The organism is Nocardia sp. NPDC056000, from assembly GCF_042269265.1.
In the GTDB taxonomy this organism is placed as follows: domain Bacteria; phylum Actinomycetota; class Actinomycetes; order Mycobacteriales; family Mycobacteriaceae; genus Nocardia.
Window position 1 is genome coordinate 745,032 of sequence record NZ_JBHJXS010000002.1, and the last position, 112,161, is coordinate 857,192.

Annotated in this window: 105 protein-coding genes and 1 riboswitch (1 of these 106 cut by a window edge); of the genes, 60 read left to right on the top strand and 45 right to left on the bottom strand. The window is 67.1% G+C overall.

Going from position 1 to position 112,161, the window contains the following annotated elements; genetic code table 11:
• The 4 genes in view from tsaE to tsaD are tightly spaced (at most 58 nt apart) and all read left to right on the top strand, a layout consistent with a single transcriptional unit that may run on beyond the window.
• A protein-coding gene (gene tsaE / locus ACFC4D_RS08030; RefSeq protein WP_364640656.1) for a tRNA (adenosine(37)-N6)-threonylcarbamoyltransferase complex ATPase subunit type 1 TsaE crosses the window boundary here: on the top strand, nucleotides 1-446 show its 3' portion. It extends 7 nt beyond the left edge of the window; 446 of the gene's 453 nt are visible here — the last part of the coding sequence; its start codon lies beyond the left edge, outside the window; the stop codon is at nucleotides 444-446.
• 58 nt (nucleotides 447-504) lie between these two features.
• Nucleotides 505-1,197, top strand: coding sequence for a tRNA (adenosine(37)-N6)-threonylcarbamoyltransferase complex dimerization subunit type 1 TsaB (tsaB, locus tag ACFC4D_RS08035; protein ID WP_376062190.1), 693 nt, complete (start codon nucleotides 505-507; stop codon nucleotides 1,195-1,197).
• Nucleotides 1,194-1,706 carry a ribosomal protein S18-alanine N-acetyltransferase gene (gene rimI / locus ACFC4D_RS08040; RefSeq protein WP_364640650.1) on the top strand — a complete coding sequence of 171 codons (513 nt, stop codon included), beginning with the start codon at nucleotides 1,194-1,196 and terminating at the stop codon, nucleotides 1,704-1,706. The genes tsaB and rimI overlap by 4 nt, the downstream gene beginning before the upstream one ends.
• A complete protein-coding gene (gene tsaD / locus ACFC4D_RS08045; protein WP_376062191.1) occupies nucleotides 1,703-2,734 on the top strand; it encodes a tRNA (adenosine(37)-N6)-threonylcarbamoyltransferase complex transferase subunit TsaD in 1,032 nt (343 codons plus the stop codon). Before rimI ends, tsaD begins: the two co-directional genes overlap by 4 nt.
• Nucleotides 2,735-3,141: 407 nt before the next feature.
• Here the strand turns inward: tsaD and ACFC4D_RS08050 are convergent, their stop codons facing one another.
• Nucleotides 3,142-4,620: an Hsp70 family protein gene (locus ACFC4D_RS08050; RefSeq protein ID WP_376062192.1), complete on the bottom strand. Its 1,479-nt coding sequence runs from the start codon at nucleotides 4,618-4,620 to the stop codon at nucleotides 3,142-3,144.
• A 582-nt stretch (nucleotides 4,621-5,202) separates the two neighbouring features.
• Between ACFC4D_RS08050 and groES the strand changes: the two genes are divergently transcribed.
• Both groES and groL read left to right on the top strand, forming a co-directional pair.
• The gene (gene groES, locus ACFC4D_RS08055) at nucleotides 5,203-5,505 is read left to right on the top strand and encodes a co-chaperone GroES (RefSeq protein WP_067818842.1); all 303 of its coding nucleotides are present in this window, start codon (nucleotides 5,203-5,205) and stop codon (nucleotides 5,503-5,505) included.
• Between the two features lie 132 nt (nucleotides 5,506-5,637).
• The gene (gene groL, locus ACFC4D_RS08060) at nucleotides 5,638-7,245 is read left to right on the top strand and encodes a chaperonin GroEL (RefSeq protein ID WP_364640641.1); all 1,608 of its coding nucleotides are present in this window, start codon (nucleotides 5,638-5,640) and stop codon (nucleotides 7,243-7,245) included.
• Nucleotides 7,246-7,523: 278 nt separating this feature from the next.
• Here the strand turns inward: groL and ACFC4D_RS08065 are convergent, their stop codons facing one another.
• From ACFC4D_RS08065 to ACFC4D_RS08075, 3 genes are all read right to left on the bottom strand, one after another.
• Nucleotides 7,524-7,835: a hypothetical protein gene (locus ACFC4D_RS08065; RefSeq protein WP_375963293.1), complete on the bottom strand. Its 312-nt coding sequence runs from the start codon at nucleotides 7,833-7,835 to the stop codon at nucleotides 7,524-7,526.
• Between the two features lies 1 nt (nucleotide 7,836).
• Nucleotides 7,837-8,400, bottom strand: coding sequence for a sigma-70 family RNA polymerase sigma factor (locus ACFC4D_RS08070; protein WP_364640635.1), 564 nt, complete (start codon nucleotides 8,398-8,400; stop codon nucleotides 7,837-7,839).
• A gap of 454 nt (nucleotides 8,401-8,854) precedes the next feature.
• Nucleotides 8,855-9,148 carry a WhiB family transcriptional regulator gene (locus ACFC4D_RS08075; protein ID WP_067561966.1) on the bottom strand — a complete coding sequence of 98 codons (294 nt, stop codon included), beginning with the start codon at nucleotides 9,146-9,148 and terminating at the stop codon, nucleotides 8,855-8,857.
• Nucleotides 9,149-9,758: 610 nt separating this feature from the next.
• Here ACFC4D_RS08075 and ACFC4D_RS08080 point away from each other — a divergent pair.
• The 3 genes from ACFC4D_RS08080 (at nucleotide 9,759) to ACFC4D_RS08090 (ending at nucleotide 12,615) form a co-directional block, all read left to right on the top strand.
• A complete protein-coding gene (locus ACFC4D_RS08080; RefSeq protein ID WP_376062193.1) occupies nucleotides 9,759-10,748 on the top strand; it encodes a hypothetical protein in 990 nt (329 codons plus the stop codon).
• A gap of 156 nt (nucleotides 10,749-10,904) precedes the next feature.
• The gene (locus tag ACFC4D_RS08085; protein WP_364640628.1) at nucleotides 10,905-11,486 is read left to right on the top strand and encodes a sigma-70 family RNA polymerase sigma factor; all 582 of its coding nucleotides are present in this window, start codon (nucleotides 10,905-10,907) and stop codon (nucleotides 11,484-11,486) included.
• On the top strand, nucleotides 11,479-12,615 hold the full coding sequence (locus ACFC4D_RS08090) for an anti-sigma-D factor RsdA (RefSeq protein WP_375963298.1): 1,137 nt from the start codon (nucleotides 11,479-11,481) through the stop codon (nucleotides 12,613-12,615). Before ACFC4D_RS08085 ends, ACFC4D_RS08090 begins: the two co-directional genes overlap by 8 nt.
• A 127-nt stretch (nucleotides 12,616-12,742) precedes the next feature.
• On the opposite strand, the gene ACFC4D_RS08095 is transcribed toward ACFC4D_RS08090, so the two are convergent.
• Nucleotides 12,743-13,156 (bottom strand): DUF5319 domain-containing protein, encoded by a 414-nt coding sequence (locus ACFC4D_RS08095; protein WP_067561879.1) that lies wholly within the window; start codon nucleotides 13,154-13,156, stop codon nucleotides 12,743-12,745.
• Between the two features lie 276 nt (nucleotides 13,157-13,432).
• Between ACFC4D_RS08095 and guaB the strand changes: the two genes are divergently transcribed.
• Nucleotides 13,433-14,977 (top strand): IMP dehydrogenase, encoded by a 1,545-nt coding sequence (gene guaB / locus ACFC4D_RS08100; protein ID WP_364640620.1) that lies wholly within the window; start codon nucleotides 13,433-13,435, stop codon nucleotides 14,975-14,977.
• Between the two features lie 137 nt (nucleotides 14,978-15,114).
• Entirely contained in the window at nucleotides 15,115-16,248 is a 1,134-nt protein-coding gene (locus ACFC4D_RS08105; protein ID WP_375963302.1) for a GuaB3 family IMP dehydrogenase-related protein, read from the top strand.
• A gap of 80 nt (nucleotides 16,249-16,328) precedes the next feature.
• Here the strand turns inward: ACFC4D_RS08105 and ACFC4D_RS08110 are convergent, their stop codons facing one another.
• Nucleotides 16,329-17,180: an alpha/beta fold hydrolase gene (locus ACFC4D_RS08110; RefSeq protein WP_375963304.1), complete on the bottom strand. Its 852-nt coding sequence runs from the start codon at nucleotides 17,178-17,180 to the stop codon at nucleotides 16,329-16,331.
• Between the two features lie 209 nt (nucleotides 17,181-17,389).
• Here ACFC4D_RS08110 and guaA point away from each other — a divergent pair, with 209 nt between their 5' ends.
• Complete coding sequence (gene guaA / locus ACFC4D_RS08115; protein WP_375963306.1) at nucleotides 17,390-18,955, top strand: glutamine-hydrolyzing GMP synthase; 1,566 nt, start codon at nucleotides 17,390-17,392, stop codon at nucleotides 18,953-18,955.
• Nucleotides 18,956-19,081: 126 nt separating this feature from the next.
• Here guaA and ACFC4D_RS08120 read toward each other — a convergent pair whose 3' ends face one another.
• From ACFC4D_RS08120 to ACFC4D_RS08150, 7 genes are all read right to left on the bottom strand, one after another.
• The gene (locus ACFC4D_RS08120) at nucleotides 19,082-19,282 is read right to left on the bottom strand and encodes a hypothetical protein (protein ID WP_364640608.1); all 201 of its coding nucleotides are present in this window, start codon (nucleotides 19,280-19,282) and stop codon (nucleotides 19,082-19,084) included.
• Nucleotides 19,275-20,960 carry a PspC domain-containing protein gene (locus tag ACFC4D_RS08125; protein ID WP_376062194.1) on the bottom strand — a complete coding sequence of 562 codons (1,686 nt, stop codon included), beginning with the start codon at nucleotides 20,958-20,960 and terminating at the stop codon, nucleotides 19,275-19,277. The genes ACFC4D_RS08120 and ACFC4D_RS08125 overlap by 8 nt, the downstream gene beginning before the upstream one ends.
• A gap of 89 nt (nucleotides 20,961-21,049) precedes the next feature.
• Entirely contained in the window at nucleotides 21,050-21,694 is a 645-nt protein-coding gene (locus tag ACFC4D_RS08130) for an MspA family porin (protein WP_375963311.1), read from the bottom strand.
• 106 nt (nucleotides 21,695-21,800) lie between these two features.
• Complete coding sequence (locus ACFC4D_RS08135; RefSeq protein WP_376062195.1) at nucleotides 21,801-25,856, bottom strand: WD40 repeat domain-containing protein; 4,056 nt, start codon at nucleotides 25,854-25,856, stop codon at nucleotides 21,801-21,803.
• 65 nt (nucleotides 25,857-25,921) lie between these two features.
• Complete coding sequence (locus ACFC4D_RS08140; RefSeq protein ID WP_376062196.1) at nucleotides 25,922-26,572, bottom strand: MspA family porin; 651 nt, start codon at nucleotides 26,570-26,572, stop codon at nucleotides 25,922-25,924.
• A 202-nt stretch (nucleotides 26,573-26,774) separates the two neighbouring features.
• Nucleotides 26,775-27,743: an alpha/beta hydrolase gene (locus tag ACFC4D_RS08145; RefSeq protein WP_375963318.1), complete on the bottom strand. Its 969-nt coding sequence runs from the start codon at nucleotides 27,741-27,743 to the stop codon at nucleotides 26,775-26,777.
• A gap of 195 nt (nucleotides 27,744-27,938) precedes the next feature.
• The gene (locus ACFC4D_RS08150; RefSeq protein WP_376062197.1) at nucleotides 27,939-29,183 is read right to left on the bottom strand and encodes a PucR family transcriptional regulator; all 1,245 of its coding nucleotides are present in this window, start codon (nucleotides 29,181-29,183) and stop codon (nucleotides 27,939-27,941) included.
• Between the two features lie 211 nt (nucleotides 29,184-29,394).
• On the opposite strand from ACFC4D_RS08150, the gene ACFC4D_RS08155 reads away from it, so the two are divergent.
• Together ACFC4D_RS08155 and ACFC4D_RS08160 are read left to right on the top strand one after the other, a co-directional pair.
• Nucleotides 29,395-30,717 carry a PspC domain-containing protein gene (locus ACFC4D_RS08155; protein WP_364640584.1) on the top strand — a complete coding sequence of 441 codons (1,323 nt, stop codon included), beginning with the start codon at nucleotides 29,395-29,397 and terminating at the stop codon, nucleotides 30,715-30,717.
• Nucleotides 30,718-30,721: 4 nt separating this feature from the next.
• Nucleotides 30,722-31,369, top strand: coding sequence for a response regulator (locus ACFC4D_RS08160; RefSeq protein WP_375963324.1), 648 nt, complete (start codon nucleotides 30,722-30,724; stop codon nucleotides 31,367-31,369).
• A gap of 1 nt (nucleotide 31,370) precedes the next feature.
• Here the strand turns inward: ACFC4D_RS08160 and ACFC4D_RS08165 are convergent, their stop codons facing one another.
• A complete protein-coding gene (locus ACFC4D_RS08165; RefSeq protein ID WP_364640578.1) occupies nucleotides 31,371-32,525 on the bottom strand; it encodes a serine/threonine-protein kinase in 1,155 nt (384 codons plus the stop codon).
• Between the two features lie 168 nt (nucleotides 32,526-32,693).
• On the opposite strand from ACFC4D_RS08165, the gene ACFC4D_RS08170 reads away from it, so the two are divergent.
• From ACFC4D_RS08170 to ACFC4D_RS08190, 5 genes are all read left to right on the top strand, one after another.
• Nucleotides 32,694-33,620, top strand: coding sequence for a hypothetical protein (locus ACFC4D_RS08170; protein ID WP_376062198.1), 927 nt, complete (start codon nucleotides 32,694-32,696; stop codon nucleotides 33,618-33,620).
• Nucleotides 33,621-33,684: 64 nt separating this feature from the next.
• Nucleotides 33,685-35,313 (top strand): DNA polymerase Y family protein, encoded by a 1,629-nt coding sequence (locus ACFC4D_RS08175; protein ID WP_376062199.1) that lies wholly within the window; start codon nucleotides 33,685-33,687, stop codon nucleotides 35,311-35,313.
• A 130-nt stretch (nucleotides 35,314-35,443) separates the two neighbouring features.
• Entirely contained in the window at nucleotides 35,444-36,205 is a 762-nt protein-coding gene (locus ACFC4D_RS08180) for an alpha/beta hydrolase (RefSeq protein WP_364646510.1), read from the top strand.
• 71 nt (nucleotides 36,206-36,276) lie between these two features.
• Nucleotides 36,277-36,837: a YdeI family protein gene (locus ACFC4D_RS08185; protein WP_376062200.1), complete on the top strand. Its 561-nt coding sequence runs from the start codon at nucleotides 36,277-36,279 to the stop codon at nucleotides 36,835-36,837.
• Nucleotides 36,834-37,805, top strand: a complete 972-nt coding sequence (locus ACFC4D_RS08190) for a sucrase ferredoxin (RefSeq protein ID WP_376062201.1) — start codon at nucleotides 36,834-36,836, stop codon at nucleotides 37,803-37,805. Before ACFC4D_RS08185 ends, ACFC4D_RS08190 begins: the two co-directional genes overlap by 4 nt.
• A 9-nt stretch (nucleotides 37,806-37,814) precedes the next feature.
• On the opposite strand, the gene ACFC4D_RS08195 is transcribed toward ACFC4D_RS08190, so the two are convergent.
• Entirely contained in the window at nucleotides 37,815-39,344 is a 1,530-nt protein-coding gene (locus ACFC4D_RS08195; protein WP_376062202.1) for an FAD-dependent monooxygenase, read from the bottom strand.
• Between the two features lie 141 nt (nucleotides 39,345-39,485).
• On the opposite strand from ACFC4D_RS08195, the gene ACFC4D_RS08200 reads away from it, so the two are divergent.
• Nucleotides 39,486-41,522, top strand: a complete 2,037-nt coding sequence (locus ACFC4D_RS08200; protein ID WP_376062203.1) for a CocE/NonD family hydrolase — start codon at nucleotides 39,486-39,488, stop codon at nucleotides 41,520-41,522.
• A 60-nt stretch (nucleotides 41,523-41,582) separates the two neighbouring features.
• Nucleotides 41,583-42,947, top strand: coding sequence for a QsdR family transcriptional regulator (locus ACFC4D_RS08205; RefSeq protein WP_376062204.1), 1,365 nt, complete (start codon nucleotides 41,583-41,585; stop codon nucleotides 42,945-42,947).
• Between the two features lie 72 nt (nucleotides 42,948-43,019).
• Here the strand turns inward: ACFC4D_RS08205 and ACFC4D_RS08210 are convergent, their stop codons facing one another.
• The 4 genes from ACFC4D_RS08210 to ACFC4D_RS08225 all read right to left on the bottom strand — a co-directional run bounded on the left by ACFC4D_RS08210 (nucleotide 43,020) and on the right by ACFC4D_RS08225 (nucleotide 48,498).
• Nucleotides 43,020-44,810 carry an MFS transporter gene (locus ACFC4D_RS08210; RefSeq protein ID WP_376062205.1) on the bottom strand — a complete coding sequence of 597 codons (1,791 nt, stop codon included), beginning with the start codon at nucleotides 44,808-44,810 and terminating at the stop codon, nucleotides 43,020-43,022.
• A gap of 51 nt (nucleotides 44,811-44,861) precedes the next feature.
• A complete protein-coding gene (locus tag ACFC4D_RS08215; protein WP_376062206.1) occupies nucleotides 44,862-45,833 on the bottom strand; it encodes a lipase family alpha/beta hydrolase in 972 nt (323 codons plus the stop codon).
• Nucleotides 45,834-45,948: 115 nt separating this feature from the next.
• Nucleotides 45,949-47,460 (bottom strand): class I adenylate-forming enzyme family protein, encoded by a 1,512-nt coding sequence (locus tag ACFC4D_RS08220; protein WP_376062207.1) that lies wholly within the window; start codon nucleotides 47,458-47,460, stop codon nucleotides 45,949-45,951.
• 54 nt (nucleotides 47,461-47,514) lie between these two features.
• Nucleotides 47,515-48,498: an NADPH:quinone oxidoreductase family protein gene (locus tag ACFC4D_RS08225; RefSeq protein WP_376062208.1), complete on the bottom strand. Its 984-nt coding sequence runs from the start codon at nucleotides 48,496-48,498 to the stop codon at nucleotides 47,515-47,517.
• Between the two features lie 174 nt (nucleotides 48,499-48,672).
• Between ACFC4D_RS08225 and ACFC4D_RS08230 the strand changes: the two genes are divergently transcribed.
• Entirely contained in the window at nucleotides 48,673-49,830 is a 1,158-nt protein-coding gene (locus ACFC4D_RS08230) for an acyl-CoA dehydrogenase family protein (RefSeq protein ID WP_376062209.1), read from the top strand.
• Here the strand turns inward: ACFC4D_RS08230 and ACFC4D_RS08235 are convergent, their stop codons facing one another.
• Nucleotides 49,831-50,202: a DUF4267 domain-containing protein gene (locus ACFC4D_RS08235; protein WP_375963354.1), complete on the bottom strand. Its 372-nt coding sequence runs from the start codon at nucleotides 50,200-50,202 to the stop codon at nucleotides 49,831-49,833. It lies immediately after the preceding gene.
• A gap of 149 nt (nucleotides 50,203-50,351) precedes the next feature.
• Here ACFC4D_RS08235 and ACFC4D_RS08240 point away from each other — a divergent pair, with 149 nt between their 5' ends.
• The gene (locus ACFC4D_RS08240; RefSeq protein WP_376062210.1) at nucleotides 50,352-51,281 is read left to right on the top strand and encodes a LysR family transcriptional regulator; all 930 of its coding nucleotides are present in this window, start codon (nucleotides 50,352-50,354) and stop codon (nucleotides 51,279-51,281) included.
• A 46-nt stretch (nucleotides 51,282-51,327) separates the two neighbouring features.
• Here the strand turns inward: ACFC4D_RS08240 and ACFC4D_RS08245 are convergent, their stop codons facing one another.
• The gene (locus tag ACFC4D_RS08245) at nucleotides 51,328-52,299 is read right to left on the bottom strand and encodes an SDR family NAD(P)-dependent oxidoreductase (RefSeq protein ID WP_375963360.1); all 972 of its coding nucleotides are present in this window, start codon (nucleotides 52,297-52,299) and stop codon (nucleotides 51,328-51,330) included.
• Between the two features lie 193 nt (nucleotides 52,300-52,492).
• Here ACFC4D_RS08245 and ACFC4D_RS08250 point away from each other — a divergent pair, with 193 nt between their 5' ends.
• The 3 genes from ACFC4D_RS08250 (at nucleotide 52,493) to ACFC4D_RS08260 (ending at nucleotide 56,650) form a co-directional block, all read left to right on the top strand.
• Nucleotides 52,493-55,939 (top strand): error-prone DNA polymerase, encoded by a 3,447-nt coding sequence (locus ACFC4D_RS08250; protein ID WP_376062211.1) that lies wholly within the window; start codon nucleotides 52,493-52,495, stop codon nucleotides 55,937-55,939.
• Between the two features lie 78 nt (nucleotides 55,940-56,017).
• The gene (locus ACFC4D_RS08255; protein ID WP_376062212.1) at nucleotides 56,018-56,410 is read left to right on the top strand and encodes a RidA family protein; all 393 of its coding nucleotides are present in this window, start codon (nucleotides 56,018-56,020) and stop codon (nucleotides 56,408-56,410) included.
• Between the two features lie 9 nt (nucleotides 56,411-56,419).
• Nucleotides 56,420-56,650 carry a DUF167 domain-containing protein gene (locus ACFC4D_RS08260; RefSeq protein ID WP_375963368.1) on the top strand — a complete coding sequence of 77 codons (231 nt, stop codon included), beginning with the start codon at nucleotides 56,420-56,422 and terminating at the stop codon, nucleotides 56,648-56,650.
• 6 nt (nucleotides 56,651-56,656) lie between these two features.
• On the opposite strand, the gene ACFC4D_RS08265 is transcribed toward ACFC4D_RS08260, so the two are convergent.
• Both ACFC4D_RS08265 and ACFC4D_RS08270 read right to left on the bottom strand, forming a co-directional pair.
• Nucleotides 56,657-57,031, bottom strand: coding sequence for a hypothetical protein (locus ACFC4D_RS08265; RefSeq protein WP_376062213.1), 375 nt, complete (start codon nucleotides 57,029-57,031; stop codon nucleotides 56,657-56,659).
• Nucleotides 57,032-57,224: 193 nt separating this feature from the next.
• Nucleotides 57,225-57,689: a tRNA (cytidine(34)-2'-O)-methyltransferase gene (locus ACFC4D_RS08270; protein WP_376062214.1), complete on the bottom strand. Its 465-nt coding sequence runs from the start codon at nucleotides 57,687-57,689 to the stop codon at nucleotides 57,225-57,227.
• Nucleotides 57,690-57,836: 147 nt separating this feature from the next.
• Between ACFC4D_RS08270 and ACFC4D_RS08275 the strand changes: the two genes are divergently transcribed.
• Nucleotides 57,837-58,082: a DUF3017 domain-containing protein gene (locus tag ACFC4D_RS08275; RefSeq protein ID WP_364646513.1), complete on the top strand. Its 246-nt coding sequence runs from the start codon at nucleotides 57,837-57,839 to the stop codon at nucleotides 58,080-58,082.
• Nucleotides 58,083-58,157: 75 nt separating this feature from the next.
• Here the strand turns inward: ACFC4D_RS08275 and ACFC4D_RS08280 are convergent, their stop codons facing one another.
• From ACFC4D_RS08280 to ACFC4D_RS08295, 4 genes are all read right to left on the bottom strand, one after another.
• Nucleotides 58,158-58,319, bottom strand: a complete 162-nt coding sequence (locus tag ACFC4D_RS08280) for a hypothetical protein (RefSeq protein ID WP_364646027.1) — start codon at nucleotides 58,317-58,319, stop codon at nucleotides 58,158-58,160.
• 189 nt (nucleotides 58,320-58,508) lie between these two features.
• Complete coding sequence (locus tag ACFC4D_RS08285) at nucleotides 58,509-59,663, bottom strand: homoserine O-acetyltransferase (protein WP_375963376.1); 1,155 nt, start codon at nucleotides 59,661-59,663, stop codon at nucleotides 58,509-58,511.
• Nucleotides 59,660-61,009 (bottom strand): bifunctional o-acetylhomoserine/o-acetylserine sulfhydrylase, encoded by a 1,350-nt coding sequence (locus tag ACFC4D_RS08290; protein WP_364646033.1) that lies wholly within the window; start codon nucleotides 61,007-61,009, stop codon nucleotides 59,660-59,662. The genes ACFC4D_RS08285 and ACFC4D_RS08290 overlap by 4 nt, the downstream gene beginning before the upstream one ends.
• Before the next feature lie 95 nt (nucleotides 61,010-61,104).
• A riboswitch (SAM riboswitch) is annotated at nucleotides 61,105-61,215 on the bottom strand.
• A 12-nt stretch (nucleotides 61,216-61,227) separates the two neighbouring features.
• Complete coding sequence (locus ACFC4D_RS08295; protein ID WP_364646036.1) at nucleotides 61,228-61,947, bottom strand: helix-turn-helix domain-containing protein; 720 nt, start codon at nucleotides 61,945-61,947, stop codon at nucleotides 61,228-61,230.
• Between the two features lie 137 nt (nucleotides 61,948-62,084).
• Between ACFC4D_RS08295 and ACFC4D_RS08300 the strand changes: the two genes are divergently transcribed.
• The 15 genes from ACFC4D_RS08300 to ACFC4D_RS08370 all read left to right on the top strand — a co-directional run bounded on the left by ACFC4D_RS08300 (nucleotide 62,085) and on the right by ACFC4D_RS08370 (nucleotide 79,920).
• Nucleotides 62,085-63,578 carry an MFS transporter gene (locus tag ACFC4D_RS08300; RefSeq protein WP_364646039.1) on the top strand — a complete coding sequence of 498 codons (1,494 nt, stop codon included), beginning with the start codon at nucleotides 62,085-62,087 and terminating at the stop codon, nucleotides 63,576-63,578.
• A 307-nt stretch (nucleotides 63,579-63,885) separates the two neighbouring features.
• Nucleotides 63,886-65,103, top strand: coding sequence for an NADP-dependent isocitrate dehydrogenase (locus ACFC4D_RS08305; protein ID WP_364646042.1), 1,218 nt, complete (start codon nucleotides 63,886-63,888; stop codon nucleotides 65,101-65,103).
• Between the two features lie 365 nt (nucleotides 65,104-65,468).
• Nucleotides 65,469-66,842, top strand: a complete 1,374-nt coding sequence (locus ACFC4D_RS08310; protein WP_376062215.1) for an FAD-binding oxidoreductase — start codon at nucleotides 65,469-65,471, stop codon at nucleotides 66,840-66,842.
• A gap of 86 nt (nucleotides 66,843-66,928) precedes the next feature.
• Nucleotides 66,929-68,182 carry an MFS transporter gene (locus tag ACFC4D_RS08315; protein ID WP_376062264.1) on the top strand — a complete coding sequence of 418 codons (1,254 nt, stop codon included), beginning with the start codon at nucleotides 66,929-66,931 and terminating at the stop codon, nucleotides 68,180-68,182.
• Between the two features lie 36 nt (nucleotides 68,183-68,218).
• Nucleotides 68,219-68,863: a TetR/AcrR family transcriptional regulator gene (locus tag ACFC4D_RS08320; RefSeq protein WP_376062216.1), complete on the top strand. Its 645-nt coding sequence runs from the start codon at nucleotides 68,219-68,221 to the stop codon at nucleotides 68,861-68,863.
• A gap of 178 nt (nucleotides 68,864-69,041) precedes the next feature.
• The gene (locus ACFC4D_RS08325; protein ID WP_375963389.1) at nucleotides 69,042-70,247 is read left to right on the top strand and encodes a lipid-transfer protein; all 1,206 of its coding nucleotides are present in this window, start codon (nucleotides 69,042-69,044) and stop codon (nucleotides 70,245-70,247) included.
• A gap of 54 nt (nucleotides 70,248-70,301) precedes the next feature.
• The gene (locus tag ACFC4D_RS08330) at nucleotides 70,302-70,739 is read left to right on the top strand and encodes an SRPBCC family protein (protein WP_364646054.1); all 438 of its coding nucleotides are present in this window, start codon (nucleotides 70,302-70,304) and stop codon (nucleotides 70,737-70,739) included.
• A gap of 1 nt (nucleotide 70,740) precedes the next feature.
• Entirely contained in the window at nucleotides 70,741-71,604 is an 864-nt protein-coding gene (locus tag ACFC4D_RS08335; protein ID WP_375963393.1) for a MaoC/PaaZ C-terminal domain-containing protein, read from the top strand.
• Between the two features lie 41 nt (nucleotides 71,605-71,645).
• The gene (locus tag ACFC4D_RS08340) at nucleotides 71,646-72,524 is read left to right on the top strand and encodes an SDR family oxidoreductase (protein ID WP_376062217.1); all 879 of its coding nucleotides are present in this window, start codon (nucleotides 71,646-71,648) and stop codon (nucleotides 72,522-72,524) included.
• 19 nt (nucleotides 72,525-72,543) lie between these two features.
• Nucleotides 72,544-73,809 carry an acyl-CoA dehydrogenase family protein gene (locus ACFC4D_RS08345; protein ID WP_376062218.1) on the top strand — a complete coding sequence of 422 codons (1,266 nt, stop codon included), beginning with the start codon at nucleotides 72,544-72,546 and terminating at the stop codon, nucleotides 73,807-73,809.
• Nucleotides 73,806-74,684, top strand: coding sequence for an alpha/beta fold hydrolase (locus ACFC4D_RS08350; protein ID WP_376062219.1), 879 nt, complete (start codon nucleotides 73,806-73,808; stop codon nucleotides 74,682-74,684). The genes ACFC4D_RS08345 and ACFC4D_RS08350 overlap by 4 nt, the downstream gene beginning before the upstream one ends.
• A 31-nt stretch (nucleotides 74,685-74,715) precedes the next feature.
• On the top strand, nucleotides 74,716-75,552 hold the full coding sequence (locus tag ACFC4D_RS08355; RefSeq protein WP_375963404.1) for an SDR family oxidoreductase: 837 nt from the start codon (nucleotides 74,716-74,718) through the stop codon (nucleotides 75,550-75,552).
• A 115-nt stretch (nucleotides 75,553-75,667) separates the two neighbouring features.
• The gene (locus ACFC4D_RS08360) at nucleotides 75,668-77,449 is read left to right on the top strand and encodes an AMP-dependent synthetase/ligase (RefSeq protein ID WP_376062220.1); all 1,782 of its coding nucleotides are present in this window, start codon (nucleotides 75,668-75,670) and stop codon (nucleotides 77,447-77,449) included.
• Between the two features lie 59 nt (nucleotides 77,450-77,508).
• Nucleotides 77,509-78,357, top strand: coding sequence for a PTS sugar transporter subunit IIA (locus ACFC4D_RS08365; RefSeq protein WP_376062221.1), 849 nt, complete (start codon nucleotides 77,509-77,511; stop codon nucleotides 78,355-78,357).
• A 15-nt stretch (nucleotides 78,358-78,372) separates the two neighbouring features.
• On the top strand, nucleotides 78,373-79,920 hold the full coding sequence (locus ACFC4D_RS08370; protein WP_375963413.1) for a PTS ascorbate transporter subunit IIC: 1,548 nt from the start codon (nucleotides 78,373-78,375) through the stop codon (nucleotides 79,918-79,920).
• A 4-nt stretch (nucleotides 79,921-79,924) separates the two neighbouring features.
• Here the strand turns inward: ACFC4D_RS08370 and ACFC4D_RS08375 are convergent, their stop codons facing one another.
• Both ACFC4D_RS08375 and ACFC4D_RS08380 read right to left on the bottom strand, forming a co-directional pair.
• Nucleotides 79,925-80,743, bottom strand: a complete 819-nt coding sequence (locus ACFC4D_RS08375; protein WP_376062222.1) for an SAM-dependent methyltransferase — start codon at nucleotides 80,741-80,743, stop codon at nucleotides 79,925-79,927.
• 82 nt (nucleotides 80,744-80,825) lie between these two features.
• On the bottom strand, nucleotides 80,826-81,686 hold the full coding sequence (locus ACFC4D_RS08380; protein ID WP_375963417.1) for an alpha/beta fold hydrolase: 861 nt from the start codon (nucleotides 81,684-81,686) through the stop codon (nucleotides 80,826-80,828).
• 63 nt (nucleotides 81,687-81,749) lie between these two features.
• Between ACFC4D_RS08380 and ACFC4D_RS08385 the strand changes: the two genes are divergently transcribed.
• From ACFC4D_RS08385 to ACFC4D_RS08395, 3 genes are read left to right on the top strand one after another with little or no spacing between them, the layout of a single operon-like run.
• Nucleotides 81,750-82,556: an exodeoxyribonuclease III gene (locus ACFC4D_RS08385; protein WP_376062223.1), complete on the top strand. Its 807-nt coding sequence runs from the start codon at nucleotides 81,750-81,752 to the stop codon at nucleotides 82,554-82,556.
• Nucleotides 82,553-83,056, top strand: a complete 504-nt coding sequence (locus ACFC4D_RS08390; protein WP_376062224.1) for a ribonuclease domain-containing protein — start codon at nucleotides 82,553-82,555, stop codon at nucleotides 83,054-83,056. Before ACFC4D_RS08385 ends, ACFC4D_RS08390 begins: the two co-directional genes overlap by 4 nt.
• Complete coding sequence (locus tag ACFC4D_RS08395; protein ID WP_376062225.1) at nucleotides 83,056-83,562, top strand: barstar family protein; 507 nt, start codon at nucleotides 83,056-83,058, stop codon at nucleotides 83,560-83,562. Before ACFC4D_RS08390 ends, ACFC4D_RS08395 begins: the two co-directional genes overlap by 1 nt.
• A gap of 12 nt (nucleotides 83,563-83,574) precedes the next feature.
• Here the strand turns inward: ACFC4D_RS08395 and ACFC4D_RS08400 are convergent, their stop codons facing one another.
• Nucleotides 83,575-84,216 carry a TetR/AcrR family transcriptional regulator gene (locus ACFC4D_RS08400; RefSeq protein WP_376062226.1) on the bottom strand — a complete coding sequence of 214 codons (642 nt, stop codon included), beginning with the start codon at nucleotides 84,214-84,216 and terminating at the stop codon, nucleotides 83,575-83,577.
• A 114-nt stretch (nucleotides 84,217-84,330) separates the two neighbouring features.
• Here ACFC4D_RS08400 and ACFC4D_RS08405 point away from each other — a divergent pair, with 114 nt between their 5' ends.
• The 3 genes from ACFC4D_RS08405 (at nucleotide 84,331) to yhjD (ending at nucleotide 87,625) form a co-directional block, all read left to right on the top strand.
• On the top strand, nucleotides 84,331-85,263 hold the full coding sequence (locus ACFC4D_RS08405; protein WP_375963428.1) for an oxygenase MpaB family protein: 933 nt from the start codon (nucleotides 84,331-84,333) through the stop codon (nucleotides 85,261-85,263).
• Between the two features lie 102 nt (nucleotides 85,264-85,365).
• Entirely contained in the window at nucleotides 85,366-86,394 is a 1,029-nt protein-coding gene (gene trpS, locus ACFC4D_RS08410; RefSeq protein ID WP_375963431.1) for a tryptophan--tRNA ligase, read from the top strand.
• A gap of 211 nt (nucleotides 86,395-86,605) precedes the next feature.
• Nucleotides 86,606-87,625, top strand: a complete 1,020-nt coding sequence (gene yhjD, locus ACFC4D_RS08415) for an inner membrane protein YhjD (protein ID WP_376062265.1) — start codon at nucleotides 86,606-86,608, stop codon at nucleotides 87,623-87,625.
• Between the two features lie 2 nt (nucleotides 87,626-87,627).
• Here yhjD and ACFC4D_RS08420 read toward each other — a convergent pair whose 3' ends face one another.
• Nucleotides 87,628-88,968 (bottom strand): D-alanyl-D-alanine carboxypeptidase family protein, encoded by a 1,341-nt coding sequence (locus ACFC4D_RS08420; protein ID WP_375963433.1) that lies wholly within the window; start codon nucleotides 88,966-88,968, stop codon nucleotides 87,628-87,630.
• Between the two features lie 98 nt (nucleotides 88,969-89,066).
• Here ACFC4D_RS08420 and ACFC4D_RS08425 point away from each other — a divergent pair, with 98 nt between their 5' ends.
• Entirely contained in the window at nucleotides 89,067-90,581 is a 1,515-nt protein-coding gene (locus ACFC4D_RS08425) for an MFS transporter (RefSeq protein ID WP_376062227.1), read from the top strand.
• Entirely contained in the window at nucleotides 90,571-91,188 is a 618-nt protein-coding gene (locus ACFC4D_RS08430) for a TetR family transcriptional regulator (protein WP_376062228.1), read from the top strand. Before ACFC4D_RS08425 ends, ACFC4D_RS08430 begins: the two co-directional genes overlap by 11 nt.
• Here ACFC4D_RS08430 and ACFC4D_RS08435 read toward each other — a convergent pair.
• Nucleotides 91,185-92,072: a phenylalanine 4-monooxygenase gene (locus tag ACFC4D_RS08435; RefSeq protein WP_376062229.1), complete on the bottom strand. Its 888-nt coding sequence runs from the start codon at nucleotides 92,070-92,072 to the stop codon at nucleotides 91,185-91,187. The two genes, ACFC4D_RS08430 and ACFC4D_RS08435, sit on opposite strands and share 4 nt — an antisense overlap.
• Before the next feature lie 204 nt (nucleotides 92,073-92,276).
• Nucleotides 92,277-92,732 (bottom strand): hypothetical protein, encoded by a 456-nt coding sequence (locus ACFC4D_RS08440; protein ID WP_376062230.1) that lies wholly within the window; start codon nucleotides 92,730-92,732, stop codon nucleotides 92,277-92,279.
• 125 nt (nucleotides 92,733-92,857) lie between these two features.
• Here ACFC4D_RS08440 and ACFC4D_RS08445 point away from each other — a divergent pair, with 125 nt between their 5' ends.
• Together ACFC4D_RS08445 and ACFC4D_RS08450 are read left to right on the top strand one after the other, a co-directional pair.
• Nucleotides 92,858-93,460, top strand: coding sequence for a PadR family transcriptional regulator (locus ACFC4D_RS08445; RefSeq protein WP_376062231.1), 603 nt, complete (start codon nucleotides 92,858-92,860; stop codon nucleotides 93,458-93,460).
• A gap of 112 nt (nucleotides 93,461-93,572) precedes the next feature.
• Nucleotides 93,573-93,803, top strand: coding sequence for a hypothetical protein (locus ACFC4D_RS08450; protein ID WP_376062232.1), 231 nt, complete (start codon nucleotides 93,573-93,575; stop codon nucleotides 93,801-93,803).
• Between the two features lie 67 nt (nucleotides 93,804-93,870).
• Here the strand turns inward: ACFC4D_RS08450 and ACFC4D_RS08455 are convergent, their stop codons facing one another.
• Genes ACFC4D_RS08455 through sdhC form a run of 4 tightly spaced genes read right to left on the bottom strand, consistent with a single transcriptional unit; the run spans nucleotide 93,871 to nucleotide 97,246 of the window.
• Entirely contained in the window at nucleotides 93,871-94,638 is a 768-nt protein-coding gene (locus tag ACFC4D_RS08455; protein ID WP_375963451.1) for a succinate dehydrogenase iron-sulfur subunit, read from the bottom strand.
• Entirely contained in the window at nucleotides 94,638-96,395 is a 1,758-nt protein-coding gene (gene sdhA, locus ACFC4D_RS08460; protein WP_375963454.1) for a succinate dehydrogenase flavoprotein subunit, read from the bottom strand. Before sdhA ends, ACFC4D_RS08455 begins: the two co-directional genes overlap by 1 nt.
• Before the next feature lie 16 nt (nucleotides 96,396-96,411).
• A complete protein-coding gene (locus tag ACFC4D_RS08465; protein ID WP_375963456.1) occupies nucleotides 96,412-96,843 on the bottom strand; it encodes a succinate dehydrogenase hydrophobic membrane anchor subunit in 432 nt (143 codons plus the stop codon).
• Between the two features lie 10 nt (nucleotides 96,844-96,853).
• The gene (sdhC, locus tag ACFC4D_RS08470) at nucleotides 96,854-97,246 is read right to left on the bottom strand and encodes a succinate dehydrogenase, cytochrome b556 subunit (protein ID WP_375963459.1); all 393 of its coding nucleotides are present in this window, start codon (nucleotides 97,244-97,246) and stop codon (nucleotides 96,854-96,856) included.
• Nucleotides 97,247-97,546: 300 nt separating this feature from the next.
• Between sdhC and ACFC4D_RS08475 the strand changes: the two genes are divergently transcribed.
• The 4 genes from ACFC4D_RS08475 (at nucleotide 97,547) to ACFC4D_RS08490 (ending at nucleotide 100,873) form a co-directional block, all read left to right on the top strand.
• Nucleotides 97,547-97,948 (top strand): cytidine deaminase, encoded by a 402-nt coding sequence (locus tag ACFC4D_RS08475; protein WP_376062266.1) that lies wholly within the window; start codon nucleotides 97,547-97,549, stop codon nucleotides 97,946-97,948.
• Between the two features lie 37 nt (nucleotides 97,949-97,985).
• Nucleotides 97,986-99,278 (top strand): thymidine phosphorylase, encoded by a 1,293-nt coding sequence (locus tag ACFC4D_RS08480; protein WP_376062233.1) that lies wholly within the window; start codon nucleotides 97,986-97,988, stop codon nucleotides 99,276-99,278.
• A 63-nt stretch (nucleotides 99,279-99,341) separates the two neighbouring features.
• On the top strand, nucleotides 99,342-99,605 hold the full coding sequence (locus tag ACFC4D_RS08485) for an excalibur calcium-binding domain-containing protein (protein WP_375963463.1): 264 nt from the start codon (nucleotides 99,342-99,344) through the stop codon (nucleotides 99,603-99,605).
• Between the two features lie 176 nt (nucleotides 99,606-99,781).
• Entirely contained in the window at nucleotides 99,782-100,873 is a 1,092-nt protein-coding gene (locus ACFC4D_RS08490; RefSeq protein ID WP_375963465.1) for an adenosine deaminase, read from the top strand.
• Between the two features lie 59 nt (nucleotides 100,874-100,932).
• Here ACFC4D_RS08490 and ACFC4D_RS08495 read toward each other — a convergent pair whose 3' ends face one another.
• From ACFC4D_RS08495 to ACFC4D_RS08515, 5 genes are read right to left on the bottom strand one after another with little or no spacing between them, the layout of a single operon-like run.
• Nucleotides 100,933-102,177 (bottom strand): primosomal protein, encoded by a 1,245-nt coding sequence (locus ACFC4D_RS08495; protein ID WP_364646141.1) that lies wholly within the window; start codon nucleotides 102,175-102,177, stop codon nucleotides 100,933-100,935.
• A 14-nt stretch (nucleotides 102,178-102,191) separates the two neighbouring features.
• On the bottom strand, nucleotides 102,192-102,533 hold the full coding sequence (locus ACFC4D_RS08500; protein ID WP_375963467.1) for a YbaB/EbfC family DNA-binding protein: 342 nt from the start codon (nucleotides 102,531-102,533) through the stop codon (nucleotides 102,192-102,194).
• On the bottom strand, nucleotides 102,530-102,865 hold the full coding sequence (locus ACFC4D_RS08505; protein WP_376062234.1) for a hypothetical protein: 336 nt from the start codon (nucleotides 102,863-102,865) through the stop codon (nucleotides 102,530-102,532). The genes ACFC4D_RS08500 and ACFC4D_RS08505 overlap by 4 nt, the downstream gene beginning before the upstream one ends.
• Nucleotides 102,862-104,031 carry an NlpC/P60 family protein gene (locus ACFC4D_RS08510; protein ID WP_376062235.1) on the bottom strand — a complete coding sequence of 390 codons (1,170 nt, stop codon included), beginning with the start codon at nucleotides 104,029-104,031 and terminating at the stop codon, nucleotides 102,862-102,864. The genes ACFC4D_RS08505 and ACFC4D_RS08510 overlap by 4 nt, the downstream gene beginning before the upstream one ends.
• 52 nt (nucleotides 104,032-104,083) lie before the next feature.
• The gene (locus tag ACFC4D_RS08515; RefSeq protein ID WP_364646153.1) at nucleotides 104,084-104,407 is read right to left on the bottom strand and encodes a type VII secretion target; all 324 of its coding nucleotides are present in this window, start codon (nucleotides 104,405-104,407) and stop codon (nucleotides 104,084-104,086) included.
• Between the two features lie 138 nt (nucleotides 104,408-104,545).
• On the opposite strand from ACFC4D_RS08515, the gene upp reads away from it, so the two are divergent.
• Complete coding sequence (upp, locus tag ACFC4D_RS08520; RefSeq protein ID WP_375963476.1) at nucleotides 104,546-105,169, top strand: uracil phosphoribosyltransferase; 624 nt, start codon at nucleotides 104,546-104,548, stop codon at nucleotides 105,167-105,169.
• A 43-nt stretch (nucleotides 105,170-105,212) separates the two neighbouring features.
• Here upp and ACFC4D_RS08525 read toward each other — a convergent pair whose 3' ends face one another.
• From ACFC4D_RS08525 to ACFC4D_RS08535, 3 genes are all read right to left on the bottom strand, one after another.
• Nucleotides 105,213-105,566: a hypothetical protein gene (locus ACFC4D_RS08525; RefSeq protein ID WP_376062236.1), complete on the bottom strand. Its 354-nt coding sequence runs from the start codon at nucleotides 105,564-105,566 to the stop codon at nucleotides 105,213-105,215.
• A 339-nt stretch (nucleotides 105,567-105,905) separates the two neighbouring features.
• Nucleotides 105,906-107,591, bottom strand: a complete 1,686-nt coding sequence (locus ACFC4D_RS08530; RefSeq protein WP_376062237.1) for a phospho-sugar mutase — start codon at nucleotides 107,589-107,591, stop codon at nucleotides 105,906-105,908.
• Nucleotides 107,592-107,675: 84 nt separating this feature from the next.
• Nucleotides 107,676-108,455, bottom strand: a complete 780-nt coding sequence (locus tag ACFC4D_RS08535) for a purine-nucleoside phosphorylase (protein WP_376062238.1) — start codon at nucleotides 108,453-108,455, stop codon at nucleotides 107,676-107,678.
• Nucleotides 108,456-108,616: 161 nt separating this feature from the next.
• On the opposite strand from ACFC4D_RS08535, the gene ACFC4D_RS08540 reads away from it, so the two are divergent.
• From ACFC4D_RS08540 to ACFC4D_RS08550, 3 genes are all read left to right on the top strand, one after another.
• Nucleotides 108,617-109,324 (top strand): enoyl-CoA hydratase/isomerase family protein, encoded by a 708-nt coding sequence (locus ACFC4D_RS08540; RefSeq protein ID WP_364646165.1) that lies wholly within the window; start codon nucleotides 108,617-108,619, stop codon nucleotides 109,322-109,324.
• 219 nt (nucleotides 109,325-109,543) lie between these two features.
• The gene (locus ACFC4D_RS08545; RefSeq protein WP_364646168.1) at nucleotides 109,544-110,764 is read left to right on the top strand and encodes a M20 family metallopeptidase; all 1,221 of its coding nucleotides are present in this window, start codon (nucleotides 109,544-109,546) and stop codon (nucleotides 110,762-110,764) included.
• Nucleotides 110,765-110,955: 191 nt separating this feature from the next.
• Nucleotides 110,956-112,116 (top strand): M20 family metallopeptidase, encoded by a 1,161-nt coding sequence (locus ACFC4D_RS08550; protein ID WP_364646527.1) that lies wholly within the window; start codon nucleotides 110,956-110,958, stop codon nucleotides 112,114-112,116.
• Nucleotides 112,117-112,161: the final 45 nt, after the last annotated feature.

A 112,161-nucleotide genomic window follows, 5' to 3' on the forward strand; every position in this document is an offset into this window, starting at 1 on the left:
CACCCGGTATGCGCACCCTGCCCACCGTCGAGGACACCGAAGCCCTCGGCCGCGAACTCGCCGCGCAATTGCAGCCCGGCGATCTGGTCATCCTCGATGGACCGCTCGGCGCGGGCAAGACCGCACTCACCCGCGGCATCGCCGCCGGGCTCGGCGTCCAGGGCCGGGTCAGCTCACCGACTTTCATCATCGCCCGCCAGCATCGCGCCGGCGACGACCCCACCTCCATCGCCCTGGTGCACGTGGACGCCTACCGCCTCGGCGGTGACCTCGACGAACTCGACGCCCTCGACCTGGACACCGACCTGCACGATGCCGTGGTGGTCGTCGAATGGGGTCTCGGCGTGGTCGAGCACCTGGCCGACCGCCACCTCCGCGTCCTGCTCCGCCGCGAATTCGACTCCGACATCCGCACCGCCGAATGGGAGTGGGTGTCCGCCAACTAGCGCGCGGGCCGCACACCGGGTCGAGTGGCCTCGACCACCCGGTATCGTTAGGCCAATCATGCTTGTACTGGCTGTTGACACCTCGACCCCTGCCGTCACGGCGGGACTGGTGGAACTCGAACCGGCGGACGAGGGCAACAACGCACCTCGCATCACCACGATCACCTCCCAGGTGACCGTGGACGCACGCGCGCACAACGAGGTGCTGACCCCGCAGATCCTGGCCTGCCTCGCCGAATCCGGCCGCACCAGAGCCGAGATCGACGCCGTCGTCGCCGGTATCGGACCCGGACCGTTCACCGGTCTGCGCGTCGGCATGGCTACCGCCGGCGCCTTCGCCGACGCGCTCGGCATACCGGTCTACGGCGTGTGCAGCCTCGACGCCATCGCCGCCGACACCGAGAGCTACCTGCGGGATCCGGCCGAACCGGTGGAACTGCTCGTCGTCACCGACGCTCGCCGCCGCGAGGTGTACTGGGCGCGCTACCGCGCCGAGGGTCGCGTCGAAGGTCCGGAAGTGAGCAAGCCCGCCGATCTCGATCCGGGCACCGCGACCGTCATCGCCGGATCCGCCTCGCACGTCGACTACTTCGATCTGCCCGTACTGCCGGTGGAAACCCCGTCACCGTCCGGGCTGGTGCGCATCGCCGCCCGCGACATCCTCGCCGGAGTCACCCCCGAACCACTGGTGCCGCTGTACCTGCGCCGCCCCGACGCGGTCGAGAAGAGCTATGCGCAGGTGGGCCGATGACCATCCGCATCGAACCGATGCGGCCGGCCGATGCCGTGCGCTGCGCCGAACTCGAACAGCTGCTCTTCCCGGAAGACGATCCGTGGCATGAGGTCTCGTTCCTGTCCGAGCTGGCCGCCTCACACAATCGGTACATCACCGCGCGCGACGCCGACGGCCGCATGATCGGCTACGCCGGAATCGCATTGCTGGGCACCGACGATCAGCCCGAAGCCGAAATCCACACCATCGGCGTCGACCCGGAACTGCATCGCGGCGGCGTCGGCACCCAACTGCTGCACGCCATGCTCGCCGAAGCCGGACGCCGCGGCGGACCGGTCTTCCTCGAGGTGCGCACCGACAACACCGCCGCCATCGCCCTGTACGAGAAGTACGGCTTCCACATCATCGGGCTGCGGAAGAACTACTACCAGCCCAGCGGCGCCGACGCGTACACCATGCGCAAGCCCGCCATGGCCGGGTACACCCAGGACGCCGGGTTCCCGGAGGACACAGAGGTCTTGTCATGATCGTCATGGGTATCGAGAGCTCCTGCGACGAAACGGGAGTCGGCATCGTGCGGCGACTGCCGGACGGCAGCTGCGAACTGCTCGCCGACGAGGTCGCCTCCAGCGTCGATCAGCACGCGCGGTTCGGCGGCGTGGTGCCCGAAATCGCCTCGCGCGCCCACCTTGAGGCCATCGTGCCCGCCATGCGCCGCGCGCTCGCCGCCGCCGATATCGAGAAGCCGGACGCGCTCGCCGTCACCATCGGACCCGGGCTCGCCGGTGCGCTGCTGGTCGGCGTCGCGGCCGCGAAAGCCTATGCGGCGGCGTGGGATATCCCGTTCTACGCGCTGAACCATCTGGGCGGGCATGTCGCCGTCGACACCCTGGAGCACGGGCCGATGCCGCCCGCCGTGGCACTGTTGGTCTCCGGCGGGCACACCCATCTGCTGAAGATCGACGATCTGGCCAAGCCCATAGTGGAACTCGGCAGCACCGTCGACGACGCCGCCGGGGAAGCCTTCGACAAGGTGGCGCGGCTGCTCGGCCTCGGCTACCCGGGTGGACCGGTGCTCGATGCCATTGCCGCCGAAGGCGATCCGCACGCCATCGCCTTCCCGCGCGGTATGACCGGACCCCGCGATCCGCGCTACGACTTCTCGTTCTCCGGACTGAAGACCGCGGTGGCGCGCTACGTCGAAGCCGCCCAGCGCGACGGCCGCGAACTCCCCATCCCGGATATCGCCGCCTCCTTCCAGGAAGCCGTCGCCGACGTCCTGACCATGAAAGCCGTTCGCGCCGTACAGGACAACGGCCTCGACACCCTGGTCCTCGGCGGTGGCGCGACGGCCAACTCCCGCATCCGCTCGCTGGCCGAGGAACGCTGCACCGCGGCGGGCATCACCCTGCGCGTCCCCAAACCCCGCCTGTGCACCGATAACGGCGTCATGATCGCCACCCTCGGCGCCCACGTAATCGCGGGCGGCGCAACCCCTTCCGCACTCACCGTCGCCACCGACCCGGGCCTGCCCGTCTCCACCAGCCAACTCTGAGCGGGAAATCCCGCGGGGAGGGCGAACGCTCACCAGGGCCACGGCGCGGTCGACAGCACCGACAGCGCGAGGCTGGCCGCCGCCATCAGCCCGAGCATCACATTCTTGACCCGCGTGTTCCTGACCCGCATCACCACTCCCATCCCCGGGGGACCTGTTCCCCGCAGCGACGCTAGTGGCGCGCGAATTCGCCCTCCAGCCAGAGCTTTCCGCGCCCCGAGAAACCGGGGCGAGATTCACCCCGGTGGCAGGGACGGCGATTCGCCACGCCGATAGCCGTCAGGAATTGCAACGGGTCGGGTGATCGGGGCGATGAGAGGGTTATGGGTCGCACCGAATTCGCTCGCATCGCGAATTGCGGGCCGCGTGAATTGCGAGCCACCCAAATTGGGTGGGTGGCGCGGCGGCTAATCGGTGGGGCGAATCAGGGTGGTGGTGCCGGAGGAACCGGAATTATTGCGGGGCAGACCCGGAGTGGTGGAACCGGGAGTGCTTGTCGGATTGGTCGGCTCGACCAGATCCGAGGGCGGCAGGCTGGTGCCCAGCAGCGGTCCCAGCAGGCGGGGGAGATCCGAGGGGAAGGGAATCTGGGGTAGGCCCGGATCGGGACGCAGCGGCGGCTGGGCGATGCTGGTCGCGGGGGTGGGGACCGTACTCGGGGTGGCACCGGACTGACCCGGAGTGGGGGTCGTCGCGGGCGTGCTGCGATGCGAGGGGCTCTGATTGGCGGGCGCGGGTGCGCCGGAAGTGGGGCCGCTCGGCGGCGTGGTGGAGAGCACCGGCTGCTGCACGCCGGTGGTGCTGGGCGAGTAATTGGTGCCCTGCGGTTCGGGGACGAGCTCTTTGACGCCGTAGCCGATGATCAGCCCGACCACGACGATCGCGCCAGCGAGGGTGCCCGCCAGCTTGGTGAAGGTGCCCAGCGGCGCGTCCGAACCGCGGCTGATCACCGGGAAGGTGCTCGGCGTCGCCGAATCCGCCACCAGCGCCGCGCCTTTGGCGATCGCGGCCTCGGGTTCGGGCACGGTGAGCACCGGAACGTCCAGTTGATGCTGCAGATTCGCCAGTACCGCGGGGGTATTCGCGCCGCCGCCGATGACGGCCACCACCTCGGGGAATTTCGGGGCCCGCGCGAAGACGGCGCGCGCGAACACGGCCAGCTCGCGCATGAGATCCGAGACCAGCTCGTCGAAGTCCACCCTGGTCAGCTTGAGCGGTTGCCCGGCCACATGGTCGATGGTCACCGCGGGCGCGATGGACAGATGCTCCTTGGCCGCGCGCGACCGATTGAGCAGCATGCCCCGATTCGGGCGGGTGCCGCGCCGGGCCAGGTGGCAGTCCAGCAGATGCTGCAGGATCAGCTCGTCCACGGCATTGCCGCTGACGGTTCCGGTGCGCTCGGAGCGCAACACGGTGTCGTCGGCGTGATCGGCAACGGTGACCGTGGTTCCGGTGGCGCCCAGATCGAGGACGGCGACCGTTTGGTAGCGGTCCAGTAGACCGGTATGCCGCAGAAAGGTCAGTGCCGCTGTGCTTTCGGGGATGAGACGCACATCCCGGCGCTGCCGGCCGATGGCCGAACGGATGATCTGAGCCTGTTCCCGGTCCCGGTAGGCGACCGCGATATCACCGGGCGCGCCCGGCGCCGCGTAATTGTGCGCCGCAGCCAGCGCGGCCGGGTGGGTGCCTACGGGATGCACTGTCTCGCGGGGGATCTGGGTGGTCATCAACTCGATGGAGGAGGCCACCAGATCGCCGAGATCGCTGTGGGCCGTATCCGCGGTGACGACTCGATAGTCGAAGTTCTGCAGACCGTTCGGGGTGGTGGCGACCGTCGCCGAGCACACCACCTCGCTCCCGGCGGAGATGCCGAGGGATGTTCGCATTTTCACCTCCCTTCGAGCGGATGGTCCTGGTGTAGACGACCATCTCGAACGGACTCCGACACCGTCACGTTGATGACGGACGATCCGGAGCTACGGATCCGGCGGGGCCCTTGTCCGATGGGGCGTCGGGACCAGCCAGCGATCACTTGCGGTAAGGCTCTCGTCTCAGCTCTGCGCGGTTTCGCGCGCAGTGGGGTGAAGCAAAGCAACTGTGTAACTGTGTTCGACCGGTGTCGTGACGGACTTGATGCGGCCCTGCCACGCGGCCGTCGTCAATGGTGTCACAATCCGTTATCCGAACGTTACAGATTTTCGTATTTCTTTGGAAGCCCTCAGATTCCCCGGCCGTTCCACTCGGCGTGTCGTATTGCCTGCGAGGATGGCGATGCGTCGGCCACGGCCGATAGCAGAGCCTGGCCTTGAGCGCTGGCACTCCCGTGTATAGAGTGCTAGGTGGCACTGGGTCATGGTCCCGGCACCCGCGACGACGGGGCTTATGCGCAGCGTCAGCAAACGTGACCGAAACCGTGAGCCCGGGGAACCGCCCCGGGCGCGAAGACCCTGAAAAGTGGAGGGCTCAACGTGGCGAGCGTGAACATCAAGCCGCTCGAGGACAAGATCCTCGTCCAGGCCAACGAGGCCGAGACGACGACCGCCTCCGGCCTGGTCATCCCCGACACGGCGAAGGAGAAGCCCCAGGAGGGCACCGTCATCGCCGTCGGCCCCGGCCGCTGGGACGAAGATGGCGAGAAGCGGATCCCGCTGGACGTCAAGGAAGGCGACGTCGTCATCTACAGCAAGTACGGCGGCACCGAGATCAAGTACAACGGTGGCGAGTACCTGATCCTGTCGGCGCGCGACCTGCTGGCCGTCGTCACCAAGTAACGCCAAAACCGGGGCCTCACAGGGGCTTCGCCCCCGAAACCCCCGGCTACACCGCCCCGGCGTCGCGCTTAACAGCTACCGACCCGGGGCGGAGTGCGTTCTCCCCCAACCACTTCAGGAGTAGGTACACACATGCCAAAGCAGATCGAGTTCGACGAGAAGGCTCGTCGCGCCATGGAGCGTGGCGTCGACAAGCTCGCCGACGCCGTGAAGGTCACCCTGGGCCCGCGCGGCCGGCACGTGGTGCTGGCCAAGTCCTTCGGCGGACCGACCGTCACCAATGACGGTGTGACCATCGCCCGCGACATCGATCTCGAGGACCCGTTCGAGAACCTGGGCGCGCAGCTGGTCAAGAGCGTCGCCACCAAGACCAACGATGTCGCCGGCGACGGCACCACCACCGCCACCGTGCTGGCGCAGGCGCTCATCAAGGGCGGCCTGAAGAACATCGCCGCGGGCGCCAACCCGATGACCCTGGGCAAGGGCATGAGCAAGGCCGCCGACGCGGTCACCGCCGCCCTGCAGGCCGCCGCCACCCCGGTCGACGGCGAGAAGGCCATCGCCCAGGTTGCCACCGTGTCCTCGCGTGACGAGGAGATCGGCGCGCTGGTCGGCAAGGCGCTCACCACCGTCGGCAAGGACGGCGTGGTCACCATCGAGGAGTCCTCCTCGACCCAGACCGAGCTGGCCATCACCGAGGGCGTGCAGTTCGACAAGGGCTACCAGTCCCCGTATTTCGTCACCGATCCCGAGACCCAGCAGGCCGTCCTGGAGGATGCCTGGATCCTGCTGAACCGCGAGAAGATCAGCTCGCTGCCGGATCTGCTGCCGCTGCTGGAGAAGATCGCCGAATCCGGTAAGCCGGTCGTGCTGATCGCCGAGGACATCGAGGGCGAGGCGCTGTCCACCCTGGTGGTCAACGCGATTCGCAAGACCCTCAAGGCCGTTGCCGTGAAGGCCCCGTTCTTCGGTGACCGCCGCAAGGCGTTCCTGGACGATCTGGCCATCGTCACCGGCGGCACCGTGATCAACCCGGATCTGGGCATCACGCTGCGCGAGGCGGGCCTCGAGGTGCTGGGCAAGGCCCGTCGCGTCGTGGTCACCAAGGACGAGACCACCATCGTCGAGGGCGCGGGCACCGCCGACGCCATCCAGGCCCGGGTCGCGCAGCTGCGCAAGGAGATCGAGAACACCGATTCCGACTGGGATCGCGAGAAGCTGGAAGAGCGCCTGGCCAAGCTGGCCGGCGGCGTCGCCGTCATCAAGGTCGGCGCGGCCACCGAGACCGAGCTCAAGGAGCGCAAGTACCGCGTCGAGGACGCGGTCTCCTCCGCCAAGGCCGCGGTCGCCGAGGGCATCGTCCCCGGCGGCGGCACCGCCCTGGTGCAGGCTGCCGCGCAGCTGGCCGACCTGAAGGCGTCGCTGACCGGTGACGAGGCGGTCGGCGTCGAGGTCGTGCGCGCCGCGCTGCTGGCCCCGCTGTTCTGGATCGCCAGCAACGCGGGCGTCGACGGCGCGGTCGTGGTCTCCAAGGTCACCGATGGCAAGGACGGCTTCAACGCCGCCACCCTGACCTACGGCGACCTGGTCGCGGAGGGTGTCATCGATCCGGTCAAGGTGACCCGCTCCGCGGTCGAGAACGCCATCTCGGTCGCCCGCATGGTCCTGACCACCGAGTCCGCCATCGTGGAGAAGCCGGCCGAGGAGCCGGCCGACGCCCACCACGGCCACTCGCACTGAAAGTGACCGCCGCACTTCGCGGTTGAGCACGGACCGAGGCCCCCGGACACGAACTGTGTCCGGGGGCCTTGTCATTGGCTGATGCCCCGGCTCGCTGCCGGACGCTCGATGCTGTGCCGATGCCCCGCGTAGCGGGGTTCGTCGTCGTATAACGCGACGAGGCCCCCGGACGGGTGTCCGGGGGCCTCGCGGGAGCATGAAGATTTCACGCGGGAAGGGCGGAGCGGTCCGGGGTGGGAACGGACTGGGCGGATGCCCTGGATTGCGGAGCGAACGGGCTAGTCGCGAATCGCGCGGCTGCGGCCGTTGGCGGGGTGGATCGCGGGGCGATTGTGGTGGATTGCGGTCGGTGGCGCCTGGTCTGCTGCTACGGCTGCGAGAAGGCGTTCGCGGAGTGCGGGCGGGGGCGGTGTGGCCGCCGTGTCCGCCAGCTGGGCGAGGGCCTCTCGGGTGTGCTGCACTTCCTGGGTGAAGGCCGCGCGCAGTACCGGATCGTCGGTATCCAGTAATTCCCGCACCGCGCGCTGATCTTCGTCGCCGATCGATCCCAGCGCGACAGTGTGCGCGAGATCGATCTGGCTTTCGTTCATCTCACGTCACTCCCAAACTTTTCTTGAGTCGTGTCAGTCCATCCCGAATACGGGACTTAACGGTAGGTAACCCTACGCCCAGATAGGCTGCCACCTCGGCATATGTGCGTCCGCCGAAGTAGGCGAGCGAAATGGCTTCCCGCTGGGTCTCGGTCAGAGTGGCCAGCCCCTGCAGCACCGCCTGCTGTTCGAGCCGTCGACCCACCTCTTCGGTGACCTCGTCGAATTCGTTACCCAAAGTACTGGTGCCGTAAGCGACTTCGCGTTGCGCGTGCGCCTGTTCGGCCCGCACGCGGTCGACCGCGCGGCGATGCGCCAGCGTCATGAGCCAGGTGACCGCGGAACCCTTGGCCGGATCGAAATTGGCCGCGGTGCGCCAGATCTGGAGGTACACCTCCTGAGTGGTCTCCTCCGCATACCCCGGATCGTGTAGCACCCGTAGGACCAGCCCGAACACCCGAGCGCAGGTGCGGTCGTAGAGCTCGGCGAATGCCGGCTCGTCGGACTGCCCGCAGCGCTGTAGAAGTGCGGCTAGTTCGAGGCTTTCGGCTGCGCGCGCCGTCATCGCAGAGTCGGCTGACGCCGTCCGCCCGTCCCTGGAACTCTGGAACGAGTCGCCCTCTGCGGCCGGCGGCCGCGCTGTCACAACGCTCCGTTCTGTGTCATCGGCCACGAGGGTAGCCTGCCGCTATAACCTCCTTTCGCGTGGGGGTATCGGCTAAAACGGTTGGCGCGCAGCGGTTTTCCGTTTTGTCCCGACTCGCCCAAACCTGCTTGATCGCAGGACACGCGAAGACGCGCCGGAGCATTTGAGAATCGCCGAAGCTTTGCCAGTCACAACCGCCTCCGGCTGTACCAGTGGCCGGTTGTTTGCTAGGCATTCGGCACGCCGCGCCGCGCGGATGGGAAAATTTCTGAACTCACACCCGGCGTGTGCAGCGGTAACGAGGTCGCACGCCTCGTGCGCATCGCTGGTGCACAGCCGTCACAGGAGTGCTCGCGGCACTCGGCCGCGGGGTCTAGGCGACCGCCCGGCGGCGATTGCGGCGCGCGTGCATCTCACGCTCGGTCTCGGACATTCCGCCCCAGATTCCGTAGGGCTCACTGACCTTCAGGGCGTGCGAACGGCACTGCAGCAGGACGGGGCAGGACCGGCAGACTTCCTTGGCGCGCATTTCGCGCTGGGCGCGCGCCCGGCCACGTTCGCCGTCAGGATGGAAGAACACCGACGAATCCTGTCCGCGGCAGGACCCGCGCATCTGCCAGTCCCAGACATCGGCGTTCGGACCAGGGAGGTGGGTTGGCATGGGCATGGTGAACTCCTCTTGGTGCGAGCTCGTCGGCATTGTCGAGCGGTGCTGGTGGCAAACAGTGGGCCGCATCACCGGGTCCCGGCGATCGCACTCCGCAGGGGCCGTAATTTCACACGGCGCCAACGGCGGCGATGTCGTACGTTAGGTCGGAGAATGAATTCGCGTCAATAGTCCGATCCATCCGGATTCAAATACCAGTGCATTAGAGAATTAACATCGTAGCTATTTACAAAGTAGGGCCACTGTGGTGATACTGATCGGTTGCCCAGTAGCCCGGCCATGCTTCGATAGCCGATGTGACTCGTCAAAATGCCTGATAGGGCGTGCTTTTCCTACGGTAATCCACTCGGCCCCGGCTATGCCCGCATCGGGATCAGCGTGATCTCAGCCATTGCGTCACGCGCATCGACTGCGACCGAGATGGCCACTTCGCGGCGCTCAGGTTAATAACGCGAAACGCCATACGAATTCCTTACGGGCGTGCTAGGCGATAGCGAGCACAGATTTACGGAGTGGAAACACAAAGGCATTGATGAATGCTGAGAGGTAGCTGCACTTCTGTGCTATGTCAGCCCAACGCAACTCCGGCGGCACTGGTTACAGTGCGGCAGTGCCTGTGCTCGAAGTGAACTCACTACTGGCCGATACCGCGTTCGGCGGTACGCCCGCCCGCGCTGCTATCGGATTGCCCGCTCCCGCCGACGCCACCGAGAGTTGGCTGCGCGCGGTCGCGCTCGGCGGTGCGGGGCATTACGCCGCCGCGCGCGCCGAACTCCGCCGCGTCCGCGTGTCGGCCACCGATCCGGTGTTGCGCTCACTCACGCACAGCCTCGAGGGCTCACTGCTGCGCCAGCTCGGCTGGCATGCCCGCGCCGCCGTCGCCGACGGCCGCGCCGCCGCCCTGGTGCTGTCCGCGTCCCCCGCCGCCGGGCGCGCCGAAAACCACGACACGCCCGCGCGGATCATCCTCGAGTCGGATATCGCCCGCGCCGAAGCGGTTTGCGATGCGTTGACCGGTCTGGCCGCGGACGCCCTCGGCACCGCGCGTCCCGAGCTCGCCGCCCGGCTGCTGCGGCGTTGCCGAGACCGGCTCGAAAGCCTTTCGGGTGAACTCGAAACGCGGTCGCGGAATCCGGAAACCCTGTGGCGACAGCGCATTCGCCTGCACTGGGTGTCCGCCGAGACCGCGCTGTCGGCCCCCGGCGCCGGTTTGATCTCCGCACCCGAAAGCATCGAAGACGGTCCCGGCATCGCGAACCCTCGATCCGATGCCTCGGATCCGGCTCTCGCACATGCCGAGACCGCGCTCGCCCTGGCTGAACAGGCACCCTCGCAACGGCATCGGGTGAAATCCCGGTTATTGCTGGCCGCCGCCAGTGCCGCCGCCGGCGACCTCGATCGATCCCGCGCCCTCGCGGCCCAGGTCGATACGCAGACGCGGGAATTCGAACTGCTGCCGCTGCGCTGGGCCTGCGCCATGCTGCGCGCGGGTATCGATCCCGAATCCGGCGGCGCCGCAGCGGCTTCCGAGTGCGAGCGATTGCTGATATTTCGCGGAGGTCGATTCCGTTCGGCGAGCGACACTCTCGCCCGTCCCTGAGCGGTCCCCGAGAGCTCCCTGAGTCGTCCCCGAGACTGACCCCGTAACGGCTGACTCGAATACGTCAGCCGCTATTGTTGGACCGTTCCGCCCCTCCGCGGAAGCACCGGTCTTCCAGCCACGGTGCCACTCGTAACGCCAGGAACAGCTCTGACGATGAACAACGCGGGTGAGGAGTTGGACCCAGCTGTCGTCGCTGCCGCAGCGCAGGGCGACCGGTCCGCTCTAGCCCAGGTACTGGAGAGCATCCGCCCCTTGGTGGTGCGGTATTGCCGTGCGCGCATCGGGTCGGCCGAACGAGGTCAGCTCTCCGCCGACGATGTGGCGCAGGAGGTTTGTCTGGCCGTCATGACAGCCCTGCCGCGTTATCAGGACCAGGGCAGACCGTTCATGGCTTTCGTGTATGGAATCGCCTCCCACAAAGTCGCCGACGCTCATCGCAATGCCGCCCGTAACAAAGCGGATGCCATGGCCGAAGTACCGGATGTCATATCCACCGACCAGGGGCCGGAACAGCGGGCTCTCGAATCGGAGACGAGCCGGCAGATGAACTCTCTGCTGGCGACGCTTCCGGAGAAGCATCGAGAGATCCTCATCCTGCGCTTGGTCATGGGTTTGTCAGCCGAAGAAACCGCAGTTGCCGTGGGCAGTACGGCAGGTGCTATACGAGTGGCCCAGCATCGGGCGCTCGCGAAACTCAAGTCTCAAGTGGCGAGGGCAGGTGAAATGTATGGCTAGGGATGGCGAGCGCGGTCGGGGCGACTGGAAGCGGCTTGGATCGCAAGACAGCGGTCCCTACGCCGAGGCGTCCGGTGACACCGGGCCGGTGGATATCGCGGCTGTACGCCGTGACGACGCGCTGATCGATGCCATCTCCGGCGACGGTCCCGTGCAGACGGGCACCACGGAGGAGTATCAACTCGCGGCGTTGCTCGCGAATTGGCGCGCGGAGATTCTGGACGAGCCGATGCCGGCCGGACCGGATCTGGACACCATCGTTGCCGCGGTCAATCAGGAGATCGGCGCCCGGGACGCGCGCATCGGCGCACAGTCGGGCGGGCGACTACGGCTACTGCGACCCATTCTGGGGTCGGCCGCCGCTCTCGCGCTGATCATCGGCGGGCTGTCGGCCTTCTCGTACAACGCGAATCCGGGTGATCCGCTGTGGCGGGTCAAGGAGGTCGTGTTCAGCGAGCAGGCGCAGAGCACGGTGGTCTCGCGTGCCGACAGCGATTTGGCGCAGGCTCAGGATCTGATCAATCAGAACAAGCCGGAGCAGGCCAAGGCGTTGCTGGAGCGGGCGTCGGCGAATGTCAGCCAGGTCAACGACAACGGCAAGAAGGACGATCTGCAGGATCGCTGGCAGCAGGTGGTTGCCTCGCTGTCCAAGATCAACCCGGATCTCGCCACCTCGTTGATGCCGACGCCGACGGGTAAGCCGCCGGTCACCAGTCAACCCGCGGTGACGCTTCCGGGCGCCACCGTGGCGCCGACGACGGTGCCGGGCAGCACCGGCGGTGGCAGCACCGAGCCGACGATCGATCCGCGCATCAGCGGCACCGAGCCGGGTACCGGGGGACCGTCCACGGGCGGTCCGACCACCCTGCCGGCCACGCCGCCGGTGACGCTGCCGTCCCAACCGGCGACCGAGCCCACCGATCCGGCCACCCCGCCGGGCGGCGGCGCGCCGACCACCACCGCGGGATTGCCGACGGGGGCCCCTCCGGCCACCACGGCGCCCGCGGGCGGTCAGCAGCCGGTCACCCAGCCTCCGGTGGAGAAGCCCGTGTCACAGGTGCCCGTGCCGCCGACGCAGGTGCCCACGCAGGCTCCGGTCATTCCGCCGCTGTCGGGCGGTCCGCGGTGAGTACGGTGTGCTGCCGAGTGAGCCGGGAAGAGCTACAGGCATAAATGAATGGCCGACCCAGATGGAGTCGGCTTTCTCGTACCGGAAAGGGCCTGCGTTCCATTGGAACGCAGGCCCTTTCGCCGTACTAGATGTCGAAGCCGTCGAAGCCGTCGCCGTGCAGCGCCTCGTTCATCGAGGCATCGGCGTAGCCGCGGCAGTAATCCCAGGTGACGTACGCCTCGGGAGTGGGGTCGTAGGCGGGTTCATGGGGGCGCACCGTGCCGTCCACCAGTAGCTGGAGGAGGTTGGCGCGCAACATATCCCAATCGTGGTAATGGTCCTGCCGGCAGTCCTCGCAGCTGACCACGAGTCCGCGGATTCCGCGGTGGGCCAGCAATGCCTCATATACCGCGAGGTCGGCGAGATCCTCTTCGACCGCTAGGCGCTCGTGAGGATCCAGCGGCTCCCCCGGCTCGATGGCATCGAGCGCGGCCGACGGGTCGGAGGGATCTCCGGCGAATGGATCCGGCGGCAAGCCAGGTGGTAGATGGTCACGCACAGTCCCACGGTACGCAGAAAGAGGGGGTCTGCGCCAGCGCTGTTAAGTATTTGCCCTCAGTTGTCTGGTGTCGAAACACACACCGGGCATTCTGGGACATCACTCTGCCCGGTTCCGGGACATCGCAGCGGCCGGGCGTGGCTGCCGATTGGAATTGTGCGCCGGATACCATGGTTGACCAAAGGCCGGGTGGCAAACACCGGCATTGTCATTCATCCAGTCGTCCGCCGGGATTCGGCGGGGGGACTGTGCCGAGCTCCAGGAGGGGTCGATCCGATGAGCAGTCCCGTTACGGGCGAACGAAACGCCGGCCGCCCTCATACGGGCGGAGACGATCCGAACAAGGTCGCGATGCTCGGCCTCACCTTCGATGATGTGCTGCTGCTGCCCGCCGCCTCGGATCTGATTCCGAGCGCGGTGGACACCTCGAGCCGTCTCACGCGGGAAATCTCACTGCGCACGCCGCTGGTGAGCTCCGCCATGGATACCGTCACCGAGGCGCGGATGGCCATCGCCATGGCGCGTGCGGGCGGAATGGGTGTGCTGCACCGCAATCTGTCGGTGCAGGCGCAGGCGGCGCAGGCCGAGACCGTGAAGCGGTCCGAGGCGGGCATGGTGACCGATCCGGTCACCTGTCGTCCCACCGATACGCTCGGCGAGGTCGACGCCATGTGCGCGCGCTACCGCATCTCCGGTCTGCCGGTGGTGGATGACGCGGGCCAGCTGGTCGGCATCATCACCAATCGCGATATGCGCTTCGAGGTGGATCAGAACCGGCCGGTCGCCGAGATCATGACCAAGGCCCCGCTGATCACCGCCCAGGAGGGTGTCACCGCCGAGGCCGCGCTGGGCCTGCTGCGCCGCCACAAGGTGGAGAAGCTGCCCATCGTGGACGGAAATGGCAAGCTGCGCGGGCTGATCACCGTCAAGGACTTCGTCAAGACCGAGCAGTACCCGAACGCCACCAAGGACCGCGACGGCCGCCTGCTGGTCGGTGCCGCGGTCGGTGTCGGCGAGGACGCCTGGACGCGCGCCATGACCCTGGCCGATGTCGGTGTCGACGTGCTGGTGGTCGATACCGCGCACGGGCATCAGGCGGGCGTGCTGCAGATGGTCGCCAAGGTCAAGGCCGAGGTCGGTGACCGGGTGCAGATCATCGGCGGCAATGTCGCCACGCGCGCAGGCGCTTTGGCGCTGGTCGAGGCCGGGGTGGACGCGGTGAAGGTGGGTGTGGGCCCCGGCTCCATCTGCACCACGCGTGTCGTCGCCGGTGTCGGCGCGCCGCAGATCACCGCGATTCTCGAGGCCACCGCCGCGTGCGCGCCGCACGGCGTGCCGGTCATCGCCGACGGCGGTGTGCAGTACTCCGGTGATATCGCCAAGGCGATCGCCGCGGGCGCGGGCACGGTCATGCTGGGTTCGCTGCTGGCGGGCACCGCCGAATCCCCGGGTGAGCTGATCCTGGTGGGCGGCAAGCAGTTCAAGAGCTACCGCGGTATGGGTTCGCTCGGCGCCATGCAGGGTCGCGGCGAGGCCAAGTCGTACTCCAAGGACCGCTACTTCCAGGACGATGTGCTGTCCGAGAAGAAGCTGGTGCCCGAGGGCATCGAGGGCCGGGTGCCGTTCCGCGGACCGCTGGACCAGGTGATCCACCAGCTGGTGGGTGGCCTGCGCGCCGCCATGGGTTATACGGGCGCACAGACGATTCCGGATCTGCAGGCGGCGCAGTTCGTTCAGATCACGGCGGCGGGCCTGAAGGAATCGCACCCGCACGACATCACCATGACCGTCGAGGCCCCCAACTACACCACCCGAGCGTGATTGCCGCGCTCTCTTCGCACGTCGCCCCGGTTTCCCGCCGGGGCTTTCGTGCGGAGAGGGCGGTGTGCGGCGCCGTTCGGCGTGACCTTCGCCGAAGTGCTTCGGCGGCAATCGGATACAGAGAGGACTGACTCGCTATGCGCGATATGGTCGAGATCGGCATGGGCCGGACCGCCCGGCGCACCTACGAACTGGACGATATCGACATCGTGCCGTCCCGGCGGACTCGTTCGTCGAAGCAGGTGTCCGTCGCGTGGCAGCTCGATGCCTACCGCTTCGAGATTCCGTTCCTGGCGCATCCGACCGATGCGCTGGTGTCTCCGCGCTTCGCCATCGAGCTGGGCAAGGCCGGCGGCCTGGGCGTCATCAACGGTGAGGGCCTGTGGGCCCGGCACGCCGATGTCGAGGCCAAGATCCAGCAGCTCGCCGAGGTGGCCGAGAAGGAGGGCACCGAGGCCGCGGTGCAGCTGCTGCAGCAGTTGCACGCCGCGCCGATGCAGCCCGAACTGCTCGCCGCCGCGGTCGCCGAGGTGCGCGGTGCCGGTGTCACCACCGCGGTGCGGGTCAGCCCGCAGAACGCGCGCGCGCTCACCCCGAGCCTGGTGCAGGCCGGAATCGACCTGCTGGTCGTGCACGGCACCATCATCTCCGCCGAGCATGTCGGCGATGGTGAGCCGCTGAACCTCAAGACCTTCATCGCCGAACTGGATGTGCCGGTGGTCGCGGGCGGCGTGAGCGATCACCGCACCGCGCTGCACCTGATGCGCACCGGTGCGGCCGGTGTCATCGTGGGCTACGGCTCCCTGCAGGGCGCGACGACCACCAATGAGGTGCTCGGCATTCGGGTTCCGATGGCGACCGCCATCGCCGATGCCGCCGCCGCGCGCCGGGATTACCTGGACGAGACCGGTGGCCGCTACGTGCATGTCATCGCCGACGGTGAGACGCTGACCTCCGGCCATATCGCCAAGGCCATCGCCTGCGGTGCGGACGCGGTCATGCTCGGTGTGCCGCTGTCGCTGGCCCAGGAGGCCCCCGGTGCGGGCTGGTACTGGCCGTCCGCCGCCGCGCATCCCTCCGTGCCGCGTGGCGCGCTGCTGCCCTACGCCATCGACGAGGAGCGTGTCCCGCTGTCCCAGGTCCTGGACGGCCCGTCCAACGACCCCTTCGGTTCGCTGAATCTCGTTGGCGGCCTGCGCCGTGCGATGGCCAAGACCGGCTATTCGGACCTCAAGGAGTTCCAGAAGGTCGGCCTCAATATTCGCGCCTGAGTAGAGCTTTGAAGCTTCGCCCCCGGTCCGCGTATTCGCGGGTCGGGGGCGAAGTCGTTTCCGGGAGTCGAAATCCCTTGTCAGCGGGGCGTTTTGCGGGGGATGGGTACTTCGCCGGTGCGGACTCGGGGGGAGGAGAGGGGGCGGGGGGTGATGTGTTCGCGCAGGAAATCCTGGATGGCGGAGTTGACGGCTGCCGGATGGGTCATGTTGACGGTGCGGTGGCCGCCGTCGAGTTCGAGGTAGTGGGCCGTCGGGAGGCGGTCGGCCAGGGTGCGGGCGTGCGAGCGCGGGATACCGCTGCGGGTGGGGTGGATAACCAGTGTGGGGCAGGTGATTTCGGTTAGTCGGTCCAGGACCGAGTCGCGGCTGAGTAGGGCTCCCGCGGCGATCTCGGTGGCGTGCGGGTCGCGGGCGAGCCAGTGCCGCACCCAGACCGAGCGATACCACCTGTCATCGCCGATGAGTGAGCGCGCCAGATGATCGGCCAGGGCCGCGCGGGAGGCGTCGTCCTGCCATTTGTCCAGGAACTTGCGGGCATTGTCGAGTTCGGTGGCGGTGGGCTCATGCGCCTCGGCGCTGACGAGCACCAGGGCGGAGACGCGTTCGGGGGCCAGCAGGGCGGTGCGCAGCGCGATGAAGCCGCCCTGCGAAATCCCGCCCAGCACGGCCCTTTCCACGCCTAGCTGATCCAGTACGGAGAGCGCGTCGCGGGCGCAGGTCCAATACGTGAACGGCAGACCCTCGTCGCGAGTGTCGCCGTGGCCGCGGGCATCCCATGTGACCAATCGGAATTCCGGTGTCAACGCCGCCTTTTGCGACGCGAACATCGTTCTGTCCATGAGGAATTCGTGCCCGAGAAGCAGTACCGGACCCTCGCCCCCGCTGTCCTCGTAGTGGATCTCTGCATCGATCGCACGGGCGAATGGCACGAGATAGAGGATAGCCAGACGCTCTGACAAAAACGGTCGCTTTGTACGCGGCCGGTGCCGCACGGCCCGCGACCCGGGACAGGAGTGCCCGGAAGTTCGAGGCCGGAAGGCCCTTGCGCCGTCGAAAACGACCCCTCGTCTCGTTCCGATCGAGGCGACTTCTTGCTGGGAGAGGCGGGTCCGCTGTGTCCTATGTCGCTCTTTAGACTATGACGGTGGCAGATACCCAGCGACCAGTCCTAGTTGTCGACTTCGGTGCGCAGTACGCGCAATTGATCGCGCGCCGGGTGCGCGAGGCGAGCGTGTATTCCGAGGTGGTGCCGCATACCGCCACCGTCGAGGAGATCGCGGAGAAGCAGCCCCTCGCCGTGATTCTCTCCGGTGGTCCGTCCAGTGTGTACGCGGAGGGCGCGCCGCAGCTGGATCCGCGCCTGTTCGATCTGGATGTGCCGGTTTTCGGCATCTGCTACGGATTCCAGGCCATGGCGCAGGCGCTCGGCGGCACCGTCGCGCATACCGGGACGCGGGAGTACGGCCGCACCGAGTTGAGCGTTGACGGCGGCATTCTGCACGGCGGCCTGCCCACTCGGCAGCCGGTGTGGATGAGCCACGGCGACGCGGTCACCGATGCCCCGGCCGGTTTCGAGGTCACCGGCACCTCCGCGGGCGCGCCGGTCGCGGCGTTCGAGAACCTGGAGCGCCGCCTCGCGGGTGTGCAGTACCACCCCGAGGTGCTGCATTCGCCGCACGGTCAGCAGATTCTGAGCCGCTTCCTGCATGAGATCGCGGGCATTCCGGCGGCGTGGACGGCGTCGAATATCGCTGAGGCGCTGATCAATCAGGTGCGCGAGCAGGTCGGTGACGGGCATGCCATCTGTGGTCTGTCCGGTGGTGTGGATTCCGCGGTGGCGGCGGCGCTGGTGCAGCGTGCCATCGGCGACAAGCTGACCTGTGTGTTCGTCGATCACGGTCTGCTGCGCGCGGGTGAGCGGGAGCAGGTGCAGCGGGATTTCGTGGCCGCGACCGGCGCGAAGCTCGTCACCGTTGACGCTGTGGACAAGTTCCTGGGTGAGCTCAAGGGCGTCACCGATCCGGAGGAGAAGCGCAAGATCATCGGCCGGGAGTTCATCCGGTCGTTCGAGGACGCTGTCTCCGAGGTGGTCGGCGAGCAGGGCGAGACCAAGGTGGAGTACCTGGTGCAGGGCACCCTCTACCCCGACGTGGTCGAGTCCGGCGGCGGCACCGGCACCGCGAATATCAAGAGCCATCACAACGTCGGCGGCCTGCCCGACGATCTGGAGTTCTCGCTGGTCGAGCCGCTGCGCCTGCTGTTCAAGGATGAGGTCCGCGCGGTCGGCCGTGAACTCGGCCTGCCCGAGGAAATCGTTGCGCGCCAGCCGTTCCCGGGTCCGGGTCTGGCCATCCGCATTATCGGCGAGGTGAATCAGGACCGCCTGGATCTGCTGCGTCAGGCCGATGCCATTGCGCGCGAGGAACTTACCGCCGCCGGTCTGGACAAGTCGATCTGGCAGTGCCCGGTGGTGCTGCTCGCGGATGTGCGCAGTGTCGGCGTGCAGGGCGACGGCCGCACCTACGGTCATCCGATCGTGCTGCGCCCGGTCTCCAGTGAGGACGCGATGACCGCGGACTGGACGCGCCTGCCGTACGAGGTGCTGGAGCGCATCTCCACCCGCATCACCAATGAGGTCGCGGACGTGAACCGCGTAGTGCTCGATGTGACCAGCAAGCCGCCGGGCACCATCGAATGGGAGTGAGTGCGGCAGGTTTTCCTGACGCATAACGAAGGCCCCTCGCCGTACTGGCGAGGGGCCTTCTGCCTTCTCGGAGGGCAGTCCGGTTAGGCGGTGCGCTGCCCCGGCGAGGGTGGGGCAGCGCGTGATTCAGTCTCTGTTCTTCCGGGGGGAAAGCACAAGCACGATTCCGACAACAATGGCCGCGATGACCAGAATCCAGCCGAGTGAGATGCCTTCGGACACCGGCCAGGAGCTGGGTCCGATGAAGGCCCAGACGCTCACTCCGAGGCCGAGCAGGCCCGCCAGCAGCAGTGAGAAGGACGGTTTGCGATTCTTCTGCTCAGCCACGACGCACCTCCGCATTACCCATTTGCACATCCACGGTCAGATTGAGGACCGGACCCGTTGCGGGGCCGGACATTCCACTCACACAGTTCGAATCACCGAGCCGCACCGTGCAGGTGGTGTTCACCCGCAGGTTCTCCGGCAGCACCACGCGGGCATCGCCCATGCGCACCGAGACCTTGGTGGTCTTGTCCTCGGTCAGCGCCAGTTTGCTCAGGTCGAGGGTGGCCGAGCCCATGGAGACGTGATACTCCGGCAGCAGTTCGGTTCCGGCGGCCGCGGACCAGGTGCGATCACCCATCGCGCCCTGATCGAATTGGATCGGCCCGATCAGCGAGGACAGGATGACGAATCCGGCCAGCGGGGCGAGCAGCACCATGAGGCCGTAGCCGCGGCGCAGGAACGCGCCGATGACGAGTCCGAAGGCCAGCACCGCCAGTGCGGCCGCGCCGATTCGGCCGGGTGTCATCCATTCCACGCCCGCCGCAGCCGCCGAACCCGCTGCCGCCGCGGCCAGGATGGAGAGGCCGATGACGACGGGGGTCAGCCGGGAGCGCGGCTTGCGCGGAGCCACCTGGACCGGTTGCGCTTGCGACTGTGCCGGAACGGGTTCGGGCAGATCCCAGGCCAGCGGTGCCACCGCGAGCGGATCCCAGTCGGGCGGGGTGGGGCCGAAGTCGGGGGAGATCGGAGCCGGACCGTAGGCGTAGGAGGGGCGTTCGCCGGTCGGTGGAATGCGGTGCAGGACAGGCGCTTCGGGCGGGTTCGGCGGTACCGCCGGACTGTCGCCGGGCGGGATGTCGAGGGCGGTGCCGGTGGACTCCGATGGCGTCTCCGCGTCGGAGTTCGGATCGTCCCGGGTCGTCGCGCTCTTGGTCAGCACCACCGTGTCGTTGGTGGTGACCGCCGGAATGTCCTGTGCCGCAGCGTCTACCGGCGGTTCGGCCGGGACATCGGTCGCTTCGTCGGCCGGAGCGTCTTTGCGGAGCAGTACGGTCGTGGCCTGCTCGGGCATCGGAACACCCTGGGCGGCAAAGGCTTCGGTGGGGGCTTCCGCGGCCTGCTGGGTCGCCGGGTCCGGGACATAGCTGTCCGGGAGTTTGGTGTACGGCCCGTACGTCTCGAAAGGCGCTGTGGTGCCGGGATATCCGGTCCAGAACGGGGAGTTGGCGACCGGGAATCCGCCGAGCGCGCCCTCACCCACCTGTTCCAGATATCCGATCGGCGGTTCGGGCTGGCGCTGATGCAGCAGCCACCACCCGGCCAGCATGAGCCCGAAGCTCACCACACCGGATCCGCCGAGTCCGATGCCGACGGGGCCCATCGTGCTCACGGCGATCCCCAACGCCACCAGGAGCACGATGGTCTTGGACGAGGTCTGCGAGCTCTGGCCCTTGCCGAACAGCGATTCCGCCGCCGAGGACTGGTCGCCGGCCTGGTTGAGCAGCAGCCAGCCGAGCAGGTAGAGCACGATGCCCGCGCCGCCGAACAGCGCCGAGACCACGAACGCGACCCGGATCAGTACCGGGTCGACGTTGTAGCGGCGGCCGAATCCGGCGGCGACGCCCGCGATCGGTCCCTGCTGGGGCAGGCGCAGCGGCCGGCTCTGCCACATCTCTTGAATCTGTTCCGCGAAGCCGGCACGCCCGGTGCCCCTGGACCAGTCGCTCGTTCTCGTCATGGCTTCCATGGTGGTTGTGCGCCGGGTCCGGGCGCATCGGGGAAGACCCTGAAACCGCACCTGAATTGCCTGTCGGGGCGGGGAATCGCTCAGAGCGTGATCAGGTCTCCGTAGACCGCGCCGCTGCCGCCGTCACCGTCGGAGTTGGCGGTGATGATGGTGTACGGCCGCAGTGTGAGCTGTCCGCCGCAGCCGGTGACATTGAGGTGGAAGTCCTTGTTCATCAGGTATGCGAGGCTGCCGTCGCCGGGCAGATCCTTCTCCCCGGCGAGCACATCGGCGATCTTGCCCGGGGCCAGGTAGATGTCGAGCCCGATACCGCCGTACACGGTCGGCCCCATCGACATGTCGACCCCGGCCTGCGGACCGTCCAGCCCGACGCCCGCGTGCGCGGTGACGCCCGGATTGGGATCGAACTCGGGATCGATATGCAGTTTGGCGTCCACGTCGACCTGGCACGCCACGTAATACCCGGCCTTGAGATGCCCCTTGCCGCCCGCCGCGATCTTCCCGTAGGAAGTGTTGTCCAGGAACACTTCCCGATTGGTCGGCATCCCGTTCATGGGCGGCACCGGCCGCACATCCTGATCCTGATTCCCCACCGTGAACTCGAACCCGTTCGGCGTGGAGTAACTCTTCTCATGCGGGGCGGACGTCACCGCGCCCGCCCCGGGCGCGCCCAGCACGCACCCGCCCACAGCGATCAGGGCAGCCACTACCCATGTGCGTTGCATTCTTCTCCCCATCCACCAGGCGACCCGCCCTGCGAGCCAGCACTGATGATCTAGCCGCAACCTCCATGGCTGCTGCGGGATGACTGTGAATCGCCTGTGCGCGCGGTCAGTCGCAGGGCGGGTGGTAGGGGAGTTGTGGCAGGTAGCGCTGCCAGAGTTCGGGGGTCCAGTATTTGCCGGTGATCGTGCACACACGGTCGACGGCGGTCTGTTCGTTCAAGTCCCACAGGCGGATTGCGCCGTCGTCGGTGACGCCGACGAGGTGGTGGCCGTTCGGAGGGAACGTGAGGATCCACGGGGCGGTTCCGGGTTCGATGAGGGGCGCGCCGCTGCGGCGCGGGTGGGCGCGGTCGGTGAAGTCCCAGAGTTGTACCGATCCATCGGTGCTGGAGGTGGCCATGGTTCGTCCGTCGGTGGTGAACACCAGCGATGACACCATTTGTGAGTGCGCGGCGATGGGGTCGCCCAGTGGGGTGAATCGAGTTGGGTCGCTGATGTCCCACAGCCGGATGGTCTGCTGGGTGATGGTGATCATGGTGCGCTGATCGGGGGAGAACTGCACACCGCGTAGAAATTGGTCACCGGCTATGCGAAGCGGGTCGCCTTGGCTGCGCGGGTGGTCCGGATCGGTGATGTCCCAGCGGGTGACGACCATATCCAACTTCGTGGGTCCGCCCGTCTGCTGCCCTGTGATCAGGGTTTTGCCGTCGATACCGAAGTAGACGTCGGTGGCCGCGGCCGATTCCAGAGTCAGCGGTGCGCCCGATGCCCGGGGGTGGGCGCGGTCGGTCAGGTCCCAGAGTTGGACCCGGTCCTTACTGTCCACGGTGGCCAGGGTCCGCCAGTCCGGGCTGAACCGGAAGGTTTGGGTCTGATCGCCCGGTACCTGCCACTGGGCCTGCACCGTGATGTGTGCGGGGTCGGACAGATCCAGGAACTGTAGTGGCGCGGCACGATTCGGGTCGACCAGCAGCAGGATGCGACCGTCCGGGGACAATTCGGTGCTGTAGAGGCCGGGTGGTACCCGATATTCGCCGATTCGACCGGGGGCGTTGCGGTTCCGCAGGTCCCAGACGGTGATGCGACCGTCACTGGACTGGGTGGTCATGCGGTCGCCGCTGATGTCGAAATGCGGCGTCGACATACTTCCGGCGTGCCCGGTGAGCATCGACGGCGGCAGTGACCAGGTCAGGATTTCTCCACCTACACCGGCCGCCAGTAGATTTCGCCCGTCGGCGGTGAAGGCGAAATCCAATGGTTGTCCGGTACAGGGAAATTCGGAGCTTCGTACGCGGCAGGTGGTGCTCGTGACCGAGAGCTCATCTGTAATCAGCGCCGGGACTTCGGGTTCGGTGACGTTCCACAGCGCTATGCCCTTGGCGCCGGAGAACGCCAGGGTGCGGCCATCGGGGCTGTAGGCCAGGGCCGTGACACCGGTGGTGCCGGTGGCGAGCGGCATCCCGACCTGCTGTGGTTTGGCGGGATCGGTGATATTCCAGAACTGGATGAAGCCCTTGCTGTTGAGCGAGGTCGAGGTCCCGCCGTAGGTGGCGACGGCCAGGGTGCGGCCGTCGGGGCTGAAAACCGGATCACCGATCGAGATTTCGCCGGGAGCGAGCCGATCGACGATGACCCGTGTTGTCATATCGTCGCCGAGGCTCAGCAGTTCGATGGCCGCGGTGAACGCATTTCCGTCGGTGTCGCGCCCGACAGCCAGCATGCGACCATCCGGGCTGACCGCGATGTGTGGGGTCGACAGGACTGTGGTGGGGCTGTGTAATTCATGGGCAGGTCCCGAGATCGGGGCGACGGGATTGCGCAGGTTCCAGAACGTCAGACGGTCGTTGGCGACCAGGACGAGGGTGCGGCCGTCACTGCCCGCGAATCGCATATCCATGACGTTCTTACCGGGTGGCGGTAGCACCGAGAGTTGTCGCGGAGTGGCGGGATCGCGCATATCCCAGATCAGGATCCGCCGGTCCTGATCGCTGGTGGCCAGCAGCGCGCCGTCCGGGCTGGCGGCGATGAAGTCGACGTCGGCGAGTGGCCGGCCCAGAGCCACCGGGTGGCGCGGGTCGGTCACATCCCATCTGCGCACTGTGTTGTCCCAGCTGAGCGTGGTGAGCACATTGCCCGGGCGGTAGTGCAGCTGCCAGACGCCGTCCGGATGCCCCGGACTCGTGGTGACCAGTGGCATGTCCTGGGTGCGCAGCAGCCGCGTGCGCACCTCCTCGTCATGCGGGCGCAGTTGGCGTGCAACCAGATACAGCTGTGCGGCCAGCGACGGATCCGAGCCGCGCATGCGGTCGGCCTCGGCCAGCACCGCGGTGAACGTCTTGTTCTCGCGCTGTTGATCGACCAGCCGGGTCTGAGCGTAGGCGGCGAAGCCGAGCACCAGCAGGGCGGCACCGAGCACCGCGAGGATGGCCTTGGTGCGCGAGGACCGGCGGCGGGTGCGGATGCGAGCCGTGCTCGCGGCGGTAAGGAACTCCTCGGCCAGTGGACCGACGGGCGGCGGATTCACGTGGTCGAGAGCGTTCCGGAGCCGGGTGCCGCGATACAGCAGGGAGGAATCACGCTCCTGCGCAGCCCATTCCGCGGCATCGAGCTCGACGCGCTGACGCACCAGGTAGCCGACTCGGTCCTCGTCGATCCAGGCGCGCAGGCGTGGCCAGGCGGTGAGCACTATCTCGTGGGTGAGGGTCACGGCGTCCGCGTCGAGACTGATCAAGCGGGTTCGGGACAGCAGCTCCAGCACGGCGGTGGCGTCCTCGGGATCGCCTGCTCGGCGGAGCAGTTCCGGGCGCTGTGCGGTACGGCGGGTGTCGCGCGAATCCTGGCTTACCACAACGAGTCCGAGCAGAATATTCTTCGCCGCGGTTTGTTGCTGTTGGGTCAGCTCGTTCCAGGCGTGTTCGGCCGTCTCGGTGACCGAGCCGACCACCCCGCCCGCGCGGCGGTAGCCGTTCGTGGTGAGGCGGCGGCCTTCGCGCTGCTGCCAGGTCGCGGCCATGACGTGGGATAGCAGGGGGAGGGCGCCGGGGTCGTAGGTGGGGCGGCCGTGGTGGTCGCCCGCGCCGCAGAGTTCGGTGATGACGAGTTCTTCGAGGCCGGGTTCGAGTTCCAGGCCGACGGCGCGGGCGGGGGCCGAGATCGCCTGTGCCAGTTCGTCAGGGCGCATGGGGCCCAGGAGGTAGCTGCGCTCCTCCAGGGACTGCTGGAGGATTTGATAGTTGAGGCAGTGGGCGTAGAAGTCGGCGCGCAGGGCGAGTACGACGGCGATGGGGTCGTCGGTGCGGGTGGCGGCGGTGTGCAGGGTGGTGAGGAAGTCCTCGCGTTCGCGTTCGGTGGCGCAGGTGGTGAAGAGTTCCTCGAACTGGTCGATGATCAGCAGTCGGCGCGGGCCGTCCGCGCGCGGGGCGAGGGCCGAATCGAGCTGTGCGGGTGCTGAATCGGCTTGCGCCGCTTCTTCCTGCGCGAGAGCTGGATTTGCCTGCGCTGGCAGCGAATCGGTTGGTTCGGGGTTCGAGGCCGATTGCGTGAGCGCCTCGGCGAGTGCGGTGAGTGGGTGTGTGCCGGGGGTGAGTGCGGTTGTCTCCCAGTCGGTGAGGGCGGGGATGATGCCTGCCGCGAGTAGGGAGGATTTGCCTGCGCCGGAGGCGCCGATGAGGGTGATCGGGCCGGTGGTGGTGCGGATGAGGTCGGTGAGTTCGGTGGTGGCGCGGGTGCGGCCGAAGAAGAGGTTGTGGTCGGCGCTGGCGTAAGAGATCAGGCCGGGGTAGGGGCAGGCGGATTCGGTGTCGGCTTCGGGGTTCCAGGTGGTGGCGGAGTGCCAGAGGCGTTGCCATTCTTTGGGTTCGGCGAGTTGTCGGGTCAGTGGTTGTCCGGATTTGCGGGCCAGGTCGATGAGGGTGAGCACCACCGGGAGCAGGGATTCGAAGCGGGCGGGGACATTTCGGCCCGCTTTCCAATCGCTGATGCGCTGTGCGGACGCGCCGCCCGGGCGGGTGCCCTGGGCGGCGCGCATGCGTTGTTCGGCTGCGGCGGCGACGCGGCGGAGGGTCGGATTGCCCGCCGCCTCATATAGTTCGGCGAAGCGCTGGGCGAAATGCGTTCGGGGTGAACGGACCTGGGGCTCGGAGTCGGTGTCCCCGGTCACCATGGTCCGTCCGGCATTCGATCGCTCCCCGCCCGCATACCGCCAATTTAGCCGCCGTCGTGCGCGGATCACAGCGACATCGGGTCGCCGAGAACGTATTCCGTCACGCTGGCCTCGGGTGAGGTGGCCTGGATGACGGTGTACGCCTGCACGGTCAGTGGTCCGCCGCAGTTCTGCACGGTGAGGCGGTAGTCGCGGTTGATGATGTAGCCGGTGCCGCTCGCGGGCAGATCCTTATCGGTGAGCGCGGGCGGCAGGGTCAGATCGATGATCTTGCCGGGCGTGATCGACAGGTTGGCTCCGATGCTCGCCCCGAGCTCGGGTGAGATCGATACGCTGGCGGTCGGTGTCACCTCGGTCAGGCTCGCGCTCGCCCCCACCGAGGCGTTCACATCGATGCCCGCGCTGGCCTTGATATCGAATTTGACGTCCAGGTCGACGGCGCAGGCGATGAACCAGCCCGTGTGCAGGTTGCCGGTGCCGCCGGTGACGGTCCCGTAGGACGTGTTGTCCAGGTACGCCTCTCGACTGGTCGGCATGCCGTTCAATGGTGGCACCGGGCGGATGGCGTTATCGGTGTGCCCGACGGTGACGCTCATGCCGTTGGGCGCGGTCACCGTCTTCTCGTGCGGTGCCAGTGCTCCGGCCTGTGCCTCGCCCGTCTGAGCGATGAGGCTGAGTGCGGTGAGCGCTCCGGCGATCGCGGTCTTGATGATCATGTCTGGTTCCTCCCCGAACCTTGTTGCGGGACTCGATGACCCGCTGATCGAAAGGTAGGGAGGAACGCGGTTCCGGACGCCGAAGTTTCGGGCCGGACGGTTGAAAAACCGCTGGTAGCGGATGGTGTGACCGGTTATCCGGTCCGGCCGCGCACGAGCCGGTCCGCTGTCCGGACCGGACAGGAACCGGCTCGTATCGCGTTCAGGCCGAGCGGTATTCGCCCGCCGCGTCGAGGATGCCGTCGACGAAGGAACCGATCTCGGCGACGGCGGCCGTGGCCTCCGGCGCGAACCCGGCCGCCGCCTGGAACACATGCACCTGATCGCCCCAGATCTGCAGCCGGCACGGGACGCCGTGCGCCAGTAGCCGTTCCGCCATCAGCACGGCGTCGGGGTAGAGCATCTCCGAGGAGCTCGCCTGGATCAGGGTCGGCGGCAGACCGGTGAGATCGCAGTGCGCGGGCGATTCCGGCACGATTCCGCCGCCCGCCGCGCGCGCCATCACCTCGAACGCGGGTATCGCACCGGGGGCGAAGATATCGCAGGTGTGGGCGGTGGCCGCGGCGAGCTTGGCGCTGAAATCCCAATCGGCGAGCGGGGCCATGGACACGATGGCGGCGGGCATGGGCAATCCCCGCCTGCGGATCTCCACCGCGGTCATGAAGACCAGATAGCCGCCCGCCGAATCGCCCATGAGGGTGATCTTCTCGGGTGGATAACCCCACTCCAATGCCCGCCGGTAACCGTCGACGCAGTCCGAAATCGCCAGTGGGATGCCGTGTTCGGGCAGCTTGCGATAGTTCACGGCGAGCACCCGGGTGCGCAAGCGCACCGCGAAACGCGCGGTCAGTTGCCGGTGCAGATGCCGTCCGCCGACGACGAAGCCGCCGCCGTGCAGATACAGCACGAAGCGCTCCGGATCCACGACGTCCGGGACGGTAAGTGTCGCACCGCATTCGGGCAGCGCCACCGCGGTGCGGGTGAGCCCGCGCGGACCGGGCAGTGGACGCCCCAGCCAGTCGGCGGCGCGGTAGGGCCAGCGCAGCCGCGGATGGCGCGCCCAGATCGAGATGAGCGGCCGCACTGTACCGCGGATCAGGGCCGATACCAGCCGGGATTGCGGGCTGCCGCCGGGAAAATCGGTGCGGTGCAGGGGATCCGACGCGGTCATGAGGGTGCCTTCCCGCCGGTGCGGTCGTGCCCGGCGGACCGGGGTCCGCGCGCACCGGGGTACAGCTGTTTCCGGCCCCGTCGCCGCCCGGCATCATCGTGTGCCGATGTGCTCGGAGACAAGTATCGAAGGCCGGAATACGCGGTGTCACTGCATGTTCGGGAGAACCCGGCGGTCCGGATTTGTGACCGGAGACTAATTCGGGACGAAGGCGGGTTCGGGTTCGCCGAGCCGGTACACCGTCAGAGCCGCCGCCAGCATCCGCGAATCGTAGGGGTCGGCGGGATCGAATCCGGTGAGTTCGGCGATGCGCCGCAATCGATAACTGAAGCTGTTGGGGTGCAGGTGCATCGCCGCGGCCGCGCTCTTGCGATCCCAGCCGTATCGGATGTGGATCTCGAGCGTCTCTAGCAGATGCGGATGCTCGATCAGCGGGGTGATGCGCGATGCCAGCCGATCCCGGGCGGGGCCGGGGCGGGTGAGCTGATACTCCAGCATCAGATCATCGAGGCGATAGGCCCCGGTGGGACGGCCCAGTTTTCGAGCCAGCACGCCGAATTCGGTGATCTGCGTACTTGATTCGGGGAGGTCGGCGCGGGCCACCGCGCCGAAGTCGATGATCACGACGGGAACGTTGAAGATCTGCTCGAGATCGGCCGCGAGGGCCGCGTACTGGGCCGCACCCCGGATGGGTCCGGGCGGCAGCAGCGCGATTCCGGCCGCGCCGTCGAAGGTGTGCAGCGCCGTGGTGCCACCGGCCAGTTCCTCCAGCGCATGCTGTGCTCGCTGCATGCGCCGCCGGGCGATGGCATTGTCCACCAGGGGAATCGAATGGTCGGGCGGCACCACCTGGAGCGCGATCATGTCGTAGCTCTCGGCGATGGTGATATCGGCGCGGGCCGCGAGATCGGCGGTGGGTGATCCGCGCAGCAGGGCGGCGCACAGTTCCCGGCGGGCTTCGCGTTCACTGCCGTACAGCGAACGTTCCACATCGGCATGGGTTTCGGCCATCGCGATGGTCGAGCGCTGGAGCACCTCGAGCAGGATCTCCGACAGCGCGATCAGATCGGGCAGATCCTCGGGCGCGGCCGCGGCGGCCGCCTTGCGCCACAGCAGGCGCACGCTGCCGAAGAACGCGGTGATGAGCACGCGCAGCGGGATGCGTTCCTCGGCACGCTGTTCGACGATCGGGGTGATCAGTTCGATCAGCTCGTGCTCGTCCACGTCCCGCCGTTCGTCGACCGCGCGTAGTACGGCCATGGTTCCGCTGATGATGCGCGCCGCGACGTCATCGGCGAAGAGTTCGTCCGGCACCTGTTCCGCGCCGGGCACGGTGGCCAGGCCGGCGGCGAAGAGTTCGTCCGCCAGTTCGGAGAGTTTGGGCAGCAATCGCAGCAGGACCGGAGCGTCGAGGGTGAGGTGATGCTGCGTGATGGACATCGCCGAATTGTCACGTGGAACAGGATTCGGCGCAATCTTTGTGCAATCCGGTCGTCGATTTCGACAATATGTTTGTCTCCGGAGACAAATTTAGACGCCGATGTTCTACATTTCGTGCACCGAGGGCGCTACCGCGCGGCGGCGGTTCTCAGGGCCGAATCGGGGTGTTTCCCGATGCCGCGTGTCACGGCCGCATGCCAGTATCGAAGGCATGTATCCGTCCGCACCCCTGTTCGACCCTGCCCGTGGGGCGTTCGATCCCGCGCGCGGGTCCGTCGACGCGGCCGGTCCGGCGGGTCAGCCGCCGAAACTGGTGCGGCGGGCGGGTGGCCGGGTGGTCGGTGGTGTGGCGGGTGGAATCTCCGATCACCTCGGCATCGACGTATTCAAGGTGCGCATCGCGTTCGTACTGCTGTCCGGTCTGCTCGGGGCCGGGGTGGTGGCCTACGGCATGCTCTGGATCTTCACCCCCGGCGGTGATGATCAGGCGCGGCCGTCCGCCTCGGAGCGGCGGCAGGCGGGCGGCCTGGTGCTGCTGGGTTTGGCGCTGTCCGTTGGCATGTCGTGGTTGTTCAGCGGTACCGCCGCGCATGTGATCGGCCCGGTCATCGTGGTGGCGATCGGTGCGGCGCTGGTGTGGCGCGAATTCGACGCGGACGGACCGCGATCGGTCATCGGCCTGCCCGCGCGGCCGTCGGTGGTCACCTGGGCGCGCATCGTCGGCGGCGCCACGCTGATCGTGGTCGGGCTGGGCGTGGTGGTGCTGGCGCGCATCAACTGGAGTTCGATGGGGTCGGCGCTGCTGGCGGTGGCGGTGACCCTGGTCGGGGCCGGACTGCTCACGGTGCCGCTGTGGCTGCGCATGGTGCGGGCGCTCAATGATGAACGCGCGGCGCGCATTCGCAATGACGAGCGCGAGGAGATCGCCTCGCATCTGCACGATTCGGTCTTGCAGACCCTGGCCCTGATTCAGCGGCAGGCCGAGGATCCGCACGAGGTGGTGCGGCTGGCGCGCAGTCAGGAACGCGAACTGCGCCGCTGGCTGTTCGACGATTCCGGTCCGGCCGAATCGAGTCTGGCCGCCGCACTGCGCACCATCTCCGGTGAGGTGGAGGATCAGCACGGGGTGAAGGTGACGCCGGTGACGGTCGGCGATGTCTCCATGGATGTGGACGACAGCGGAATCGGCCTGCCCAAGGAGCATTTCACCGCGGTGCTTGGCGCGTCCCGGGAGGCGCTGGTGAACGCCGCCAAACATGCCGAGGTGCCGTCGATCGATCTGTTCGCCGAGGTGGAACCGCATCAGGTGAGCGTGTTCGTGCGCGATCGCGGTAAGGGTTTCGATGTGAACGCCGTCGAATCCGACCGGCAGGGGCTGAGCAGATCCATCCGCGCGCGGATCGAGCGCCGGGGTGGCAAGGTGGAGATCCTGTCCACGCCGGGGCGGGGTACCGAGGTGCGAATCATCATGCCGCGCAAGGATGGTGCGGACGAGCGCATTGTGGTGCAGCAAGAGAATTCCGCCGCCGAATGAGGAGATGTTGTTGAGCGTCCGGGTGTTTCTGGTCGATGATCACGCCGTGTTCCGGTCCGGGGTGCGGGCCGAGCTGAGTCGCGAATCCGATATGGAGGTGGTCGGCGAGGCGGGCGGGGTGGCCGAGGCCATCGCCGGTATCAAGGCGACCACGCCGGATGTGGTGCTGCTGGATGTGCATATGCCGGACGGCGGCGGCGTGGCGGTATTGCAGGGCATCGAGGCGGGGCCGGTGTGCTTGGCGCTCAGTGTGTCCGATGCCGCGGAGGATGTGATCGCGGTGATTCGCGCGGGGGCGCGCGGCTATGTCACCAAGACGATTTCCGGCCCGGAATTGGCCGACGGTATTCGCCGGGTATCGGGTGGCGATGCCGTATTCAGCCCGCGCCTGGCGGGTTTCGTGCTCGACTCGTTCACCGGTAAGTCGCAGGTGCCCGAACCGCCGCTGGATCCGGAACTCGATTCGCTCACACCGCGTGAGCTGGAAGTGCTGCGGCTGCTGGCGCGCGGCTACACCTATCGCGAGATCGCCGAGAACCTCTTCATCTCGGTGAAGACGGTCGAGACCCATGCCTCGAACGTGCTGCGTAAAACCCAGCAGTCCAATCGAAACGCGTTGACGCGCTGGGCGCATCGCCGCCGTATCGACTGAATTACAGCGCCACCAGAATGACGATGATGATCAGCAGGCCGATGAGCAGGCCGATCGCCACCGCGAGCGGTCCGGCGTTGGGGCCGAGCTTGGCGAAGTCGAAACCCTTCGACTTCTGTTGCGGCGCAGCCGGAGCCGAGGCATTGGCGCGCTGCGGCCGGGGCAGCGGGCTGGAGTGCGGGCTGCGCAGTCCGGCGGCGGAATTGCGGGCCGCCCAGGCCGGAATGGTGCCGTCATCGGTGCGCACCGGCGCGCCCAGGATGTAGGGCGCGGTGCCGGGACCGAATGCGGCGGTGAGGATCTCATTGCGCGCCTCGGTCATGGTGGGGCGGCGCTGCGGCGCCGGTTCCATCATGTGCAGCAGCACCTCGGTGAGCTGTCCGCTGCGCTGCGGCGGAATGATCTGCGCCATGGCGGCGCGTTCCACGATCACATCGCTGTCCTCGTGGAAGCCGTACGGCGGCTGGCCCTCGATGGCGGTGTACAGCGTTGCGCCGAGCGAGAATACGTCGCTGGCGGCGCTGGGCTGGGTACCGCGCGCGACCTCCGGCGGCAGATAGGCAGGGGTGCCGGTGATGACGTCACCGGGATCGTCGGAGGCGTCGCCCGCACCGCTGGAGATGCCGAAGTCGCTGAGCTTGACCATGCCGACCTCGTCACCGCGATCGGCGACCAGAATGTTGCCGGGCTTGATATCGCGGTGCACGATGCCCGCCGCGTGCGCGGTGGCGAGCGCGTCGGCGACCTGTGCGCCGATCTGCGCCACCTCGATGGGGGAGAGCGCGTTGGCCAGCGAAAGTGCCTTGGCCACACTGCGAGAGGGCAGGTACTCCATCACCAGCCAGGGTTCACCGGCTTCCAGCACCACGTCGTAGACGGCGATGGCGTGTTCATGGGAGAGCTTGGCGGCGACCCGGCCCTCGTGCATGATCCGCTTGCGCACCTCCTGCGCCTCGTCCTCGCTGAGTCCGGCGGTGGTGAGCACCTGTTTGATGGCGACATCGCGGTGGAGTAGGCGGTCGGTGGCCAGCCATACCGCACCCATGCCACCGCCACCGAGCTTCGACTGGAGGCGATAGCGGCCGGCAACCAGGTAATCGGGGCCGACGATGGGACGGGCGCGTTCGGTCACGGGTGCAGGGTAGCGGAAAACCATCCTGAACGGCCTCCTTCGAAGCCGAACGTTTGCGCCACACCCTCTTGACGCGCGGCGACACTCGAGTTCTACTTTGCTTCGATCGAACATATATTCGATTATGTTAGGTAGCTGGATCGGTGCTGTCTCCTCGGGCTCGGACATCGGTTGGGAGAGGTGGGTCGATAGATGAGTGCGGCGGCGGAAGCGAAACAGGCGCAGCTCGCTGAACTGCGGCGACGCATGGCGGCCATTCCGGCGCGCGGGGTGCAGGCGGCGGTCGCGCCCGGGCCGGGTCCGGCGCCCGCCCCGCGCGCCGGGGCCGCCGCATCGCGACCGGCCGCAGCGGGGTTGCGGCCCGTCGGTGCTGATAGCGGGGTTGTGACCGGCGTATCGCCGATCACGCCGGAGCCCCCGGGGACGAGTGCTCCGCCCACGCGGGTGAGCCCGCAGGTGGCCGAGGAGAGGGGTGCGCGGGCCCTGGCCGAATCGCTGCGGCGGGATGCGCTGCCGGTGCCCGCGGCGCTCGAAAGCCTTTTGCCCGAGGGCGGTTTGGCCAAGGGATCGGTGGTGCGATACAGCGGCGGCAATGCGCTGCTGTCCGGTTTGCTGGCCGCGGTGACCGGTTCCGGCGGGCATGCCGCGGTGATCGGGCTGCCGCGTTTCGGCTTGCTGGCGGCGGCCGAAATGGGTGCGCGGCTGGATCGTTTGGCCGTTGTCGCGGATCCGGGCTCGGATCCGCTGGAGGTCGCCTCGGTGTTGCTGGATGGCCTGGATTTGGTGGTTCTGGGCTTGAACGGCGCTCGGGTGCCCATATCCCGCACCCGGGTGCTCACCGCGCGGGCGCGCAATCGGGGGTCGACGCTGGTGGTGACCGGCGGTTCCTGGGCGGGTTCGGTGCTGTGCATCGACACCCGGGTCGCCGCGTACTCCGGTCTCGGGCGCGGGCGCGGCCGGTTGCGCACCCTGCGGCTGGACGTCTCGGTGCAGGGGCGATCCGCCCAGCCCCGGACCGGGAATCTCGCGCTCTGCCCGAATAACGGCCGGGTCGAATGGGTGGATACGAATCATGTTGTGGCCGAACCGCTCACCGCCGTGCACCATGCCGTCTCCTGACCGCGATCGGCCCGGGTGTCATGCCGCGCTGTAGCGCTCTCGGCGCGTTCTCGCCGAGGCCGATGTGAAGGCGCGGCGGGTGGTGGCGCTGTGGTGCCTGGACTGGCCCGCCGTCGCGGCCGCCGCCGAGGCGGGCGCCGCGGTGACGCGGCCGGTGGCGGTGCTGTCGGCGAATCGGGTGATCGCGTGTTCGGCGACGGCGCGGGCGGCGGGGGTGCGGCGCGGGCTGCGCAAACGTGACGCGCAGGGCCGCTGTCCGGAATTGCTGGTGGCGCAGGATGATCCGGATCGGGACGCGCGACTGTTCGAGCCGGTGGTGGCGGCGGTCGATGCGACGGTGCCCGGGGTGGAGGTGTTGCGGCCCGGACTGCTGGTGCTGTCGGCGCGCGGTGCGGCGCGGTTCTTCGGATCGGAGGAGATCGCGGCGGAACGACTGGTGGACGCGGTGGCGGCGGTCGGGGTGGAATGCCAGATCGGTATCGCCGACGAGATGTCCACCGCCGTGCTGGCGGCGCGCCGCGCCACCATCGTCGAGACCGGTAAGGGTGCGGAATTCCTTGCGCCGCTGCCGGTCTCCGAACTGTCGGCCGAACCGGCGCTGGCCGCCCCGGAGCGCGCCGACCTGGTGGATCTGCTGCACCGCCTGGGTTTGCGCCGCATCGGTGATTTCGCGGCCCTGACCCCGGCCGAGGTGTCCTCCCGTTTCGGCTCCGATGCCATTGCCGCGCACCGGTGTTCCCGTGCCGAACCCGAACGCCCGCCGTCGGCGCAGACCCCGGCCCCCGACCTCACCGTCGAATACCGCTGCGACCCACCGATAGACCGGGTGGACGCCGCCGCCTTCGCCGGTCGCCTGCTCGCCACCCGGCTGCACGAATCGCTCGCCGCCGCCGCGGTGGCCTGCACCCGCCTGGCCATCCACGCGGAAACCGAATCCGGCGAACAGTTCTCCCGCATCTGGCGCTGCGCCGAACCCCTCACCCCCGACAGCACCGCCGACCGCGTCCGCTGGCAACTCGACGGCTGGCTCACCCGCCGCTCCCTCGACCGCGCCCGCCGCGCGCGCAGACCCGCTGGGACACACGAGGATTCGATACCGGAGTGGGATGAAGCCCCGGCTGATCCGATCACTCTGCTGCGTTTGGAGCCGATCGAGGTGGTCTCGGCGGGGGCGCTGCAATTGGGGCTCTGGGGTGGGGTCGGTGAGGACGAGGAGCGGGCGCGGCGGGCGTTGATCCGGGTGCAAGGGTTGCTCGGGGGTGATGCCGTGCGGTTGGGGGTGCTCAGTGGCGGGCGCGGTCCGGCTGAGCGGGTCACCCTGGTTCCGCTCGGTGAGGAGCCGGTCCCGGCGGCCGATCCGGCACAGCCCTGGCCAGGCCGCCTGCCCGAACCCGCTCCCACCGTGGTGTGGGCGACCCGGCCCGAGGTGCGCCTGGAAGCCGCCGACGGCAGCCCGATCTGGGTCACCGACCGCGGCCTTTTCACCGCTGATCCGGCACAACTGCACTGGGGTAGTCGTTCCTGGAAGCTGACCGGCTGGGCTGGTCCCTGGCCGCTGGACGACCGCTGGTGGGTCCATGGGATCCAGCACGGGGTGGCGGCTCGCGCCCAGGTCCAGCTGGATTCCGACAATCGCGTCCTACTGCTGCTCGGCTACGACCGCACCTGGCACGTCGAGGGCCTCTACGAGTGAACACCGACCGGGCGATCTGCACGATCTTCCAACCGGCGGCCGTGTTGACACTTATGGCGGCCGTGACGATTCATCGGCTATGGCGATGCGCACAACCGGCGGCGAGCTTCAGAGCGGATCCGTAGGCTTGATGATCGTGGAGTTGACGGTTGCGCGCGAGGCGTTCGGGGACGTGCTGATCGCCTATCGGGATTCCGGTCCGGGGGATGCGGCCGAGCCGCCGATCATGCTGGTGCACGGTATGGGCGGGGATGGGCATACCTGGGATCGGTTCGCGGCGCGGCTGGTGCGGCAGGGCCGCCGGGTGATCATTCCGGATCTGCGCGGGCACGGTCGCAGTGCGCATACCGATTCCTATCTTTTCCCGGAGTTCGGTGCGGATGTGCTGGCGTTGTGCGAGCGGCTCGGGCTGGATCGGGTCGATCTGGTCGGGCATTCGCTGGGCGGGTACGCGGTGTCGTGGGTGGCCATGCGGCGGCCGGAATTGGTGCGCCGCCTGGTGATCGAGGAGCAGCCGCTGCCATTGCGCTCGGGCGATGAGCAGGTGACGTTCACGCGGCGACTGCCGTCGGTGCCGGAGCTGTGGCATGCCACCACCAGTGTGCTGCGGCATCCGCGCGCGGTGCTGGCGTTCGACCGGTCCATGACCGGGACCGCGCTGGAGCAGTTCCGCAAACCGTATCCGGAGTGGTGGGAGGGGCTGGGCGAGATCACCGCGCCGACCCTGTTCCTGCGCGGCGGGCCGGGCGGCATGGTGGATCCGGTGAAGCTGGAGTCGATGCGCGCCGCGGTGCCCGATTTCGCGGTGCGGGTGTTCGGTTCCGGGCACAGTATTCACCGCGATCGGTATCAGGAATTCGAGGCCGCGGTGCTGCCGTTCCTGCACCCCTGATCGGCAATCGGGCATATTGCGTTTTCCGGGCACCGAACACCGGCGGTTCGGGCGGAATCTACAGTTAGCGGGTGTCCGCACTCGAGCGTCCCACCCTGTTCTTCGCCGATGAGCAGTCGTTTCGGGAATGGTTGTCGGCCAATCACGCCGCAGTGGACGGCATTTGGATGAAACTCGCCAAAAAAGGCTCCGGCCACATCTCGCTAGAGCATGCCGCCGCCCTGCGCCAGGCGCTGTGCTTCGGCTGGATCGACGGTCAGGCCAAACCGGTGGACGAGGAGTTCTATCTCGTCGGCTTCACCCCGCGCCGCCGCCGCAGTCCCTGGTCGCAGCGCAATACCGAACTGGTGGCGGAACTGATCGAACAGGGGCTCATGCATCCCGCCGGACAGGCCGAGATCGATCGCGCCAAGCAGGACGGCCGCTGGGACAACGCCTCGGCCGATGATCTGCCGGAGGATTTCCTGGCGGCGCTGGCCCGGCATCCCGAGGCCGCGGCCTTCTTCGAAACCCTGCCCGTGCAATCCCGCATCGCCGTCGACTATCACCTGGGCAGTGCGGTCCGCCCGGAGGCGCGGGCACGCCGCCTCGAACAGCTCATTCGCAAACTGTCCGACGGGCAACCGCTATGACATTCGACGGTATGCCGTGCTCCGCCGCCGCACTGGAGATCCCGCTCCCCGGCAGCGCGACCCGCATCACCGGCTGGCTGTGTATCGAACAACCCGGGGCCTGGGGCCGCGATGTGATCGGCGATGAGGTGCTCGGACCGGAGATCACCGCCGATCTGGCCGCCCGCACCAAGGCCGCCCGGGTGCGCCCGACCCTCATCCGCCGTCCCGGGCGCAATGAATTCACCGGTGTGCGAACGGTTCTCATCGCCAGTTCGCGCCCGAGCGGGTCATGGTGCGAGCGGTTCGAGATCACCGATCTGAAGGAACTGCTGGATCTGGACCTGCACCTGCTGAACGGTCCCGCCCCGGGTATCGGGGCGTCCGTGCCGGAACCGCCGATCCTGGTCTGCGCGCACGGTAAACGTGATCAGTGTTGCGCACGGCTCGGCCGTCCCATCGCCGCGAGTCTGATCGAGGAGTATCCCGATCGGGTGTGGGAGTGCTCGCATACCGGCGGTCACCGCTTCGCCCCCGCGGTGATCCAGCTGCCTTCGGGCCTGACCTACGGTCGCCTGGACGCGGATTCGGCGCGCGCCATGGTCGCCGCCGCCGATCGCGGTGAGGTCAGCCTGACCGGTTTCCGCGGCCGCAGCTGCTACACCCCGGTCGAGCAGGTCGCGGAAGTCGCTGTGCGCCAACTGATCAGCGATGAGAGCTATACCTCCGGCGCGGGCCAGCCCGCCGCCGGGGATGCCGATGCCGGGGCGCTGATCGACGATCTCATCGTGACGGCCACCGATATCGACAGCGCCACCGCGCGCGATCCGGCCACCTGCGCGGGCGCAGCCACCGTGACGCATCGGGACGGCCGCCGCTGGCTGGTCACCGCCCGCACCGTCGCCTACACCCCGCGCCAGGCCAGTTGCGGGGCCGGGCCCAAACCCGCGACCGCGGTGGTGGCGGATCGGATTCGATTGCTGCCCTGAGGTATTCGCCTAGTGTGTGACGGCGGAGAGCGCCTCGCGCAGATCCGCGTCACCGCGCGGGCCCGCATCCCAGCGGGCGGCGATATGGCCGTCGGGGCGGACGAGCAGGGCTCCGTCCGCCCCGAGTCCGCAGCAGTAGGCGTGCTCGCGCAGGATGGGTTCCAGGCGCAGCGGCCAGCGGCCGGTGCGCTGTCCCCAGCGGGCCGGGTTCGGGGTGAACAGGGTGAACCATTCGCCGAGCGCGTCGAGGGTGGAGCGTTCGGGGGTGAGCCACAGATGCGGCATGCGATGTCCGGGCAGCGGTGTCGGCACGTAATCGGTTCCGGTGCTTATCGATGCACTGCCGCCCAGCACGGCGTTCGAGTGGTAGGCGGCACCGAGCACCAGCCCCAGTTGCGCGAAATACTGTTCCGACCAGGGTAGTTCGATTTCGGCCGAGCCGATGCCGCCGTGTGAGACCTGCTCCTGCCGTCGGCGCTGCACCTGGAGGGTGAGCTGGGTATTGGCCACCGCCTGCCCCAGGGTGCGCTGGGCGACCGGTTGTCGTTCCGCCGCATAGCTTTCCAGCAGTCCCAGTCCGGCCCAGCCGTGCAGTAGTCCGGCCAGTTTCCAGCAGAGGTTGTGCACATCGGCGATACCGGTGTTCATACCGAGCCCGCCGACGATGGGCAGGGCGTGTGCGGCGTCACCGGCCAGCAGTGCGCGACCCCTTTGAAAGTGTTCGGCCACAATGGCATTCATCGACCAGCGCTGGACCCGCACCACCTCGATGGGAACATCGCGGTCCGGTCCGAGCGCCAGCGCGACGAGTTCATGCCAATCGGAACGGTATTCGGGGGTGCGCGCGAACCAGGCCCAGCCGCCCTCGGGATAGAGCGGCGCGAACAATCCGTCCATGGTGAAGTACACCCCGGCGGGCCGGTCCGCACACCAGCGCCGCAGGTCGGCGTCGAAGACCACCGTGGTGAAATCCGCCATCACCCCCGGCCCGGTGACGCCGATGCCGAGCCCCTGTCGCACGGTGGAATTCGCGCCGTCGGCGGCGATCACATAGTGCGCGCGGACCCGCTGCGCCGCACCGTGATCATCGAGCACCGCTTCGACGCCGTCGCCGTGCTCGCGCAGTTCGACGAGTTCGGCCCCGAACCACAGCGGTGTGCACGCCGCCGCGAGCAGGGTGGGTTCGAGCCGGTCCTGGGAGGTGACGATGCCGATCTCCGGACTCTGCGCGATCGGCGCGTCGACCCCGACCATGGCGGCGCTGGCGAAATCCGGGTGTTGCAGATTGTCCCGGAATCGAATGCGCCCGTATTTCGCCGCGAAGGCGCGGGCGGTCATGGCCGCGCTCAGTCCGAGTCCGCGGAAGATCTCCATGGATCGCACATTCACCAGCCGGGAGCGCGGGAACGGCGAAAGTTCCCGGCGCTTCTCGATGAGCAGCGCCCGAACGCCCCAGCGTTGCAGCAGTGCTCGCGCGGTGAGCCCGACCGGCCCACCTCCCACGATCAGTACATCCACCTCGGTATCCGCCCCCGGCATTTCCCCAGTGTGGCACCGGCGGGGCGGGGTGGATACGGCATCGGGAAATGTGGCGAGCGGCATCATTGCGCCCGAGCGTGTCGCTGGTTACAGTCACCACCCGTTGGGTACGTAAATGTTTCTCAGAGTTCGCGGGGATGAATGAAACTCAGAAAGCTCGGGGGACGTGCCATCGGTGTCCTCGCGCTACTCACCGCGGCGGTCACCGTCGGCGCGCTCGCCACACCGGTCGCCGCCACCGCGCCCGATGGCGGGGAGCTCGGCGTCGCGTGGACCGCCGCGCAGGACGCGCCGCTGTATCCGAATGTGCACATCGACTGGGATGTGCCGATCACCATGAGTGACGGAACAGTGTTGAAGGCCAATGTCTATCGGCCGATGGACGCGCAGGGCCGAATCGTGGACACCCCGCTGCCCACCATCGTGAATCTCACCCCGTACACGAAACTCGTGTCCAACATTGTGGATTCGGCGCTGTCGATTCCGGTGCTGCCGGATATCCTCACCAATTTCCTTGCCGGGTTCGATCTTTCGAGTGCGGGCCTGGGCGGGCTCACCGAACTCACCAAGGTCCTCCCCGGTGGCGGGGCGCGGCTGTTCGCCGCCGATCGCAAACTGGTGCAGAGCGGATACACCCAGGTCGTCGCCGATGTGCGCGGCACCGGTTTCTCCGAGGGCGTCTGGCAGGTCTTCCAGGAGCGCGAACAGCTCGACAGCGTCGAGGTGATCGATTGGGCGAGTAGGCAATCCTGGTCGGACGGCAAGGTCGGGATGAGCGGTATCTCGTACTCCGCCATCAATCAGGTGCATGCCGCCGAACACCATCCCGACGCGCTGAAGGCCATTTTCCCGGTCGAACCGGGCAGTGATCTGGTGCGCGATGTGCTGGCCACCGGCGGTGCGCTCGGCTTCGGTTTCATTCCGCCGTGGTTGCTCGGCGTCAACTTCCTCAAACTCATGCCGGATCTGACCGCGCTGTTCAGCGGCAACTTCGATTGGAAGTGGCTGGCGGATCGTTCGCAGAGCCCGATGACGTTCTTCGACTACATCATTCAGGCATTGACGGTGCAGAGCGTCCCGGAGATCCCGGACAATCTCAAGAGCCTGCTGGAGACGAACAGCTCACTGCGCCAGGGCTGGCTGGGGCATCCGGATCAGGTGCGGGTGCCGACCATGATCTACGGCGGCTGGCACGACATCTTCACCTATTCCGAACCGCGCATCTACAACGCGATTCCCTTGCCGCCCGGGCAGAAACAGCTCGTCATGGGCGATACCTACCATGCGAATCCGGGCAGCGGTTTCGGTGCGCCGGGCGCACCGCCGCGCCTGGACGTGCTGCAGCGCACCTGGTTCGACAAGTGGCTCAAGGGCATTGACAACGGCATCGACGGCTACGGCCCGGTGACGCTGTTCCAGCAGGGCGGTTCCTGGACCACCGCGGGCGAATTCCCGCGCCCCGAAGCCGATTACCGCCGCCTGTACCTGTCGGGCGCGCCCAGCGGCACCACCAACGCCAGCCTGCACGACGGCAGCCTCACCACCGAACCCGGTGCGGCCCAGCGGCTTACCGTCGGGCCGGGCCTGATGAGCCTGTGCTCCCGCGATTCCGCGCAGAGCACCGCCGGTATCACCGCCATCCTCGATATCTGCGCCAAGGACGCGCGCCCGATGGAGCTCAACGGGCTGACCTTCACCAGTCCGCCGGTGGCGGAGCCGACCATCGTCTCCGGTCCGGTGAGCGTGCACCTGAACACGGTCCTGGACGCCACCGACGGCTACTGGTCCGCGACGCTCAACGATGTCGGCCCGGACGGCAGCTCGAAGGTGCTGACCTCCGGCCAGCTCACCGCCTCGCTGCGAAAAGTGGATGACACCAGGTCGTCCCGCTCGGCCAACGGTGACTACACCGACCCGTATCCCTATCTGACCCTGGACACGCGCGAACCGCTCGTCCCGGGCCAGTCCACTCAGCTCGATCTGGGACTGACCGCGACCGATGCCGTCCTGCAACCGGGCCACCGCCTGCGCGTGGACATCTTCGCCTTCAATTTCCCGCGTGGTCTCCCGCTGCGTCCACTGCTCAACGAGAGTCAATTGCTGCCGCAGCACATCGATATCGATCCGTCCGCGCCCAGCTGGGTCATTGTTCCGCTCGGTGGCCGTCCGGGGTGGTGACGCCTGTGCCGGCGCCGCGACAATCCGCAGGTGGAAGCGGTGCCGGTAACGTAGGGCGGTATGACCGTCTCGAACAGTGAGCCGGACCTCGACAGCGCCGGGAAACGCCGGCGCTCGACCGCGGTGCGCCCGACCGATGACACCCTGCTGGACGGGGTCATCGCGGTCTTCGGCAGGTCCGGGTTCGACAGGGCCACAATGGAAGAACTGTCGGCGGCCGCGGAAACCTCCAAGCCGACGCTGTATTCGCATTTCGGCGGTAAGGAACAGCTGTTCGAGGCGTGCGTGCGCCGCGAGGCCGAGCGGCTGCGCGACTGGATGCTCGAAAGCTACCGGCGCGCAGCAGGTTTGGGCATTCAGCGGCACACCGATGTCACCACCCACGCGCTGTTCGAGTACGCGGCGCGGCACGATCAGGGCTTCCGGCTGCTGTTCGGATCGCTGAACCGGCCGCATGCCCGGCAGATCTCCAATGAGGTGCTGCGCCCGATCGCGGTGCGGATCGCCGATCTGATCCGGGTCGAACACGAGCGTGACGACCGCGCTTGGACGGCCAGCGCGGAATTCTGCGCCGCGATCGTCACCGATATCGCCGTGCGCGGGGTGACCCAGGCCGTCGAGCGGCAGCTCGATTTCACCGCCGCCGCCGAATTGACGGTCTCGATGATCGTCGCCGCCCTGCGCGGACTCGATCCCGATGCCGCGCGCGCCCTCGACCGCACCGCCCCGCCCGCGAACGGTCCGTCGTCGCGCGATGCCGAGGAATCCGCGGAACCCTATCCGGCACTGGAGATCCGGCGTCCCGCGCCCGCCGGGCGACCGTCCGGCCGCCAGCCCGGAGCCAGCGCCGAGGATGTGCTGGACGCGACCGTGCGCATCTTCCGGACCGCGGAGCGTTTCGAAGCGGGCGCTGTCGCAACCGAACTCGGTATCGGCCGGACCACCCTGTACCGCTGGTTCGGCTCCCGGGAGGGTTTGCTGGGAGCCGCCTTCGCCCGGCAGTTCGAACAGCTCGTCATCGGGATCGACGGTCACCGCGACAGCCGCGGCGCACTGCGCGTCTCGGAGGTGCTGGACCGGGCCACCCGAGCGGTGGCCGCCGATCCGGCATTACGCCGCTTCCTCACCAATGAGGCCGATGCCCTGCGCCTGATCACCCGCGCCGACGGGCCGGTCCACACCGGCAGCGTCGCGGTGATCAGCGCCCTCATCGATCGCGCCCGCGAACACGACGGTTACCGCCCGCCCGTGGATTCCGCCGCCCTGGCCTACGCCCTGGCCCGGGTCGGCGAGGCTTTCCTCTACGACGATACGGCCGGTGATATCCGCGGAGACGTCGAACATCTCCAGCAGGTGCAGCGCACCCTGCTCGGCATAGACGACTCGGGGCCTTCCCAAGAGAAAGGCCCCGGCCCCACGGTGTGACACCACGCGCGGGGCGGTCGTGCTCGGGCCGTTCCCGATGCGGCGGCCGCACCGGCGCGGTTCGACTGTGGCCTAGGCGGTTTCGGCCGCCAGCAGTTCGGCCCGGACGGCCGCGCGGTGCCGTTCGGCGTCCGCGCGTCCCGCCGCCGGGCTCCAATGGCCGGTCAGCAACCAGATGGACGGCAGGAACAGCAGTTGGGCCGCGAAGCACAGCCACCACAGCCGTGCCCACTGATCGGGTGAATCATGTGCCGCGTCGCGCACTTCGGCGGCGTGCACGGTGAGATAGGCCAGATCGTCCTTGGGCACCGCGCTCGCCGCCCGCAATGCGGTGGCGGCCGCCGCCACCCGGTTGCCGGTAGCGGCCAGGAATTCCCGGTCCGGTCCGGACAGTGCCGCCGGATTCTGTTGCCGCTGTAGCGAGAACACTCTGCCGACATCGGCCGCGGGCAAGTTCGCCAGTTGTCCGAGCGCCTCCGCCTGCACCGCGGGATCGTCCGGCCGCGTGGACAATTCGGCTTTGACCGCCGGGCTGAGTCGTTGCAGGGTGGTCAGCTCCGCCGCGTATCGGGTGGCGAGTTCGTGCACCCGCGGTCCCGCTTCGACCAGGGTGTTCGCCGCCGGGATCAGGAAGATCAGCGCGGTGAACCCCGCCGCGACCGCGACCCGCACGCTCGCGCCCCAGATGGCCAAGCCGGTCGCCGTCGCGGCGGGATTGCGCGCCTCGACCGTTTCGGTGAAGGCCGCCATCCAGGCCGCGAAGGTCATGCCCGAACCGATCGCGATGACGAGAATGATCATCGCGAAGTAGTAGTAGCTGGTATCGCCCGCCCGGGTCGCGATGGCGAACCAGGCGACGCCGATCGCGCTGACCAGACCCCCGGCCAGCATGAACGGCTTGCGCACCCGGAACAGATCGGACAGCAGCCCGAAGATCACCAGGGTCAGCGCGTTCGCGATCCAATACCAATTGGCCAGCGCGTTGGCCCGCGCCTCGGTATAGCCGTAGGTGGTCACATAGAACAGCACGAAGAAGCCGACGGACAGGTAGTAGAACAGCAGATAGCTGCTGATCGCCAAGGCGGGCAACACGATTCGAACATGCAGCAGCTGCCGCCAGTGTCCGCGCAATGCCTGTTCCGGATCGATGCCGCGGGCGCGGGCCTCCAGCAGGGCGCGATCGTGGATGCTGACCATCAGCTGATCGCGCAGCGCCGGTGCGAGTTCGCGCAGCCCGACGAACGCGACGGCGAAGACGATCCAGCCGACGATGCCCGCGACCTGGAATTGGAACTGCCAGCGCGGATGGTCGTCCAGGGTATTGCTCGAGATGGCGGTGGCCAGCAGACTGCCGAGCACCGGGCCGAGGGTCCAGAACCCCATCGCCGAGGCGCGCCCCAATTGCGGGGAGAAATCCCTGATCAGCGCCGGTGTGGCGACGAGTATCACCCCTTCCACGCCGCTGATCAGTACGAACACGATCAGATACGAGGTTTCGCCGTGCACGTTCGGTGCGGCGAACAGCATCAGCAGCGATACCAGCGCCAATCCGTAGACCACGAGATTGGCCCGGCCCCACCGATCCGCGAGTCCGGCCGCCAGTGAGCCGATCGCGCCGATCGCGCCGCCCGCGATCTGGATGACGATGAAGTAGATCAGCGACATATGCAGGTCGGCAATGATTTTCGTGGCGACGGTGCCCTGGGCGTAGAGCTGGTAGTAGAGCACCACGGTGGCGGCGATGGTGATGGCGAGATAGCGGGTGCGGGCGAAAGTGCCGGGGAATCGGTCCAATTGGCGGCCCCGGATGCCCGTCGCGGCGGGGATGGGAGCCGGGTCGGCCGCGATATGCGTACGAGTCATGCTGTACTTCCGTGATCCATTGGTGGAGAAGAGTTTCCGGAGAACGGGAATTCACCCGTTGCGGGGCCGGCCGAAGCAGTTGACCGGCTGGGCGTGCTCGGGATCCAGCGCGTTCAGAACGTGTTGCAGGGCAACGGGATCGGAGGACGCGCCATTGTGTTCGAAGATCGAGAGCGGGCATTGGTCCTGCACCACGATGTTGGTGACATTGGCCGCGATGGGGCCCAGTCCGCTGGTGTAGGGCACGACCAGCTCGTCGTAGCGGGTCATGATGAACGTGTATCGGATATCGGGTTGGTAGGCCACGCCGGAATTCAGCGCCGCCAGGAAGTTCGATCCGGCGGTCAGCTGCACCGCGGCCCCGGAGCCGGTGTCGATCGCGAATTGCTGTGCGCGGTCCCATAATCCGACGCGGGACAGCAGTGCGCCCAGCAGCGCGCCACCGTTGGCGTGGGTGCCGTTGTTGATGGGGGTCAGGTTCACCGATTTGGCCACCTTGTCGGCGCCGCCGAGGAATTTGATGTACCAGCGCGGCATCACGGTGCCCTCGGAATGCCCGACGAAATCGACGCGTTCGGCGCCGGTCGCGGCGAGCACTCGATCGACGAACGGCGCGAGTTGGTTGGTGGCCGAATCGATCATGTCCCCGAGGCCCGGCACCGTGTTCAGCGGTGCGGGCAGCCGGGATTCCATGCCGTAGTTGAGCGCGAACACGCAGTAGCCGTTATTGGCCAGCAGCGGGGCGAGCGATGCCCAGTCCGCGGCCTGCGTAGCGGTGAGGCCGTGCAGCAGGATGACGGGTTCGGGGTGTTCCGGGGTGGGGCGGCAGGACCAGTCATTGGCGCCGGGCGGGGACGCCGGGTCGAAATAGTGGGTCAGACCTTCGCCGAGGCCGTAGGGCACCGGATAGGCCGGTGCGGCCACGGCCGTGTTCGTGGTGGAAAGCGCTGCGGCACAGGCGAATGCGAAGGCGGTCAGTAGGCGGCGGGTGCGGTTGCGGCGGGTCGATGTGGCGGTCGGCATGGGATCTCCTGGAACGTCGTTGAGCCTGTTCCATTCGTAGCAGGCTTTACCTGTTGGTAATGCCTGTTTGGAGAAATCGCAGATAACTTTGACCTTAGATGGAACTCAGTTGTAACTATGTTCCAGTCGACTCGATGGTGAGCGCATCCCAATCGACCGCGCGCTTGAGCACCTTGCCGGTCGGCCCGATCGGCAGCGCGGCCACGAACGCGAAGCGGTGCGGCACCTTGTACGCGGACAGCCGTTCCTTCGCCCACGCGCGGATCTGCTCCGCGTTCAGGTCGTGGCCGGGCATCGGCACCACGGCCGCGGCGACCTCCTCCCCGTGATGCGCGTCCGGTATGCCGATGACCGCCACCGCGGCGATACCGGGATGCCGGTACAGCACCTCCTCGACTTCGCGCGGGTAGACGTTGTAGCCGCCGCGAATGATCAACTCCTTGAGGCGATCGATGATGAACAGGTAGCCGTCGAAATCGAGATAGCCCAGATCGCCGGTGCGCAGCCAGCCACCGGACAGTTCGGCGGCGGTCGCGTCCGCCCGCCGCCAGTACCCCTTCATGACGCTCGGACCGCGCAGGTGGATTTCGCCGACCGTCCCGATGCGCACCGGCACGCCGTGCGTATCGCGAATCTCGATATCGGTGCCGGGCAGCGCCTGCCCCGCCGAACCCGGCGGATGTGTGCGCCCCGGGGCCTGATACGTTGCCGCGCCGGTGGATTCGGTCAATCCATAGCCCTCCAGGATGGTGCACCCGAACCGCGCCGCGAACGCCTCCACCACCTCCCGCGGCAGCGCCGCGCCACCGGACGCCGCCAGTCGCAGACCGCGCAGATCAGCCGCGCCGAAATCGCCCTCGGCGTGCAGCATGGCGTTCCACATGGTCGGCACCCCGGCCACCACGGTCAGCCGGTGATCGCGAATGAGTTCGAGCATGGCGTCCGGGGTGAACTTCTCCAGCAGTGAGAACGGACAGCCGATATTCAGCGCGGTCAGCAGCGCTACCGCCTGCCCGAACACGTGGAACAGCGGCAGGCCGGTGCCGAGCCGGTCATCGGGCCGCAATCCGAGCTGTTCGGTGTAGACCCGGGCGGTATGGCTGAGATTGGCGATGGTCAACTCGACGCCCTTGGGTTTACCCGTGGTTCCCGAGGTGTAGAGCAGGACCGCCGTATCGTCCGGCTCGCGCGAGATCGGTTCCGGCAGAGCGTATTCCGAAATCATGCCGATATCGGGTGTGAGCGCCATATATCGGACGCGGCGAGCGGTGGACGCGGCGGCCGCGGCGGAGGCCGCCGTGCCGGAATGCCAGGCCGCGATCAGCGTCGCCTCCGAATCGGCCAGCACCCAGTCGATTTCGGGTGCGGTGGCCATGGTGTTCATGGTGACGACGATGACCCCGGCGAGCTGCGCGCCGAGATAGGCGATCACGAATTCCGGCCGGGTCGGTGCGATCAGGACCATTCGATCACCGGCGCGGAGACCGGAACCGCGCAGTATGCCGCCGAAACGCGCTGCCCGGCTTATCAGTTCGCCGTAGCTGAGGTCATCGGATGGTGTCCGCAGTGCGATGCGCTCCGGCTCGTCGGTGGCGTACTGCCAGATCCGGTCGACGATATTGGCCATGACGGGGTACTCCTCGGGATGTGGACGGCCGTGCCGGGTGGTGGCGGGCGGGGCTCACGGCTGGACGATGACCCGGCCGACGGTCGAGCCGCCGCCGAGCCGGGTGAGTCCGGCGGGCAGATCGGCCAGTGCGATCAGACTGTCGATCACCGGGGCGATCAGGCCCTTGTTCGCCAATTCGGTGAGCGCGTCATGCGCCTCGACCACCGCGCGGTGACGCTGCTCGCGGTACAGCCCCCAGTGCAGTCCGAGAATCGAATAGTTCTTCACCAGTGCGTGATTGAGCGCGGGCGCCTGCACCTTGCCGCCTGCGAACCCGACCACCACGATGCGGCCGTCGAAGGCGACGCATTTGGTGGAGCGCGCATAGGTGTCACCGCCGACCGGGTCGTAGATGACATCCGCGCCCTGTCCGTCGGTGGCCGCGCGCACGGCGGCGACGAAATCCTCGGTCGTGCGATCCACCACGATGTCGGCCCCCTGGGAGCCCGCGATCTCGGCCTTGTCCGCGCCGCCCACCACCGCGATGACCTGAGCGCCCGCGGCTTTGCCCAATTGCACCGCCGCACTGCCGACCCCGCCCGCCGCCGCGTGCACCAGCAGCGTCTCACCGCGCTGTAGCGCCGCGCGGTGGTGCAGGCCGAACCAGCCCGTCTGATAGGCGATATGGAACGCGGCGGCCTGCGCGTCCTCGAGGACCGCGGGGGCCAGGAACGCCTCGGTCGCGTTGACGACGGCGAGTTCGGCGAACGCGCCGTGCGGCATGGCTGTCACCCCGATGATCCGATCGCCGATCCGGAACTCGCCGGTGCTGGAACCGGCGGCGATCACCTCACCGCAGAGTTCGACGCCGGGTGTGAACGGCAACTCCGGGCGGACCTGATACTCACCGCGGCACATCAGCACATCCGGGAAGTTGGCCGCCGCCGCGCGCACCCGGACCAGCAGTTGACCGGGCCCGGGGGTCGGATCGTCGAGTTCGGTCCAGCTCAGCGCCGTCGCGGGCTCGCCCAATTGTGTTATCTGCCAGGCCTTCATAGCTGTCTCCGTCGAGTGTGAGCCTTTTGGAACATATCGACTGTAACGTTCCATACGCCTGGAAGCGCTGTCAACGGGTATCTGCTGATAGGGATGGCATTTCTGTGCGATATCTGGCGCATCGCCGTGATCTATGTTTACTATCAGGTAAAGCTTAGGAGATTCGGAGAACCCATGCGCAGAACCGTGTACGACGCCGACCACGAGACCTTCCGCAAGACCGTCCGCGCCTTCATCGAGTCCGAAGTGGTTCCGGTGCACGAACAGTGGTTCGAGGCGGGTATCGCGCCGCGCGAGTTCTATTACAAGCTCGGCGAATTCGGTGTCTGGGGCATCGAGGTGCCCGAGGAATACGGTGGCGCGGGCGTGGAGTCGTTCAAATTCCAGGCCATCCTGATGGAGGAGGCGCACCGGGCCGGGGTCTCCTTCGGCGGCTCCGGCGTGCATACCGGGCTGTGCCTGCCCTATCTGAAGAAACTGGCCACCCCGGAGCAGAAGGCGCGCTGGTTCCCGGGTTTCGTCACCGGTGAACTCATGTTCGCCATCGCCATGACCGAACCCGATATCGGTTCCGACCTCGCCGGAATGCGCACCACCGCAAAGCTTTCCGAGGACGGCACGCACTATGTGCTGAACGGGTCCAAGACCTTCATCACCGGCGGCGTGCACGCCGACCGGGTGATCGTATGCGCCCGCACCGCCGCGGCCCGGCCCGATGACCGGCGCTTCGGGATCTCCCTGCTCGCCGTGGACGCCGCGTCCGACGGCTATCGCGTGAATCGCAAGCTGGACAAGCTGGGGCTCAAGACCTCCGACACCGCCGAGTTGAGCTTCACCGAGGTGCGGGTGCCCGTCGGCGATCTGCTCGGCGAGCAGGATATGGGCTTCTCCTATCTGGGCCAGAACCTGCCGCAGGAGCGCCTTTCGATCGCGGTGGGCGCATACGCCCAGGCCAAGGCCGCGATCCGCTTCACCACCGAATACGTCAGGGAGCGAACCGTTTTCGGTACTCCGGTGGCCGGATTCCAGAACACCAAATTCGAGCTCGCGGCCTGCCGGGCCGAGGTCGACGCCGCGGAAGCGGTGGTGGATCGCGCGCTGGACGCCCATGATGCCGGTGAGCTGACTGCCGCCGACGCCGCATCGGCGAAGCTGTTCTGCTCCGAGGTCGCGTCCCGGGTGATCGACCGCTGCCTGCAATTGCACGGCGGCTACGGCTTCATCAACGAATATCCGATCACCCGCCTCTACGCCGATAACCGGGTCAACCGAATCTACGGCGGCACAAGCGAAGTCATGAAAATGATCATCGCCAAGGAGATGAGACTCTGATCAGAGGGCGAAAAGCAGTGCGGCGCTGATGAGTACGACGACCGCGGTGGCGAAATGGATGCCGAAGGCGGCGGCCTTGGTGCCGCCGTTGCGCAGCACGATGGCGCAGTCGCCGAACGGGGTCAGCGCGACGGCCAGCATGAACCAGGCCTCGGCCGAAGCGCCCGCGAAGGCGAGGATCGCCAAACCGATGACGCCCGAGGTGATATCGCGCAGACCCTTGACGGTCAGATAGGGGCCCGCGTCCCCGTCGGCGCGCGCCGGAACGCCGAAGGCCGTCGCCGCAGTCTCGGGGATGAGCAGGAACCGCACCCCGATGAAGATGATCGTCAGATCGAGCACGATGGCCAACCCGTAGGCGAGGACTGTCACTGTTTTCTCCCGGTTCCGCGGTCGTGCGACCGCGCCTCCAAGGATTCGGAAAGCGGGTTCCCGGAACAATGGCGGGTTGATCAATCATCCATTAGCCACGCTGAACGATCGGCCGGAACAAAACCCGTGCCCACGGCGTAGTCACTGCGATGGAACGGTACGAGATAGAAGCCTTTCTGGCGTTGGCCGATGAGCTGCACTTCGGCAGAACCGCACAGCGGCTGCGGGTTTCGACCGGCCGGGTCAGTCAGACGATTCAGGCGCTGGAACGGCGGTTCGGCGCACCGCTTTTCGAGCGCACCAGTCGCCGGGTGGCGCTGACCCCGGTCGGGAAACAGCTACTGGACGATCTGCGCCCGGGGCACGATCTGGTCCAGCGGGCCATCGAACGCGCGACCACGGCGGGCCGGGGGATGCCCGGTGTGGTCGAGGTCGGCTTCGGCAGTGCGGGCGCGGGCGTCTTCCTGATGGAGGCCGCGGACCGGCTCACCGCCGCGAATCCGGGTGTGGAGGTTCGGATTCGGGAATTGCCGCTCTACGGGGGAGCGGCGGCACTGCACGACGATCTGGTCGAGATGGTGCTGGCCTGTCATCCCATGGTGGAGCCGGGGCTCGTCGCCGGGCCGGTACTGCGGACCCTGCCCCGGCTGCTCGCACTGCCGCGCACGCATCCGCTGGCCGCGCGTGATTCGGTTTCGCTGAACGATCTGGCCGATATCCCGTTGATCGGCGTACCCGATTCGACGCCGTCCGAGGTCGCCGCCGATCGGACGCCGACCCGCACCCCCGATGGCAGGCCGATCCGGCATGTCATGTCCGCCAGCACATTTCAGGAGGCGATCAGCCTGGTCGGCGGTGGCGCGGGGGCGTTCGTGCTTGGCGACGAGGGTTCCTGCTACCGTGCCTACCCCCGCGTCACCTACCTGCCCATCGATGACGCGCCACCCCTGCAGGGCCGTCTGGTCTGGCGTGAATCCCGGGAGAACGCCCGCATCCGGGCGTTCAACGAGGCGGCGCTGGCCACCAGTCGGGGCGATTGCCGCCGACCGCGGGGGACGGAAATGGTCACCGCCTGCTGATATTCCCGCGGATATCGCGGCCGTCGGCGCCGCGAAGGGCCACCGCTCACCAGTGCGTGCCGGGCACCAATCGCGCGGCTCGGCGCAGGGCCGTTCCGGTGACCCGGATGGCGGGCGGCACCGTGCGACGGCGACGTTGCGGCACCACGATCTCCACCTCGGTGGTCTCCGGTTCGACGACCGTTTCGCCTTTGGCCGCAGGGGAATCCGGGATGGCGCGGTAGTAGCGGTGCAGGGCCCGCTCCTTGATCGCGGGCGCGACCAGATTGCCGTATTCGGCGAGTGTTCCCAGCGGGACGTCGATGCGCCGCGGCCGTTCGCTGAGCGCGCGCACAATGGTCGCCGCCGCCCACTCGGGTGACTGGGTGGGGGTGCCCTGATCGCCGCTCGGGGTGATCATCGGGGTGCGCACCAGCGGCATGTGGATGGTGGTGAAAGTGATGTTGTCGGCGAGCATTTCGGCCGCGGTCACCTCCGCGAACTTGTCCAGCGCCGCCTTGCTGGCGAGGTAGGCGGCGAAGCGCGGTGTCGCCACCTGCACGCCCGCGCTGGAGATATTCACGATGTGCCCGAACTTGCGCTCACGCATCTGCGGCAGCAGCGCCAGGGTCATGCGCACCGCGCCGAAGTAGTTGACCGCCATGGTCCGTTCGAAATCGTGCATGCGATCGGTGGACCGGTGCACGGCGCGCCGGATGGACCGGCCCGCATTGTTGACCAGCATGTCGACGTGACCGTGCTGGGCCAGGATGAGCGTGATCGCCGCATCCACCGAATCGGCGTCGGTGACATCGCACTGATAGCCGTGTGCCTCACCGCCGTTCGCCTTGATCTCGTCGACCAGGGTGGCGAGTTCATCGCCGCGCCGGGCCAGCAGCAGGACGACCGCGCCCTTTTCGGCGACGGCCAGGGCCGCCGAGCGGCCGATTCCGGAGGACGCGCCGGTAATGACAATGTGCTTGCCGGTCAGGTCGCGGCGGGCGCGCCGACGGGCCAGGTAACCCGAGGTATCGGTCATCACTGCTCCCTTGCAGATCGAATTGCCTAGAACTTACTCCTAAGTAAGTTCCGGTGCCAGAAGAAGGTGGCGGGTGTCTCGGACACGCCGGAGCGGGCGCTATATAGACCGTTCGGTCGGGTCTCCTATACTGCCTGAATGGATCGAATGTATGTTCGATCAACGCTGGTGATCAAGGTAGTGAGGAGGGGCCGTGGGCTGGCATAACGGTCCGCCTACCTGGGCGGAACTGGAGCGCGTGCTCTCCGGCCGCCCCGATCCGGCCCGCCGCGTCGAAGGCGACGGCGGCGACAGCCCGGCCTGGTCCCGCAAACGCGAGAAATACGAAGCCGGAACCCTGGCCCGCACCGCCGGACCCACCGTCCCGTACGCCGAACTGCACACCCACTCCGCCTACAGCTTCCTCGATGGCGCCTGCCCGCCCGAGGAACTCGTGGAGGAGGCGGTACGGCTCGGCCTGGAAGCGCTCGCCCTCACCGATCACGACGGTTTCTACGGCGTGGTGCGCTTCGCCGAAGCGGCCCGCGAATGGGGTATGCCCACCGTCTTCGGCGCGGAACTCTCGCTCGGCACCGCCGCCCGCGCCGGGGCGCATCTCGCTCCGCGTGGGCGGCGTGCGCGGGGCGCTGCCGTCAATCCCGAAGTTGTGAGTGGCGATGGCGCATCGGTCAAGCGTGGTCCGGGGCGTGCGGGCCGCAGCCGCGAAAGTGGCGGAGGCGCAGGGGAATCCGTATGGGCCGATTCCGCGCCGCGCACCGGTGCGCCCGATCCGGTCGGACCGCATCTGCTGATCCTGGCGCGCGGGCAGGAGGGGTATCGGCGCTTGTCGCGGGAGATGGCGGCGGCGCATATGGCGGCGGGGGAGAAGGGCATTCTGCGGTACGACCTGGACCGGCTCACCGAGGCGGCGGGCGGGCACTGGCATGTGCTCACCGGCTGCCGCAAAGGGACTGTGCGACAGGCGCTCACGCAGAGCGATGCCGCCGCCGAGGGCGCGCTGCGCGAGCTGATCGAGCGATTCGGGGCCGAACATGTGAGCGTGGAGCTCACCCACCACGGGATTCCGGAGGACGATGAGCGCAATGCCCGGCTCATCGCGCTCGCGGATCGGCTCGGACTGCCCGTATTGGCAACCACCGGAGCGCATTTCGCCGCACCGCCGCAGCGCCGCCGGGCCATGGCGCTGGCCGCCATTCGCGCCCGCTCCTCGCTGGACGAGATGGCGGGCTGGCTGCCGCCCACCGGCGGCGCGCACCTGCGCTCCGGGGCGGAGATGGCGCGTTTGTTCGCCGACCATCCGCGCGCGGTCGCCAATGCCGTTGCGCTGGCCCGGGAATGCGCCTTCGATCTGCGTTTGATCGCACCGCAGCTGCCGCCGTTCGACGTACCCGAGGGGCACGATGAGGACTCCTGGCTGCGCGAGCTCACCATGCGGGGCGCGGGCCGCCGCTACGGGCCGCGCGCGAGCAATCCGAAGGCGTATCAGCAGCTCGACCATGAGCTGGAAGTGATTGCGCGGCTGAAGTTTCCGGGCTACTTCCTGGTGGTGCACGATATCGTCGACTTCTGCCACACCAATGACATCCTCTGTCAGGGGCGGGGATCGGCCGCGAATTCCGCCGTCTGCTACGCCATCGGCATCACCAATGTGGATCCGGTCGCCAATAAGCTGCTGTTCGAACGCTTCCTGGCCCCGGAGCGGGACGGGCCGCCCGATATCGACGTCGATATCGAATCGGATCGGCGCGAGGAGGCGATCCAGCACGTCTACGCCAAATACGGGCGCGAGTACGCGGCGCAGGTCGCCAATGTGATCACCTATCGCGGCCGCTCCGCCGTGCGCGATGCCGCGCGCGCACTGGGTTTCGCGCCCGGACAGCAGGACGCCTGGAGTAAACAGGTGAGCCGATGGACCGGCGTCGCCAAGGAGGAGCACACCGACATACCGCCGGACGTGCTCGGGCTGGCCGGTGAATTGGAGGGTCTGCCAAGACATTTGGGCATTCACTCGGGCGGCATGGTGATCTGCGATCGTCCCATCGCCGATGTCTGCCCGACCGAATGGGCGCGCATGCCCGGGCGCAGCGTGCTGCAGTGGGATAAAGACGATTGCGCCGCAGCGGGTTTGGTGAAATTCGATCTGCTCGGGCTCGGCATGCTCTCGGCGCTGCACTACATGATCGACCTGGTGCGCGAGCACAAGGGCGAGAGCGTGGAACTGCATCGCCTGGATCTGACCGAGGCCGCGGTGTACGACATGCTGTGCCGCGCCGATTCGGTCGGTGTCTTCCAGGTGGAATCCCGTGCGCAGATGGCGACGCTGCCGCGCTTGAAACCGCGCAACTTCTACGACCTGGTGGTGGAGGTGGCGCTGATCCGGCCCGGGCCCATTCAGGGCGGTTCGGTGCACCCGTACATCCGCCGCCGCAACGGCCGCGAAGCGGTCGTCTATGACCATCCGGCACTGGAGAATTCGCTCGAACGCACGCTCGGCATCCCGCTGTTCCAGGAACAGCTCATGCAGATGGCCGTGGACATCGCCGGATTCACCGCCGCCGAGGCCGATCAGCTGCGCCGTGCCATGGGCTCCAAACGCTCACCGGAGAAGATGGAGCGCCTGCGTGAACGCTTCTACACCGGTATGCGCGAGTTGCACGGCATTACCGGGGAGAAAGCCGACCGGATCTACGAGAAGGTGTACGCCTTCGCGAATTTCGGCTTCCCGGAAAGTCATTCGCAGAGTTTCGCCTCGCTGGTCTTCTACTCCTCCTGGTTCAAACTGCATCATCCGGCGGCGTTCTGCGCGGGGCTGCTGCGCGCCCAGCCGATGGGTTTCTACTCACCGCAATCGCTGGTGGCCGATGCGCGGCGGCACGGGGTGGTGGTGCACGGACCGGATATCAACCACAGTCTGGCCGAGGCGACCCTGGAGGAACGGGGTATGCGGATCCGGCTCGGGCTGGCGTCGGTGCGCGGTATCGGCACGGAATTGGCGGAACAGATCGTGGCGGCCCGCGAGACCGGTCCCTACGCGTCCTTCCTGGATCTCACCGGGCGGGTGGAATTGACTGTGCCGCAGGCGGAATCGCTGGCGACGGCGGGCGCGCTGGACAGTCTCGGTGGCACCCGGCGTGAGGCGCTCTGGGCGGCGGGGGCCGCGGCGGGAGAACGACCCGACCGCCTCCCGGGTATGGGCGCGGCCGTCGACGCGCCCGCCCTGCCCGGTATGAGCGCCCTGGAGCTGGCCGCTGCCGACGTCTGGGCCACCGGTGTCTCCCCGGGCAGCTATCCGACCGAATTCCTGCGCTCCCAGCTCGATGCGCTCGGGGTCGTCCCGGCCGATCAACTGCTCGGAATCCGCGACGGCACAAGGGTTCTGGTCGGCGGTGCGGTCACCCACCGCCAACGCCCCGCCACCGCGGCGGGCGTCACCTTCATCAACCTGGAAGACGAGACCGGCATGGTCAACGTCGTCTGCTCGGTCGGCCTATGGGCCCGCTACCGCCGCCTGGCCCAATCCGCCCCCGCCCTGCTGATCCGCGGCCGCGTCCAGAACGCCGAGGGCGCGGTCACCGTCGTGGCGGATCACCTCCAGCGCATGAACCTCCGCATCGAAGGCCGCTCCCGCGACTTCCGCTGACGGCGAACGCTGTCACACCCGGGATGATCACCTCGTCTTACCCGTGTTGCCGCATAGCACCGACCCGAGGAGACGACCGTGACCATCGAACTCATCAACCCCGCCGACCTGCATGATCCGACCGGTTTCGGCTACAGCCATATCGCCCGCGTCAGCGGCGAACTGGTGTTCATCGCGGGCCAATACGATTCCGACGAACACGGCCACACCACCTCCGAGGATTTCACCACCCAGGTGGATCGCGCCTTCGAGAACCTCGGCAAAGCCCTGCGCACCGTAGGTCTCGACTACGCCGACGTAGCCCAACTCCGCACCCACATCGTCGACCACAACCTGGATAAACTGGCCATCCTGGGCAAAAAGATCGCCGACCTCTGGGGCGACCGCCCACCCGCCCAAACCCTCACCGGCGTAGCCGCCCTCGCCCTTCCCGGCATGCTCTTCGAGGTCGACGCCATAGCCGTCCAGTAAGGAGCGCTCATGCCCACGGTGGTCCGGGCGACAATCAAACCCAACAGCAAAAAGGGACCCCTCGTGGAAACCCTCGACGACGGCACCCTCCAGCTCTACGTCCGACCCCCCGCCGTCGAGGGCAAAGCAAACAAAGCCGCCATAGCCCTCCTGGCCACCCACTACGGCGTCCCCAAATCCGCCGTAACCCTCACCGCCGGAACAACTTCCCGCTTCAAACGCTTCGAAATAGCCGACTGACCGGCCTCAGAATTCGAGCTCGTCCCACGTGATGCGAATGGGGAACGGGAAGTCGAATGCGATGCCTTCGGTGTCGGCGGGGGTCCACTCTCCCGCGATCACGTAGTTGTCCGCCCGGAGCGGCTGCACGCCATTGGGCAATGGCCCGGAGTCGGTCGCGAGACCGAAGATACGCACCATGGCGATGGCGCTGGTCTCTGAGGCCAGCGTGACTTCCCAGTACCAGGGAATTCCGGCATCGGCGTAGCGACCGCGCACCGTCTCCCTATCGAACTGTGTGTTCGAGGGGGAGAGGATCTCGCCGACCACGATCGCATCTGTGGCGCGAATATCTTGGTACGGGCCATCGAGACAGCGATGAACCAGGAAATCCGGGGTCATGAAGCTGGATTTTCCGGTGGTGACGTCCGGTGAACACCTGATGCTCGCCGGGGTCGCGACGATCCGGGAAGTCCGATTGCTGCGTATACGGAAATGCCACGTTGTCAGGGTAATCAGGCACGTCCGTAGCTTCGGGGCTTTTCGCAGCTAGGACGGTTTCATCCCCATTGTCGCGTGTCCCGGCGGTATGGCACTACACCGCGCCCGGGAAACCCTGTTGGCGCCAGGCTTCGTAGACCGCGACGGCGGCGGCGTTGGAGAGGTTCATGGAGCGGCGGCCGGGGAGCATCGGGATGCGGAGTTGCTCGGTGACCTTGGGGTCGGTGAGCACTTCTTCCGGGAGACCGGTGGGTTCGGGGCCGAAGAGGAGTACATCGCCGTCGCGGTAGGCGATATCGGTATTGCGGGTGGTGGCGGCCGCCGTGAAGGCGAAGACGCGTTCGGGTTTGATGGAATCCCATGCGGCGGTGAGGTTTTGATGCACGGTCACCGAGGCGAGGTCGTGATAGTCCAACCCCGCCCGGCGTAGCTTGGGCTCCGATAGGTCGAAGCCGAGGGGTTCGATCAGGTGCAGTTCGCACCCCGTCCCCGCGGCCAGCCGAATGGCATTGCCGGTATTGGGCGGGATACGAGGCTCGAAGAACACCAAATGAAACACGCCCACCAGCATCCCAGAGCCCGACAACCGCACTGTTCGCAGCCCGTTCGGCGCGGGCTGGTTAAGCTCTGACGCGTGAGTCCAGCCCATGCCGCTCCCTCAGGTCCCAGCAGCCGATTCGGTCAGGCCGTGCGTGATCATCTGCCGATGGTGGTGATCGGGGCGGTGCTGGTGGTGGCGGTGGTGTTTCTGGCGTGGGATCGGTGGCGTAGGGGGACGTTCTTCTTCGGGGGGGCGGCGTTGCTGGCGGCGGGGTTTCGGTTGATGCTGCCTACCGAGCGGGTGGGGGTGTTGGCGGTGCGGAGTAAGCCGTTCGATGTGGCGTGGTTGACGGTGATGGGGAGTGTGATCATCGTGCTGGCGGCGACCATCAACAGTCTCGGGGTCACCTAGGCCGCGACGAAAGATTCCCCGGCAGCGGCGAACGCTCCGGGGAATTGCGGTGTACGGGGGAACGTCGTAGGAGCGTCAGGCGGGGGTGAGGCGGCGGCCGAGTTCGCGGCGCAGGATTTCCTGGTCCGGTAAACGGTGTAATACGCGCAGCACGGCGGGACGTAACTCGTGCTGTTCCTCGTCGGAGAGCAACGCGACCAGATCGCGCAGATCCATGTCATCGAAGGCTGCTGTCATGTTGCATACCTTACGACGACGCACCGATTCAGTCACGAAATCGGCGTGTCGGTTACCGAGGTGTCATCGGTGCGAAACCGACAGTGCGTCAAGATAATTCAGACGAAACAGGTATGACTCATGGGAGAACCCGCGGTCATTGCACCGCGGGAATTCCGTAAAGACCCGTCAGCCCCGTGCGTCACACCGTCAGCCGCGCGCCGCGCGCGCCAGCTCCATGGTCTCCGCCATGAGCTTGCTGACCGCCTCGGTCTCGGTCAGGAAGCCGTCGTGCCCATCGCGCGAATGCACGATCTCCAGGCCCTTACAGCCCGGCAGCAGATCCGCCAGCTCCTGCTGATTGCGCAGCGGGTACAGCCGATCCGAATCCACGCCGCCGACCACGACCGGCACCGGCGTACTCTGCAACGCCGCCTCGACGCCACCGCGCCCGCGACCCACGTCGTACCGGTTCAATGCCTCGGTGAGATAGACGTAGGTCGCCGGATCGAAGCGCGAGATGAGCTTGTCCGACTGGTACTCCAGATAACTCTGCACCGCGTAACGCCCACCCTCCCAAGGGTTTTCATCACCCTGGGCATGGTTCTCGAAACGGTGGTCGAGTTCGGCCTCGGCGCGGTAGGTCAGATGCGCCATGCGCCGGGCCAGACCCATACCGGTCATCGGGGCGCGCCCGGTGCCGTAGTAGTTACCGCCCTGCCAGTCCGGATCGGACTTGATGATGGCGATCTGCGTGGTCTGCTGCCCCAGCTGATCCGCGGTGGCGCGGGCGCTGGCCGCGAGCACCAGCGCCGCCCCGACCCGTTCCGGATAGCCGATCATCCACTCCAGCACCCGCATACCGCCCATGGACCCGCCGACCACGGCGGCCAATCGGTCGATGCCGAGCAGATCGAAGAACTGCGCCTCCGCGGTCACCTGATCGCGAATGGTGTACTCGGGAAACCTTCCGCCCCAAGCCTTTCCATCCGGAGCCAGCGAGGACGGGCCGGTGCTGCCCTTACAGCCGCCGAGCACGTTGATGGCGATGACACACCATTCCCGGGTGTCGACGGCCTTACCGGGACCGATGGTCCCGTCCCACCAACCGGCGGAGTCGTGATGCACATCCGCCGGGCCGACCACATGCGAGTCACCGGTGAGCGCGTGCTCGACGAGCACCACGTTATCGGCGGTCGGGGATAGTTCGCCCCAGCGTTGCACGGCCAGCGTCACATCGGGAATGACGGCCCCGGTCTCCAGCGCGACATCCCCGATGGAGAAGCTGGCGAGCGTCCCGTCCGGCGGCGGTAGTAGCGCCGCCGCGGTCGGGACGGTGGTCTTCGAATCCGTATCGGCGGTCAACTCGCGGCCGCCGTCAGTCCGTTGCGCAGATCCGCCAGAATGTCGTCGATTCCCTCGATGCCCACGGCCAACCGCACCAGACCTGGGGTGACGCCGGAAGCGAGCTGCTCCTCGGGCGTCAGCTGGGAGTGGGTGGTTGAGGCGGGGTGGATCACGAGCGAACGCACATCCCCGATGTTAGCGACATGGCTGTGCAGCACCAGAGCGTCCACGAACTTCTTGCCCGCATCGATTCCGCCGGCCAGCTCGAACGACACGATCGCGCCGACGCCCTTGGGTGCCAGTTGTTTGCCACGCTCGAACCAGGGGGAGTCGGAAAGCCCCGCGTAGTACACCTTCTCGACGCCCGGCTGCTGCGTCAGGAACTCCGCGACCGCCTGCGCGTTGGACACGTGCCGCTCCACCCGCAGGCTCAGCGTCTCGATGCCCTGTGCGATCAGGAACGCGTTGAACGGCGCCACGGCCGCACCCAGATCGCGCAGCAGCTGCACGCGCGCCTTGAGCGCGTACGCCGGTGCGCCCAGATCCGCGAAGACCACACCGTGGTAGCTGGGATCGGCGGTGGTGAAGCCCGGGAAACGCGGGTTGCCGTCGGCGTCGGTGACGGTCCAGTCGAAGGTGCCGCCGTCCACGATCACGCCCGCGACGGCAGAACCGTGCCCGCCCAGGTACTTGGTCGCCGAATGCACCACGATGTCCGCGCCGTGTGCGAGCGGCTGGATCAGGTACGGCGTCGCGACCGTGTTGTCCACGATCAGCGGTACACCGGCGGCGTGCGCGACGCCCGCGATGCCCGGGATATCCAGGATCGAGCTGCTCGGGTTCGCGACGGTCTCGCCGTAGAACGCCTTGGTATTGGGCCGCACGGCCGCTTCCCACTGCGCCAGATCATCCGGATCGTCCACGAAGCTGACCTCGATGCCGAGCTTGGGCAGCGAGTAGTGGAAGAGGTTGTAGGTGCCGCCGTACAGGTGCGGGCTGGACACGATGTGATCGCCCGCCTGCGCGAGGTTCAGGATCGCGTAGGTCTCCGCGGCCTGTCCGGAGGCCAGCAGCAGGGCCGCCACACCGCCCTCCAGCGCCGCGATGCGCTGCTCAACCACGTCCTGGGTGGGGTTCATGATGCGGGTGTAGATATTGCCCGGTTCGGCGAGCCCGAACAGCGCGGCGGCGTGATCGGTATCGCGGAACGCGTACGAGGTGGTCTGGTAGATCGGCAGGGCGCGCGCGCCGGTGGCGGCGTCGGGGGCTTGGCCGGAATGGACCTGCCTGGTCTCGAAGGACCAGTTGCTGGGATCCGTATCGCCGTTCGCGGGGGAGGCGGAGGGCGCGGTCGAGTCACTCATGTCGTGCTCCAGGTGGAAAGGTCGCCGGAATCGGCGGAGGCGGACGTTATCGGAAGGCGAATTGGCTTCGACAACAACACATCTCGGGTCCTCCTACAGTGCGCTTGCGCTCGGCCTTCGAGCGCCTGGTCTTCACCCGGAGCACCCCGCCGCTGCTGGAGGGTTGCCGATCAGCGAGCCGGGGCTTGGCGCTGATGCTCTTGACCTTGGCGCAGATTCTAACGGGGCGGCGCAATAGCCTCGGCGACGGGGAGGGCGCAGCTGCGAATGAACTCGTTGTAGGCGGCCATCACATTGGTGATGAGGTCGCGGGCCGACGCGGGGGTGGAGCAGTCCGGGAAATTCGAGTCCGCGTCGAATTCGCATTCCATGCCCACGCGCACGATGCCGTGCCAGGTGGTCGAAATGAGCCGCACCGGCATGGAATTGGGGTCCAGGCGCAGGCGTTCGGCCAGCACCGTGGTCATGGACAGGGTTTTGGTGTCGGCGGCGGCCAGGCTCTCGGCGCGGACGGTGGCATTGCTCAGTGAGATGCGCTGCATCTGCTGGAACCAGCGGAAGGGCGCGGGATTATCGCCCTCGATGACCTGCTCGACGGTGGCCCGGAAGGCGTTGAGCAGGGCTTGCAGTTCATTGCCGGTGATCGGCTGCGCGCGCAGTTGCTCGGCCAGGGCCTTGCCCATGTCCTCGACCGGGGCGATGACGATCGCCTCTTTGCTGTCGAAGTAGCGGTTGATGGTGCGCGGTGAGACATCGGCCTCATCGGCGATCTGTTCCACGGTGGTCGCGTCGAACCCCTGCGTATCGCAGAGCCGCAGTGCCACATCGATGATCCGCGTCCGGGTCTGCTGCTTCTTGCGCTCGCGCAGGCCCGGGCGATGCCGCTCCAGGGTGTGCTGCTGCTGCGGGGAATCAGCGATCGTCGACGACTCGGCCATGCCCTCATTGTATAGCCGTCCGGCGTGATTGTGACGTTAACGGTCAACTGTCTGATTGCGACACTTTTCTCTTGACGCCAAATGTCGCCCGGTGCCACGATGGAGCGAGCTGTTCGAACCACTCCCGAGGAGACGGCATGACCACTGGGACCGCGATCGACGCGCCCAACGAAACATCAAGTCAGGCAGGCGCTTCCAAGCGCTGGCTGGCGCTGGGCGTGATCGCCATGGCCCAGCTGATGGTGGTGCTGGACGCGACCATCGTCACCATCTCCCTGCCCTTCGCCCAGCAGGACCTGGGCATCAGCGATGGCAACCGGCAGTGGGTGCTCACCGCGTACACCCTGATCTTCGGCGGCCTGCTGCTGCTCGGCGGCCGGCTCGCGGATTACCTCGGCCGCCGCCGCATCTTCCTGATCGGCCTGATCGGCTTCGCCGCGGCCTCCGCGCTGGCCGGTCTGGCGCAGAACACCGCGGAGCTGTTCGCGGGACGCGGTTTGCAGGGCGCGTTCGGCGCGCTGCTGGCCCCGGCGGCGCTGTCGCTGGTGTCGGTGACCTTCACCGAAGCCAAGGAGCGTGCGCGCGCGTTCGGCGTGTTCGCGGGCGTGTCGGCGGGTGGCGCGGCCATCGGCCTGATCGTCGGCGGTGCGCTCACCGAATACGCCAGCTGGCGCTGGTGCCTGCTGGTGAACACCCCCATCGCGCTGCTGGCGTTCGCCGGCGCCATCGCGTTCGTCATCAAGGACGTCCCGGCCCCGCGCACCGGCGGGTACGACCTGCCCGGCGCGATCACCGCGACGCTCGGCCTGGTCTCGGTGGTCTACGGTTTCAGCCGCGCGGCCGATGACGGCTGGGGCGCGGCCAGCACCCTGTCGCTGCTGGGCGTGGGTGTGGCGCTGCTGATCGCATTCGTCGCCATCGAGCGTCGTACCGCGAATCCGCTGCTGCCGCTTCGTATTCCGGGTGAGATCAATCGCGGCGGGTCGTTCCTGGTCGCGCTCATCACCCCGATCGCCATGTTCGCCATGTTCCTGAACCTGAGCTTCTACCTGCAGATCACCCTCGGGTACTCCGCGCTCAAGGCGGGTGCGGCGTTCCTGCCCTTCCCGCTCGGCATCGTCATCTCGGCCGGTATCGCCAGCGCGGTGCTGCCGAAGCTCGGGCCGCGGCCGGTGATGCTGGTCGGTGCGCTGTTCGGGACCGCCGGGCTGCTGTACCTCGCGCAGCTCGAGCTCGGCGACAGCTATGCCACGCATGTGCTGCCCGCGATCCTGTTGATCGCGCTCGGTATGGGCGGATTGTTCGTGGCCATGCAGACCACCGCGCTGCATCAGGTCGACGACAAGGATTCCGGTGTGGCCTCGGCGCTGCTGAACGCGGCGCAGCAGGTCGGTGGTTCCATCGGCACCGCGCTGTTGATGACGCTGTCGGTGCAGGCGACCGAACGGTATGCCCGCAATCACCCGACCATCGACAATGTGGTGGCGCGCGCCTCGATCCACGGTTACGACATCGCGTTCTACGCGGGCGCGGGCTTCTTCCTGCTGACCATTCCGATCATCGCGTTCATGATTCGGGATAAGCCGGAGAATCTGCTCGAAGGTTCCGAGCACGTGCACGTCGGAGTCTGATCCGCACGAATTCGCACCCCCGTCGAGCTATGCGCGGCGGGGGTGTTTCGTGCCCTGGATCACGCCATTGCTACCTGTGAGTAACTCGGATGGGGTCCCGCACAGCGGGGGCTGCCCGCGCGGTGAGGTCGGCACCAGCAGTACGCTCGTCTTGTTTGGCGCGCACCGCGCGGACCTGGTACCAGAGGTCCCGAGGAAAACGCCGGGCATATACGTTGTTTGTTGAACAGCCGGGGTTCCCGCTCACAAGCGTGCTCACCTGGCCGTGCAATGGGAGCACCACCTTCCTAGGAGGACACGAAGTCCAATGTCCAAGATTAAGGTTGAAGGGACCGTCGTCGAACTCGATGGCGACGAGATGACCCGGATCATCTGGCAGTTCATCAAGGACAAGCTGATCAACCCGTACCTCGATGTGAACCTCGAGTACTACGACCTCGGCATCGAATACCGCGACAAGACCGATGATCAGGTCACCGTCGACGCGGCGAACGCCATCAAGAAGCACGGCGTCGGCGTCAAGTGCGCGACCATCACTCCGGACGAGGCCCGGGTGAAGGAATTCGATCTCAAGAAGATGTGGCGGTCGCCGAACGGCACCATCCGCAATATCTTGGGCGGCACCATTTTCCGCGCGCCGATCATCATCTCGAATGTGCCGCGTCTGGTTCCGGGTTGGACCAAGCCGATCATCATCGGCCGTCATGCCTTCGGTGATCAGTACCGCGCCACCGATTTCAAGGTGCATCAGGCGGGCACGGTCACCCTGACCTTCACGCCGGAGGACGGCTCCGAGCCGATCCAGCACGAGGTCGTGCGCATGCCGGAAGACGGCGGCGTGATCATGGGCATGTACAACTTCCAGGAGTCCATCCGCGATTTCGCGCGTGCCTCGCTGAATTACGGCCTGCAGCAGAACTACCCGGTGTACCTCTCCACGAAGAACACCATTCTCAAGGCCTACGACGGCATGTTCAAGGACACCTTCGAAGAGGTGTACCAGACCGAATTCAAGAAGGAATTCGACGCCGCCGGCCTGACCTACGAGCACCGCCTCATCGATGACATGGTCGCCTCCGCGCTCAAGTGGGAGGGCGGCTACGTCTGGGCCTGCAAGAACTACGACGGCGACGTCCAGTCCGACACCGTCGCACAGGGTTTCGGCTCGCTCGGCCTGATGACCTCGGTGCTGCTCACCCCGGACGGCCGCACCTGTGAGGCCGAGGCCGCGCACGGCACGGTCACCCGGCACTACCGCCAGTACCAGCAGGGCAAGCCCACCTCCACCAACCCAATCGCCTCGATCTTCGCGTGGACCCGTGGCCTGGCGCATCGCGGCAAGCTGGACAACACCCCCGAGGTGATCGGCTTCGCGCAGACCCTCGAAGAGGTGGTCATCAAGACCGTCGAAGACGGCCAGATGACCAAGGACCTCGCCCTGCTCGTGGGCGGCGACCAGGGTTACCTCACCACCGAGGAATTCCTCGGCGTGCTCGACGCCAACCTGGCGCGCACACTGCGTTGATCAACTCTCGGGCTCTCAGGGGTTCCCCCTGAAACCCCAGGAGCACAGGGCCGCAAGCTGGTTTCCCTCCGAAACCGCCGGGCCCGAGGGGCGTCTCGACGTCCCGGACGCGCTCATGCGTCCGAATCGCGCTGATGCAACGTGAACAGCGCCGCAGCGGCGAACCGATGGCGGCCGGGACCGATCGTCCCGGCCGAGCCCATCCCTTCGCCCCCTACGCATTCCGGGCACCTGTCCCGCCATTCGGCGGCGCGGGTGCCCGAACTGTTTTCCGGGACTTTCTCCCGACCACTCCTTTTGGGGTCATGAAACTCTCATGAATGGCGGGGGAGGATGGGCCGGTTGGCGGGCGAGTAGGAGTTGTGGTGGGTATCGGGAACGATTTGCGGCGGGTGGTGCGCGGGCGGGTGCTCGTGGCGGGGGACGAGGGGTTCGACGGGGCTCGGACGCCGTGGAATGTGGCTGTGGAGCAGCGGGTTTCGGCGGTGGTCGAGGTCGCGGACGCCGCGGATGTGGCGGCAGTGGTGGAGTACGCGGCCAAGGTCGGGGTGGCGGTCACTGTGCAGGGGACGGGGCACGGGGCCTCGGCGGCGGCGGATGGGACGGTGCTGGTGAAGACCGGCGGACTCGCCGATATCGCGGTCGATGCCGGGGCTCGGACGGCTCGGGTGGGGGCCGGGGTGCGGTGGGGTGCGCTGTCGGAGCGGACCGCGCCGTACGGGCTGGCGGGTGCGGTGGGAAGCTCGCCGGTGGTGGGCATTACCGGGTACACGCTCGGGGGCGGGCTCGGATGGTTCGCGCGCAGTAGGGGATTCGCGGCGAACGCGGTGCGCGCGGCGGAGGTGGTGCTGGCGGACGGCACCCGGATGCGGGTGACCGCCGAATCGGATCCGGAGCTGTTCTGGGCGCTGCGCGGTGGCGGTGGGGACTTCGCGGTGGTGACGGGGCTGGAGTTCGAGCTCTTCGAGACCGGGCCGCTGTACGGCGGGCGCATGCTGTGGGATGCCGAGCGGGCAGCGGAGGTGTTCGCGGCATTTCGCGAGGCGACGGCGGAAGCCGATGAGCGACTGAGCATCTGGGTGACGCTGGTGCGCTTCCCGCCCTTCCCCCAGGTGCCCGAACCGCTGCGGGGCCGGATCATGATCGCGGTGGATGTTGTTGGTGCGGAAGGGATTACCGGACCACTACACCGATTCGAGGCGATTCCCGGTGTGGTGCTGGACAATCGGCGACCCCTGGAGGTGACCGAGCTGGGCGGTATCTGCATGGAGCCGACCGCGCCGAGTCCGGCCCGGGTGCGCGCCGAACTGCTCACCGATTTCTCCCCGCATGTCACCGATGTGCTGCTCGGCACGGCCATGGCGGGTGCGGCGGACGCGCCCGGCCCGGAACGCTCGATCGCGCCGCTCGCACTCGTGCAGGTCCGCCAGCTGGGTGGTGCGCTGTATCGCCCGCGTGCCGATGCGGGTGCCGCCGGTGGGATTCGCGAACCGTATCTGCTGTCCATGCTCGGCCCGGCCCCGACGCCCGACCATGCGGCCGCGGTCGCCGAACGGCAGCGGTCGATCACCGCGGCGCTGCATTCGCACGTCTCGGGTCGTAAGCCGCTGACATATCTGGACGCGGGTGATTCGGTGGCGCAGGTCTTTTCCCCGGACACCCTGACCCGCCTGCGGTCGATCAAGCGCCGCTACAACGAGCAGGGCACCGTGCGGAGCAGCTTCCCCTTCGCGATCTGACCCCCGATATTCCGCCTCGGGGGTGGGTGAGGGGAGTCACCGTGAAATGGGGATGGGGTATGCCCCGCCCGGTGTTGCGCAATTTCATGGCGAATTCTGTACCCGGCGTGGACGCGACCGTCGAGGCCCCTGAACTGGTGGACTCGGTGGTAGCCGAACGGCGCTGGCCGGTGGCGGCGATACTGGCGCTGGCGCTGGGCGGATTCGGTATCGGCACCACCGAATTCGTGACCATGGGTTTGCTCCCCAATATCGCGGACGATATGAGCGTCTCGGAACCCACTGCGGGACATATTGTTTCGGCGTACGCGCTGGGCGTGGTGGTGGGCGCGCCGGTGATCGCGGCCATGGCGGCGCGGGTCGGCCGCAAGAAGTTGCTGATCGCGCTGATGGTGGCGTTCAGCGTGGGTAACGCGGCGAGCGTGATCGCGCCGACCTTCGCGACGCTGACCGCGGCGCGCTTCATCTCCGGTCTGCCGCACGGTGCGTATTTCGGTGTCGCCTCGCTGGCGGCGGCCTCGCTGGCTCCGGTGGGTCAGCGGGCCAAGGCGGTTGCCGCGGTTATGCTGGGATTGAGCGCCGCCAATGTCGTCGGCGTTCCCGCAGCCACCTGGCTGGGCCAGCATCTGGGCTGGCGGGACGCCTTCGTGGTGGTGACGATTATCGGATTGGCCACCATCGCGGCCATTTTCAAGTTCGTGCCGGAGTTGCACGGAATTCGCCTCACCGATCCCCGCACCGAGCTCGGCGCGCTACGCCGCTCGCAGGTACTGCTGACCCTGGTGGTCGGCGCGGTCGGCTTCGGCGGCATGTTCGCCGTCTACACCTACATCACCACCACCCTCACCGATGTCGCCGGAATGCAGGTGGGCTTCGTCCCGATCGTGCTGATGCTCTTCGGCCTCGGCATGGTGGCGGGCAATATCCTCGGCGGCATCCTCGCCGACCGCGGCGTGGACCGCTCGATCTTCCTGGCCCTGCTGTCGATGGTCGTCATCCTCGCGGCCTTCGTCGCCGCCGCCCACAATCCGTTCACCGCCGCCATCGGAGCCTTCTTCATCGGCGCATCGGGCGCGGCCCTGGGCCCGGGCCTGCAGACCCGCCTGATGGACGTCGCCCACGATGCCCAAACCCTCGCCGCCGCACTGAATCACGCGGCCCTGAATATCGCCAATGCCGCGGGCGCGTGGCTCGGTGGCCTGGTCATCGCCGCGGGTCTCGGCTATACCGCCCCCGCCGTGGTGGGCGCGGGGCTCGCGGTGCTGGGCACGCTGCTGTTCACCGCGACGGTCGCGATCGCGCGCCGGTCCGGATCCGGGGCCGCCGCAATCGGGCAGTGAACATACACGGATGTATGTAAGTGTAATATCCGTCGTATGACCAGGTCCGATGTCTCGAAGCCGCCGCGCCGCACGCAGGAGCAGCGGAGCACCGAGACGCGGGTGCGGTTGCTGGACGCCACCATCGAATGCCTCGTCGAATTCGGTTATGCCGGAACCACGACGCCGCGGGTGGCCGAGCGGGCGGGCGTGACCCGGGGTGCGCAGGTGCATCATTTCGGGTCGAAGACCGATCTGGTGGTGGCGGCCATCAGTCATCTGGCGCAGCGCCGGACCGAGGCCGCCATGCAGGAGATCGGGCGGGTCCGGGCGGGCGGGGATCCGCTGGGTACGGCGCTCGAGTTCATGTGGGAGCTGCATCAGGGCCCGCTGTTCATCGCCGCCATCGAATTGTGGGTGGCCAGCCGCACCGATCCGGTGCTGGCGGTGGAGATGGAGAAGGTCGAGCCGTACGTCAACAACGCGGTGCTGCTCGCGGTGGCGCAGCTGGTGCCGAATGAGATGCACCGCAAGAGTGTTCGCGATTTCGCGTACACGGCCATGGACACCCTGCGCGGGATCCTGGTCACCAACTTCATCTCCCCGGATCCGGCGCGCGCTCACCGGCGCTGGCTGCGCGCGTCGGCGCAGCTGAATCTGGTGGCCAAGGCGCTCATGCCCGACCTGTATATCGCCGACTGATCCAGCCGGATTCGGCGGCTTTTCACCATCTCACCTGTATGTTCCGCGCCATGCGTGTGAACTGGTGATCTTGTGCGCACATCTGTCGATTCGCCACACCCCCTTGCCTACTTACATACAGCTTTGTATGTTTGTTTCTAACCGGCCCGATGGCGGGCGGCCTGATGTGAGGAGTTCGATGGCGAACAAGGTCTACGTCGTCGGCGTCGGCATGACGAAGTTCGAGAAGCCGGGGCGACGCAAGAACGAGGACGGCAGCAGCTGGGACTACCCGGATATGGCTCGCGAGTCCGGCACCAAGGCGCTGGCGGACGCGGGCATCGACTACCGGGAGATCGAACAGGCGTACGTCGGGTACGTGTACGGCGAATCCACCTCGGGCCAGCGCGCGGTCTACGAACTCGGCATGACCGGCATCCCGGTGGTGAACGTCAACAACAACTGCTCCACCGGTTCCACCGCGCTCTACCTTGCCGCACAGGCGATTCGGGGCGGGCTCGCGGAGTGCACGCTGGCGCTGGGCTTCGAGAAGATGCAGCCGGGTTCGCTGGGCTCCAGCTATGACGACCGCGAACAGCCCATGGCCAAGCATGTGATGGCGCTCGCGGAGATCTCCGAGGTGCTGTTCCCGGTGGCCCCGTGGATGTTCGGCGCGGCCGGTCGCGAGCATATGGAGAAGTACGGCACCACGCTCGAGCACTTCGCCAAGATCGGCTACAAGAACCACAAGCATTCGGTGAACAACCCGTACGCGCAGTTCCAGGAGGAGTACTCACTCGAGGACATCCTGAACTCGCGGATGATCTACAACCCGCTCACCAAACTGCAGTGCTCGCCCACCTCGGACGGTTCCGGCGCGGCCATCCTGGCCAGTGAGGAATTCGTGGAGCGGCACGATCTGGCGGCGCAGGCGGTGGAGATCGTCGGGCAGACCATGACCACCGATTTCCAGTCCACCTTCGACGGCAGCGCCAAGAACCTCATCGGCTACGACATGAATGTGCAAGCGGCCGAGAAGGTTTACGCGCAGGCGGGCCTGGGCCCCGAGGACTTCCAGGTCATCGAACTGCACGACTGCTTCTCCGCCAATGAACTGCTGCTGTACGAGGCCCTGGGCCTGGCCAAGGAGGGCGAGGCCGGTCAGCTCATCGACGCGGGCCAGACCACCTACGGCGGCAAGTGGGTGGTGAACCCGTCCGGCGGGCTCATCTCCAAGGGACATCCTTTGGGCGCAACGGGTTTGGCGCAGTGCAGTGAGCTCACCTGGCAGCTGCGCGGCACCGCCGACAAGCGGCAGGTGGACAACGTCACCGCCGCGCTCCAGCACAACATCGGCCTGGGCGGCGCGGCGGTCATCACCGCCTACCAGCGCGCCGACCGCTGAATCACGCAGTACCCGAACAGCTTTCATCACAAGACTCGACGAGGAGCACCTCTCATGGGACATATCGAAGCCAGCAAGGACCTGACCGCCTCCCCGGACGCCCTGTGGGCCGTCGTCTCCGATCCGCAGACCTGGGACAAGTGGTTCTCCATTCACGAGCGCTGGCTGGAGGAGCCCCCGGCCGTGCTGGCCCCCGGCTCCAAACTGGTCGCCAAGATCCTCATGCTGGGCATGGCGAACAAGATCGAATGGGTGGTGGAGAGTGTCGACACCCCGAATCGCCTGGTACTCAGCGGAACCGGCATGGCGGGTGTGAAGGTGCAGTTCGCCTTCGACATCACCCCCGAGGGCACCGGCAGCAAGTTCTCCGTCTCCGGTGACTTCGAGGGCGCGCTCATCAAGGGCGCACTCGGCAAGGCGGTCGAGAAGGACGGCCTGAACCAGCTCGACAAGACGCTGACCGCGCTCGACGCGCTGGCGACGGCGGCCTGAGATGTCGGGCAGCGCAGTCGAATTCAACGCATCCGGGCTCAATGTCTGGAGCGATGAGGAACCCTTCGAGGTCACCGGCGAGCGCATCGCCGAATACGCGGCCGCCACCAACGATCCCATCGAAGCGCACCTCAAAGGCGCTGTCGCACCGCCGATCTTCGGCATCGTCCCGGTCTTCGAGGCCATGATGATGCCGGTGCTCGAGGTGGTGCCGATGGACATCTTCGGCCGGGTCGTGCACGGCGAGCAGGATTTCCACTTCCACCGGCCGATCCGCCCCGGCGATCAGCTGGTATCGCGGGCCAAGGCCATCGGCTACGAGGGGAAGGACAATGGCTCGACCATCACCATCCTCATCGAATGCCGGGCGCAGGACGGTGAACTCGTCAATGAGCAGTATCTGACGGCGTTCTTCCGCAATGTGAACGCGGGCCCCAAGGTCGGCGACGGCGCGCCCTCGCACCGTTTCGACGCGGCGCTGGCCGCACAGCCCGCGCTGTTCACCGTGCCCGCGCACGTGGATCTGGATCAGACGTACCGGTATTCGCCCGCCTCGGGCGATCCGGTGCCGCTGCACCTGGACGAGCAGGTCGCCAAGGACGCGGGCCTGCCCGGCATCATCGCGCACGGCCTGTGCACCATGGCCATGTCCTCCTGGGCGGTGCTCACCGAGACGGCGGGCTCCGATGTCGGCCGCCTGCGCCGCTTCGCGGTGCGCTTCTCCAAGATGGTCTTCCCCGGTGACGACCTGGAGACCCGCATCTGGCGCAAGAGCGCCGAGAACGGGGAAACCACCTACGCCTTCGAAACCGGCCGCGGTGCAGACCTGGTATTGACCGACGGCCTCGCCGTCATCGCCGACTGAGTTCGGGCACAAGACTTTTCGAATCCGTAAGGGAGCAGGACATGGGAGCACTGGAAGGACGGGTCGCCGTCATCACCGGCGCGGGCCGCGGTATCGGCCGCGAGCACGCGCTGCTGTTCGCGCGGGAGGGCGCGGCCGTCGTGGTGAACGATCTGGGCGGCAGCAATTCCGGTGAGGGCGCGGACGCCGGGCCCGCGCAGGAGGTGGTGAACGAGATCGTCGCCGCAGGGGGGCGCGCGATCGCGAACACCAGTAGTGTGGCGGACTGGGCGGGTGCGAAAGAGCTTGTTGAGCAAGCCATCTCGGAATTCGGGCGGCTCGACGTGGTGGTCAACAACGCGGGCATCCTGCGCGACGCCTTCATCGCGGGTATGGATGAGTCGCAGTGGGATTCGGTGGTCGCGGTGCACCTGAAGGGGCATGCGGCGGTACTGCATCACGCCGCCGCGTACTGGAAGGATCAGTCCAAGGCGGGCAATCAGCCCAATGCCGCGGTCATCAATACCGCCTCGGCCTCGGGCACCACGGTGCCCAATGCCGGACAGGCCAATTACGGTGCGGCCAAGGCCGGTATCGCCGCGCTCACCCTGGTGGCCGCCGATGAGCTGGCCCGCTACGGCGTGCGCGTGAATGCCATTGCGCCCATTGCCCGTACGCGGCTCACCCTGGCCACCCCGGGTATGGGCGCGATGATGGCCGCCGAGGCCGAGGCCGTGGAGGAGGGCGATTTCGACGCCTTCAGCCCCGCCAATATCTCCCCGCTGGTGGCATACCTGGCCACCGAGAAATGCCCGATCAACGGCAAGGTGTTCGCCGTACAGGGCGGTGCGATCTCCGAACTCGCGGGCTGGCATGACGTGAAGACCATCGAAACCGAAGGGCCGTGGCTGGTCGACGATATCGCCGCCCGCCTGCCCTGAGACCAATTGGAGAACAACGATGTTCGAATGGTCGGAGACCGATGAACTGATCCGCTCGGCGGTACGCGGTTTCATCGACAAGGAGATCCGCCCGCAGCTGGACGGTCTGGACAGCGGTGAAGTGTCGCCGTACCCGATCATCCGGAAACTGTTCAGCGAGTTCGGAATCGACGTGCTGGGTGCGGAGTCGATCGAGAAACTGCTCGCCAAGCAGCGTAAGCGGGAGGAAGCGCTCGCCGCGGGAGAACCGCTGCCCGAGAAGAAGGAACGCAAGTCCGGCGACGGCGGCCCGTTCTCCGGGCAGGAATCGATGATGGCGGTGCTGATCGCCGAACTCTCCGGCGTCTGCATGGGTTTGGTCACCGCCATGGGTGTCAGCATCGGTCTCGGCGCGACCACCATCATGTCGCGCGGCACGCTCGCTCAGAAGGAACGCTGGCTCGGCGATATCGTGACCATGAAAAAGGTTGCGGCATGGGCGATCACGGAACCGGATTCGGGCTCGGACGCCTTCGGGGGTATGAAGACCTACGTCCGGCGTGACGGTGAGGACTACATCCTCAACGGCCAGAAGACCTTCATCACCAATGGCCCGTTCGCCGATGTGGTGGTCGTCTACGCCAAGCTCGACGAGGGCGACGGTGCGGACAAACGCGATCGCAAGGTGCTGACCTTCGTACTCGACAAGGGTATGGAGGGTTTCGCGCAAGGCAAGCCGTTCAAGAAGATGGGCCTGCACGCCTCGCCGACCGGTGAGCTCTTCTTCGACAATGTGCGGCTGTCCAAGGATCGCCTGCTCGGCGAGACCGAGGAGCACAAGGGCGGTGACGGACGCGACAGCGCCCGAACGAGTTTCACCGCCGAGCGCGTCGGCGTCGCCTTCATGGCGCTGGGCATCGTGAACGAATGCCACCGGCTCTGTTTGGATTACGCGAAGAACCGCAAGCTGTGGGGCCAGGAGATCGGCCGCTTCCAGCTGGTGCAGTTGAAGCTGGCGAAGATGGAGATCGCCCGCATCAATATCCAGAACATGGTGTTCAGCGTGCTGGAACGCGGTCGCGCGGGTAAGCAGCCCTCGCTCGCGGAGGCCTCGGCCATGAAGCTGTACTGCTCGGAGACCGCCACCGAGGTCGCCATGGAGGCGGTGCAGCTCTTCGGCGGCAACGGCTACATGTCCGAGTATCACGTGGAGCAACTGGCGCGCGATGCCAAGTCGCTCATGATCTACGCGGGCAGCAATGAAATCCAGGTCACCCATGTGGCGAAGGGACTGCTCGGGCGATGACCGGCTCCGATCACAGCGTGGTGATCGAGGCCGCGCGGGAGTACGCCGGGGTGCGGACGCGGGAACTGTCGGTCGCGGGGACGGGACCGACAGTTGTTCTCCTGCACGGATATTGCGATAGCGCCGACACCTGGCGCGGTGTGCTGACCCGGCTGGCCGCGGCCGGGCGGCGCGCCGTTGCCGTGGATCTGCCCGGCTTCGGCCTGGCCGATGCGCGGCGGCCCGGAGCGCTGACGCCGCAGTTCGACGTCTTCGCCGACGCGCTCGTCGCGACGCACGGACCCGTTGTGCTGGTGGGCAATTCGCTGGGAGCCGCCACCGCGCTGCATGCGGCGGCGCGCGATCGGGAGGGGCGCGTGCGCGGGCTCGTCACCCTGGACGAACCGCTGCTGGCGCGCCATCTCCCCGCGCGGGTGGTGCGGCTCGGTGAGTTCCGGCGGCTGTTCGACCTGGCCGGTCGGCTGCCGGTGCCGGATCGCCTGGTGCACTGGACGGTTCGACAGGGGGTGCAGCGGTTCGTCTACGGCCCGGGATATCGGGCCGATCCCGCATTCGTCGCCACCGCGCTGCGGTCGGTGCCGAATATGGCGGCGGCGGCCGAACGCGGGCGGGACGCCGTCCGATACGCCCGTGAACACCCGGGCGGGCACGGTGCTCGCACCGTTTCCTGTCCGGTGGCGGTGGTGCACGGCGCGAAGGATCGCATCATCCCGGTGCGGGCGAGCCGCGAACTGCACGCCCTGCTGCCGGGCAGTGAGCTCACGGTGCTGCCGAAAGCCGGGCACTGCCCACAGCTGGACGAGCCGGACAACGTGACCGCACTCGTGCTCGGCATTCTTGCCCGCGCGGACGGGCATCGGGAGCACGCTGGATGACATATCCCCGCTCCGGCATCGAGGAGACGAAATGACGCTGGCAACAGTGATTTCCGGCAAAGTAGTGGTCATCACCGGCGGCGCGCGCGGTATCGGTTTCGCGACCGCCCGCCGCCTGCGCGACCTCGGCGCGCAGGTCGCCATCGGCGATGTCGACGAGGCCAAGGTCAAGGAGTCCGGCGCGGACCTCGGGCTGGAGGTGTACGGGAAACTCGACGTCACCGATCCGGACGGATTCTCCGCCTTCCTCGATGAGGTGGAGCGGCGGCTGGGACCGGTCGACGTGCTGGTCAACAATGCCGGGATCATGCCGGCCGGGGCCTTCGATCAGGAGCCGGAGCGGGTCACCCGGCGCATTCTGGATATCAATGTCTACGGGGTGGCGGTCGGCAGCAAACTGGCGGCGCAGCGAATGTTGCCGCGCGGCAGGGGAACCGTCATCAATATCGCCTCGCTGGCGGGGGAGGCGACCACGCCCGGGCTGGCCACCTACTGCGCGAGCAAGGCGGCGGTGCTGGCGCTCACCGATACGCTGCGGCTCGAATATCACGAGTCCGGGGTGAATTTCTGTTCGGTGCTGCCGACCTTCACCAATACCGAACTCATCGCGGGCACCCAGGGGGCCAAGGGCCTCAAGAACGCCGAACCGGGGGATATCGCCGAGGCGGTCGCCAAACTCATCGCGCAACCGCGGCGGCGGGTGGCGGTCACCCGGCTCGCCGGACTGCTGGTGGCCTCGCAGCACTACATGCCGCGCCGGGCCAGTGAGGCGCTGGGCCGGGCGTTCGGCCTGGAGCACGTCTTCCTCGACGAGGTGGATCAGGACGCGCGCCGCGCCTATGAACAGCGCGCCCGCGGACTCGACTGAATCACGCTCGGCGGAAACGGTTCATCACCGGGCGCACCGGATCAATGAGCACCGCGCCATCGGCGCGAACAATCGAATCAGCACGGCCATGCCCTGAGATCAGCACGGCCAGGTCATGAATGGAGCACCGTTGACCGAGCAGCCCAACAGTCTGTGCGCGGCATTTCAAGCCACCGCCGCACGATATCCGGATCAGGTGGCGCTGCGGGGTCCCGACGGGACGCCGAGCTACACCTGGGCCGAATACGCCGACCGGGTGCGCAAGCTGGCGACCGGACTGACCGCCCTCGGCGTGCGGGCCGGGGACACGGTGGCGATCATGCTCACCAATGTGCCGGAATTCCATCTGGCCGATACGGCAGTGCTGCACACCGGTGCGACGCCGTTCTCCATCTACAACACCTTTACGGCGGAACAGGTTTCGCATCTGTTCGGCAATGCGGGCAACAGGGTGGTGGTGACCGAGACCCAGTTCGTGGACAAGCTGCGGGCCGCGAATATCGACGGGCGGGTGGAGCATTTCATCTGTGTCGACGGGCCGGTCGAGGGTGGGTACACGCTCGACGAGGTGGCCGGGCTGTCCGCGCCCGACTTCGATTTCGACGCGGCTTGGCGTGCGGTACAGGCGGATTCGCTGCTGACGCTGGTCTACACTTCCGGCACCACCGGTCCGCCCAAGGGCGTCGAGTTGACGCACGCCAATATGCTGGCCGAATTCTCGGCCGTGGACGGGGTTTTCGAGGTGCGGCCGCAGGATCGGGTGATCTCGTATCTGCCCGACGCGCACCTGGCCAATCGCGCTTTCGGGCATTACAACAACCTCATCGAGGGGGTGCAGGTCACCGCGGTGGCCGATCCGAAACAGCTGGTCGCCGCGCTCGCGGAGGTGCGGCCGACGCTGTTCCTGGCGGTGCCCGCCATTTGGTACAAGCTCAAGGCCGGTATCGAAAATATTGTGGCGCAGGAGAGTTCGGTCAAGCGCGCAGTGGTCGGCTGGGCCATCGGCGTGGGAACCGAAGTGGCGCGGCGCAATTCGGATCGGCGGCCGATCCCGATCGCACTGAGCTGGCAGCACGCGGCGGCGGAGCGGCTCGTGCTGAGCACGCTGCGCGCGAAGATGGGCTTGGATCAGGTGCGCGCCGCCATCACCGGGGCCTCGCCCATCGCGCCCGATGCCATGGCTTTCATTCTGGGACTGGGCATTCCGGTGTACGAGGGCTGGGGGATGACCGAGACCTCGGCCGCCGCCACCCTGAACCGGCCCGGCGGCATTCGAATCGGCACCGTCGGGACGGCGCTGCCCGGGACCGAGGTCACCGTCGCCGAGGACGGGGAACTGCTGGTGCGCGGACCGCTCATCATGCGCGGGTACCGGCATGATCCGGAGCAGACCGCCGCGGCCATCGACGCCGACGGCTGGATGCACACCGGCGATATCGGGACCATCGACGCGGACGGCTATATCCGCATCGTCGATCGCAAGAAGGAACTCATCATCAACGCGGCGGGCAAGAATATGTCGCCGTCGAATATCGAAGGGGCGGTGAAGGTCAGCTGTGCGCTGGTGGGTGCGGCCATCGCCATCGGTGACAATCGCAAGTTCGTGACCGCGCTGTTCACCCTCGATGCGGATGCCTGTGCCGCCTATGCCGCACAGCACGGGCTGCCCGACGCGTCGCCCGCGGTGCTCGCCGCCGATCCGGGTGTGCTTGCGGTCGTCGAAGCGGGAGTCTGCGCCGCCAATGAGCGGCTCGCGCGGGTCGAGCAGATCAAGAAGTACACGGTGCTGCCGGTGACCTGGGAGCCGGGCGGTGATGAGCTGACCCCGAAGATGTCGCTCAAGCGCAAGCCGATCGCCGCGAAGTACGCCGCCGAGATCGAGGCGCTGTACGAGTGATTCCGGCCGTACGGTGTGCCAAAAGATAACTGACGGTCGGTTCGTGCGACTATCGCGGCATGACATCGCTGTCGGATCTGCTCCCCGAAGACGCGATCGAACTGGATGTGCCCGCCGAGGACTGGCGTTCGGCCATTGCCGCCGCCGGTAGCCTGCTGACCGCCACGGGCGTGGCCACGGCCGACTACACCGACGAGATGATCCGCAATGTCGAGGACAACGGGCCGTACATCGTCATCGCGCCCGGGTTCGCGTTCGCGCACGCCCGGCCCTCACCGGCGGTGCAGCGCACCGGAATGTCGTGGGTGCGATTGCGCGAGCCGGTCGCGTTCGGGAGCCCGAACGATCCGGTGGATCTGGTGGTCGCGCTGGCGGCCACCGACTCCGGGGTGCATACCGATGCCATGGCCGCGCTGGCGCGGTTGCTGCTGGAGGCGGGTGCGGATGAACGCCTGCGCGCGGTCGCGACACCGGGTGAACTGCGGGCGCTGATCGCGGGGGAGGATGCGGCGGAAGGGACCATGCCGTCCGTCGCGGCCACCCCCGTCGCGGAGCCTGAGCCCGAGCCGGTCACTGAAACCGGTACGGCGGCAACGGCTTCCGGAGCGTCGCGTAGCAGCGGCCCGGTCACCATCCTCACCGTGTGCGGGAACGGCGTCGGCACCAGCCTGTTCCTCAAGAGCACCCTGGAGAAGGTGCTGACCCGCTGGAAATGGTCGCCGTACGTGAATGTCGAAGCCACCGACACCATTTCGGCCAAGGGCAAGGCGAGCGAGGCGGTCGCCATCCTCACCTCGGGGGAGATCGCGAAAACACTGGGGGATGTCGGTATTCCGGTGGAGGTCGTGGAGAACTTCACCAGCACAGCCGAAGTCGACCGCAGGCTGCGCGAACTCTTCGACGTGTAGGAAGGCGAGCCCGCAGTGAACGTCGTACTGGCCATTGCCAAGTTCATCGTCAATGAGATCCTCAGCCAGCCCGCGTATCTCATCGGCATCATCACCGCGGTCGGGTTGATCGCGCTGCGCAAATCGACCGGGCAGGTGGTCGGCGGGGCGATCAAGGCGACGCTGGGATTCCTGCTCATCGGTGCGGGCGCGGGACTGGTGGTGCTGTCGCTGAAACCGCTCGGCATCATGATCCAGGGGGCGCTGGGCGCGCACGGGGTCATCCCCACCAATGAGGCGATCGTGGCCATCGCGCAGGCCGAATATGGTGCGCAGGTCACCTGGTTGATGATTCTCGGCTTCGCCATCAGCCTCGCGCTGGCGCGGTTCACACCGCTGCACTACGTCTTCCTCACCGGGCATCACATGCTGTTCATGGCGACCATGCTGACCATGGTGCTCGCGGTGGCGGGGTTCTCCACACCGGTGGTCGTGGTCATCGGCGGCGTTCTGCTCGGCATTGTGATGGTCTCGCTGCCCGCACTGTCGCAGGCGTATACGCGGCGGGTGACCGGCGGTGACGATGTGGCGATCGGGCATTTCGGCACCGCCGGATATATCGCGGCGGGCGCGACCGGGCAGCTGGTCGGCAAGCGCAGTCGCAGCACCGAGGAGATGAATCTGCCGGAAGGGCTGCGCTTCCTGCGGGATTCGATGGTCGCGACCGCGCTGTCCATGGTGATCCTGTATTTGACGCTGGCGATCGTCTACCTGGTGCGGGTGGGCGAGGACACCGCGTTCCAGGCGTTCGAGACCGGGGCGACCGATGTCGGCAACTACCTCATGAAAGCGGTGAGCCAGGGTCTGCAATTCGGAATCGCCGTCGCCGTCATCCTTTTCGGCGTGCGCACCATTCTCGGTGAGCTGGTTCCGGCGTTCCAGGGCATTGCCGCGCGCGTGGTGCCGGGTGCGATTCCCGCGCTGGACGCGCCGATCGTGTTCCCGTACGCGCAGAACGCGGTGCTGCTCGGCTTCATCAGCAGTTTCGTCGGCGGTCTCGTCATGCTGGGCGTGCTGACCTGGATTCTCAATCCCGCGTTCGGGCTGGCGCTGGTGCTGCCCGGACTGGTGCCGCACTTCTTCACCGGCGGTGCGGCCGGGGTGTACGGCAATGCCACCGGTGGCCGTCGCGGCGCGGTGCTGGGCGCTTTCGTGAACGGCCTGCTCATCACCATTCTGCCCGCGCTGCTGCTGAAAGTGCTGGGGCCCTTCGGCGATGAGAACACCACCTTCGGTGACGCCGACTTCGGCTGGTTCGGCACGGCCATCGGCACCGCCGCCAAACTGGGCGGCTGGGGCGCGATCGCGCTGTCGCTGATCATCGGCGTGGTGATTCTGCTGGCCGCCATGCTGGTGCAGGTGAAAGTCGTTGCCACGGGCTGGGATCCGGGTGCGCGGCGCGATGCCATTCTCGGAATCATCCCGCCCGCGGCACATTACGAGGTGCCGCCGGAGGTGGGTGTGCGGCGGTACGCGAAGATACCGCCGCCGCAGGGCGCACCCGTGCCGCCCCCGCCGGAATAACCGGCTACCGCTTGCGCGCCATACCGCAGGCTATGAGTTGCTCCCAGACGGTCAATTCCATTGGGCCGGAACCAATTCGCGGCACATCGGCGATGTCGGTCGCGGTCCGCCAGCGGGCGCACGGCACCAGGCCGGGTTCGAGCACCTCGAGCTCGCCGAACAGGTCCTCGATCTCCTCCTCGGTGCGCCAGCGGCCGCGCCCGAAGGTGGTCTGTAGCATCTGCTCGGCCGCCTGGGTCTCCGGATTGTGGCCGGAACGGAAATGCGAGATGTAGAACAGGCTGTCCGGCACCGCCTGCTCGGCCCAGAACCGCACCACCTCGGCGGGTTTCTCCTCATCCTGCAGGTGATGCAGTGTGGCGCTGAAGATCACGCCGATCGGCCGGTCGAAATCGATGAGCCGCTTGACCTCCCGATGCTGCCGGATATCCGCCGGATCATGCAGATCGGCCTGGATGACCTGGGTGCTGGCATCGGTGGCCAGCAGCGCCCGGCCGTGCGTCAGCACAATCGGATCGTTGTCCACATAGACCACCCGGGCATCGGGGACCAGCCGTTTGGCCACCTGATGCACATTGTCGGCGGTCGGCAGGCCGCTGCCCATATCCAGGAACTGGGTGATCCCCAGCCTGGTCATCTCGTGCACGGCGCGAATCAGCGCCTGCCGGTTGGAGAACGCGATCGCCACCGAGCCCGGCAGATCGTTCTTGAAATAGTCGCCGACCGCTCGATCGGCGGCATAGTTGTCCTGGCCGCCGAGCAGATAGTCGTAGACCCGCGCGATACTCGGCTTGGACTGGTCCACCGGTATGTCATCAGCCATCTGAACACTCCCCTTTCAGGGCCCCCTTTACCCCGACAATCGTAGTCGAGTGTCCGAGTGTTCCGTTCCGGCCGAATCGATTTCAGACCGCGCGCAGGCGGGTGCGGCTGGCGTAGACGTGCTCGGCGATGAGGGTGGCGATGCGATCCGGGGCCTCCAGCATGGGCACGTGGCCCACATCGTGCATGACGATGCGATCCGCCGACTCGGGGAGCTCACGCAGGAATCGTTTGGCGTACGCGCGGTACGGGATGATCCGGTCGTTCTCGCACATGAGCAGGCGGACAGGGGTTTTCAGGGTGGACAGATCCTCCAGATCCGGTGCGCGCAGCGCGCCCGCGATCATCGGCAGCATGGCCCGGCAGTGCAGTGCCGAGGTGATGGCCGCCTCGATGGCGCGGCGCGGGGCCGCGGCGGTGTTCTTGCTCAACACCATCGCCACCGCCTGCCGCACCGGCGCGCTGAACGCGATCGCGTCCGGCAGATGTTTGCCGATCTCCACCACCGGCACCAGCGACAGGAACTTCAAACCCACCCGAACCTGCAGCGCGGACGGAGTTTGCCAGCCGCCCGCCGGGGCGATAGCGGTGAGGGTGCGGGCCCGGCCGCGGCGCGCCAATTCGAAACCCACCCAGCCGCCGAGCGAATTGCCCGCGATATGGCAGGTGCGCCAGCCCAATTCATCCAGCTGGTCCTCCACCCGATCGGCAAGGGCACTGACATCGAGGTACCAGCCCTCGAGATCCGGTCCGCCCCAATGCCCGGTGAAGGCCGGAGCGAACACCTCGCAATGACTGGCCATCCGGTTCGCCACCTGCTCCCAGCAGTGCGGCGACATCATGAATCCGTGCAACAGCAGCAGCGGGTCCCCCGAGCCCGTATGAATGGCGCGCATGGGAGCGAGCGGGGCGGTGGGCTTGGCGGTGCCTGACGTCATCGTCATCACCCCTTCCTGGACCTCGATGTCCACGGAGAAGGTTCGGTATCGGCATTGTACGTTTGGGGGGTGCCCAAAATCCTCAGCTCGGTAAACGTCAATGGAGTGCGCGCCGCTGCCCCCAAGGGACTGCTCGCCTGGCTAGCGGTCACCGAGGCCGACATCATCTGCCTCCAGGAGACCCGAGCCACCGACGAGCAAACCCGTAGCGTGCTGGCTCCCGCCCTGGATGCGGGCTGGTTCCTGTCCCATGCCGAACCCGGTGTGAAAGGCCGTGCGGGCGTAGCCATCCTCTCCCGCCGCGCCCCCGACGCGGTCCGCATCGGCGTCGGCGCGTTCGAGGGCGAAACCTGGACTCCGGTAGGCGAATTCGCCGCTCTCGGCCGCTACATCGAAGCCGACTTCGACGAGTTGACGGTGGCGTCGGTCTACGTCCACACCGGCGAGGCCGATACCCCCATGCAGGACGAGAAGTACCGCTTCCTCGACGCCATCGGCGCTCGCATGACCACCATCGACCGCGATTTCGTCATCAGCGGCGACTGGAATATCGGCCACACCGAACTCGACATCAAGAACTGGAAGGGCAATATCAAGAACTCCGGCTTCCTCCCCGAGGAACGAGCCTGGGTCTCCTCCATGCTCGCCGCCGGCTACCGCGACGTAGTTCGCGACCTCAACCCCGGCGTCCCCGGCCCCTACAGCTGGCACTCCTACCGAGGCCGCGCCTTCGATAATGACGCCGGGTGGAGGATTGATTACCAGTTGGCCCGAGGCGATATCGCCGCGCGCGCCAAGCAGGCGGTGGTGGAGAAGGCCGCCACCTACGCCGAGCGCTGGTCCGACCACGCCCCCGTGACGGTCCAATACCGGTGAATATCTCGTCCAAGACGCGTGCGTGGCTGGTGCTCGGCGGGGCGCTGGTGATGGTGCTGGTGGCCGTCCTGGTGTCCCGCGGTGGCGGTCATGACACCGATACCGGGAGCAAGACCTCGGTTACCGCGAGTGCGGCCGCAAAGACGACCACCGCGCCCAAGCCCGGGCCGCGCACCACTGTGCCTGGGGCGGCGGAGGTTACGGGCACCCGCGCACCCGGTGTGCCGGATCGCGCGTATGCCACGTTGGTGGAGATCGATGCGGGGCGGTGGCCGGGGTCGGCCAATGCGCCGGGGACGCATGGCGGGGATACCTGGATGAATCGGGGCGGGGATTTGCCCGCCAAGGATTCCGGCGGGAAGAAGATCACGTATCAGGAATGGGATGTGAATCCCAAGAAGGCGGGGCAGGGCCGCGATGCCGAGCGGATCATCACCGGGAGTGATGGTTCGGCCTATTACACCGGGGACCACTACAACACTTTCACGAGGATGCGCTGATGACCGAGGCGATATCGCTTTCGCAGTTCCTCTCCACCACACCGGTTTCCGGTGCGAGCGCGGGTGTGGCGACTCCGGTGCTGGGGGTGTTGCCGGTCAGCGCGGCCGAGTTCTCCGGTGTGCGAAGCCAATTGCCGGACAGCTATATCGCGCGCGAGCTGCGGGCTCGCAAGATGCGTACTGTCGCTGAGGTTTTCGATGAGTTCGCGGCCGCGTTCCAGTTCCCCTACTACTTCGGGCAGAACAAGGACGCGTTCGATGAATGCCTGCGTGACCTCGATGAATTCGTCGGCCCGGCACAGGGATACGTCGTGGTCGTCCGCAATGCGGCGCTGCTGCTCACCGATCAGCCCGCCGAACGGGACTGGTTCGCCGAGGCCATGACCGATGCCGCCGCCGTCTGGTCGGCCAAGGGGGTGGCGCTGCGGGTGGTGCTTCAGGACGCCGTTCCCGGGGGTATCGACGCGGTGCCGCTGACCTGGTCGGAGAACGCCACTCGCGGTTGAGGTCTCCCGGAGCTACTCGGCGCGAAGCCTGGTGGCCAGGTCCTCGCCGAGTAGTACGAACACGTCCGTGGTGTGCTCGATCAGTTCGGCTCGGGTGAGCGGGAGATCGCCGTGCAGCCAGGAGGTCAGCGTCTGGATGAGGCCGCCCACCAGATATGTTGCGCGGAAGGTGATTACGGGGTCGGGGTCGGCTTCGGTCAGGCCGTAGAAGTCGATGCCCTCCGCCGCTACCAGGTTGGCGAAGACCTTGGTGGTGTGGATGGTGCGGGTGCGGAGTTCGGGGGTGGCGGAGCTGACTATCAAGGCCACGTGGGCTTTTCGAGGGTCCTCGGTGAGGAGTTCGATCCCGGCGGTGATGGCGGCGTGGGCCTTGGCGCGGGGCGCGGCGGGGGCCGTTTGCACCGCCGTGATCAGCACCGTCGCCAGCTCTTCGGCGATGGTGTCGAACAGCGCGGACAGGACCGCTTCGCGGCTGTCGAAATTCTCGTAGTAGTAGCGCTCGTTCAGGCCCGCGGCGGAGCAGAGCGCGGAGACGGTGAGCTTGTCCAGGCCCTGGGTGCCGAGGATGTCGAGGGCGGCGTCGAGCAGGGCGGTGCGGCGCTGGGTGCGGCGTTCCGCCGCCGAGATGCCGCCGTAGGTCCGTTGCCCGGTCACGGGTTGATTCTGGCATGGACGCAATTCTGGTAGTAGGTCTTGCCAGAATTGTAATTCTGGGGGACTCTATTTCCAGATGGCGTGGCCTGCGCCACAGCGCACCAGGAGGCAACGATGCCTGCACAGACCGGGTACTTCTCCGATGACTCGATGATCAGGCGGGTCATGCGCAAGCGCGCGGTGGGGCTCACCTACGGGCAGCGCGCACTGGTCATCGGGGCGGTGCACCCGCTGCTCTACGTCGGCACCGCGGAGAACACCCAGCATCGGACCACGCCGTACACGCGACTCGCCTTGACCGGCAAGCTCTTCGAAGCCGTCTCCCTCGGCACCCGCGAGGAAGCCGATCGGGCCCGCGCCTTCACCCGCAAGCGGCACAGCACCGTCAGCGGCGCACTGCCCGAGGACGCGGGGGAGCGCAATCCGGCGGGCACCCGGTACTCCGCGCACGATCCACAGCTCATGTTCATGACCATGGCCTTCACCTTCGACTCCGCCGAGGTCATGCACGATCTGCTGGTCCGCAAACTCACCCCGAACGAGCGCGAGGGGCTGTACCAGGACTATTGCCGCTGGGGCGAACTCTTCGGCATGCCGCGCGAGGCCGCGCCCGCGACCTACGCCGACTTCCGCCGCGTCTACGACGGCTACCTCGCCTCGGACGAGGTCTTCCTCACCGACGAAGCCAAACTGGTCGGCTCCTACCTGATGGGCCAGCGCATCGCCTACCCCATGCCGATGCCGGTGCAGCAGGCCCTCGGCGGCTTCAACCTGCTCGTCCAGGGCAGCCTCCCGCCGCGCATCCGCGATATGTACGAGCTGAACTGGGGCATTCGCGAGGAAGTCGCCTGCCGCACCCTCGCCCAGGCCCTCCGCACCGCGCACTACTCACCACCCCTGGCACCCAAACTGCTGCGCGCCCAGCTCACCGGCCCCAGCTACCCGCTCTACCGCCTAGCGACACGCCGAGAACAACGCCTCGTCGCCTCGGGCCGCCCGAGCATGCCGGGCGTGGATCCGCTGTCGCTGGCAGCCCGAGCGGGCTGAGCGCCCGCCTGTCGCGGTCGGGTCCGATGGGCCGAGAACGCCCCGGACCGGCCTGTTGGCACCGCGCGGAATTTGGCTCGACCGGCGTGCGAAGATCTGAATATGTCGAGTCCTGCACCTTCCGCCGAACGCAAGCAGCGGGTCCTGTCCGGGATCCAGCCGACCAGCGATTCCTTCCATTTGGGGAACTACCTTGGCGCGCTGCAGTATTGGGTGCCGCTGCAGGACGAATTCGACGCCTTCTACTTCATTCCGGACCTGCACGCCATCACGGTGAATCCGCCGGACCCCAAGGTGCTGCGCCATCGCACCAAGGTCGCGGCCGCTCAGCTGCTGGCCCTGGGCGTCGACCCCAAGCGGGCGACCCTGTTCGTGCAGAGCCAGGTGCCCGAGCACGCCGAACTGACCTGGGTGCTGAGCTGCATCACCGGTTTCGGTGAGGCCAGCCGGATGACCCAGTTCAAGGACAAGTCGGTCAAGCAGGGTTCGGAGAACGCGACCGTCGGCCTGTTCACCTATCCGATCCTGATGGCCGCCGACATCCTGCTGTACCGCCCGCACCTGGTGCCGGTCGGCGAGGATCAGCGCCAGCATATGGAGCTGACCCGAAATCTGGCGCAGCGCTTCAACACTCGCTACAAGAAGACCTTCGTGGTGCCCGAGGGGCATATCGTCACCGGCACCGCCAAGATCTACGACCTGCAGGATCCCACCTCCAAGATGAGCAAATCGGCCCAGACCGATGCGGGCCTGCTCAATCTGCTGGACGATCCCAAGGTCTCGGCCAAGAAGATCCGCTCCGCGGTCACCGATACCGAACGCGAGATCCGCTACGACCCGGAGACCAAGCCGGGCGTCAGCAATCTGCTGGTCATCCTGAGCTCGCTCAGCGGCACCCCGATCGTCACGCTGGAGGAGAACTATCAGGGCAAGGGGTACGGCGATCTCAAATCCGATACCGCCGACGCCCTGGTCGAATTCGTCACCCCGCTGCGCGCGAAGGTCGACGAATACATGTCCGATCAGACCGAACTGGACCGCATCCTCATCGAGGGCTCACAGCGCGCCCGCGAGGTCGCGAGCCAGACCCTGGCCCAGGTGTACGAGCGGGTCGGCTTCCTGCCGCGCTGAGCGATAGCTGTGGCGAAGGTCGCGATTCGGCCGACGCGCACCGCATTTGCCCCGCTCACCCGCCGGGAGATGGAAGAGTAGAGGCCTGACCAGGGCGAACATGTTTACCTCCGCGCGAAAGAGGTAGTTCGCCGGTAGAACTCACGCGCGGGTGCCCGACCGACGGCCAGTGGCCTTCCGGTCCGGCACCGTGCGCCGGGGCATTGCGGAGGTGGCGGTGTTCGGCAAGATACAGGCCAGAATCGAGCGCGAGATCCAGCGCAGGCATTGGCTGGATCATCTGGTGCGCGCCGGTGGCCGCTATCAGCGCCAGCGCGGCGACTACTACGCCGCGGGCATCACGTATTTCACCGTGCTGTCGCTGTTTCCGCTGCTCATGGTCGGATTCGCGGTCGCGGGTTTCGTACTGTCCCGAAATCCGGAGTGGCTGAAGGAAATTCAGGACAAGATCGTCGAGAACATTCCGGGCGCGGCGGGCGACCAGATCAATGACCTGATCACCCAGGCGGTGCGCTCGCGCGCCGGGGTCGGCGTGATCGGCCTGGCCACCGGTGCGTACGCCGGGCTCGGCTGGATCGCGAACCTGCGGGCGGCGCTCACCGAACAGTGGGACCAGCCCAGCAAGGATCGCAATTGGGCGGTCACCAAGCTCTCGGATCTGCTCGCGCTCATCGGACTGTTCCTGGCCATCGGCATATCCCTGGGCCTGTCGATACTGGCGTCGAGCGGATTGATCAGCAAACTGCTGGAGCGCTGGCATATCAGCGAATCGGCCTGGATCACCGTGCTGCTGACCCTGCTGTCGCTACTGCTGGCCGTCCTCGCGAACTGGGCCGTATTCGTCTGGGTCATCGCGCGCATGCCCCGGCATCCGGTGACCTTCCGCAGCGCCGCCCGGGCCGCGCTGATCGCGGCGGTGGTATTCGAGGCGTTCAAACAGCTCGCCTCGATCATTCTGCGCTCGGTGGTGAACGGTCCGGCCGGTGTGGCCTTCGGACCCATTATCGGCCTGATGGTGTTCAGCTACTTCACCGCGCGCATCATCCTGTTCGCCACCGCCTGGGCGGCCACCGCGACGGAAAACGAAGTCCAGGCGGATATTCCGGCGCCCGCCCCGGCCGTCATCGAACCCCGGATCTCGGGTCCGGGACTCACGGCCGGAACGGGCGCGGCGCTGTTCGGTGCGGGAGCGCTTGCCGGAGCGGCGATTTCAGCCCTGCGCAGGCGCTGAGGTCAGCGCCGGGGGCGGTTCATCCGGCGCGCACCGGCCAGTAAAACCAGCACCAGGATGACGCCGCCGACAATGAGCGTATTGCGCAGCCCGCGATGGTCGGACGCGGTGTCATCGGCGGGCTCGGTGGACGCGATCACCGGCGGACTCGCCACCACCACGGTCGAATCCGTGGATTTGGCAGAGGCATTCGGCAACTGACCCACATTCGCGCCGGACGGCAGCGCGAACGCGTAATCCAGCAGTTTCGCCGCCTGCTCCCACGGCCGGAACGGCAGCACATCCGCCTTCAACAGGGTCACCGCGAGCCGATGCCCATTGCGCTGCGCGCCCGCCACGAAGGTTTGCCGGGCGTCATCGGTGTATCCGGTCTTACCGCCGAGCGCACCGTCGTATTCGAACAGCAGGTGATTGTCGTTGCCGATCGGATAGCCCGGATGATCCTTGTCATCGGTGTTCTTCGGATCGGCCGGATAGCCGGGGAAGTCCACCTGTTCGGTGTGAATCAACTCCGCGAACAGCGGCAGTGTCATGGCATCGCGGAACAGCAGCGACAGATCGTAGGCCGAGGTGCTCATACCCGGACCGTCCAGCCCGGACGGCGTGGCCGCGCGAGTGTCCTTGGCCTGCAATCGATCCGCCATGCTGTTCATCTTCGCGACGGTCGCCTCGTCGCCGCCCAGCTGGGCCGAGATGGCATGCGCCGCATCATTACCCGATGCCATGATGAGCGCCTGGAACAGCTGCCGATTGGTGTATCGCCCGCCCGGTCCGATGCCCACCCGGGTGCCGTCGGCATTGGCGTCCTCCTGGGTGCCGATCACCACCTTGTTCAAATCCAGTACGCGCAGCGCCACATCCGCCAGCAGCACCTTGATGGTGGAGGCGGGCCGGTAGCGCCCGTGCGGATCCTTGGCCACCAGCACCTTGCCGGTATCGAGGTCCGACACCACGAACGCGGTCGCGGAAATGCCCTCCGGCAGCCCGGGCGCGCCCGACGGCAACACCACACCGCAGCCGCCGAGCCGGTCCCCGCCGATGGGCGGATTCGGAATCGGCAGCGGTTTGGGCGCGCTCTCACCGGGTGCGGGCACCTCGGAGGTGTCGATGGGCGGCGGCGGAGTGGTCTTGTTCGGGCAATTGTCGGTGTTCGGCGTGGTGAACGGGGTCGGCGAGGTGGTCGGCGGTTGTGCCGTGGCCAGGGGTAGGGGCGCGTAGGTCACGCCCGTCATCGCGGTCAGTCCGGCCGCCAATGCGGCTGCGGCCATGAGGGATACGCGTCGCCGGGGTGTTCCGGCGGAACTGGGGTCTCGGCGCGAATGCCTGCGGATGATCATCGCCATCGAGCTTAGAGGCGAGCATGACACGACAAGTTTTGACAGACACTAGCAAATGAGAGACGCTCTCATTATCTAGTTGGCATCAACTGATTGGAACTGTCATGAAAGAGCCAGGAGTGCGCCGCTGGCTGGCCCTGGGCGCCCTAGCGGTCGCCATGCTGACCATCGGCCTCGACGTCACCGTGCTGACCGTCGCGCTGCCCACCCTGTCCGTCGACCTGCACGCCGACACCGGCGCGCTGCAGTGGTTCAGCAGCGCGTACACCCTCGCCCTCGCCGCCGTCATGCTCCCCGCGGGCGCGCTCGGCGACCGCTACGGCCGCAAGAAGCTACTGCTCGCCGCCCTGCTGCTGTTCGGCGCGGCCTCCATCGCCTGCGCCTTCGCGGCATCCTCCGGACAACTCATCGCCGCCCGCGTGGTGCTCGGCGTGGCCGCGGCGGCCATGATGCCGCTGTCCATGGCGGTGCTGCCCGGGCTGTTCCCCGATCCGACGGAACGGCAACGCGCACTGACCATCTGGATCACCTCCACCGCCATCGGGCTCCCGCTCGGCCCCATCCTCGGCGGCTGGCTGCTGCAGCACTTCTGGTGGGGATCGGTCTTCCTGATCAATGTGCCGCTGGTCATCGTCGGTGCCACCGCCGTGGCCCTGCTGGTTCCGGAATCCAAGAGCGGCAGCGTCTTCCGCATCGATCTGCCCGGCATCGCACTGTCCGTGGCCGGAATGCTCGGGCTCACCTACGGTTTCATCCGACTCGGGCAGGAAGGGTGGAGCAATGGTCCGGGCTGGGCGGCAGTGGCCGCCGGAACCCTGCTGCTCGGCGCGTTCGTACTGTGGCAGCGCCGCACCGAACATCCGCTGATCGACCTCGGACTCTTCGCCGCACCCGGATTCCGCTGGGGCACCGTCTATATGGTCATCGTCAACTTCGCCATGTTCGGCCTGTTCTTCACCATGCCGCAGTACTTCCAGTCCGTGCTCGGCACCGACAGCCTCGGCAGCGGCGTGCGACTGCTCCCGCTCATCGGCGGTCTGCTGGTCGGCAGCCGGACCGTGGACAAACTGCTGCCCAGGATCGGCCTGCGGATGGTGCTCTCGCTCGGATTCGCCTTCCTCACAGTGGGACTCGGCGTCGCCGCCCTCATCACCATCGACAGCGGATACGGGCTCGCGGCGGGCGCGCTGGCCCTGGTCGGCCTCGGTATGGGCTTCATCATGCCCGCCTCCATGGGCCTGGCCATGGGCGATCTCAGCGCCGAACGCGCGGGGTCCGGCTCCGCGCTGTTGCAGGCGCTGCGCCAGGCCGCGGGCACCATCGGTGTCGCCATCCTCGGCACGGTGCTCGCCACCCAGTACCGATCCAGCCTGGGCGAATTGAATCGCGATCCCATCTCCGACGGCGTCAACGCCGGTGTGGGCGTGGCCCGCAAACTCGGCGATCCGGCCGTGCTCACCCACGTCCAGACCGCGTTCGTCGACGGTATGAGCGTCATGCTGTGGGTGTGCGCCGGGATCACCCTGGCGGCCACCGCGCTCGCCCTGCTGCTCACCCGGACCCAGCCGGTCGCACCGGAGCCCGAGAACGATGCGGCACAATCGGTTCATGCCGGCTGAGTCCACCAACGCACTGATCTCCGAGGAACCCGCGAGTCGGCCCCGGCCGACCCTGCGGGAACGGAAGAAGGAACGCACTCGGCGCACCATCCGCTCCGAGGCGTTCCGGCTTTTCCGGGAACAGGGCTACACCGAGACCACCATCGAGCAGATCGCCGAAGCCGCCGACGTCTCGCCGAGCACCTTCTTCCGGTACTTCCCGTCCAAAGAGCAATTGGTGCTCGCCGACGACCTGGACCCGGTGATGATCGAGGCCATCGACCGGCAGCCCAAGGACAAACCGATCCTGGCCGCCATCCGCGACGCCACCATCGAAGCGTTCGGTGCGATGGACCCGGAGATCTTCGAATTCGAGAAGAACCGGGTGGCGCTGGTGTACTCGGTACCGGAGTTACGCGGTGCGGTGGCACGGGAATTCGAACGCAATATCACCCTCATGTCCGGCATAGTGGCGCGGCGGTTGGGGCGACCCGATACCGATTTCGAGGTGCGGGCGCTGGTCGGCGCGCTCACCGGGGCCATGTTCGCGCTGGTCGGGGACGAACCGTTCAGTCAGGAACAGATCATCCGGGTGATCACCTTCCTGGAATCCGGAATGCGCATCTAGACCGGTTGCCGGGTCAGCGCCGCCACCGCCTCGTCATCGACGGTGGCGAAGAAGCCGCCCACCACATCCTCGATCTCGGTGATCGATCGCGCGCAGTACAGGATCGGCTGATAGTGCGTGATGTCGTAGACGGCGGTGCCCATCTCGGCAATGTTCAACGGCCGCAGTCGCGCACCGCGGAACTCCTCGATCTCACCGAACGAGGACAGCAGACCCGCTCCGTAACAACGGACTTCGTTGTCCTCCCGGACGACGCCGAATTCCAGCGAGAACCAGAACACATCCGCCAGGAACTTGAGTGCGCGCTCGGTTTCCAGTCGCTGCACCGCCGCGCCCACCGTTTCGTACAGTGCCGCGAAGCGCGGACTCGCCAATTGATTGGCATGGCCCAGGATTTCGTGCACGGCATCCGGTTCCGGGGTGTACAGCGGTGCGGAATGATGCCGAATGTACTGGGTGGAGTGGAAGATTCGATCCGCGAAGGAACCGAAGAACTCCCGCAGCGGCACCAGCCCGGCGGCGGGTGCGTAACGGAATCCGGTGCGCGGGAACAGTTTCGCGGACACCTCGTCCAGCTGCGGAATGTGATCGGTGGGCAGATTCAGCCGATCGGCCGCCTCCACCACCTCGGTGCAAGCGTACTTCGCACGCTTGAACGCCAATTCGGCGGAGACGATCCGCCACACCCGCTGCTCTTCCTCGGTGTACTCGACCTGCGGTACCGGCTCGCCCGCCCGGTAATTCAACGCCATCGCGGCGATCGCATTGCGGCGCGCGCGGTACTCGGGATCGTGCACGCCGGGATGCTCATCGCTCAGATGCACCAGCACATTGCCGTCATCGCCCTGCGTGACCGGCGAGTACAGCTGACCCTCGGTGAACATATCCTGATGCAATCACCACCGTGTGATTCAGACAACAAATGCCCGCTCAGCTGAGCAAATTGCCAAGCTGAACGGGCCGCGTGGGTGAGTCGACGGCGGCCTTACCGTCGGCCGGTGTGCAGCACGCCCAATGGCCCGAATCGCACCCGGCACGGCGAAGGCCGCCCGCATTGCAGTGCGGGCGGCCTTCGATCGGGTTATCGCTCAGCGGGGCGCGTTGGCCGGATCGACCAGGGTCGGGGTGCGGCCCTCGCGGTTGGCCTTGCGGGCATCCTCGATGAACTCGCGGCTGAACAGCGCCGACAGCACGGCGATACCGCCGCGATGGACGCGGAACTCGCCGCTCTTGACCGCACCGGTCAGCCGGATGACGCGGCCGGAAGTGGTTGCGGGACGGGTGAAGTCCTTGACCCGGCCGCGACCGGTCCACTCCAGTTCGGACTGGTCGATGACCGCGTCGTCCGGAACCAGCAGCTTGACCATGGCGTGGTCCAGATCGGCGTGCACCACGATCTCGTCCTCGCCCTCGATGAGCGGCGAGCGCAGATCGATCACGACGCTGCCGTAGCGGGCCTTGACCTCGAAATGCTTCTCGGCGGTCCAATCGCCTAGGCGCTTGGTGGTGCCGTGATCGGTGTGGATGCGGGTGGTGGTGTTCATTGCGCTGCCTTTCGGGGCGGTGGAGCGGGTCGGGTTCGCCTGCTCCTCAATAGTTGCACAGACACTAGTTGCTTGGCAACTAGTAGTTGGAAATCTAGTTGTCCGGAACCCAGTAGGATGCGGGTATGACAGCATCGCCGCAGTTCAAACGCTCGCCCCTGGCGCTGGCGCTGCTCGGCATCCTGCATATGGAGCCGATGCACCCCTATGCCATCCAGCGCCGCATCAAGGAGTGGGGCAAGGACAAGGTCGTGAACGTGGGGCAGCGGGCGGGGCTGTACAAGACCATCGCGCGATTGCAGGACGCCGGACTGGTGGCGGTGCGCGAGACCGGGCGCGATCAGCAGTATCCCGAGCGCACCGTCTACGAGATCACCGACGCGGGCCGCGCGGCGTTCATGACCTGGCTGACCGAGATGGTCGCGCAACCGCGCAATGAATTCCCGGAATTCCCCGCGGCGCTGTCGTTCCTGATGCTCATGGGGCCGGAACGGGCTCAGGTCGAACTGTCGAACCGGGCCGCCGCGATTCGCACTCGGATCGCCGAAATCGATTCCGACGCAGCACAATCCGCACAGTTCGGGCTACCCCGCATCGTCACCCTGGAAGACGAATATCAGCGCGCCGTCGCGGACGCCGAACTCCGTTGGCTGGAAGGCGTTATCGCGGATCTGGCGGCGGGCACACTCACCTGGTCGTGGGAATCGCTGGCGGCGTTCCAGACGTAACAGCCGGGGCCACATCGTTTTTAAGAATTTACCCCGATGGCCGTTAAGGTCCGCCGGTGATGATCTTTCCAACGAACTCCCAAGGGGGAGTGGGAATGAAAGGTTATCCACCATGACGATCTCGGTGCGTCGCGCAGGTCTGTTCATCGTCGGTGCGGCTGCGGTCGCCATGCTCTCGCCGATCGGCGCGGGTTCCGCCATGGCCGAAGGCATTCCGCTGGATCAGCCCGCCCAGGTCGCGCAGACCGATGACACCCAGTCGGTCGCCCCCACCGCCACCGCCGACGAAATCCGCCTGCTGCACTGCCGTCCCACCGGCTCGGGCTACGCCCGCTGCCACTGAGCGACTTTCGGGGGATACAAAGAACGCCCGCATCGAATGATGCGGGCGTTCTTCATGTTTCGGCTTGTTACCGGGCGAAGAGCAGGGCGCGCTTGACTTCCTGGATCGCCTTGGTGACCTCGATGCCACGGGGGCACGCGTCGGTGCAGTTGAAGGTGGTGCGGCAGCGCCACACACCCTCGACATCGTTCAGGATGTCCAGACGCTCGCGAGCGCCCTCGTCCCGGCTGTCGAAGATGAAGCGGTGCGCGTTCACGATCGCGGCCGGACCGAAGTAGCTGCCGTCACTCCAGTACACGGGGCACGAGGTGGTGCAGCAGGCGCACAGGATGCACTTGGTGGTGTCATCGAAGCGGGCCCGGTCGTGCTGGGACTGGATGCGCTCGTAGGTGGGCTCGTTACCCGAGGTGATCAGGTACGGCTTCACCGCCTTGAACGCGTCGAAGAACGGCTCCATGTTCACCACGAGATCCTTCTCCACGGGCAGGCCGCGGATGGGTTCGACGGTGACGGTGATGTCCTTGCCGTTCTTGGGCAGCATGTCCTTCATGAGGATCTTGCACGCCAGGCGGTTGACGCCGTTGATGCGCATGGCATCGGAGCCACACACGCCGTGCGCGCAGGAGCGCCGGAAGGTGAGCGTGCCGTCCAGGTAGGACTTGATGTAGATCAGCACGTTCAGGAACCGGTCGGTGGGGAGCACCGGCACCTTGAACTCGTCCCAGCGCTGGCCCTGACCGTCCTCCGGGTTGAACCGCGCGATCTTGACATTGATCAGCACGGAGCCTTCCGGCACCGGAGCGGCCTTCTGCGGCGTTTCAGCGACAGCAGTCATCAGTACTTACGCTCCATCGGCTCGTAACGGGTCTGCACCACCGGCTTGTAGTCCAGCCGGATGTCCGAGATCAGCTCCGGGCCGGTCTTGTAGGCCATGGTGTGGCGCATGTAGTTGGTGTCGTCGCGGTCCGGGTAGTCGTCGCGGGCGTGGCCGCCGCGCGATTCCTTGCGGTTGAGCGCGCCGACGACCGTGACCTCGGCGAGCTCCAGCAGGAAGCCGAGCTCGACCGCCTCGAGCAGATCGCTGTTGTAGCGCTTGCCCTTGTCCTGCACGGTGATTCGGGTGTACCGCTCCTTGAGCGCGTGAATATCGGTCAGCGCCTGCTTGAGGGTGTCCTCGGTGCGGAACACGGCGGCGTTCATATCCATCGTGTACTGCAGTTCAGTGCGGATGTCGGCCACGCGCTCATTGCCGTGGTCGGACAGGATCAGCGCCAGCCAGTCCTGCACCATCTGCGCCGGGCTCTCCGGGAGCTCGACGAATTCGGTGCGGGCGGCGTACTCGGCGGCGGCGATGCCCGCGCGGCGGCCGAACACGTTGATGTCCAGCAGCGAGTTGGTGCCCAGGCGGTTCGAGCCGTGCACGGACACGCACGCGCACTCACCGGCGGCGTACAGGCCGGGGACCACATCGGTGTTGTTGCGCAGCACCTCACCGCGAATGCGGGTCGGGATGCCGCCCATGACGTAGTGGCAGGTCGGCATGACCGGAACCAGTTCGGTCACCGGGTCCACGCCCAGGTAGGTGCGCGCGAATTCGGTGATGTCGGGGAGCTTCTCCTCGAGCACGTCCTCGCCGAGGTGGGTCACGTCGATGTAGACGTAATCCTTGTTCGGCCCGGCGCCGCGGCCTTCCAGCACCTCGAGCACCATCGAGCGCGCGACGATGTCACGCGGTGCGAGGTCCTTGATGGTGGGGGCGTAGCGCTCCATGAACCGCTCACCCGACGCGTTGCGCAGGATGCCGCCCTCGCCGCGGACCGCCTCGGAGATGAGGATGCCCAGACCCGCGAGACCTGTCGGATGGAACTGGTGGAACTCCATGTCCTCCAGCGGAAGTCCCTTGCGGAACACGATCGCCATACCGTCACCGGTGAGGGTGTGGGCATTGGAGGTGGTCTTGTACATGCGGCCCGAACCACCGGTGGCGAAGATGATCGACTTCGCGTGGAAGACGTGGATCTCGCCGGTGGCCAGCTCGTAGGCGACCACGCCGGTCGCGACGGTGCCGGACATGATCAGGTCGAGCACGTAGAACTCGTTGTAGAACTCCACGTCGTGCTTGACGCAGTTCTGGTACAGCGTCTGCAGGATCATGTGACCGGTGCGGTCGGCGGCGTAGCAGGCGCGGCGCACGGGCGCCTTGCCGTGGTCACGGGTGTGACCGCCGAAGCGACGCTGATCGATCTTGCCCTCGGGCGTGCGGTTGAACGGCAGGCCCATCTTCTCCAGGTCGAGCACGGCGTCGATGGCCTCCTTGGCCATGATCTCCGCGGCGTCCTGGTCGACCAGGTAGTCACCACCCTTGACGGTGTCGAAGGTGTGCCACTCCCAGTTGTCCTCTTCCACGTTCGCGAGGGCGGCGCACATACCGCCCTGCGCCGCGCCGGTGTGGCTGCGGGTCGGGTAGAGCTTGGTCAGGACAGCGGTCCGGACGCGGGGCCCGGACTCGATCGCCGCGCGCATGCCAGCGCCACCGGCACCGACGATCACGACGTCGTAGCGGTGCTCCTGAATCGGTCGAGATTCACTCATCGGAGGCTGCCTGTTCCTAACTGATGTTGGGGTCGAAGGTGAAGATCACGTACGTGCCGGTCACCACGACGAGAATCATGGAGATGACCAGCGCGGTCTTCAGCCAGAAGCGGGTGGAATCCTTGCGCGCGTAATCGTCGATGACGGTGCGCAGGCCGTTGCCGCCGTGCAGCTGCGCGAGCCACAGCATGGTCAGATCCCAGATCTGCCAGAACGGCGAGGCCCAGCGGCCGGCGACGAACGCGAAGTTGAGCCGGTGCACGCCGCCGTCCAGCATCAGCATGATCGTCATATGGCCGATGACCAGGATGATGAGCAGCAGGCCGGAGAAGCGCATGAACAGCCACGCGTACTTCTCGAAGTTATTGCCACCGGCGCGGCGCGGGGCGCGCGGGGCGTCCAGGCTGGCGGGGCGGTCGTAGGACTTACCGAGAACAGGTGCGGTCATGGTCAGTGGCTCAATTCGTCAGCAGGTAGAAGAGCTGGCGGCCGATCCCGGCGCCCGCGACGACAATCCAGATCGCGAGCACGATCCAGAGCATCTGGCGCTGGTAGCGGGGGCCCTTCGACCAGAAGTCGACAAGGATGACCCGGACGCCGTTGAACGCGTGGAACAGCACGCAGACAACGAGGCCCATCTCCATGAGGGCGACGACGGGGTTCTTGTAGGTCTCGATCGCCTGGTCGTAGGTGTCCGGGCTGACGCGCACCAGGGCGGTATCGAGCACGTGGACGAACAGGAAGAAGAAGATGGTTACGCCGGTGATGCGGTGCAGAGCCCAGGACCACATGCCGGGGTCGCCTCGGTACAGGGTCCGCTTCGGCTTGGCCGGAGCTTCTAGCGTGGTCATAGAGTGCGGTGCCTCCAACGTCGTTGATGGACCCGGTCAGATCCGGCGCGGAGCCATTGGACTGTCGAATAACACCAGCTCACGGCCGGAATGACGTCCGGTGGCAGTGCTGCAGGCCCGCAGTCGGGAACCTGAACCGATCTGTTCTGAACTCTAATCCCAGCCATCTTCCGGAACTAATTCGGCGTGCCGCTCGTTGGCCTTGAAATTGCTGAGTTAGGTTTGCCTTTCCTGATTTTCGGGGTGTCGTCCGGGGCGTTTCAGGCGGGTTCCCGCACGGGCATGGAAGGATGGTCCGATATGTCGGATATTGACTGGAACACCTTGCGCCGCAACGCATTCGAAGTAATGCAGAACGCCTATGCGCCCTACTCCAGATTCCCCGTCGGCGCCGCTGCTCTCACCGTTGACGGGCGCGTGGTGAGCGGCTGCAATGTGGAAAATATCTCATACGGTTTGGGCCTCTGCGCCGAATGTGTACTGGTCGGTAACTTGATTTCGTCCGGTGGCGGACGACTCGCGGCGGTCTCGGTCTGCGATTCCAGGGGCGAAATCCTGATGCCGTGCGGACGCTGCCGGCAGCTGCTGTTCGAGCACGGCGGCGGCGAAGTCGTCATCGATCATCGCGGCGCACCGGTACCGCTGAGCAACCTGCTGCCCGACGCCTTCGGCCCCGACGACTTGGAAGCCGGACAGCAATAACGCGCCGCGCGCCGATCGCCATGGAAGATTTGACGCCATGAGTGTGCACTCGGCGGTAGCGGTGATCCGGACCAAGCGCGACGGCGGCGAACTCGGCGACGCGCAAATCGATTGGGTGGTGGACGCGTTCACCCGCGGCGAGATCGCGGACGAACAGATGTCCGCGCTGGCCATGGCGATCGTGTGGCGCGGTATGAACCGCCGCGAGACCGCGCGCTGGACCGCCGCCATGATCGACTCCGGAAAACGCCTGGACTTCAGCGATCTGACCCGGCCCACCGTGGACAAGCACTCCACCGGCGGGGTGGGGGACAAGATCACGCTGCCGCTGTCGCCGCTGGTCGCGGCCTGCGGTGCGGCCGTCCCGCAGCTGTCCGGGCGTGGATTGGGCCACACCGGCGGCACTTTGGACAAGCTCGAGGCCATTCCCGGCTGGCAGGCCGATATCTCGGCCGAGCGGATGCGGGAGATCCTGGCCGATCCGGCCATCGGCGCGGTGGTCTGCGCGGCGGGGGCGGATCTGGCTCCGGCCGATAAGCGGCTCTACGCGCTGCGCGATGTCACCGGGACCGTCGAATCCATTCCGCTGATCGCCAGCTCCATCATGAGCAAGAAGATCGCCGAGGGTACCGGCGCGCTGGTACTCGATGTGAAGGTCGGGCGCGGGGCATTCCTGAAGGAGCTCGACCAGGCGCGTGAATTGGCCACCGCCATGGTCGAACTCGGCACCGATGCGGGCGTGCGCACGGTGGCATTGCTCACGGCCATGGACACCCCGCTCGGCCGCACCGCCGGAAATGCCCTGGAAGTGGCCGAATCCCTCGAGGTGCTGGCCGGTGGCGGTCCCGCCGACGTGGTCGAACTCACCCTCGTGCTGGCCCGGGAAATGCTGGCGCAGGCCGGAATCGACGGCATCGATCCGGCCGACGCGCTCGCCGACGGTCGCGCCATGGATCACTGGCGCGCCATGATCGCGGCTCAGGGCGGCGATCCGGACGCACCCCTGCCCATCGCGAAGCACACCGAAATCCTGCGAGCCCCGGTGTCCGGCACCCTGATTCGGCTCGACGCCCTCGACATCGGCATCGCCGCCTGGCAACTCGGCGCGGGCCGGGCGCGCCAGGGTGATGCGGTGCAGCCCGGTGCGGGCATCGAAATGCACGCCAAAGAAGGTGATTCCGTCACCGCGGGCGCACCCCTGCTCACCCTGCACACCGATACCCCGGAGGCCATCCCCGTCGCCCTGGAGACCCTGCGCGACTCCTACGACATCGGCGAGACCGACGAACCCTTCGGCCCCCTGGTGCTGGGCCGCATCACCGCGTCCTGATCGGGTAGTGGGCGCTTGACCTGGAACGCGGCGGGTGCCGGAAGATCGGCCTAGCCTGGGATCGTGAAGCATAGAAGCGATTTCCGATTACGCGTTTCGATGGCTTGTCTGGGTGCGATCGCCTGCACCGCGGTGCTGCCCGCGGTCGCCTCCGCCGAACCTCGGATCAACAACACCCCGCCGCCCTCCTCGCAGGCCGCGCCGTACCCGTACTACGTGAACTGCGAACAGGTGCGGGCACAGGGCAAGGCCCCGCTGCTGGCCGGACAACCCGGGTATACGCGTCAGCTCGATCCGGACGGGAACGGCGTCGCCTGCGGGTACTGATCCGCCCCGCCGCTCGCCGTCGCGCAATCACGCGGGGCGGCGCGGACATTCGCGCGTGGCTCCCGGGTGAAGATCGCCACCGCACCTAGCAACGGGTGGGCAACGACACGCCTACGAGAGGGTGCACACAGGCGAACTACCATGCCGCAGAACGGGAATGCGGCTACCGTTTCTACATGACTGGACCGACGCCCCTCACCCTCGCTTCCATCCGCCAGGCGCCGAAGGCGGTCCTGCACGATCACCTCGACGGCGGGCTGCGTCCCGCGACCGTGCTCGAGCTCGCCCGCGACTGCGGATACGACCAGCTACCGGCTGGTGACGCCGAAACGCTCGGCAATTGGTTCCGCGACGCCGCCGACAGCGGCTCGCTGGAACGCTATCTGGAAACCTTCGCGCACACCGTCGCCGTCATGCAGACGCCCGAGGGTCTGCGCCGCGTCGCCCGCGAATGCGCCGTGGACCTCGCCGCGGACGGGGTCGTGTACGCCGAATCGCGATTCGCGCCCGAACAGCACCTGGAGAACGGGCTCACCCTCGACGAGGTGGTGCAGTACACCATCGAGGGCTTCCGCGAAGGCGAGGCTTTGGCCGCGGCCGCCGGAACACCGATTCGGGTGGTCTGTCTGCTCACCGCCATGCGCCATGCCGCGCGCTCCCGCGAGATCGCCGAACTGACCGTGCGCTGGCGCGATCGCGGCGTCGGCGGCTTCGATATCGCGGGCGCGGAAGCCGGGTACCCTCCCACCCGGCACCTGGACGCGTTCGAATACATGCGAGCCAACAGCGCGCACTTCACCATTCACGCGGGTGAGGCATTCGGGCTGCCGAGTATCCATGAGGCCCTTGCCTTTTGCGGATGCGATCGGCTCGGGCACGGGGTGCGCATCACCGATGACATCACCGATTCACCCGAAGGCCCGAAACTCGGGCTGGTCGCGAACTACGTGCGGGACATGCGAATTCCGCTCGAACTGTGCCCGTCGTCGAATGTGCAGACCGGCGCGGTGCCCTCGCTCGACAAGCATCCGTTCGATCTGCTTGCGCGCCTGCGCTTCCGGGTCACCGTCAATACCGACAACCGGTTGATGAGTGACACCAGCATGAGCGAGGAGATGCACAAGCTGGTGCAGACCTTCGGCTACGGCTGGAGCGATCTGGAGCGGTTCACCATCAACGCCATGAAGTCGGCGTTCATCCCGTTCCCGGAGCGGCTGCGCATCATCGACGAGGTCATCAAGCCGGGCTACGCCGTACTGCTGGGCTGAAAAAGGGGACAGGCCCTTCCGAATCCGGAAGGGCCTGTCCGCAACTGTGTTTCGGTGCGCTACGCCTTGCTGAGGCGGTTCTCGAAGGCTTCTTCGAGCGCGCGCCAGGCATCGGCTTCGGCCTTGAACGGCGGGTTCGGGGCCATCCGGCTCGGGTCCGGGTTCAGCAGGTAGGAGACGTACCAGCCGAGCGGCGAGGACACCGCGAGCGCGGTCTCGACATTGTTCTCATCGGCGTAATCGGCTGCGTCGGTGAACAATTCGACCGCGAGATCGAGCTGATCGGTATCCACCGCCTGCGGACCCTCGGCCAGATCGTCGGCCAGGCCGGGCAGTACGTAGACGTTCTCCTCGTCGACCTCGACCTCGAGGCCGCCGTCCACGGCGGCGGTCTGGATATCGCCGTAGGTGCTCACCCGCACCAGATCGTGCTCATGATCGTCGGCGAGATAGCGGGCCAGCGCGCGCTCGGAACCGAACACCGTGATGGACCCGTCCTTGCCGAGGAAGATCGGCTCATCGTCCACATAGCAGCGCAGCGTGAACCAGGTGCCCTCGGAGGTGACGATCTTGACCGGGTCGATGCCGACCTCGTGCCAGAACGAGAGCTCCTCGTCCTCGTCCTCATCCTCTTCGTCCAGATCGACCGGCTCGATATCCTCATCGGTATCGGCGGCGTCCTCGGCGTCGACGATGTTCTCTTCCGCCGCAAGCAGTTCCGCCTCCGCGACGGCCACCGCGTCCGCGTCCACGTCCGGGATCTCCACCACCGAGTCGATGGCGTCCAGCACCGCGTCCCAGTCCTTGTTGATGGCCGAGCCGATGGAATCCCACAGCTCCTCGCCTTCCTTACCGGCGAAGGTGCCCACGCCGGTGGCGAGCGCGCCCAGCACCGGATGCGAACCGAAGAACTTGTTGACCACGTCGAGTTCGCAGACGTCGCCGATATTGCGGACCATCTCGAGGGTCTCCTCGAGCTCGGACAGGATCTCCGGATCCGGATCGTCGGCGGCCAGTTCGGGCACGCCGACCAGATCGAAGACGTACTGCTCCTCCGGCTCCAATTCGGCGGCCGACAGACCGGCGATGATCTTCCACGCGGGATGGTCGACGAGATCGTTCTCGGCATTGGTCCGGATGAACGCGGCCAGCTCCGCTACGGAGTCGAAACCGTAGAGATCCTCCTCGTGGCCGAGGAATGCCTGCCACTCATCGTCGCCGTCTCGCCAGCGCGGTGCCCACAGGGTGACGAGATCGCCTTTGGTCAGGCCGAGCGCGATCGGGACGATGTCTCCAGAAGCCATGACCGGAAGCCTATCTAGTGGTCGCTCTTGGCACTATCCGGGTCGCCCCCAACATTTCCCGGGGCGAGAGACCGGTTCAGTCCGGCGAGGATTTCGGCGCGTTGCTCGGTCGCGAGCGCGGCGGCCCGACGGCTCGCCCACAGCACCAATCGGGACACTTCGGCGGGTGGGCGAGAGGTCACCGATTCGGCCAGCCAGAGGCCCGTCAGCGCACCGTCACCATCCACTTCGGCGGTGACCGAACGGTCCTCGCTGGTGAATGCGGCGCGGACGCCGTGCAATCCGGCGAGTGCGGATTCGAGCGCTTCGAGCTGGTTGGTGACGCCGTTGACCAGCGCGTCCATCTCGGCGCTCATGAGTTCCGCAGCCAGTTCGCGGGGCCGGTATCGGCATCGTCGAGCCGGTCCAGCGCATCGACGGCGGCCTGCCGGGTGGGCAGGCCGAGCCGGTCCAAGGTCTCGGCCGGGAGTCCGGCCTCGGCGAGCAGTTCGCGGCGGCGGGCTTTGGCGGCGATGGCCGAGCGCTTGGTCAGGCGCAAGATCTCGTCCGCCAGAGCCTGTGCGCCGTAACGGTATTCACTCCGCTCGAAGCGGATCTCCACCGGCAGGCCCTGATCGGTGGCGTGCACGGTGACGGTGCCCGCCCGATTGGCGCTGGCCGCCACCGTGACCTTCGGAATCTCGCTCATGCGGTGGGCCTGTAGAAGCCGAGGAAATTCATTCCGCTGTTCTCCGTTCGAATCGGACCCGTCTGGACGGGATCGCCCGCCTCCACCAATTGACCGTTGCCGATCACCATCGCCACATGTCCGTCCCATACCGCCAGATCGCCGGGCATCAAGTCCCCTGGACCGATCTGGGTGTGTCCGTAACCCTGTTCCTGCGCCAGGCGCGGCAGCGGAACCCCGGCTTGCCCGTACGCCCACTGCGTCAAACCACTGCAATCCAGACCCGAACCGGGCGTGGTGCCGCCCCATACGTAGGGCGTCCCGACCGCGCTCAGCGCATTGCGCACCGCGTCGGCGGCCTGCTGGTTCGGGGCCTCCACGGTACTGCCGTCGGGGAGGGTGAGCTTCACCCCGGTCCCGGTGGGCCGGATATCGGGGGTGGGGTGCCGGGTGCGATTCGAACTGGTCGGCGGTGAATCACCCACGGACGCGGCGGTTGTGGACAGGCCGCTGAGCATCGACGCCCCGGACTCGACGGTCTTCCCGCCCGAGGACAGCACCGCCGATGCGATCTGCCCGCCGCCGACCGCCGACTCCGTGCTCGCGGGCACGACCGTCGCGGCGGGAGAGACCTGCGGCGCATCGGTCTTCTCGGGCGCGATCACCGCCGGGGCCGGAGTCTTTGGCGGCGTGACCAATTCGCGCATGGCGGCGTCATCGGCCTGGAGTTCGGCCCGCACCCGCTCCACCACGCGAAGCGCCTGCCCGACATGATCGATGGCCGCGCCTACGAGCAGGGCCAGCGCCGCGGGACTGAATCCGGCCGCCGATACCGCGTCGACCTTCGCGAGGAACGACCGCAGAATCTCCGCGACCTCGCGCCGACCCGACGCCACCTCCGTCTCGACCCGATCCAGTACGGTCGCCATCTGCTCGCCCCGATCGGAGACGGTCGCGACACCCGTCTGCACTTGGAGCGCCTTGTCCATCGCCGCGTCACCGCTGCGGCCGTTCCAGCTCGGGTACATCGTGTTGATCGCGGTGCGCCCCGTCGCATGGGTCTCGTCCGCGGTCCCCGAGGCGTCGCGCAGTGCCGCGCCCGCGGAGGTTGATTCACCGGATCCGAAACCGGCCAGCAACTCCACGATCGGCTGCGCCAGCCCCGATACGTCCGGCCCGGGGCTCATGACCTCGGCCCTGTTCGGACCGCGCAAGCTGCCCGCCCGGAGGCATCGGCGATCATGCGTCCACCTCACGACTGTTCGCGCGCAGCGCTGTCGCGTAGGCGGTGTCGGTCGCCGAGTACGCGGTCTCGGCGCCGATCGTCGCCGCGCCGAGGCTCGCCAGGACGGTGGTGAGATCCGCCAGGGCGGTCAGGTGCGTGGCGTGCGCGGCCCGATATGTGGTGAGGAAATCCGCCCCGATGGGACCGAGCGCGGGGGCGAGTAGGAGGGGGTCGGCGGCGGTGGCGCGCAGGGTCGCGCCGGCGAGGGTCGCGGCCATGGCGGCGGCCGTCGTCGCGTACTCGGTGAGACCTGCTGGATCGATCGTGATCCGGTGCATGGATGCCCCCATCGTGCCGGTCGCTGGCTGATTACGTCCTGCATGAGATTGGACGGGGCCGGGGCGAATTCGGTTCCGCCGAGGACCGAAATCGGGCGGCCGTATCCTCGAATCGCCGCACTGACCTATCGTTTTCCTATGCGCACTGACATCGTGGACCACCCGCTCGCTGCCGCATTGCTGACCACCATGCGCGATGCGCGCACCACCAACCCCACCTTCCGAGCGGCACTGCGCGACCTGACGGGTCTGCTGGTCTACGAGGCCATGCGCGACGCCCCCGTCACCCGCTTCCCCATCGCGACCCCGGTCGCCGCCGCCGAGGGCACCTGCCTGGCCGCCCCGCCCCTGCTCGTCCCGGTTCTGCGCGCCGGGCTGGGCATGGTCGAAACCGCCGAGAACCTCATCCCCGACGCCCGCATCGGCTTCGTCGGCGTGGCCCGCGATGAGGAGACCCACCAGCCCACCCCGTATATGGAATCGCTGCCCGAGGACTTATCCACCACCCCGGTGATCGTGCTCGATCCCATGCTCGCCACCGGCGGCTCCATGGTCTTCACCCTGGACCTGCTCGCCACCCGCAATGCGCGCGACATCACCGTCATCTGCGTCGTCGCGGCCCCCGAAGGCATTGCCGCCCTGGAGAAGTCGGGTCACCCGATCCGTCTGGTCACCGCGTCGATCGACCGCGGTCTCAACTCCGACGCCTATATCGTCCCCGGCCTGGGCGATGCGGGGGACCGCCAATTCGGCCCCCGCTGAACGCGATTCGGCCGCACCGAATCGAGCGTCCCGCCCGTCGAACTCAGAATCCGAGCGATCCGGTTCCGGGTCCGGTGGGCTGACGCGAACCGCCCTCGATCTGCCAGGTCCCGCAGTGCGAGGTGGCGAATGTGGTGTCGGTGGCCGGAACACGCACCGTCACAGTGCCGTTCCCGCCATCACCGCGTTCGATGATGACCCCGTCCACTCCGAGCCGCGCCCACTGGCAGTCCGGTGCGGCATTGTGCGTCGTGTAGTACCCCGCCGAGATATCGGTGTTCACCGCGTACGGCCCATCCTGTTCGATGACGGACGCCGCGGCCGAGGCCACCCCCGAACTACCGATCGCCGCCACCGCCGCGATCCCGAATCCGTTGAGCCACAGGGAATTACGCATGCGCAAACAATCCTTTCGTAAGGCTAACAATCACACCCCACGCTAGCGCCGAACCCGCGACCTGAAAACCCCCGAACCCCACCGGCCCTGGAAATCACCGGTGCGCGAACAGCTCCAGATGTCCACAGCCGGTACAGCGAAACGCGTGGATGGCGAACCGTTCCCGCCCTTTTCGTTTCGCATTCCCCAGCGTGCCCAAAGTCAATTCACCTTCGGTCCACCGCGTGTAGCCGACAGTGGCGTTCTCGTCGATGAACCCCGGTTCCAGATCCGCACTGCCGCAGTGCGTGCAGTGCGGTTCTCGGCTCAGGTGAGGTGCTTTTTCGGGGAGACTCGCGCTCACAGCTTCTCGCAGAAGGCGCGGATCTCGGAGAGCTGCTGTGCGGCGGCGGCTTTCGCGGCCGGCAGATCCTCCGGTGTGGGGACCGGGTGGACCACTTCGGCGTAGCACTTGAGTTTCGGCTCGGTGCCGGAGGGGCGGATCACCACGCGGAGCGAGTCGCCCTCGAAAACGAGTGCGTCGGTGCGCATTTGGCCACGGAGCTGGGACATGTCGACGCAGGTCACCTTTTCGCCCGCGATTTCGGCGGGGGGTGTTTCGCGCAGGCGTTCCACCACCTTGGCGGCTTCGGCGGCGTCGGCGAGGCGCAGTGAGATCTGGTCGCCCGCGTGGACGCCGAATTCGGTCGCGAGGGCGTCCAGGGCGTCATCGACGGTGCGACCCTGGGCTTTCAGCTGGGCGACCAGGTCCGCGGCCAGGACCGCCGCCGAGATGCCGTCCTTGTCCCGGACGGTCGACGGGTCGACACAGTGGCCGATGGCTTCCTCGTAGGCGTAGACCAGGCCGTCACCCGCGCGCGCCAGCCATTTGAAGCCGGTGAGGGTTTCGGCGTAGCGGGCTCCGCGCGCCGGGGCCAGCTTGCTCAGCAGGCGCGAGGACACGATCGTGGTGGCCACCAGGGAATCCGGTGCGGCGGTGCGCAATACGAAATCGCCGAGCAGAACGCCGGTCTCATCGCCGCGCAGCATGCGCCACCCGTTCGCACCGCGCACGCCCACCGCACAGCGATCGGCGTCCGGGTCCAGTGCGATGGCGATATCCACGTCGAGTCGTTCGGCCAAGTCCAGCAACCGATCCGAGGCCCCCGGCTCCTCCGGATTCGGGAACGACACGGTCGGGAAGTCGGGGTCGGGCGCGAATTGCTCTGCTACGACGAACACCTCACCGAACCCGGCCGCTCGCAGCGCCGCAGTCGCGAGCTCGCCACCGACCCCGTGCATGGCGGTCAGCGCGATGCGAATATCCGCGCGCGGCACCGGGACTCGCTCCGAAGCCGCAGCAACACCCGCGCTCCTATCCGTCGCGCCAGTCGTATCGTTCGCGCCGGTCGTATCCGTCGCGCCGGTCGTATCGGCCGCGTCATCGACGGCCGGGATGGGGTGAGGCGATTCGCGCGGACCGCCTATCGACTCCGGCAAATCGGCAACGCGGGCGAGGTAGCGGCGGACGATCTCCTCGCCCATATCGGTGATCGTGGCGGCGGCGGGGAGGCCGAGGATCGAGGGGTTCGGGGCGGTGGCTGCGGCGTCTTTGCGGGGGATGGTGCCGGTGACGGCGTCGATGCAGCGTTCGATCTCGGCGTCGGCGGGCGGGACGAGCTGGGAGCCGCCGTCGAGGTAGAGCTTGTAGCCGTTATCGGTGGCCGGGTTGTGCGAGGCGGTGATCTGGACGCCCGCGACGGCCTTCAGGGCGCGCACGGCGTAGGCGACCACGGGGGTGGGGAGCGGGCGGGGGAGTTCGAGCACCGTGAAACCGGCGGCAGCGAAGACCTCGGCCGTGACGAGCGCGAATTCGGCGGAGCCGTGCCGGGCGTCGCGGCCGACGATCACCAATCCGCCACCGAGGCAGCGGTTTCGGAGCCAGTCGGCGATGCCCGCGGTGGCCCGCGCCACGGTATCGGCGTTCATGCCGTCGGGTCCGTCTTGCAGTGGGCCGCGTAGTCCAGCGGTACCGAATCGCAGCATGTGCGCCTCCCGATATCGTTCCGGCGCTCGGCCCGGCGGATATCACCGGGCCATTCGCTCGCTTACAGGCGTCCGGTTACCCGGTTACAGGCGTTCCAGTACCCCGCGCAGCAGTTTGCCCAGTCGCGGTGCGGCGGCATGGCCTTCGGCGAGCACCTCGGCGTGCGAGAGGTGCGCTCCGGTGACGCCCGCGGCCAGATTGGTGACCAGGGAGATGCCAAGCACCTTGGCCCCGCCCTCGCGGGCGGCGATGGCCTCCAGCACGGTGGACATGCCGACCAGATCCGCGCCGATGGTGCGCAGCCAGCGAATCTCGGCCGGGGTCTCGTACTGCGGACCGGTCAGGCCCGCGTACACGCCTTCGGTCAGGCTGGGGTCGACTTCCCTTGCGAGGGCGCGCAATTCGGGATCCCAGGCATCGACGAGATCGACGAAGTTGGCTCCGGCGATGGGGGTGCGCAGGGTGAGGTTGAGGTGATCGCTGATCAGCACCGGTTCCCCGACGTGCAGATCGTCGCGGATGCCACCGGCGGCATTGGTGAGCAGCACGGTCTCCGCGCCCGCCGCCAGCGCGGTGCGGACGTTGTGCACCACCTGCGCGGGCTCGTGGCCCTCGTAGAGGTGCTGGCGGCCCATGAGCAGCAGCACCGGCGAATCGTTCACCACGACCGAGTGAATGGTTCCCTGATGTCCCTGCGCGGTGGGTGATCCGAAGCCCGGCACCTCACCCATGGGGATGGTGCTCGCCGGTTCACCGATTTCGAGGGCGGCTTCCTGCCAGCCCGATCCGAGAATCACCGCGACCCGGTGACGCTCGATACCCGTTCGTTCCGCAATGGCCTGAGCGGCCTGCTCGGCTAGCATGTCTGCCACCCTAGTCCCAGGCGATCACCGACGCTCGGTCACGCCGCCCACCTGCCGTATTCGCCCCGATTTCGCCGAGCCCGCCGGGCTTCGCGCGGCATGCGAACGACACTTGCTACCCGTCAGTAGGAGCCCGCGCGCGCCCCCGCTAATCTGCACCCATGCCGTATTTGAAGCGTGACGGGGACGTGTTCGTGCTGTACCTCGGAGCCGAGGGACAGAACATCGACAGCGAGAACCGCTTCCACCCGGACTGGATCACCGAGGTGCACGCCCTGCTCGACGAGGTCGAGGCGTCCGAGGGCCCGGCCGCGCTGGTGGTCACCGCGAACGGCAAGTTCTTCAGCAACGGCCTCGACACCGATTGGCTGTTCGGCAATTTCGATCAGAACTGCTGGTACCTGGATCGCGTGCATTCGCTGTACACCCGCCTGCTGGCCTTCCAGATGCCGACCATCGCCGCGGTGAACGGTCACGCCTTCGGCGCCGGCGCCATGCTCGCCACCTCCTGCGATTTCCGCCTGATGCGCGCGGATCGCGGTTTCTGGTGCCTGCCCGAGGTGCACCTGGGCATGCCGTTCACCGTCGCGATGAACGCGCTCGTCACCGGCCGCCTCACCAATCAGGTCGCCGTCGAGGCCATGACCACCGGTCGCCGCTACGGCGCGGATGACGCCATCGCCGCGGGCATCGTGGACGGCAAACTGGCCGCCGAGGCATTGCTGGCCGGTGCGGTCGCCCAGGCCGACGCCCTCAAGGGCAACCGCAAGCCGAACCTGCCGGTCATCAAGCGCGCCCTGCACCAGCACATCCTGGCGGGCCTGGCCGTCGAGACCACCCCGGAGAACCTGGGCTTCAGCCCGAGCTGAGCCGTATCGAGAATGTGCGACCGCCCCGCTTACCAGACCGGATAAGCGGGGCGGTCGGTTTTTATCGGCGGCACGCTGTCCGCTGGTCCAGAGGTTGCGGACCGGCGGAAGAGTGTAAGACTGTGGTTTATGCCACCATCGCGCAACGGCGATGACCGGAATTCATTCCCCCCGATAAGTCGGTACGGTTCGCCCCTGCCGTCATGGCATGCTGCGTCGATGAACGCGTCCGTGGCACCCGGGGATCCGTCGCTGTTCGCCACCGCCGACTCGGCCATAGCGAACGCGCGGGAAGAGTTGCTGGCGCTGTCGCATTCGATTCACGCCGAGCCCGAGTTGGCTTTCGAGGAATTTCGCAGCGTCGCCAAGACGATCGAGCCGTTGCGCGAGCGCGGTTTTCATATCGAGTCCGGTATCGCCGATCTGCCGACGGCCTTTTCCGCGACCTACGGCCATGGCGACCTGGTGGTCGGTATCTGCGCGGAGTACGACGCGCTCCCGGAAATCGGACATGCCTGCGGCCACAACATCATTGCCGCGTCCGCGGTCGGCGCGGCGCTGGGTCTGGCCGCGGTCGCGGACGCCTGCGGTATCACCGTGAAACTGCTCGGCACCCCGGCCGAGGAGAGCGGCGGCGGCAAAGTCCTCATGCTCGAGCGCGGCGCTTTCGACGGAATCGCCATGGCGCTCATGGTGCATCCGGGCCCGGACGATATCTCCGGTGCGCATTCGCTGGCACTCGCGGATTTGTCGGTGACCTACCTGGGCCGGGAATCGCATGCCAGCGCCGCGCCGCAATACGGGCGAAACGCCCTGGACGCGGTCACCGTCGCCCAAGTTGCCCTGGGTTTGCTCCGCCAACATCTCCTCCCCGGGCAACAGCTGCACGGTATAGTCGGCTCGGGCGGTGTGGCCCCGAATATCGTGCCCGGACACGCGGAACTGCTGTATTACCTACGCGCAGTCGACTCCGCGACCCTCGATGATCTGATGCAACGCGCATCGGCCTGTTTCGAGGCAGGCGCCCTGGCAACCGGATGTACCCATGAAATCCGGAAGCTCGCGCCGACATATACCGAGCTGACTCCCGACAGCGCACTACTGTGTGCCTATCGCGAGCAGATCCGCGATCTCGGACGCGAGCCGATAGCCCCGGAACTCGAGGCCGCACGCCCACTGGGCAGCACGGATATGGGCAACATCACCAATGTCATCCCCGGCATCCACCCGGTCATCGGGATAGATGCGGGAGGCGCGGTGACGCATCAGCCCGCGTTCGCTGCTGCCGCGGTGAACGCCTCCGCCGACCGGGCTGTGATCGACGGGGCAACGGCTTTGGCCCGCACCGCGATACAACTCGCAGGCGACAAATTTCATAGGGACAGGTTGTCGGAACGAGTCATGCAACGGCAGTTTCTTCGACAGGAGGACATTCGGTGAGCACAACCGGCCGGTCCACGGGCCACGCCAGCGCAGCGTTCGATACTGCGCGCGCCACGGGGCATTCGGCTGCTACGCGTGCGACGCAGGCTGCGAGCATCGCGGCAGGCGGCTCGGTGGGGGTCGATATGGGCTTGGAAATGGGCACGGTGGGTGTTGACATGGATATGGCTGGATTACCGGACGACATCATGCGCGGCCGGGACGTGGTGGACGCGTGGCTCGCCGAGCACGCCGACGACCTGGTGTCCTGGCGACGGCACATCCACGCCAATCCGGAGCTCTCCCGTACCGAGTTCGGCACCACCGAATTCATCGAATCCTGGCTGGTGAAGGCCGGTCTGGAACCGCGCAAACTACCCGGCGGCACCGGACTGATCTGCGATATCGGCCCGGACACCCCGCGCATCGGACTGCGCGCGGATATGGACGCCCTGCCGCTGCAGGAGTACACGGGCCTGCCGTTCGCCTCCACGGTTCCCGGTGTGTCGCACGCCTGCGGGCATGACGCGCACACCACGATCCTGCTCGGCACCGCGCTCGCGCTCGCCGAGGTTCCGGACCTGCCGGTCGGTGTGCGGCTGGTGTTCCAGCCCGCCGAGGAGGTCATGCCCGGCGGCGCCATCGATATGGTCGCCGCGGGCGCCATGGAGGACGTGTCGCGCATGTTCGCGCTGCACTGCGATCCGCGCCTGGAGGTCGGCCGCGTCGGAATTCGGGTGGGCGCCATCACCTCCGCCGCGGACACCGTCGAACTGGTGCTGGACTCGCCCGGCGGGCACACCTCGCGCCCTCATCTCACCAGCGATCTGGTGTACGCCATCGGCACCGTCATCACCGGTCTGCCCGGACTGCTGAGCCGTCGCATCGATCCGCGCACCAGCACCGTCATGGTGTGGGGTGCGGTGTCGGCGGGCAAGGCGCCCAACGCGATTCCGCAGACCGGCATGCTCACCGGCACCGTTCGCACCGGCGATCACGCCACCTGGTCGCTGCTCGAGCCCATGGTGCGCGAGATCGTCGAGGGTTTGCTCGCGCCGACCGGCGTGCGCTGGCAACTCAACTACAAACGCGGCGTGCCGCCGGTCGTGAATGACGAACTGGCCGTGCGCATGTTCGAGGACGCCATCCGCGAGGTCGGTCCGGACGCGCTGGCCGATACCCAGCAGTCCGGCGGCGGCGAGGACTTCTCCTGGTACCTGGAAGAGGTTCCGGGCGCGATGGCGCGCCTGGGCGTCTGGTCCGGTCAGGGCGAACAGCTCGACCTGCACCAGCCCACCTTCGATATCGACGAGCGCGCGCTCGAGGTCGGCGTCCGAGTCATGACGAATATCGTCCTGAACGGCTACTGACCGGCGGTTACCGCCAAAACCCAAGCGCCGGGCCGCACCTGAGGG

Bases quoted from the DNA above. Each gene is read 5' to 3' on its own strand.
- tsaB (WP_376062190.1), top strand. From the start codon at position 505: ATGCTTGTACTGGCTGTTGACACCTCGACCCCTGCCGTCACGGCGGGA.
- rimI (WP_364640650.1), top strand. From the start codon at position 1,194: ATGACCATCCGCATCGAACCGATGCGGCCGGCCGATGCCGTGCGCTGC.
- tsaD (WP_376062191.1), top strand. From the start codon at position 1,703: ATGATCGTCATGGGTATCGAGAGCTCCTGCGACGAAACGGGAGTCGGC.
- ACFC4D_RS08050 (WP_376062192.1), bottom strand. From the start codon at position 4,620: ATGCGAACATCCCTCGGCATCTCCGCCGGGAGCGAGGTGGTGTGCTCG.
- groL (WP_364640641.1), top strand. From the start codon at position 5,638: ATGCCAAAGCAGATCGAGTTCGACGAGAAGGCTCGTCGCGCCATGGAG.
- ACFC4D_RS08065 (WP_375963293.1), bottom strand. From the start codon at position 7,835: ATGAACGAAAGCCAGATCGATCTCGCGCACACTGTCGCGCTGGGATCG.
- ACFC4D_RS08070 (WP_364640635.1), bottom strand. From the start codon at position 8,400: ATGACGGCGCGCGCAGCCGAAAGCCTCGAACTAGCCGCACTTCTACAG.
- ACFC4D_RS08075 (WP_067561966.1), bottom strand. From the start codon at position 9,148: ATGCCCATGCCAACCCACCTCCCTGGTCCGAACGCCGATGTCTGGGAC.
- ACFC4D_RS08085 (WP_364640628.1), top strand. From the start codon at position 10,905: ATGAACAACGCGGGTGAGGAGTTGGACCCAGCTGTCGTCGCTGCCGCA.
- ACFC4D_RS08090 (WP_375963298.1), top strand. From the start codon at position 11,479: ATGGCTAGGGATGGCGAGCGCGGTCGGGGCGACTGGAAGCGGCTTGGA.
- guaB (WP_364640620.1), top strand. From the start codon at position 13,433: ATGAGCAGTCCCGTTACGGGCGAACGAAACGCCGGCCGCCCTCATACG.
- ACFC4D_RS08105 (WP_375963302.1), top strand. From the start codon at position 15,115: ATGCGCGATATGGTCGAGATCGGCATGGGCCGGACCGCCCGGCGCACC.
- guaA (WP_375963306.1), top strand. From the start codon at position 17,390: ATGACGGTGGCAGATACCCAGCGACCAGTCCTAGTTGTCGACTTCGGT.
- ACFC4D_RS08125 (WP_376062194.1), bottom strand. From the start codon at position 20,960: ATGACGAGAACGAGCGACTGGTCCAGGGGCACCGGGCGTGCCGGCTTC.
- ACFC4D_RS08130 (WP_375963311.1), bottom strand. From the start codon at position 21,694: ATGCAACGCACATGGGTAGTGGCTGCCCTGATCGCTGTGGGCGGGTGC.
- ACFC4D_RS08135 (WP_376062195.1), bottom strand. From the start codon at position 25,856: ATGGTGACCGGGGACACCGACTCCGAGCCCCAGGTCCGTTCACCCCGA.
- ACFC4D_RS08140 (WP_376062196.1), bottom strand. From the start codon at position 26,572: ATGATCATCAAGACCGCGATCGCCGGAGCGCTCACCGCACTCAGCCTC.
- ACFC4D_RS08145 (WP_375963318.1), bottom strand. From the start codon at position 27,743: ATGACCGCGTCGGATCCCCTGCACCGCACCGATTTTCCCGGCGGCAGC.
- ACFC4D_RS08150 (WP_376062197.1), bottom strand. From the start codon at position 29,183: ATGTCCATCACGCAGCATCACCTCACCCTCGACGCTCCGGTCCTGCTG.
- ACFC4D_RS08155 (WP_364640584.1), top strand. From the start codon at position 29,395: ATGTATCCGTCCGCACCCCTGTTCGACCCTGCCCGTGGGGCGTTCGAT.
- ACFC4D_RS08160 (WP_375963324.1), top strand. From the start codon at position 30,722: ATGTTGTTGAGCGTCCGGGTGTTTCTGGTCGATGATCACGCCGTGTTC.
- ACFC4D_RS08165 (WP_364640578.1), bottom strand. From the start codon at position 32,525: ATGGTTTTCCGCTACCCTGCACCCGTGACCGAACGCGCCCGTCCCATC.
- ACFC4D_RS08170 (WP_376062198.1), top strand. From the start codon at position 32,694: ATGAGTGCGGCGGCGGAAGCGAAACAGGCGCAGCTCGCTGAACTGCGG.
- ACFC4D_RS08180 (WP_364646510.1), top strand. From the start codon at position 35,444: ATGATCGTGGAGTTGACGGTTGCGCGCGAGGCGTTCGGGGACGTGCTG.
- ACFC4D_RS08190 (WP_376062201.1), top strand. From the start codon at position 36,834: ATGACATTCGACGGTATGCCGTGCTCCGCCGCCGCACTGGAGATCCCG.
- ACFC4D_RS08195 (WP_376062202.1), bottom strand. From the start codon at position 39,344: ATGCCGGGGGCGGATACCGAGGTGGATGTACTGATCGTGGGAGGTGGG.
- ACFC4D_RS08200 (WP_376062203.1), top strand. From the start codon at position 39,486: ATGAAACTCAGAAAGCTCGGGGGACGTGCCATCGGTGTCCTCGCGCTA.
- ACFC4D_RS08205 (WP_376062204.1), top strand. From the start codon at position 41,583: ATGACCGTCTCGAACAGTGAGCCGGACCTCGACAGCGCCGGGAAACGC.
- ACFC4D_RS08210 (WP_376062205.1), bottom strand. From the start codon at position 44,810: ATGACTCGTACGCATATCGCGGCCGACCCGGCTCCCATCCCCGCCGCG.
- ACFC4D_RS08215 (WP_376062206.1), bottom strand. From the start codon at position 45,833: ATGCCGACCGCCACATCGACCCGCCGCAACCGCACCCGCCGCCTACTG.
- ACFC4D_RS08220 (WP_376062207.1), bottom strand. From the start codon at position 47,460: ATGGCCAATATCGTCGACCGGATCTGGCAGTACGCCACCGACGAGCCG.
- ACFC4D_RS08225 (WP_376062208.1), bottom strand. From the start codon at position 48,498: ATGAAGGCCTGGCAGATAACACAATTGGGCGAGCCCGCGACGGCGCTG.
- ACFC4D_RS08230 (WP_376062209.1), top strand. From the start codon at position 48,673: ATGCGCAGAACCGTGTACGACGCCGACCACGAGACCTTCCGCAAGACC.
- ACFC4D_RS08240 (WP_376062210.1), top strand. From the start codon at position 50,352: ATGGAACGGTACGAGATAGAAGCCTTTCTGGCGTTGGCCGATGAGCTG.
- ACFC4D_RS08245 (WP_375963360.1), bottom strand. From the start codon at position 52,299: ATGACCGATACCTCGGGTTACCTGGCCCGTCGGCGCGCCCGCCGCGAC.
- ACFC4D_RS08260 (WP_375963368.1), top strand. From the start codon at position 56,420: ATGCCCACGGTGGTCCGGGCGACAATCAAACCCAACAGCAAAAAGGGA.
- ACFC4D_RS08265 (WP_376062213.1), bottom strand. From the start codon at position 57,031: ATGACCCCGGATTTCCTGGTTCATCGCTGTCTCGATGGCCCGTACCAA.
- ACFC4D_RS08275 (WP_364646513.1), top strand. From the start codon at position 57,837: ATGGTGGTGATCGGGGCGGTGCTGGTGGTGGCGGTGGTGTTTCTGGCG.
- ACFC4D_RS08280 (WP_364646027.1), bottom strand. From the start codon at position 58,319: ATGACAGCAGCCTTCGATGACATGGATCTGCGCGATCTGGTCGCGTTG.
- ACFC4D_RS08290 (WP_364646033.1), bottom strand. From the start codon at position 61,009: ATGAGTGACTCGACCGCGCCCTCCGCCTCCCCCGCGAACGGCGATACG.
- ACFC4D_RS08295 (WP_364646036.1), bottom strand. From the start codon at position 61,947: ATGGCCGAGTCGTCGACGATCGCTGATTCCCCGCAGCAGCAGCACACC.
- ACFC4D_RS08300 (WP_364646039.1), top strand. From the start codon at position 62,085: ATGACCACTGGGACCGCGATCGACGCGCCCAACGAAACATCAAGTCAG.
- ACFC4D_RS08305 (WP_364646042.1), top strand. From the start codon at position 63,886: ATGTCCAAGATTAAGGTTGAAGGGACCGTCGTCGAACTCGATGGCGAC.
- ACFC4D_RS08315 (WP_376062264.1), top strand. From the start codon at position 66,929: ATGGCGAATTCTGTACCCGGCGTGGACGCGACCGTCGAGGCCCCTGAA.
- ACFC4D_RS08320 (WP_376062216.1), top strand. From the start codon at position 68,219: ATGACCAGGTCCGATGTCTCGAAGCCGCCGCGCCGCACGCAGGAGCAG.
- ACFC4D_RS08325 (WP_375963389.1), top strand. From the start codon at position 69,042: ATGGCGAACAAGGTCTACGTCGTCGGCGTCGGCATGACGAAGTTCGAG.
- ACFC4D_RS08330 (WP_364646054.1), top strand. From the start codon at position 70,302: ATGGGACATATCGAAGCCAGCAAGGACCTGACCGCCTCCCCGGACGCC.
- ACFC4D_RS08335 (WP_375963393.1), top strand. From the start codon at position 70,741: ATGTCGGGCAGCGCAGTCGAATTCAACGCATCCGGGCTCAATGTCTGG.
- ACFC4D_RS08340 (WP_376062217.1), top strand. From the start codon at position 71,646: ATGGGAGCACTGGAAGGACGGGTCGCCGTCATCACCGGCGCGGGCCGC.
- ACFC4D_RS08345 (WP_376062218.1), top strand. From the start codon at position 72,544: ATGTTCGAATGGTCGGAGACCGATGAACTGATCCGCTCGGCGGTACGC.
- ACFC4D_RS08350 (WP_376062219.1), top strand. From the start codon at position 73,806: ATGACCGGCTCCGATCACAGCGTGGTGATCGAGGCCGCGCGGGAGTAC.
- ACFC4D_RS08355 (WP_375963404.1), top strand. From the start codon at position 74,716: ATGACGCTGGCAACAGTGATTTCCGGCAAAGTAGTGGTCATCACCGGC.
- ACFC4D_RS08360 (WP_376062220.1), top strand. From the start codon at position 75,668: ATGAATGGAGCACCGTTGACCGAGCAGCCCAACAGTCTGTGCGCGGCA.
- ACFC4D_RS08365 (WP_376062221.1), top strand. From the start codon at position 77,509: ATGACATCGCTGTCGGATCTGCTCCCCGAAGACGCGATCGAACTGGAT.
- ACFC4D_RS08375 (WP_376062222.1), bottom strand. From the start codon at position 80,743: ATGGCTGATGACATACCGGTGGACCAGTCCAAGCCGAGTATCGCGCGG.
- ACFC4D_RS08380 (WP_375963417.1), bottom strand. From the start codon at position 81,686: ATGACGATGACGTCAGGCACCGCCAAGCCCACCGCCCCGCTCGCTCCC.
- ACFC4D_RS08395 (WP_376062225.1), top strand. From the start codon at position 83,056: ATGACCGAGGCGATATCGCTTTCGCAGTTCCTCTCCACCACACCGGTT.
- ACFC4D_RS08405 (WP_375963428.1), top strand. From the start codon at position 84,331: ATGCCTGCACAGACCGGGTACTTCTCCGATGACTCGATGATCAGGCGG.
- trpS (WP_375963431.1), top strand. From the start codon at position 85,366: ATGTCGAGTCCTGCACCTTCCGCCGAACGCAAGCAGCGGGTCCTGTCC.
- ACFC4D_RS08420 (WP_375963433.1), bottom strand. From the start codon at position 88,968: ATGGCGATGATCATCCGCAGGCATTCGCGCCGAGACCCCAGTTCCGCC.
- ACFC4D_RS08425 (WP_376062227.1), top strand. From the start codon at position 89,067: ATGAAAGAGCCAGGAGTGCGCCGCTGGCTGGCCCTGGGCGCCCTAGCG.
- ACFC4D_RS08430 (WP_376062228.1), top strand. From the start codon at position 90,571: ATGCCGGCTGAGTCCACCAACGCACTGATCTCCGAGGAACCCGCGAGT.
- ACFC4D_RS08435 (WP_376062229.1), bottom strand. From the start codon at position 92,072: ATGTTCACCGAGGGTCAGCTGTACTCGCCGGTCACGCAGGGCGATGAC.
- ACFC4D_RS08440 (WP_376062230.1), bottom strand. From the start codon at position 92,732: ATGAACACCACCACCCGCATCCACACCGATCACGGCACCACCAAGCGC.
- ACFC4D_RS08445 (WP_376062231.1), top strand. From the start codon at position 92,858: ATGACAGCATCGCCGCAGTTCAAACGCTCGCCCCTGGCGCTGGCGCTG.
- ACFC4D_RS08450 (WP_376062232.1), top strand. From the start codon at position 93,573: ATGACGATCTCGGTGCGTCGCGCAGGTCTGTTCATCGTCGGTGCGGCT.
- ACFC4D_RS08455 (WP_375963451.1), bottom strand. From the start codon at position 94,638: ATGACTGCTGTCGCTGAAACGCCGCAGAAGGCCGCTCCGGTGCCGGAA.
- sdhA (WP_375963454.1), bottom strand. From the start codon at position 96,395: ATGAGTGAATCTCGACCGATTCAGGAGCACCGCTACGACGTCGTGATC.
- ACFC4D_RS08465 (WP_375963456.1), bottom strand. From the start codon at position 96,843: ATGACCGCACCTGTTCTCGGTAAGTCCTACGACCGCCCCGCCAGCCTG.
- sdhC (WP_375963459.1), bottom strand. From the start codon at position 97,246: ATGACCACGCTAGAAGCTCCGGCCAAGCCGAAGCGGACCCTGTACCGA.
- ACFC4D_RS08475 (WP_376062266.1), top strand. From the start codon at position 97,547: ATGTCGGATATTGACTGGAACACCTTGCGCCGCAACGCATTCGAAGTA.
- ACFC4D_RS08480 (WP_376062233.1), top strand. From the start codon at position 97,986: ATGAGTGTGCACTCGGCGGTAGCGGTGATCCGGACCAAGCGCGACGGC.
- ACFC4D_RS08490 (WP_375963465.1), top strand. From the start codon at position 99,782: ATGACTGGACCGACGCCCCTCACCCTCGCTTCCATCCGCCAGGCGCCG.
- ACFC4D_RS08495 (WP_364646141.1), bottom strand. From the start codon at position 102,177: ATGGCTTCTGGAGACATCGTCCCGATCGCGCTCGGCCTGACCAAAGGC.
- ACFC4D_RS08500 (WP_375963467.1), bottom strand. From the start codon at position 102,533: ATGAGCGCCGAGATGGACGCGCTGGTCAACGGCGTCACCAACCAGCTC.
- ACFC4D_RS08505 (WP_376062234.1), bottom strand. From the start codon at position 102,865: ATGAGCGAGATTCCGAAGGTCACGGTGGCGGCCAGCGCCAATCGGGCG.
- ACFC4D_RS08510 (WP_376062235.1), bottom strand. From the start codon at position 104,031: ATGAGCCCCGGGCCGGACGTATCGGGGCTGGCGCAGCCGATCGTGGAG.
- ACFC4D_RS08515 (WP_364646153.1), bottom strand. From the start codon at position 104,407: ATGCACCGGATCACGATCGATCCAGCAGGTCTCACCGAGTACGCGACG.
- upp (WP_375963476.1), top strand. From the start codon at position 104,546: ATGCGCACTGACATCGTGGACCACCCGCTCGCTGCCGCATTGCTGACC.
- ACFC4D_RS08525 (WP_376062236.1), bottom strand. From the start codon at position 105,566: ATGCGTAATTCCCTGTGGCTCAACGGATTCGGGATCGCGGCGGTGGCG.
- ACFC4D_RS08530 (WP_376062237.1), bottom strand. From the start codon at position 107,591: ATGCTGCGATTCGGTACCGCTGGACTACGCGGCCCACTGCAAGACGGA.
- ACFC4D_RS08535 (WP_376062238.1), bottom strand. From the start codon at position 108,455: ATGCTAGCCGAGCAGGCCGCTCAGGCCATTGCGGAACGAACGGGTATC.
- ACFC4D_RS08540 (WP_364646165.1), top strand. From the start codon at position 108,617: ATGCCGTATTTGAAGCGTGACGGGGACGTGTTCGTGCTGTACCTCGGA.
- ACFC4D_RS08545 (WP_364646168.1), top strand. From the start codon at position 109,544: ATGAACGCGTCCGTGGCACCCGGGGATCCGTCGCTGTTCGCCACCGCC.
- ACFC4D_RS08550 (WP_364646527.1), top strand. From the start codon at position 110,956: ATGCGCGGCCGGGACGTGGTGGACGCGTGGCTCGCCGAGCACGCCGAC.